General features: G+C 34.5%; 103 protein-coding genes, 1 tRNA gene and 1 rRNA gene. 71 read left to right on the top strand and 34 right to left on the bottom strand.

The window, feature by feature from the left end:
* Window positions 1–185 precede the first annotated feature (185 nt).
* Complete coding sequence (locus tag DHU68_RS14215; RefSeq protein WP_160111146.1) at window positions 186–353, bottom strand: hypothetical protein; 168 nt, start codon at window positions 351–353, stop codon at window positions 186–188.
* A gap of 66 nt (window positions 354–419) precedes the next feature.
* Here DHU68_RS14215 and DHU68_RS14210 point away from each other — a divergent pair, with 66 nt between their 5' ends.
* The 7 genes from DHU68_RS14210 (at window position 420) to DHU68_RS13445 (ending at window position 6,577) form a co-directional block, all read left to right on the top strand.
* Window positions 420–626 carry a hypothetical protein gene (locus DHU68_RS14210; protein ID WP_160111145.1) on the top strand — a complete coding sequence of 69 codons (207 nt, stop codon included), beginning with the start codon at window positions 420–422 and terminating at the stop codon, window positions 624–626.
* 55 nt (window positions 627–681) lie between these two features.
* Window positions 682–2,232, top strand: coding sequence for a hypothetical protein (locus tag DHU68_RS13470; RefSeq protein WP_108823524.1), 1,551 nt, complete (start codon window positions 682–684; stop codon window positions 2,230–2,232).
* A 263-nt stretch (window positions 2,233–2,495) separates the two neighbouring features.
* Window positions 2,496–3,614: a DEAD/DEAH box helicase gene (locus tag DHU68_RS13465; protein ID WP_108823523.1), complete on the top strand. Its 1,119-nt coding sequence runs from the start codon at window positions 2,496–2,498 to the stop codon at window positions 3,612–3,614.
* Window positions 3,615–3,644: 30 nt separating this feature from the next.
* Window positions 3,645–4,085: a cold-shock protein gene (locus DHU68_RS13460; protein ID WP_108823522.1), complete on the top strand. Its 441-nt coding sequence runs from the start codon at window positions 3,645–3,647 to the stop codon at window positions 4,083–4,085.
* 159 nt (window positions 4,086–4,244) lie between these two features.
* Window positions 4,245–4,541 carry an RNA-binding protein gene (locus DHU68_RS13455; RefSeq protein WP_108823521.1) on the top strand — a complete coding sequence of 99 codons (297 nt, stop codon included), beginning with the start codon at window positions 4,245–4,247 and terminating at the stop codon, window positions 4,539–4,541.
* 230 nt (window positions 4,542–4,771) lie between these two features.
* Window positions 4,772–6,067 (top strand): hypothetical protein, encoded by a 1,296-nt coding sequence (locus DHU68_RS13450; protein ID WP_108823520.1) that lies wholly within the window; start codon window positions 4,772–4,774, stop codon window positions 6,065–6,067.
* A 39-nt stretch (window positions 6,068–6,106) separates the two neighbouring features.
* Window positions 6,107–6,577, top strand: a complete 471-nt coding sequence (locus DHU68_RS13445; protein WP_108823519.1) for a collagen-like protein — start codon at window positions 6,107–6,109, stop codon at window positions 6,575–6,577.
* 83 nt (window positions 6,578–6,660) lie between these two features.
* Here DHU68_RS13445 and rhaM read toward each other — a convergent pair whose 3' ends face one another.
* The 4 genes from rhaM to DHU68_RS13425 form a co-directional block, all read right to left on the bottom strand.
* Window positions 6,661–6,975 (bottom strand): L-rhamnose mutarotase, encoded by a 315-nt coding sequence (gene rhaM, locus DHU68_RS13440; RefSeq protein ID WP_108823518.1) that lies wholly within the window; start codon window positions 6,973–6,975, stop codon window positions 6,661–6,663.
* 139 nt (window positions 6,976–7,114) lie between these two features.
* The gene (locus DHU68_RS13435; RefSeq protein WP_160111144.1) at window positions 7,115–7,930 is read right to left on the bottom strand and encodes an SH3 domain-containing protein; all 816 of its coding nucleotides are present in this window, start codon (window positions 7,928–7,930) and stop codon (window positions 7,115–7,117) included.
* Between the two features lies 1 nt (window position 7,931).
* Window positions 7,932–9,533 carry an ankyrin repeat domain-containing protein gene (locus DHU68_RS13430; protein WP_108823516.1) on the bottom strand — a complete coding sequence of 534 codons (1,602 nt, stop codon included), beginning with the start codon at window positions 9,531–9,533 and terminating at the stop codon, window positions 7,932–7,934.
* Between the two features lie 20 nt (window positions 9,534–9,553).
* Window positions 9,554–10,324, bottom strand: coding sequence for an ankyrin repeat domain-containing protein (locus tag DHU68_RS13425; protein ID WP_108823515.1), 771 nt, complete (start codon window positions 10,322–10,324; stop codon window positions 9,554–9,556).
* Between the two features lie 118 nt (window positions 10,325–10,442).
* On the opposite strand from DHU68_RS13425, the gene DHU68_RS13420 reads away from it, so the two are divergent.
* The 3 genes from DHU68_RS13420 to DHU68_RS13410 are packed head-to-tail and all read left to right on the top strand — an operon-like array spanning window position 10,443 to window position 12,567.
* On the top strand, window positions 10,443–11,606 hold the full coding sequence (locus DHU68_RS13420; RefSeq protein WP_160111143.1) for a hypothetical protein: 1,164 nt from the start codon (window positions 10,443–10,445) through the stop codon (window positions 11,604–11,606).
* A 9-nt stretch (window positions 11,607–11,615) separates the two neighbouring features.
* Entirely contained in the window at window positions 11,616–12,176 is a 561-nt protein-coding gene (locus DHU68_RS13415) for a LemA family protein (RefSeq protein WP_108823513.1), read from the top strand.
* On the top strand, window positions 12,160–12,567 hold the full coding sequence (locus tag DHU68_RS13410; RefSeq protein WP_108823512.1) for a hypothetical protein: 408 nt from the start codon (window positions 12,160–12,162) through the stop codon (window positions 12,565–12,567). Before DHU68_RS13415 ends, DHU68_RS13410 begins: the two co-directional genes overlap by 17 nt.
* 104 nt (window positions 12,568–12,671) lie before the next feature.
* Here the strand turns inward: DHU68_RS13410 and DHU68_RS13405 are convergent, their stop codons facing one another.
* Complete coding sequence (locus DHU68_RS13405; protein WP_108823511.1) at window positions 12,672–13,439, bottom strand: DeoR/GlpR family DNA-binding transcription regulator; 768 nt, start codon at window positions 13,437–13,439, stop codon at window positions 12,672–12,674.
* A gap of 228 nt (window positions 13,440–13,667) precedes the next feature.
* Here DHU68_RS13405 and DHU68_RS13400 point away from each other — a divergent pair, with 228 nt between their 5' ends.
* The 12 genes from DHU68_RS13400 to DHU68_RS13350 all read left to right on the top strand — a co-directional run bounded on the left by DHU68_RS13400 (window position 13,668) and on the right by DHU68_RS13350 (window position 29,733).
* The gene (locus tag DHU68_RS13400; RefSeq protein WP_108823510.1) at window positions 13,668–15,251 is read left to right on the top strand and encodes a glycerol-3-phosphate dehydrogenase/oxidase; all 1,584 of its coding nucleotides are present in this window, start codon (window positions 13,668–13,670) and stop codon (window positions 15,249–15,251) included.
* 43 nt (window positions 15,252–15,294) lie between these two features.
* Window positions 15,295–16,785, top strand: a complete 1,491-nt coding sequence (gene glpK, locus DHU68_RS13395) for a glycerol kinase GlpK (RefSeq protein WP_108823509.1) — start codon at window positions 15,295–15,297, stop codon at window positions 16,783–16,785.
* 110 nt (window positions 16,786–16,895) lie between these two features.
* Window positions 16,896–17,591 (top strand): MIP/aquaporin family protein, encoded by a 696-nt coding sequence (locus tag DHU68_RS13390; protein ID WP_108823508.1) that lies wholly within the window; start codon window positions 16,896–16,898, stop codon window positions 17,589–17,591.
* Window positions 17,592–17,967: 376 nt separating this feature from the next.
* The gene (locus DHU68_RS13385; protein ID WP_108823507.1) at window positions 17,968–18,750 is read left to right on the top strand and encodes a hypothetical protein; all 783 of its coding nucleotides are present in this window, start codon (window positions 17,968–17,970) and stop codon (window positions 18,748–18,750) included.
* 211 nt (window positions 18,751–18,961) lie between these two features.
* Window positions 18,962–20,584, top strand: a complete 1,623-nt coding sequence (gene glpA, locus DHU68_RS13380) for an anaerobic glycerol-3-phosphate dehydrogenase subunit A (protein ID WP_108823506.1) — start codon at window positions 18,962–18,964, stop codon at window positions 20,582–20,584.
* Between the two features lie 6 nt (window positions 20,585–20,590).
* The gene (glpB, locus tag DHU68_RS13375) at window positions 20,591–21,838 is read left to right on the top strand and encodes a glycerol-3-phosphate dehydrogenase subunit GlpB (protein ID WP_108823505.1); all 1,248 of its coding nucleotides are present in this window, start codon (window positions 20,591–20,593) and stop codon (window positions 21,836–21,838) included.
* 12 nt (window positions 21,839–21,850) lie between these two features.
* Window positions 21,851–23,065: an anaerobic glycerol-3-phosphate dehydrogenase subunit GlpC gene (glpC, locus tag DHU68_RS13370; RefSeq protein WP_108823504.1), complete on the top strand. Its 1,215-nt coding sequence runs from the start codon at window positions 21,851–21,853 to the stop codon at window positions 23,063–23,065.
* A 924-nt stretch (window positions 23,066–23,989) separates the two neighbouring features.
* Window positions 23,990–25,501, top strand: a complete 1,512-nt coding sequence (locus DHU68_RS13365) for a 4Fe-4S binding protein (RefSeq protein WP_108823503.1) — start codon at window positions 23,990–23,992, stop codon at window positions 25,499–25,501.
* Between the two features lie 33 nt (window positions 25,502–25,534).
* A complete protein-coding gene (locus DHU68_RS13360; protein ID WP_108823502.1) occupies window positions 25,535–26,887 on the top strand; it encodes an aldo/keto reductase in 1,353 nt (450 codons plus the stop codon).
* Window positions 26,888–26,902: 15 nt separating this feature from the next.
* Entirely contained in the window at window positions 26,903–27,325 is a 423-nt protein-coding gene (locus tag DHU68_RS14275) for a DUF1893 domain-containing protein (protein WP_185117523.1), read from the top strand.
* Window positions 27,322–29,205: a TonB-dependent receptor domain-containing protein gene (locus tag DHU68_RS13355; protein ID WP_185117522.1), complete on the top strand. Its 1,884-nt coding sequence runs from the start codon at window positions 27,322–27,324 to the stop codon at window positions 29,203–29,205. Before DHU68_RS14275 ends, DHU68_RS13355 begins: the two co-directional genes overlap by 4 nt.
* A 15-nt stretch (window positions 29,206–29,220) precedes the next feature.
* Window positions 29,221–29,733, top strand: a complete 513-nt coding sequence (locus DHU68_RS13350; protein WP_108823501.1) for an ECF transporter S component — start codon at window positions 29,221–29,223, stop codon at window positions 29,731–29,733.
* A gap of 191 nt (window positions 29,734–29,924) precedes the next feature.
* Here DHU68_RS13350 and DHU68_RS13345 read toward each other — a convergent pair whose 3' ends face one another.
* Window positions 29,925–31,538, bottom strand: coding sequence for a RagB/SusD family nutrient uptake outer membrane protein (locus tag DHU68_RS13345; protein ID WP_108823500.1), 1,614 nt, complete (start codon window positions 31,536–31,538; stop codon window positions 29,925–29,927).
* 24 nt (window positions 31,539–31,562) lie between these two features.
* Window positions 31,563–34,661 (bottom strand): TonB-dependent receptor, encoded by a 3,099-nt coding sequence (locus DHU68_RS13340; RefSeq protein WP_255412512.1) that lies wholly within the window; start codon window positions 34,659–34,661, stop codon window positions 31,563–31,565.
* Window positions 34,662–35,176: 515 nt separating this feature from the next.
* On the opposite strand from DHU68_RS13340, the gene DHU68_RS13335 reads away from it, so the two are divergent.
* From DHU68_RS13335 to DHU68_RS13225, 23 genes are all read left to right on the top strand, one after another.
* Window positions 35,177–36,229, top strand: coding sequence for a LacI family DNA-binding transcriptional regulator (locus DHU68_RS13335; protein ID WP_108823499.1), 1,053 nt, complete (start codon window positions 35,177–35,179; stop codon window positions 36,227–36,229).
* 122 nt (window positions 36,230–36,351) lie between these two features.
* Window positions 36,352–37,164, top strand: a complete 813-nt coding sequence (locus DHU68_RS13330; protein WP_108823498.1) for an SDR family oxidoreductase — start codon at window positions 36,352–36,354, stop codon at window positions 37,162–37,164.
* A 24-nt stretch (window positions 37,165–37,188) separates the two neighbouring features.
* A complete protein-coding gene (uxuA, locus tag DHU68_RS13325; protein WP_108823497.1) occupies window positions 37,189–38,361 on the top strand; it encodes a mannonate dehydratase in 1,173 nt (390 codons plus the stop codon).
* 8 nt (window positions 38,362–38,369) lie between these two features.
* Window positions 38,370–39,776: a glucuronate isomerase gene (uxaC, locus tag DHU68_RS13320; protein ID WP_108823496.1), complete on the top strand. Its 1,407-nt coding sequence runs from the start codon at window positions 38,370–38,372 to the stop codon at window positions 39,774–39,776.
* A gap of 24 nt (window positions 39,777–39,800) precedes the next feature.
* Entirely contained in the window at window positions 39,801–40,838 is a 1,038-nt protein-coding gene (locus DHU68_RS13315) for a sugar kinase (protein WP_108823495.1), read from the top strand.
* 22 nt (window positions 40,839–40,860) lie between these two features.
* Window positions 40,861–41,532, top strand: coding sequence for a bifunctional 4-hydroxy-2-oxoglutarate aldolase/2-dehydro-3-deoxy-phosphogluconate aldolase (locus tag DHU68_RS13310; RefSeq protein ID WP_108823530.1), 672 nt, complete (start codon window positions 40,861–40,863; stop codon window positions 41,530–41,532).
* A gap of 17 nt (window positions 41,533–41,549) precedes the next feature.
* The gene (locus DHU68_RS13305) at window positions 41,550–42,977 is read left to right on the top strand and encodes an MFS transporter (protein ID WP_108823494.1); all 1,428 of its coding nucleotides are present in this window, start codon (window positions 41,550–41,552) and stop codon (window positions 42,975–42,977) included.
* 96 nt (window positions 42,978–43,073) lie between these two features.
* The gene (locus DHU68_RS13300; RefSeq protein ID WP_108823493.1) at window positions 43,074–44,489 is read left to right on the top strand and encodes a Gfo/Idh/MocA family oxidoreductase; all 1,416 of its coding nucleotides are present in this window, start codon (window positions 43,074–43,076) and stop codon (window positions 44,487–44,489) included.
* 384 nt (window positions 44,490–44,873) lie between these two features.
* Complete coding sequence (locus tag DHU68_RS13295; RefSeq protein WP_108823492.1) at window positions 44,874–45,437, top strand: outer membrane beta-barrel protein; 564 nt, start codon at window positions 44,874–44,876, stop codon at window positions 45,435–45,437.
* A gap of 116 nt (window positions 45,438–45,553) precedes the next feature.
* A complete protein-coding gene (locus DHU68_RS13290; RefSeq protein WP_108823491.1) occupies window positions 45,554–46,456 on the top strand; it encodes an SMP-30/gluconolactonase/LRE family protein in 903 nt (300 codons plus the stop codon).
* Window positions 46,457–46,535: 79 nt separating this feature from the next.
* Window positions 46,536–46,793, top strand: coding sequence for a membrane lipoprotein lipid attachment site-containing protein (locus tag DHU68_RS13285; protein WP_108823490.1), 258 nt, complete (start codon window positions 46,536–46,538; stop codon window positions 46,791–46,793).
* 144 nt (window positions 46,794–46,937) lie between these two features.
* The gene (locus DHU68_RS13280) at window positions 46,938–49,094 is read left to right on the top strand and encodes a S9 family peptidase (RefSeq protein ID WP_108823489.1); all 2,157 of its coding nucleotides are present in this window, start codon (window positions 46,938–46,940) and stop codon (window positions 49,092–49,094) included.
* A gap of 353 nt (window positions 49,095–49,447) precedes the next feature.
* On the top strand, window positions 49,448–50,191 hold the full coding sequence (locus DHU68_RS13275; RefSeq protein ID WP_369831346.1) for an MlaE family ABC transporter permease: 744 nt from the start codon (window positions 49,448–49,450) through the stop codon (window positions 50,189–50,191).
* A complete protein-coding gene (locus DHU68_RS13270; RefSeq protein ID WP_108823487.1) occupies window positions 50,188–50,961 on the top strand; it encodes an ABC transporter ATP-binding protein in 774 nt (257 codons plus the stop codon). Before DHU68_RS13275 ends, DHU68_RS13270 begins: the two co-directional genes overlap by 4 nt.
* Before the next feature lie 4 nt (window positions 50,962–50,965).
* Window positions 50,966–51,730: an exodeoxyribonuclease III gene (locus DHU68_RS13265; RefSeq protein ID WP_108823486.1), complete on the top strand. Its 765-nt coding sequence runs from the start codon at window positions 50,966–50,968 to the stop codon at window positions 51,728–51,730.
* 184 nt (window positions 51,731–51,914) lie between these two features.
* Entirely contained in the window at window positions 51,915–52,673 is a 759-nt protein-coding gene (gene sufC / locus DHU68_RS13260; protein ID WP_108823485.1) for a Fe-S cluster assembly ATPase SufC, read from the top strand.
* Entirely contained in the window at window positions 52,673–54,013 is a 1,341-nt protein-coding gene (gene sufD, locus DHU68_RS13255; protein WP_108823484.1) for a Fe-S cluster assembly protein SufD, read from the top strand. Before sufC ends, sufD begins: the two co-directional genes overlap by 1 nt.
* Window positions 54,014–54,075: 62 nt before the next feature.
* On the top strand, window positions 54,076–55,290 hold the full coding sequence (locus DHU68_RS13250) for an aminotransferase class V-fold PLP-dependent enzyme (RefSeq protein WP_108823483.1): 1,215 nt from the start codon (window positions 54,076–54,078) through the stop codon (window positions 55,288–55,290).
* 93 nt (window positions 55,291–55,383) lie between these two features.
* Complete coding sequence (locus tag DHU68_RS13245) at window positions 55,384–56,235, top strand: outer membrane protein assembly factor BamD (RefSeq protein WP_108823482.1); 852 nt, start codon at window positions 55,384–55,386, stop codon at window positions 56,233–56,235.
* 30 nt (window positions 56,236–56,265) lie between these two features.
* On the top strand, window positions 56,266–56,598 hold the full coding sequence (locus DHU68_RS13240; protein ID WP_108823481.1) for a DNA-directed RNA polymerase subunit omega: 333 nt from the start codon (window positions 56,266–56,268) through the stop codon (window positions 56,596–56,598).
* A gap of 3 nt (window positions 56,599–56,601) precedes the next feature.
* Window positions 56,602–57,060, top strand: coding sequence for a DUF4293 domain-containing protein (locus DHU68_RS13235; protein WP_108823480.1), 459 nt, complete (start codon window positions 56,602–56,604; stop codon window positions 57,058–57,060).
* 100 nt (window positions 57,061–57,160) lie between these two features.
* Window positions 57,161–60,121 carry a PEP/pyruvate-binding domain-containing protein gene (locus DHU68_RS13230; RefSeq protein ID WP_108823479.1) on the top strand — a complete coding sequence of 987 codons (2,961 nt, stop codon included), beginning with the start codon at window positions 57,161–57,163 and terminating at the stop codon, window positions 60,119–60,121.
* Between the two features lie 109 nt (window positions 60,122–60,230).
* Window positions 60,231–60,301, top strand: a tRNA-Cys gene (locus tag DHU68_RS13225).
* Window positions 60,302–61,216: 915 nt separating this feature from the next.
* Here DHU68_RS13225 and DHU68_RS13220 read toward each other — a convergent pair.
* From DHU68_RS13220 to DHU68_RS13200, 6 genes are read right to left on the bottom strand one after another with little or no spacing between them, the layout of a single operon-like run.
* The gene (locus DHU68_RS13220; protein WP_108823478.1) at window positions 61,217–61,621 is read right to left on the bottom strand and encodes a hypothetical protein; all 405 of its coding nucleotides are present in this window, start codon (window positions 61,619–61,621) and stop codon (window positions 61,217–61,219) included.
* Complete coding sequence (locus DHU68_RS13215; protein ID WP_108823477.1) at window positions 61,599–61,982, bottom strand: hypothetical protein; 384 nt, start codon at window positions 61,980–61,982, stop codon at window positions 61,599–61,601. Before DHU68_RS13215 ends, DHU68_RS13220 begins: the two co-directional genes overlap by 23 nt.
* Window positions 61,979–62,152, bottom strand: a complete 174-nt coding sequence (locus DHU68_RS14205; RefSeq protein WP_160111142.1) for a hypothetical protein — start codon at window positions 62,150–62,152, stop codon at window positions 61,979–61,981. Before DHU68_RS14205 ends, DHU68_RS13215 begins: the two co-directional genes overlap by 4 nt.
* A 12-nt stretch (window positions 62,153–62,164) precedes the next feature.
* Window positions 62,165–62,500, bottom strand: a complete 336-nt coding sequence (locus tag DHU68_RS13210; RefSeq protein WP_108823476.1) for a hypothetical protein — start codon at window positions 62,498–62,500, stop codon at window positions 62,165–62,167.
* 16 nt (window positions 62,501–62,516) lie between these two features.
* Window positions 62,517–62,780 carry a hypothetical protein gene (locus DHU68_RS13205; protein ID WP_108823475.1) on the bottom strand — a complete coding sequence of 88 codons (264 nt, stop codon included), beginning with the start codon at window positions 62,778–62,780 and terminating at the stop codon, window positions 62,517–62,519.
* Window position 62,781: 1 nt separating this feature from the next.
* Window positions 62,782–63,102 (bottom strand): hypothetical protein, encoded by a 321-nt coding sequence (locus tag DHU68_RS13200; protein WP_160111141.1) that lies wholly within the window; start codon window positions 63,100–63,102, stop codon window positions 62,782–62,784.
* Window positions 63,103–63,438: 336 nt separating this feature from the next.
* Between DHU68_RS13200 and DHU68_RS13195 the strand changes: the two genes are divergently transcribed.
* From DHU68_RS13195 to DHU68_RS13190, 3 genes are all read left to right on the top strand, one after another.
* The gene (locus DHU68_RS13195) at window positions 63,439–63,687 is read left to right on the top strand and encodes a helix-turn-helix domain-containing protein (RefSeq protein WP_108823473.1); all 249 of its coding nucleotides are present in this window, start codon (window positions 63,439–63,441) and stop codon (window positions 63,685–63,687) included.
* A 137-nt stretch (window positions 63,688–63,824) separates the two neighbouring features.
* A complete protein-coding gene (locus tag DHU68_RS14270) occupies window positions 63,825–63,968 on the top strand; it encodes a hypothetical protein (RefSeq protein WP_185117521.1) in 144 nt (47 codons plus the stop codon).
* Complete coding sequence (locus tag DHU68_RS13190) at window positions 63,934–64,422, top strand: DUF6169 family protein (protein WP_108823472.1); 489 nt, start codon at window positions 63,934–63,936, stop codon at window positions 64,420–64,422. The genes DHU68_RS14270 and DHU68_RS13190 overlap by 35 nt, the downstream gene beginning before the upstream one ends.
* 154 nt (window positions 64,423–64,576) lie before the next feature.
* Here the strand turns inward: DHU68_RS13190 and DHU68_RS13185 are convergent, their stop codons facing one another.
* From DHU68_RS13185 to DHU68_RS13145, 11 genes are all read right to left on the bottom strand, one after another.
* Window positions 64,577–65,395: a hypothetical protein gene (locus DHU68_RS13185; RefSeq protein ID WP_108823471.1), complete on the bottom strand. Its 819-nt coding sequence runs from the start codon at window positions 65,393–65,395 to the stop codon at window positions 64,577–64,579.
* Complete coding sequence (locus DHU68_RS13180; protein WP_160111140.1) at window positions 65,395–65,679, bottom strand: hypothetical protein; 285 nt, start codon at window positions 65,677–65,679, stop codon at window positions 65,395–65,397. Before DHU68_RS13180 ends, DHU68_RS13185 begins: the two co-directional genes overlap by 1 nt.
* 1 nt (window position 65,680) lies before the next feature.
* A complete protein-coding gene (locus tag DHU68_RS14200) occupies window positions 65,681–65,845 on the bottom strand; it encodes a hypothetical protein (protein WP_160111139.1) in 165 nt (54 codons plus the stop codon).
* A complete protein-coding gene (locus DHU68_RS13175) occupies window positions 65,845–66,315 on the bottom strand; it encodes a hypothetical protein (protein ID WP_108823469.1) in 471 nt (156 codons plus the stop codon). Before DHU68_RS13175 ends, DHU68_RS14200 begins: the two co-directional genes overlap by 1 nt.
* Before the next feature lie 97 nt (window positions 66,316–66,412).
* Complete coding sequence (locus DHU68_RS13170) at window positions 66,413–67,102, bottom strand: hypothetical protein (RefSeq protein ID WP_108823468.1); 690 nt, start codon at window positions 67,100–67,102, stop codon at window positions 66,413–66,415.
* Window positions 67,080–67,250, bottom strand: coding sequence for a hypothetical protein (locus DHU68_RS14195; RefSeq protein WP_160111138.1), 171 nt, complete (start codon window positions 67,248–67,250; stop codon window positions 67,080–67,082). Before DHU68_RS14195 ends, DHU68_RS13170 begins: the two co-directional genes overlap by 23 nt.
* Complete coding sequence (locus tag DHU68_RS13165) at window positions 67,240–67,491, bottom strand: hypothetical protein (protein ID WP_255412511.1); 252 nt, start codon at window positions 67,489–67,491, stop codon at window positions 67,240–67,242. Before DHU68_RS13165 ends, DHU68_RS14195 begins: the two co-directional genes overlap by 11 nt.
* A 283-nt stretch (window positions 67,492–67,774) precedes the next feature.
* On the bottom strand, window positions 67,775–68,062 hold the full coding sequence (locus DHU68_RS13160) for a helix-turn-helix domain-containing protein (protein ID WP_108823467.1): 288 nt from the start codon (window positions 68,060–68,062) through the stop codon (window positions 67,775–67,777).
* Between the two features lie 19 nt (window positions 68,063–68,081).
* Window positions 68,082–68,261, bottom strand: coding sequence for a helix-turn-helix domain-containing protein (locus tag DHU68_RS13155; RefSeq protein ID WP_108823466.1), 180 nt, complete (start codon window positions 68,259–68,261; stop codon window positions 68,082–68,084).
* A 159-nt stretch (window positions 68,262–68,420) separates the two neighbouring features.
* Window positions 68,421–69,788 (bottom strand): phage integrase SAM-like domain-containing protein, encoded by a 1,368-nt coding sequence (locus DHU68_RS13150; RefSeq protein WP_108823465.1) that lies wholly within the window; start codon window positions 69,786–69,788, stop codon window positions 68,421–68,423.
* A gap of 256 nt (window positions 69,789–70,044) precedes the next feature.
* The gene (locus DHU68_RS13145) at window positions 70,045–71,769 is read right to left on the bottom strand and encodes an AraC family transcriptional regulator (protein WP_160111137.1); all 1,725 of its coding nucleotides are present in this window, start codon (window positions 71,767–71,769) and stop codon (window positions 70,045–70,047) included.
* Between the two features lie 305 nt (window positions 71,770–72,074).
* On the opposite strand from DHU68_RS13145, the gene DHU68_RS13140 reads away from it, so the two are divergent.
* Window positions 72,075–73,280: an FISUMP domain-containing protein gene (locus DHU68_RS13140; RefSeq protein WP_160111136.1), complete on the top strand. Its 1,206-nt coding sequence runs from the start codon at window positions 72,075–72,077 to the stop codon at window positions 73,278–73,280.
* Window positions 73,281–73,671: 391 nt separating this feature from the next.
* On the opposite strand, the gene DHU68_RS13135 is transcribed toward DHU68_RS13140, so the two are convergent.
* Window positions 73,672–73,914 (bottom strand): hypothetical protein, encoded by a 243-nt coding sequence (locus DHU68_RS13135; protein WP_108823462.1) that lies wholly within the window; start codon window positions 73,912–73,914, stop codon window positions 73,672–73,674.
* A gap of 249 nt (window positions 73,915–74,163) precedes the next feature.
* Between DHU68_RS13135 and sucC the strand changes: the two genes are divergently transcribed.
* From sucC to DHU68_RS13115, 4 genes are all read left to right on the top strand, one after another.
* Window positions 74,164–75,294, top strand: a complete 1,131-nt coding sequence (gene sucC, locus DHU68_RS13130) for an ADP-forming succinate--CoA ligase subunit beta (protein WP_108823461.1) — start codon at window positions 74,164–74,166, stop codon at window positions 75,292–75,294.
* Window positions 75,295–75,345: 51 nt separating this feature from the next.
* Entirely contained in the window at window positions 75,346–76,221 is an 876-nt protein-coding gene (gene sucD / locus DHU68_RS13125) for a succinate--CoA ligase subunit alpha (protein ID WP_108823460.1), read from the top strand.
* A gap of 327 nt (window positions 76,222–76,548) precedes the next feature.
* Window positions 76,549–78,870: a cation:proton antiporter gene (locus DHU68_RS13120; protein WP_108823459.1), complete on the top strand. Its 2,322-nt coding sequence runs from the start codon at window positions 76,549–76,551 to the stop codon at window positions 78,868–78,870.
* A gap of 12 nt (window positions 78,871–78,882) precedes the next feature.
* The gene (locus DHU68_RS13115; RefSeq protein WP_108823458.1) at window positions 78,883–79,314 is read left to right on the top strand and encodes a GNAT family N-acetyltransferase; all 432 of its coding nucleotides are present in this window, start codon (window positions 78,883–78,885) and stop codon (window positions 79,312–79,314) included.
* Between the two features lie 35 nt (window positions 79,315–79,349).
* Here the strand turns inward: DHU68_RS13115 and DHU68_RS13110 are convergent, their stop codons facing one another.
* Both DHU68_RS13110 and DHU68_RS13105 read right to left on the bottom strand, forming a co-directional pair.
* Window positions 79,350–81,311 carry a DUF3857 domain-containing protein gene (locus tag DHU68_RS13110; RefSeq protein WP_108823457.1) on the bottom strand — a complete coding sequence of 654 codons (1,962 nt, stop codon included), beginning with the start codon at window positions 81,309–81,311 and terminating at the stop codon, window positions 79,350–79,352.
* Window positions 81,308–83,134, bottom strand: coding sequence for a DUF3857 domain-containing protein (locus DHU68_RS13105; protein ID WP_108823456.1), 1,827 nt, complete (start codon window positions 83,132–83,134; stop codon window positions 81,308–81,310). The genes DHU68_RS13110 and DHU68_RS13105 overlap by 4 nt, the downstream gene beginning before the upstream one ends.
* 179 nt (window positions 83,135–83,313) lie before the next feature.
* On the opposite strand from DHU68_RS13105, the gene purH reads away from it, so the two are divergent.
* From purH to rodA, 6 genes are all read left to right on the top strand, one after another.
* Window positions 83,314–84,837 carry a bifunctional phosphoribosylaminoimidazolecarboxamide formyltransferase/IMP cyclohydrolase gene (gene purH, locus DHU68_RS13100; protein WP_108823455.1) on the top strand — a complete coding sequence of 508 codons (1,524 nt, stop codon included), beginning with the start codon at window positions 83,314–83,316 and terminating at the stop codon, window positions 84,835–84,837.
* A gap of 28 nt (window positions 84,838–84,865) precedes the next feature.
* Entirely contained in the window at window positions 84,866–85,891 is a 1,026-nt protein-coding gene (locus DHU68_RS13095; RefSeq protein ID WP_108823454.1) for a rod shape-determining protein, read from the top strand.
* 86 nt (window positions 85,892–85,977) lie between these two features.
* On the top strand, window positions 85,978–86,841 hold the full coding sequence (gene mreC, locus DHU68_RS13090) for a rod shape-determining protein MreC (protein ID WP_108823453.1): 864 nt from the start codon (window positions 85,978–85,980) through the stop codon (window positions 86,839–86,841).
* A 19-nt stretch (window positions 86,842–86,860) separates the two neighbouring features.
* A complete protein-coding gene (gene mreD, locus DHU68_RS13085; protein ID WP_255412510.1) occupies window positions 86,861–87,355 on the top strand; it encodes a rod shape-determining protein MreD in 495 nt (164 codons plus the stop codon).
* Window positions 87,337–89,280 (top strand): penicillin-binding protein 2, encoded by a 1,944-nt coding sequence (gene mrdA / locus DHU68_RS13080; RefSeq protein ID WP_108823451.1) that lies wholly within the window; start codon window positions 87,337–87,339, stop codon window positions 89,278–89,280. The genes mreD and mrdA overlap by 19 nt, the downstream gene beginning before the upstream one ends.
* A gap of 30 nt (window positions 89,281–89,310) precedes the next feature.
* The gene (rodA, locus tag DHU68_RS13075; protein ID WP_108823450.1) at window positions 89,311–90,771 is read left to right on the top strand and encodes a rod shape-determining protein RodA; all 1,461 of its coding nucleotides are present in this window, start codon (window positions 89,311–89,313) and stop codon (window positions 90,769–90,771) included.
* An 8-nt stretch (window positions 90,772–90,779) separates the two neighbouring features.
* Here rodA and DHU68_RS13070 read toward each other — a convergent pair whose 3' ends face one another.
* The 3 genes from DHU68_RS13070 to DHU68_RS13060 are packed head-to-tail and all read right to left on the bottom strand — an operon-like array spanning window position 90,780 to window position 94,535.
* The gene (locus DHU68_RS13070) at window positions 90,780–91,802 is read right to left on the bottom strand and encodes an ABC transporter ATP-binding protein (RefSeq protein ID WP_185117520.1); all 1,023 of its coding nucleotides are present in this window, start codon (window positions 91,800–91,802) and stop codon (window positions 90,780–90,782) included.
* A gap of 2 nt (window positions 91,803–91,804) precedes the next feature.
* Entirely contained in the window at window positions 91,805–92,836 is a 1,032-nt protein-coding gene (locus DHU68_RS13065) for an iron ABC transporter permease (RefSeq protein WP_108823448.1), read from the bottom strand.
* Window positions 92,837–92,891: 55 nt separating this feature from the next.
* On the bottom strand, window positions 92,892–94,535 hold the full coding sequence (locus tag DHU68_RS13060) for a dipeptidase (RefSeq protein ID WP_108823528.1): 1,644 nt from the start codon (window positions 94,533–94,535) through the stop codon (window positions 92,892–92,894).
* Window positions 94,536–95,126: 591 nt separating this feature from the next.
* Between DHU68_RS13060 and DHU68_RS13055 the strand changes: the two genes are divergently transcribed.
* Window positions 95,127–95,621, top strand: coding sequence for a helix-turn-helix transcriptional regulator (locus DHU68_RS13055; protein ID WP_108823447.1), 495 nt, complete (start codon window positions 95,127–95,129; stop codon window positions 95,619–95,621).
* Between the two features lie 45 nt (window positions 95,622–95,666).
* Here DHU68_RS13055 and DHU68_RS13050 read toward each other — a convergent pair whose 3' ends face one another.
* Window positions 95,667–97,043: a tryptophanase gene (locus DHU68_RS13050; RefSeq protein ID WP_108823446.1), complete on the bottom strand. Its 1,377-nt coding sequence runs from the start codon at window positions 97,041–97,043 to the stop codon at window positions 95,667–95,669.
* 318 nt (window positions 97,044–97,361) lie between these two features.
* Here DHU68_RS13050 and DHU68_RS13045 point away from each other — a divergent pair, with 318 nt between their 5' ends.
* Together DHU68_RS13045 and DHU68_RS13040 are read left to right on the top strand one after the other, a co-directional pair.
* Window positions 97,362–98,144, top strand: a complete 783-nt coding sequence (locus DHU68_RS13045) for a dihydroorotate dehydrogenase electron transfer subunit (protein ID WP_108823445.1) — start codon at window positions 97,362–97,364, stop codon at window positions 98,142–98,144.
* Window positions 98,132–99,043 carry a dihydroorotate dehydrogenase gene (locus tag DHU68_RS13040; RefSeq protein ID WP_108823444.1) on the top strand — a complete coding sequence of 304 codons (912 nt, stop codon included), beginning with the start codon at window positions 98,132–98,134 and terminating at the stop codon, window positions 99,041–99,043. Before DHU68_RS13045 ends, DHU68_RS13040 begins: the two co-directional genes overlap by 13 nt.
* A 77-nt stretch (window positions 99,044–99,120) precedes the next feature.
* Here the strand turns inward: DHU68_RS13040 and DHU68_RS13035 are convergent, their stop codons facing one another.
* A complete protein-coding gene (locus DHU68_RS13035) occupies window positions 99,121–99,723 on the bottom strand; it encodes a SagB/ThcOx family dehydrogenase (protein WP_108823443.1) in 603 nt (200 codons plus the stop codon).
* Window positions 99,724–99,918: 195 nt separating this feature from the next.
* On the opposite strand from DHU68_RS13035, the gene DHU68_RS13030 reads away from it, so the two are divergent.
* The 9 genes from DHU68_RS13030 (at window position 99,919) to DHU68_RS12990 (ending at window position 114,340) form a co-directional block, all read left to right on the top strand.
* Window positions 99,919–101,199: a DUF4105 domain-containing protein gene (locus tag DHU68_RS13030; RefSeq protein ID WP_108823527.1), complete on the top strand. Its 1,281-nt coding sequence runs from the start codon at window positions 99,919–99,921 to the stop codon at window positions 101,197–101,199.
* The gene (locus DHU68_RS13025) at window positions 101,196–102,794 is read left to right on the top strand and encodes an alkaline phosphatase family protein (protein WP_108823442.1); all 1,599 of its coding nucleotides are present in this window, start codon (window positions 101,196–101,198) and stop codon (window positions 102,792–102,794) included. Before DHU68_RS13030 ends, DHU68_RS13025 begins: the two co-directional genes overlap by 4 nt.
* Window positions 102,795–102,849: 55 nt before the next feature.
* Window positions 102,850–106,155 (top strand): preprotein translocase subunit SecA, encoded by a 3,306-nt coding sequence (gene secA, locus DHU68_RS13020; protein WP_108823526.1) that lies wholly within the window; start codon window positions 102,850–102,852, stop codon window positions 106,153–106,155.
* 176 nt (window positions 106,156–106,331) lie between these two features.
* Window positions 106,332–108,914 (top strand): DNA gyrase subunit A, encoded by a 2,583-nt coding sequence (gene gyrA / locus DHU68_RS13015; protein ID WP_108823441.1) that lies wholly within the window; start codon window positions 106,332–106,334, stop codon window positions 108,912–108,914.
* 25 nt (window positions 108,915–108,939) lie between these two features.
* Entirely contained in the window at window positions 108,940–110,229 is a 1,290-nt protein-coding gene (locus tag DHU68_RS13010; RefSeq protein WP_108823440.1) for a lipopolysaccharide assembly protein LapB, read from the top strand.
* 253 nt (window positions 110,230–110,482) lie between these two features.
* Window positions 110,483–111,574 carry a methylmalonyl Co-A mutase-associated GTPase MeaB gene (gene meaB, locus DHU68_RS13005; RefSeq protein ID WP_108823439.1) on the top strand — a complete coding sequence of 364 codons (1,092 nt, stop codon included), beginning with the start codon at window positions 110,483–110,485 and terminating at the stop codon, window positions 111,572–111,574.
* Between the two features lie 132 nt (window positions 111,575–111,706).
* The gene (locus tag DHU68_RS13000; protein WP_108823438.1) at window positions 111,707–112,669 is read left to right on the top strand and encodes an ROK family protein; all 963 of its coding nucleotides are present in this window, start codon (window positions 111,707–111,709) and stop codon (window positions 112,667–112,669) included.
* A 155-nt stretch (window positions 112,670–112,824) separates the two neighbouring features.
* Complete coding sequence (locus DHU68_RS12995; RefSeq protein ID WP_108823437.1) at window positions 112,825–113,994, top strand: AIR synthase related protein; 1,170 nt, start codon at window positions 112,825–112,827, stop codon at window positions 113,992–113,994.
* A gap of 112 nt (window positions 113,995–114,106) precedes the next feature.
* A complete protein-coding gene (locus DHU68_RS12990; protein ID WP_108823436.1) occupies window positions 114,107–114,340 on the top strand; it encodes a hypothetical protein in 234 nt (77 codons plus the stop codon).
* A 364-nt stretch (window positions 114,341–114,704) separates the two neighbouring features.
* Here DHU68_RS12990 and rrf read toward each other — a convergent pair.
* Window positions 114,705–114,815, bottom strand: a 5S ribosomal RNA gene (gene rrf, locus DHU68_RS12985).
* Window positions 114,816–114,829: the final 14 nt, after the last annotated feature.

Below are 114,829 nucleotides of genomic sequence, written 5' to 3'. Positions count from 1 at the left end.
TCGTCCCATTCGCTGATGATGAGCCAGGATACAAACTGATCGATGGTCATGGTCTCTTTCTGCCGGGTTTCAAGACTCGTTTTAAAAGCTAGGAACATGCCTCTGAGTCTTAAAGATGTCATTTTTTCAAGGGTTTTCTGATTCATTTCCATTGTTGTTTATTTAAAGGGTTATTGTTTTAATCATTAGTTATAATACTCTTTACCTCTGATGTTATCATGTTCAGGCATGGGAGCATTGATGTCTGTCTCGTTCTCCAGAGGGACCTCATCCTGTCGGGTAGAGAGGATGCTGTCGATGGCCGGATAACTGTAAAGCCCATAGCTATCTGCCCAACGGCAAGCGTTAATCAAGCGTTTCTCCCCAACTCTTCGGGCAAAAGACAGGATCCCCCGGGCTGACTTATAAGCCTGCTCGGGATGAGCTTTGGACTCAATGACTTTAGCGATATAAATCTCCACATCGGAGTGGATGCTTCGGGCTTCTTCTATAAATTTTTCTACACTCCAGTCTGCATACTCTTTATGGTGGGAAGCCAGATGATCCCTGTTGGTCGTGTATTTAAAACGGGCGTAAGAGCGCTCATGTTCCGCTATCTTTTCATAGCGGTAGTAAATCTCTACTAAAGTAGAGGTGTAAAGCACCTTCACTCTCTTACTGATATATTTACAAAATGGAGCTGTGTTCCCGAAAGGAGAAATAAAGATTGGTTTTTATTTAATAAACTACACAAATAAGGACGATTTAGAAAATCCGTTTAGGAAACCTCTTTATTTCTTTTGGTCAAATTGGGGGCAAAAAGAGTATAAGGAAAAGAATATAGCAAATGAAAATTTAGAGCCATATATAAAACACACTTATAATTGGGCTTTCAATTCATGGAGTAAATATGTGTGGCAAGAATTTTCTTTAAATGGCAAAAGGGTAGGAGCTCCTTGTTTTATAGTAAATACGACTCAAAGTCCTAATTATAAAGGAGAAGTCAACTTTAGAGAGTTTCTTTCTATCTGGAATCAAGCATGGTTCAGCTCTCTACGTTCGGCAAGTGGATTATATCGATATGCTAAACGAACCAATAATACTGAACTTTTAGAAAAAGCCAAACTTTCAAAAGAATTAGCATTATCTGCTCCTCAAAAAGACGGTTTTTTCTATGGTCTTATTGCAACGGAGATGGAAGATGTAACAATTGAAGGGAAAAGCTATAGACGATCAAAGGGATGGGATACCCATTACTGGGGGAATTCCGATAGAAATCCTTATACATGGGATCCTCAGCTGGCTCCTTTCCATGTTCTGGATATGAGTTGGACTGCACTATTAATGCTTCGCTGGTATGAGGAGTTAGAACAAGATGAAAGACTTCTTGATTATGCTAGAACCTATGCTGATGCATTGCTTAAACAGCAAACTACGAATGGATATTATCCGGGATGGCTTGACCTCAATACATTGCAACCAATGCAATATCTTAATGATTCGCCAGAGTCTTCGATGTCTGTTACTTTTCTATTGAAATTATATGAAATAACCAAGGATGATAAATATAGAGCATCGGCACTAAAAGCAATAGATGTTATAATTAAAGATATTGTACCAACAGGACGATGGGAGGATTTTGAAACTTATTGGTCTTGTTGTAGATGGGGTTCAGAAGATCATGTAGGCAAAAAGATAGAAAGAAATAATATGTATAAACAGTGTAATTTCTCTATGTTTTGGACTACAGAAGCTTTATTAGAGGTTTATAAATTAACTGAAGATGAGAGATATCTAAAAGTAGGCCAGCGAGTTGTAGATGAGTTGTTAATGACTCAAGCTTCGTGGCAACCTCCATATATATATGTAAAAGCTATAGGCGGCTTTGGTGTACTGAATGCAGATGGAGAATGGAATGACTCCAGAGCTAGCTTGTTTGCAGAAACAATTGTTCGCTATGGTAAAGAGTTGAAAAACGAAGAGTATATAGAACGAGGAATTGCAGCATTACATTCAGCTTTTACAATGATGTACTGCCCTGAAAATCCTGTTACTAAAAAACAATGGGAGAAAGTATGGCCATTCTTCAATGAAAAAGATTATGGTTTTACAATGGAAAATTATGGACATGGAGGCATTGCTACTGGAGCAGGCGCAGGCATGGGTGAATTCACAATCTATGATTGGGGAAATGGTGCTGCAGCCGAAGGTTACAACCGAATGTTAGACCACCAAATGCTCAATACAAATTGATTATACACATATCTACTTACTCTTATTAGAGAAAAAGGTAAACTTTAAATCCAATAGTGATTTAGAGTTTACTTTTTTTGATGCTCTCTATTCCTAAAGATTAATAATAAGTAGTAATAACAAAAAACTTAGATTTTTTCACTATCTTTGTGTTGATAAACATTTTGTGTTGGTTTCTCCTCAATTGGTTCTTCCCCCACTATTTGTTAAAATTTAAGCTATAAACAATTGCTACAATGGTTGTAGTGATTCAATATTAATACATGACATTTAAAGAATTAGAAATTATTGAGCCTGTTTTGATGGCTTTAAACGAAAAAGGATATATAACTCCGACAGATATACAGCAACAAGCAATACCTCCTGCATTAGACAATCGCGATATTTTAGGATTAGCTCAAACAGGAACAGGAAAAACCGCAGCTTTTTCTCTCCCAATAATACAACAGCTCTATCAGGGAAAAAACAATTCAAAAAAAAGAGAAATTAGAGCTTTAATCTTAACTCCTACACGAGAGCTGGCAATTCAGATAAATGAATGCCTTACAGATTATACTAAATTTACAGATATACGTCATTGTGTTATTTTTGGTGGAGTAAAACAAAATACGCAAGTAAGAGAGTTAAAGCAAGGCATAGACATATTAGTAGCTACGCCAGGACGCTTACTTGATTTAATGAGCCAAGGAATCATCAATCTGAATTCTATTCGGCACTTTGTATTAGATGAAGCTGATCGAATGTTAGATATGGGCTTTATACATGATATTAAAAGGCTATTACCTAAGCTTCCGAAGCATAAACAAACTTTGTTTTTTTCGGCTACTATGCCACAATCAATAGATAAATTATCACGCTCTATATTACATAATCCCGTAAAAGTGGAAGTAGCTCCTGTTTCATCTGTAGTAGAAACAATAGAGCAATATATTTATTTTGTAGAGAAACAAGAAAAGAAAGATCTGCTTATCAATTTATTAAAAAAAGATGGCCGAAAATCTGTTCTTGTATTTTCTAGGACAAAACATGGGGCTGATAGAATAGCACGAATTCTTTGTAAAGCGGGAATTGAAAGCGCTGCAATTCATGGTAATAAGTCACAAAATGCTAGGCAACGTGCATTAGCTAATTTCAAATCAAATGATATACGAGTTCTTATAGCGACAGATATTGCGGCTAGAGGAATCGATATAGATCAACTAGAGTTGGTCATAAATTATGATCTACCAGATGTACCTGAAACATATGTACATAGAATAGGTCGCACAGGAAGAGCGGGAAATAATGGCACAGCTTTGACTTTCTGTGCACAAGATGAACGAATGATGCTAAAAGATATTCAAAAACTGACAGGGGTAATATTACCTACTGCATCAAATTAGAATTTTAAACAAAAATATAAAAGGAGATAAATGGCAAAATCAAACTCATTCAACAAAAGAGAAGTAGAAAAAAGAAAACAAGAAAAAAGAAAAGAAAAGCAACAAAGAAAAGAAGATCGCAAAAATAATCCTACAGATTCGTTCGAGGATATGATCGCTTATGTAGATGCATACGGAGTTATTACAGACACTCCGCCCGAAGCAAAAAAAGAAAGTATAGAGCTTGAAGATATAGAAATATCTATTCCAAAGAAAACAGAAACTGATGAAATTAAAGAATTGACTGGTCGAGTTGAGTTCTTTGATGAAAATAAAGGTTTCGGTTTCATAAAGGATAGAGAAAGCGTAAATAAGTATTTCTTCCATAAAAGCAATGTAGAAGGAGAAATCAAAGAAAATAATATTGTTTCTTATAAATTGGAACGAGGTCCCAAAGGAATGAATGCTGTAGATGTGAAAATTGTAAAATAATTGATTTTTATAGTGATATTGAGCTAATTATAATTACATTTGCTCCCAGCATTTGGGTTTTATAGCATATCCATCCTTTTCTTCAATTAATAAATTAAGTTGAGTTTGTTTTGTGATATTGTGGCTCATTTGATTTATTAACTATTTATTTTATAAAAAATGAACATTTTTATTGCAAGTTTAAGCTTCAATGTGACAGACTCAGATCTGTCTGATTTATTCCAAGAGTATGGTGCTGTTTCATCAGCTAGAGTTATCACTGATCGCCAAACAGGTAGATCTAAAGGCTATGGGTTTGTTGAAATGGATGATGACACGGCAGCGAATAAAGCGATTGCAGAATTGAATGAATCAGAACTTGATGGAAGACAAATAGCTGTATCAGAAGCTAAGCCTCGTGAACCACGCTCTTACGACAACAACAGAGGTGGATACGGTAGTCGTAGCAGATATTAATTGATTACGATATAAGAAAATAAAAAAGAGATGGGATTCCATCTCTTTTTTTTATTATAAGTATGCCTGAATCTAAAGATATAAAGGTTAAATAAATACAAAAAGATTATGCTCTTGAAAAATGGTTAAACCTTTTTAAGTTAAGGAGGTCATAGCTAATAACAAGATGATAGTAAGCGCGCGACTACTTCTCTTTTTTAGTAGTATTCACCTAATAATGCTATGTAATTATGAGAAAGTTAATCAAAATAAGTATCATTATGTTCCTTTTATTGACTGTAGGATGTCAACAGAAGAGTAAACAACAAGCTAAAGACAGCAACCTTTTCTCAAAAGAAGAAGTAGCTCAGATCAATGAGGTAAAAAATGCCAATCATGACACTATTGCATATGTATCTGATTATGTGTGCAAAGAAAACAAAACAGAAACAAATACAGCAAAAAAACACTTTGTTATTGGATCTAAAGACTCCTCTAAAATAATACTTAAGAAAGAATATATTCCAGAGGTATTACTTCAAAACACAAATCAGAATAGTATCGGTTTGAATCTTACTAATAGTTCGGATATGAACTTTTCTGACAATTATATAGAGCCATATTATTATGATTACTCAAACCTGAGCAGTTATTATTATAATGATAATTACTACAAAATTTTTTATTACTATGATGACTATTATTATGACGATTACTACTATATATACAACAATAATGGATACAGTAAACCAACATTTCCAATAAAACCTTGGCATCCCAAACCCGAAAGACCGGAAACTAAGCCAGAAGTGAATGCTGAGATACGTCCATCTGAGCGCCCTATCCCCGAATCAGAAAAAGGGCAAATAAGGCCTTCTGATAGACCTATTCCGAATTCTGAAAAAGAAGAATCAATTCACCTCAATAAGCCTAATGAAAGTAATAGTGCTGATATTCGTACATCAAATAGACCATTACCTAAGTCAGAACAAGAACTGATAAAAGAAAATAACACTAATAAGATAGATCAAAGTCTTAGAGAAACAGAATCTAGGGACCAACGTGAAGAAGAAAATAAAAAAGAAAGAGAACAACAATTGGCGAGGGAAAGACAAGAAGAACAAGAACGCAGAGAGACAGAAGCTAGACGTCAGCGTGAAGAAGAAAGCCGCAGAGAATTAGAACAGCAACAAACAAGAGAAGCTGAGGCGAGGAAAAGACAAGAGGAGCAGAATAGACGAGATAGAGAGCAACGAGAAGAACAAGAGAGTATGGAAGCAGAAGCAAGACGTCAGTGTGAAGAGGAAAACCGAAGAGAACTAGAACAGCAACAAGCAAGAGAAGCTGAAGCGAGGGAAAGACAAGAAGAACAGAATAGACGAGATAGAGAACAAAGAGCAGAGCAAGAACGCAGAGAAACAGAAGCTAGACGTCAACGCGAAGAGAATGAGAGAAAACAAAAAGAACAGCAAGAACAAGAGCGTAGACAAGCAGTCTCTTCATCAAATAGTTCCTCAGAAGTTAGAAGTACAGATAGAAGACGTTAAATCAAAACTACATAATATTAATCATTAAAATATAAGATTATGAAAAAGCTAATATTACTACTGAGTATGATGTTTACTTTATTTGCATGTGAAGGTGAAATGGGACCAATGGGGCCTCAAGGACCAGAGGGTAAACCAGGGGAACCTGGATATGGGAATAAATGGTACACTACAAGCTTTACTATAAAATCAGACCAATGGGAGTTAGTCGGAGAACCAGGAGAGTTAAAATCTTATTACATGGTTGTGCTTGATTTACATCAGCTTACAGAAGAAATATTTGAAGAGGGTACAGTGGTAGGGTATATCTCAATGGGAGAAAATGTGAAAAATGGGTTGCCTTATGTGATGCATACTGCTGAAGGAGGTACAGATGGAAATCATTATTGGACCCAAACATATGATTTCGATTTTGCTCCGGGAAGTGTTGCTTTTTATGCAACTTTCTCTGATTTTGAAACACAAAAACGTCCGGGAGACGAAACTTTTCATATTGTACTTATGTGGTAACTTCCCTTTTGTTACTATCCCCGTACATCTTTTATATGCACGGGGAATATTTATTTTATTAAAATATATACAAAATGAGGGTATTAATCCATATGAAAAATTTCTATGAGCGGAATAGAAATGGGAGAGTTATATGAATTTGTCTCCATTATATCGGCCATATATGCCCACCATTTCTGAACGATAGGATTATCTCCTAAGTCTTGAGAAGAGGAGCCTCCTTCTACTTTTTGATAACCATAAAGTATGTTTGTTTCTTTATCCCAAAATATAGAATAATCTGAAACTCCTGTTTCTTTAAGTAATTGTTTTAGTTCAGGCCAAATCGCACCATGTCTTTTTTCATATTCGGCCTCAAAGCCTGGCTTTAAATACATTTTAAAAGCTTCTCTTTTCATAATAAATCTGATTTTAAGGTTCACTTATACAACTGATTAACCTTTAAATATAATCATTTTGTATTTATATATAAATATATTATTTCAATTTATTATAAAACTCTCAATTTGTATATAATCAAAAAATCATACATAGAAACTATTCTATAGGCTCAATAAGTCTCCCATAAATATAACCGGATATACTACCGATATTTATCAAATACCATATTTCTCCCTGCGATTCAACCTGTTTCAAAACTTCGACTATAAAATTATCAGAACCAAGACCACCCTGGTTGATAATTTTGGAATTGAAAGAAGGCTTTTCTCTAATGTTAACTTTACGTGCGTTTATAATGGTTCGTTCTCCCTTGGTAGGGTGGATAAACCTGACTTTCATTTTCTCTTCAGATTCAAGGCTATTAAAATTATAAGTTTGAGTCAAATATTTATTCAAATCCTCGGTAGACTTAATGTTGAAAGTTATATTTTCCGTATCCAAATCTTTCCCAAACCAAAATTCTTTTTCTTTGATTAAATGATTATTATCATCGTTAAATTGAATATCTGTATAAAGAGGTTTATTATTAGCTATTGCTCTTATACCAATGACAGCTGGGTTTAGTGCAGAAGATTCTTTTATTATTGTATAAATAACATTACCTAAACTATTGTAATAATGTACTGTAAAACCTGAATATTCCGGATAGTTATTCATATGTATGGACTTTCGTACAACTGAATTGGTGTCAGCATAGACATAAGTGACACTTTCGGAAACCTTTTCATAATCGACAATAGAAATATTTTCAATCTCTTGCTTACAAAGTAGGAAAGTTGATTTATTTAATGTTTGTTGATTTATATCAACAACCTCCTTTCTAATTTTCTCCAAGTCTTTACTTATATTTTGAGAATAAAGATTCATGGAGAAAAATATAATAATGCCCAACCAAAATATTCTTCTTGTCATTTTAATTAACCTTTAATTCTTCTAGAGTTTTTGCCCCCTTTGACTCAAGGAGTTTAACAACCTCTATTTTATTATTCTCTCGTGCAATATCAATTGCAGTAGTCCCATTCCCTATAGCATTAATATCTGCTCCATGTTTTAACAATAGATTTATCATTTCCGCGTCTCCATTCTTAGCCGCAAAAATAAGGGCTGTATTTCCATATTGATTTTTAAGGTTTATACAAGCTCCCTTGTCAATAAGAAAGGCCACAGCGTCATAATCACTTCCCATTACAGCTCTCATCAGAGCGGTTGTTCCGTATATATTTCCTTCATTGACAAAAGCACCACTTTCTATTAATAGTTTTAAAATAGGGATAGAAGCTCCTGAATTTAAAGCTCTAAACATCATACTTCCCATATAATCTTGTTCCCAATCAGGATAAAGACTTGCTCCTGTATTTATAGCTTTCTTTACTTTATCTACATCATTTTTTATAATAGCATCTAATAGTTCTATATCTTTATCCATTTGAGATTTTATTTTTGGGGAAGGTATTTGCTCATAATCTATATTTACCAATTTCAATAATGACTCAAACTTCTTAAGATGTTCATCTCTGTCCTCACCATAATAGGCAAAACTCCATGGGTTGTAAAATACAGCTACTGAATCGCCAAAATTGTTGATATCACCTAAGTTAGCTCCTTGTGATAACAAATATTCAACAACCTTTAGGTATCCTCCGCTAACAGCGAACATCAAAGCCGTCATTCCTTCAAAATCCTTCACATTTATATCAGCTCCTCTTTCTACGAGTAGTTTTGTCGTTTGATACACTCTTTCTTCCAGATCTTCAAAAATATCACTCCCTGACATTTCGTCAAAAGAATATAATGAAGTTATTATCAATGGAGTTCTATTATATTTATCTTTAGAATTTATACTAAAACCTTGTGATATGTAAAAATCAATAATGTCATTATTCCCGCAATAAGCAGCATGCATTAAAACATTCTTTTTCTGATAATCTACAGCATGCATATCAGCTTTTTGTTCTATTAAGAATATCACAAGCTCTAGATTGCCACTTTGAGAGGCAAAAATTAAAGGAGTCAGTTCCTGTTCTCCTCTTTTATTGATATCCGCTCCGTGAGCAACAAGAATTTTTGCTAATTCAAGATTCCCCTGTATAGCAGATCTCATCAGTGGAGTTTCTCTTATCATAAAATAATGACCAGATACTGAATTATAATATGACTCGACTTCAGCTCCACGACGAAGCCAAAAGTCTGCAGCATTTGGACTTCCTGCATAAACAGCATGCCATAAATACAATGTCGGATTTAATGGACTAGTCTGATAGAGGAGTATAATTTCCAGAGCGTCAGTTTTATTATATTGTGTTGCTGTAGACAAAGCTTGTCTTACCATTTGTTTAAAATGCTCAATATGTAATAAATTTTCTCCATTCTGTAAAAATTGCTTTAAACTATCAAGATCATTATTTGTTATGATCCTATTTAAGCCATCTTTATCCATTTGATCTTGGGCATAGATGTTTACATAAGAAAAGACGGTTAAAAATAAGAAGCAGATATGTGTTAGAATCTTTTTCATAGCTCTTAATTTTAGATTACTTATTTATCCAATAGCTCCATGATATCTTCTAATCCGAGATTTTCGGCTATTTCATAAGGACTTTCCCCTTCTTGAGCATCATCGTAACAAGCTTCAAAGATTCTCACATTTTTATCGAGTCCTTTATCCAACAAAAATTTAATTAGATCATATTCTTGAGTCTGAACGGCAGTTGTTAATACTGTTGGTCCGTAACAAGTATGCCCATTGAAAGCATCATCACTATAGTCTAACAGATTGAGTAATGACCAATCCTCGTTTTCTATAATTGAAATATAAAATGTAGTGCGCTCCTCTGTGTCTATTATATTTAAATAGTCAAATTCATAGAGAACAAGTAACCTATATCGAATTTGATATCTGCTGTACGAATATTTTTCTTCCCAATCGGTCATATCTATTCTGTTTTTGTGACAGGCAAAGGATAATAACGAGTTAAATGTATTATAATGAACTTCTTCATTATAAATTATTGAATTAAGGAATTCATCCGTCACAGATAAACCAGCGTTTTTAATTAAAAAATAGGCAACATCAACACGGTTTTCCCGCGCAGCAAACAAAAGTGGAGATACTTTGTATTTAGGTCTATATCCTATAGGATATTTGCCGTTTTTAATATATTCTGCCATTTTAATAGTATCGCTACTAAAGAATACATCTACAACTTCGCTAGGCATATCTATAACTTTCTCTTCTTGAGCTTTTCCCGAAAGACTTATAAAGTATACAATTGAGAATAGAGTTAATATGATTATTTCTTTTTTCATTTTTGCAGTTTGGTTGATCGTTTTCTTTTATATAGATGTCCTTCTTTCAAAGATAAAAAGTTATTTCTGTTATTTTATTGATCCTGATCAATATTACTAAACAGTAAACATTGTATCTTTGAGAACTTTTATTGCAACACAATTATATTACAAATTATTAAGTCAGAATAACTACATACATCAAGTTTTAGCTATGTTCGAGTATTTATCAGATATGGGGATTGAAAGCAATATATTTATATTGCTTTTTCTACTTCTATTCGTTTCTGCATTAGCTTTCTTTCATTCGCTTTTTCTGGCATTATTTAAGAAGAATGAGAATAGCCTCAAATGGATGAAGTTTAAGAACCTATTTCTTATTTACAATATAATTGCGATTCTTTTATTTATAATACATCCCGGGTTAACTGTAGGCTGGATAGGCTTTCTCTTCATTTCTATCTTTGTAGTGTTCATCCTACTTCTAATAACAGGAATAGGAGCAAGAATCTTCCTTACTATCAAGGATATGTTTACAGAGAAAAGTAGGAAACCAGCTTTTAGGAAAATTGTAGGCTTCTTTGCTAGTTTATTATTTATAGTATTATTCCTATATGCAGGCCCATTTTCATTTTTTATACTATTTGTCTTTATCTTTGTTACTTTTATTTTCAGTAATAAGAATCAGTTCAATAAGCTACAAGAAATATTACCCACATCTAAGATTCGCTCTATGGCAATGGGGCTTGTAGAAGTTCAAGGAAATGTGAAAGCTATTGATCTATTTACAACTCCTATAAATTCAAAACAATGTATTGGATATAAATATACTATAGAAAGTATAAGTATAGATAAAGATGGAGATAAAAGTTATACAACAATACATAATGAAAGTAAGTGTAAACACTTTTTTATTGAAGACCAATCGGGCAGGGTAGAAGTGTCCCCTGAAAAGCTGGAACTTATTATGTTTCCTATTGACGAACGATATTCAAATTCAAGCAAACGCTATACTCAATATGTATTGTATGAAGATGAAGAAGTTTTATTAATAGGAAAAGCAACATTGGAAAATAATATTCCTATAATAAGGCATGAGGGTATTAAGAATGTATTTGGAGTTGCACCTGCCGTTGCCGTTAATAGATGGAATAGGCTGAAACCTATGCGATCAGCTATACTTATGTATGTTATAGCTTTTGCTTTTTTAGTCAGTTGTATTTTACTCTTATCTATTGAGGAAATAAATGGAATGATTGTTGTAAGTTTACCCGATAATATATTTTCGTGGAATATATTTTAATAGGAAGAAATGGAAAAAATTGTAGCATTAGTTATTTTAGGTCTTATTATTCTGGGAATAATAAGTCTTATCATCAATTTGTATAATCGCTTGGTTATGTTGAAAAATAATGTGTCTAAATCTTATTCAAATATAGATGTATTACTCAAACAACGAGCCGAAGAGATTCCTAACTTAGTAAAAGTGGTCAAAGAGTCTGAAAGGTTTGAAAGTGAACTATTAGACAGACTGACTCGTTTACGCACAGACTATCTTAACTCAAGGAATATTGAAGACAAGGTGCAGGTTAATAATGATATTGAGAAAACTTTAAAATCGATAATAGCAATATCTGAAAATTATCCGGATCTGAAAACAAACGCCATATTTCAGCAGTTGCATTCGCGTGTTTCAGAGCTTGAAGATCATATAGCCGATCGTCGTGAGTTTTATAACGAAAGCGTGAATATGTACAACATAGGTATTGCCGAATTTCCAAATCTTCTGCTTGCTAAGCTTATAGGATATAAAGAAAAAACAATGCTATATATATCAGAAGAAGAGAAGAAATACGATGGAATTCAGTTTTGAATATTACGATTGGCTGAAAGCCCTAAATAATAATGCTCCAATATTGATATTTATTTCAATATTTGGGTCTCTTATTTTTGTAGCAGTGCTTGGATTGTTTCGATCTCTGCTTAAAGCTATCGGATTAACAATAATTGCCGATTGGAAATTCTTGGACGATTTTATGATATGTTTCGCTGTAACAGGATTCATTGGAGGGTTCCTTTTCCTTTTTCTTACATTTATTTTAACTCCTTGGGAAAATAATATGCTAGGCATTCGTTATCTGATGATATGGTTTGTATTGTTTATTTGTGTGTTTTCTTTTTATCTTATCCACAAGAGGAGTTTGAAGAAATGGTTTGACGAGATGTCAATAGTTGAAAAAGCTAGAGGGAAAAAGAAAAAGTAGCTTTTGGGCTGTATTTTGATTTAACAGCATACTAACTATAGAATCCCCCCTGTATTATACTTATATACAGGGGAATTATTTTTACTTAAAATAAAGATATTTTATTAGATCAGAGTAACTTTTATTTCTTTTTCCCTGATCATTTCTACAATGTGGGCAGGAGCATTTGAGTCTGTTATAATATGATCTATTCGACTAATATCACATATCTTACAGAATCCTCTTTTTCCAAATTTTGAAGAATCGGTTAATACTATAACTTCTTGGGCTGCATCTATCATTTGTTGGTTTATACGTGCTTCATTCATATCGCTGGTAGTCAAACCATAATCCAGATCAATACCATCAACACCTAAGAACAACTTATTGCAGGATAAGCTCCCCAATACATTTTCGGCATAATGACCAATCACCGATACTGAATTTTTTCTAATTATTCCTCCTAGTTGGATGATTTCTATATTAGGATTATAGCATAGAGCCAAAGAGACTTTTACAGAAGAAGTTATAACTGTTAAATTATCATTGTGAGAACTTATCTCATTTGCAAAGGCAAAAAGAGTAGTTCCTGAAGCAATAATTATTTTATCATTGACATTTAGTAATTTAGAAGCACTTTTGGCTATAGAAGCTTTTTCTTCTGCAAACATCTTTTCTTTTACATCAATATGTTTATCAGATATAATAGCACTAAGACTGCTTGCACTTCCATGATTGCGATATAGCATCTTCCTACTTTCTAGTCGTTTCAGATCCTTTCGGATAGTAACTTCGGAAACACCTAATTTATCGCTAAGATCTTTAACTTTTACGAATCCATCTTTTTTTAATTCTTCTAAAATGAATTGATGTCGTTTAATCATATTACCCATAATAAACCTTTGTTTCGAATGATTCTTTTTGATATATAACAAAGATAAATAATTATTTTAAATAATGAAGTTTTCTTTTGCAATAAGGATTTTATCGACCCATTATGTTTCGAATTGTTTTTTTTATGTTATTAAACATTTCGATTTTAAAACAAAATTGTTTCTTGTTTGTTTTTATAATTGGAAATAAATAATACTTTTGTACAATATCTTAAATATATAGTGGGTATGAAAAGAGAAGATCAGATAAAACAAATCGCTGATAATACTAAAAACTGGGATGTTATAGTCGTAGGAGGTGGAGCAACTGGGTTAGGTGCTGCGCTTGATGCTGCTACTAGAGGCTTAAAGGTCGTTCTTTTAGAACAGGCCGATTTTACAAAAGCAACATCAAGTCGTAGTACGAAATTAGTTCATGGAGGTGTTAGATACCTAGCTCAAGGAGATGTTAGCTTAGTAATAGAAGCTCTGAGAGAAAGAGGACGAATGAAACAAAATGCTCCTCATTTAGTAAAAGATCAACGTTTTATTATAGGAAACTATAGATGGTGGGAAAAACCATTCTATACAATAGGTCTAACTGTTTATGATATATTGGCTGGAAAAAGAGGTTTAGGTAGATCTCTTCCTATGAGTAAAAAGGCTGTTCTAAAAGAAGTTCCTCAAATTGCAACTAAAGGTTTAAGGGGAGGGGTTGTATATCATGATGGTCAATTTGATGACTCTCGTATGGGTATAAATCTTATGCAAACAGCAATAGAGCAAGGCGCCGTTGTCGCAAATTATATCAAAGTAACAAGCCTACTTAAAGGAGATGATGGTAAAATTTCTGGAGTTACAGCGCAAGACGAGATAACTGGAAATAAATATACACTTAAAGCTAAATCTGTTATAAATGCTACAGGAATATTTGTTGACGATCTAATGAAAATGGATGCTCCTGAAAAACGGAACATCGTTAGACCTAGTCAAGGTGTTCATCTAGTTGTAGATAAATCATTTTTAGGAGGAGATAGTGCTATAATGATTCCTAAGACTAGCGATGGCAGAGTCCTTTTTGGCGTTCCTTGGCACAATAAACTTATACTAGGGACAACAGACACTCCGTTGAAAGAGTTTGTCTTAGAACCACAAGCTTTGGAAGAAGAAATTGAGTTTATTTTAAAAACTGCAGGTCAGTATTTAGAAAAACAACCTGAACGTAAAGATGTTCTCTCTGTGTTTGCCGGTTTACGTCCTTTGGCTGCACCTAAAGAAAATTCAGATGGAACTAAAACTAAAGAGATTTCAAGAAGCCATAAAATTGTTATTTCAGACAGTAGTTTAATTACTATTACGGGCGGAAAATGGACTACATATAGAGAAATGTCCGAAGAAGTTGTGGATAAAGCTATTTCTATAGCTAACCTTCCCTATAAAGAAACTAAAACGAAGAATCTGCGTTTGCATGGATATAAGCAGAATGTCGATAGGTCAAACTTCAATTATGTATACGGAAGTGATATAGAAAAAATAGAAGAGCTGCAAAAACAAAATCCGGAATTTGCTAAATTGTTACACCCTGATTATGACTATACTGTATCTGAAGTAATCTGGGCTGTCAGAGAAGAAATGGCACAAACAGTAGAAGATGTGTTGGCAAGAAGATTCAGAATTTTATTCTTAGATGCTAGAGCTGCAATCGATATGGCAAGTACAGTTGCTTCTATTATGGCGAAAGAAATGTTAAAAGAAGAAAGCTGGATCAAGGATCAGACGGATGAATTTATTAATTTAGCACAACATTATTTATTAGAACCTTATACACCTTAAATATAGAAAATATAATTATTAACTAATTTTTATACTAAACACCATGGAAAATAAGTATGTATTGGCATTTGATGCAGGAACTACAAGTTCGAGAGCAATTGTTTTTAACGAAAAGGGCGAAATTTGCTCAGTAGCACAAAAGGAATTTACTCAGATATTTCCTAAGAGTGGATGGGTAGAACATGACCCTCATGAGATCTGGTCTTCTCAGGCTGCTGTGGCAGCAGAAGCTATTACTAAAATTGGTATTAATGGTACTAACATAGCTGCAATAGGGATTACTAACCAACGCGAGACTACTATTGTATGGGATAAAGTTACAGGTGACCCTGTATATAATGCTATTGTATGGCAAGATAGACGAACTTCTGAATATTGCGACGAATTAAAAGCTCAAGGTTTACTTCCTTATATTAGAGAGAAAACAGGTTTAATGATTGATGCTTATTTTAGCGCAACAAAGATTCGCTGGATTCTTGAAAATGTAGAAGGAGCAAGAGAAAGAGCTGAAAGAGGAGAGTTAGCTTTCGGAACTGTCGATTCTTGGATCGTATGGCAATTAACTCGTGGAGAGAAACACATAACTGATGTTTCCAATGCATCGCGTACGATGGTTTATAACATTAACACACTAGAATGGGATAAAGAGTTATTGAAACTATTTAACATCCCAGAGAGTATGATGCCACAAGTTTGTGCATCCAGCGAAATGTATGGATATACTAAGACAACAATCTTTGCTTCTAAAGTACCAATTGCAGGTATTGCCGGCGACCAACAAGCTGCTCTTTTTGGACAGATGTGTACAGAGCCAGGAATGATTAAGAATACATACGGAACGGGTTGTTTCATTCTTATGAATACTGGAGATAAGCCAGTTATTTCTAAGAATAACTTGGTTACTACTATTGGCTGGAAAGTTGGCGATAAGGTGACATATGCTTTAGAAGGTAGTATTTTTGTTGGAGGAGCTATTGTACAGTGGTTACGCGATGGTTTGAAAGCAATACAATCTTCTTCTGAAGTTGAAAAACTTGCGCTTTCAGTGCCAGACAACGGAGATGTTTATTTTGTACCTGCATTAACTGGATTAGGTGCACCACACTGGGATCAATATGCAAGAGGAACAATTGTTGGTATTTCACGAGGAACTCAAGTAGGACACATTGCACGTGCAGCATTAGAAGGGATCGCTTTCCAAACAATGGATGTTGTTAATGCTATGGTAAAAGATTCAGGTGTTCCTTTAAAAGAATTACGTGTGGATGGAGGAGCTGCAAATAACAACCTATTAATGCAATTCCAAGCAGACGTTCTTAAAACAGATGTTATTCGTCCTCAGACAACAGAAACAACAGCTCTAGGCGCTGCATATTTAGCAGGATTAGCAGTAGGCTACTGGAAAGATATTGACGAAGTACAAAAGCAATGGCATATTGATACTAAGTTCATTCCTAATGGAGGAGATGAAATGGATAAATGCAAGGAAAAATGGGAGGATGCCGTAAAACGCTCTCTTAACTGGGTAAAATAACTCAGACTATTTAAACACACTAATATATACAGACCAACTAACAATTGCAGAAGGTCTAAGACTTTTAGACCTTCTGACAATAAAAAATTAACTTCTAAATACTAAACCAGATGGAACAAGCACTATTATTCGAATTTTTTGGAACAGCACTTATGCTTTTATTAGGACTAGGTGTAGTCGCTAACGTTATTTTGACAAAGACTAAGGGAAATGGAGGCGGATGGGTTGTCATCACCTTAGCATGGGGATTTGCTGTATTTATCGGTGCATTTGTTGCCGCTCCATCAGGAGCTCATTTAAATCCTTGTGTTACATTAGGTCTAGCTTTTGCTGGAAAATTTAGTGGTAATATAATAGGATATATCATTGCCCAGATGCTTGGAGGTATGTTTGGGGCAATGCTTGTGTATTTCTTTTATAAGCCACACTTCGATGCGGAAGAAAACCCAAATTTGAAACTAGGCGTTTTCTGTACTGCTCCCGAAATCAGATCTTATGGATATAATTTCTTCAGTGAGTTCTTAGCTACATTCGTACTTGTAATGTGTATCTTGTTTGCAGGGCAATCTCAAATAGCAGGACCACTTCCTGTGGGTATGGTAATTATGGCTATCGGTATGTCGCTAGGAGGAACAACTGGTTATGCTATGAACCCTGCTCGTGATTTATCACCTCGTCTTATGCATTTCTTTTTACCCATCAAAGGTAAAAGAGATAGCGACTGGGCGTATTCTTGGGTCCCTGTTTTTGGTCCTCTAGCAGGAGGTTCTTTAGCTGGGTTTATATTTTCTTTTTTTGGAATGTAATACATTCACTCAAAAGCATAGCTAGATCATTTTAATTCTTTTATTTAAATAATACACTATATATTCGAAGTATTCTATATAGTGCTAGCGTTAGCTATGCTTATATTTTCGCTATCTTTTTTCACAAAACTATATAGAGTCAATGCTATTATAATGAAAGGAAACTCATTTTAAAGACTATTATAGGCTATTCAACAAGATTATATCTCTATTGCTAATAATAACGAACACAAATCTATTTTAATGTTTTAGCTATTCTTCACTTTATAATTAGAGAATAGAAATTAATTTACTCTTACATAACTTTATTAACAGATTTATTCAATAAAGTACATCTAGAAAAACTTATTTTTTAATTTAATAAATACACTATATTATGAAAGTTTCAAAATATATAGTGCTAGCGCTAGCTATGTCTATACTTTCGCTATCACTTCAGGCACAAAACGAAAAAGAATCTCCATTAGGATTTGGTTTACAGCTAAAAAGTATGCATCTATGGAGAGGGTTACAGGTAGCCAGCGAGGCAACTGCTGCTGTAGATGTTCATATTTCAGATAAGAAAAATATGTTTACTGCCGGAATATGGGGCGGTGCAGGGTTCTCTGGAAAGTTTAAAGAATTTGATTATTATGCTTCTTTTCAGCATAAAGGATTACAAATTGCTCTTTGGGACATCTATAATTTCTCAGAAGGGGCAAGCTATAATAATACTCAAGTATTTAACTATAACGCCAGAGAGACTGGACACTTTGTAGATTTGTCTGTAGGATACACTTTTCAAGGAAGCTTTCCCTTAACTGTAAGCTGGGCAACTGTAATATTTGGTAGAGATAGAACAATAGCATTAAATGGTGATGCAAGTCTAGCAAATCAACGAAACAGATATTCAACTTATGTTTCCCTAAGTTATCCTGTGTTGAAAGATAAATTTATTGATCTGGAGTTGGGTATTGCTGGAGCTTTTGCTCTAGATCCTCAAAAAGGAACCTCTGCAAACTTTTATGCCGATAACGCAGGAATTGTTAATGTCAATTTTGTTGTAAGTAAAAAACTGGAATTAGGCAAATACACGCTTCCAGTCTCAGTTATGGGTATGTGGAATCCTGAGGGTAATAATGCAAATATTCAAATAGCTCTGGATGTATTAAAATTCTAATAAAAATACTTTATTTGTACTAGCCATACAGAATTTGATTGTAAAAAATATACAATTAGAAGTATTAATTATCGAAATAAAAAGTGTAAATTTAAGAATTAGCTTGAATCTACACTTTTTATTTCGATTTTAACCTTAAATAGTTTCGACTTATTTTGATTTGTTGTTTTTTATTCGTTTATTTGTTTTAGAAATTTAATTCATTGAAGACATGAACACATCTACCATCTCAAAAACGTTTGATGTTATCATAATCGGGGGAGGAGCAACCGGAGCTGGTGTAGCAAGAGATTGTGCACGCAGAGGATTGAAAACCGTCCTACTCGAACGATTCGATATCGCCACAGGTGCTACAGGCCGAAATCATGGACTTTTGCATAGTGGAGCACGCTATGCCGTTACAGATAAAGAATCGGCCGAAGAATGCATCAAAGAAAATATGATTCTAAAGCAAATAGCCAGTCATTGTATTGAAGAAACGAATGGTTTGTTCTTAAGTCTTCCTGAAGATGATATAAAATTTCAGGCAAAATTTGTAGAAGCATGTACGTCAGCAGGAATAGCTACTCAAATATTAGATCCTAAAGAAGCTTTGTTATTAGAACCCTCTGCAAATTCGGATATCATAGGAGCAGTAAAGGTTCCGGATGGATCAGTTGATCCATTCAGGCTTACAGCATCAAATATTATTGATGCTAAAGATCATGGAGCAGAAACTCATACATACCACGAAGTAACAGCTCTTATTGTCGATCAAGATAGAGTTGTTGGAGTAGAATGTTTCGATCATAAAAATAAAGAAACAAAAAAAATATATGGTTCTATAATAGTTAATGCTTCTGGTATTTGGGGACAGCATATCTCAGAAATGGCTGGAATCACCGTGCGCATGCTACCGGCTAAAGGTTCTCTATTGATATTTGGACACCGTGTAAATAATATGGTGCTAAACAGATGTCGTAAGCCTGCTGATGCAGATATTTTAGTACCAGGAGATACAATATCTCTAATAGGAACTACATCAACCAATATTCCTTACGATCAGATTGACAATATGATTGTTACTCCAGAAGAAGTTGATGTATTGATAAGAGAAGGAGAGAAGCTTGCTCCTCGACTTGCACAAACGCGTATTCTTAGAGCTTATGCAGGCGTAAGACCTTTAGTTGCTTCTGATAATGATCCAACTGGTCGTAATGTAAGCCGTGGTATTGTATTATTAGATCATGCAGTAAGGGATGGCCTAGAGGGTTATATTACAATAACCGGAGGAAAGCTTATGACATATCGTCTTATGGCAGAATGGGCAACAGATCTTGTTTGCAAAAAGCTGAATGTAAATATCAAGTGTACAACAGCGGATGAAAAACTCCCTGGATCTCGTGAAAATATAGAAGAAATCACAAAGAAAATAATATCAATTCCTCTCACACAGCGAAACTCTGCATTATATAGACATGGAGATATGGCAGAACGACTTTCAAACAGTTCAGTCCTTGATACAAGTTTAGTATGTGAATGCGAAGGTGTTTCTGTAGGTGAGGTTAAATTTGCCTTAGACGAATTAAATGTAAAAAGCCTTGTCGACCTTCGTCGCAGAACGCGCGTTGGGATGGGTACATGCCAAGGTGAGTTATGCGCTTGTCGAGCAGCCGGTTTACTCGAATCAAGCGGTAAATTCTGTGTAAAACGAGCCAAAGAAGATCTTATGTCCTTTATGAATGAACGCTGGAAAGGTGTATACCCCATAGCATGGGGTGATACTCTGCGCGAAGGTGAGTACACTACTTGGGTTTATGAAAGTGTTTGTGGTTTAAGTACAGATGAAAAATAAAAGAATATGAAGTTCGATACAATTATAATAGGAGGAGGATTGTCAGGGTTAGTTTGTGGCATCCGTTTATCTCAAAAAGGGCAACGTTGTGCAATTGTTTCATCAGGACAAAGTGCATTACACTTTTCATCAGGATCTTTCGATTTACTAAATAAACTTCCTGATGGCAGTAATGTTATCAGCCCTCAGTCGGATATATCTAAACTTATAGAACAAGTACCTATACACCCTTATGCCAAATTAGGAGAACCTAAGTTTACAAGATTGGCAAGTGAGGCTCAGAACTTTTTTAATGAAATTCAGATTCCGGTAAGAGGAAGTCTAAAAGAAAATCATTATCGCATTACACCAATGGGTACATTGAAGCCTACATGGCTTTCGGTAGAAGGCTATGCGTCTGTAAATGATAAAGAAAAACTTCCTTGGAAAAAGGTGTCAATATTCAATATTATTGGTTTTTTAGATTTCTATCCTCGTTTTATAGCTGAAGAATTTGCCAAACTAGGAACAGAAAGCGATATCAAATTATTTAATTTTGAACCCATAGATCACCTTCGACGCAACCCTAGCGAAATGCGTTCTACGAATATAGCAAGAGTGCTTGATCAACATATTAATAAATTGAGTCAAATATTGAATGAAAGATCGGGTGATAGCGATGCTATCATTTTTCCGGCATGTGTTGGGCTTGATTATTCTGCAGTAAAAAGATTAAAAGAGCTAGTCAATAAACCCATTCTACTCATAGCAACTATGCCTCCATCTATCGTAGGCATCTATACGCAACAGTATTTACATGATTACTTTGTACATATGGGAGGAGTTTATATGCTTGGTGACAATATACTGAAAGCTGACATCGAAAATAATAATGTAAAAAGAGTCTATTCGTACAATCACGGAGATATTCCTTTTTCCGGGAAGAACTTTGTTCTGGCAACTGGAAGCTATTTTAGCCAAGGATTAATTGCCACTTCAGAACGGATTTATGAGCCGATCTTTAATTTGGATGTAAATTATTCCTCCGATAGAACTAAATGGTATACAGATAAGCTATTTGATTCTCACAATTATCAACATTATGGCGTAAAAACTGATGATATGTTCAGAGGATTGTATAAAAATAAACCGATTGAAAATCTATATGTATCAGGTGCAATATTAGATGGATTTAATCCAGTAAAAGAAGGCTCTGGAGCTGGAGTATCAATATTAAGCGCATTATCGATAGCTGAAACAATTTTAAGTAAATAAACGGAAATGACTATGAACTTACAAAAGCAAAATATTAGTGAAAACAATTTTGAGCAATGTATAAAATGTACAGTTTGTACAGTTTACTGCCCAGTTTCGGCTGTCAATCCTGATTATCCGGGTCCTAAACAAGCAGGCCCTGATGGAGAACGCTTAAGATTGAAAGATTCGGGCTTTTTCGATGAAGCCCTTAAGTATTGTTTAAACTGTAAACGATGTGAAGTAGCTTGTCCTTCTAATGTGAGAATAGGTGATATTATACAATCGGCTAGAATTAAATACAGTAAGAAGAAACCTGCTGTCAGAGATTTTATCTTAGCGAATACAGATTTGGTAGGAACATTGGCTACGCCGTTTGCTCCGATTGTAAATACTACTTTAGGACTTAAACCCGTAAAAGCAGTACTAGATACAGTATTCAAAATAGATCATAGAAGACAATTCCCTAAATACTCTTTTGGCACATTCGAGAGCTGGTATAAAAAACAAGCCGATAAACAAAAACAGTTTGACAAACAAGTAAGCTATTTCCATGGATGTTATGCTAATTACAATAATCCTCAGTTGGGAAAAGACCTTGTCAAGGTATTTAATGCTTTGGACATAGGTGTTCAATTACTGAAGAAAGAGAAATGCTGTGGAGTGGCTTTAATCTCAAATGGTTTTATTAATCAGGCAAAGAAACAAGCTAAAGTAAATATTGCCTCTATCAGAGAATCAGTATTAGAAAATAAAATACCTGTTGTTGCAACCTCTTCAACTTGTACTTTTACTATCAGGGATGAATATCCCCACCTTTTGGGTATTGACACAAGTGAAGTACGAGATCAAATTGAGTTAGCTACACGCTACATCTATCGGTTATTAAGTAATACTGATATAAAACTAAAGCTTAAGGATAAAAAAATAAAAGTAGCCTACCACACACCATGTCACATGGAGAAATTAGGCTGGTCTTATTACTCGATAGAACTCCTTAAATTAATTCCCAATATAGAACTTACCGTTTTAGACTCTCAATGTTGCGGTATTGCAGGTACCTACGGATTCAAAAAAGAAAATTATAAAACATCTCAGGATATAGGAGAGACTTTATTTGAACAAATCGAAAAGTCAGCTATTGACTATGTTGTATCTGATTGTGAAACATGCAAATGGCAAATAGAGATGTCAACTACAAAATTATGTGAACATCCTATATCCATCATTGCAAGAGCATTAGATTAACAAGTTTGTTACGAAATAAGTTTCGAGAATTGATTTGTAGTCGGTGATACTGAGATTCTGAAAAATATCAAAGACAATATAAAAAATAAAAAACAATAAGATTGACTTATTTACTCAAGACTCAACAATCTTATTATAAGTATATTAAATGTATTTAGTTTCGAATCGAAACTTTTCGTAACATAAATAAGGATATGTCGGTTCTTTTTGGTATATTTATTCTATAGATAAAAAAATAGGAGTAATTAAACTCTTCTAAAGTTTCAAAACGGGTTATTTAACAGTTTTATAATATTATGGCAAAGATTTACACTATCAACACAAATTGTGATTCAAGATCAGAGAATTCAAGCATTTTTAATGTTCAATATCAGAAGGTTGAAGAAAATATGATATACACAGAAGTGCTGAACACTTTGAAAAAAGCATTTAGACTCGTTGATATCAACTCAATATTGAAAAAACACTAAATATCTTTTAGCTCTTTTGTCGAATACTATTTTTCTATCATAAACTTTTGTATATGGAAGGGAGTGGACAATTTATTGCTATACTTCAAAAGAGATAAATTAAGGAAAGATACCTTTCTTTAACCTCTAGTTATTACTACTTTACAAATCAAATTACTCACTAATCACGCTTGGACACTTTCTTTAAATCACTGCTAGTCTGTATATGTGATATTTAATATTGTAGAGATTCTATTTAATAGAAATCAGTTTTTCACATTCTCCAATACGATTGTAAACTTCAATTATTTGTTTTTATTTTTTTGTTAAGGATAATTTCGTCTTAAATAGCTATCTTTTTTCTATATATTTACAAAGAAAATAATATATTTATCATCCGAAATAACAATTTTATTTACATCGGGTACTAATATTGATTTTCAACTCATTATAAGATTAAGTAAATATATCATTTATGCTGCGAAAGACACGGATTATAGTTGCAAGTATAATTTTCGTATTAATAACCTTGCTGTTTCTAGATTTTACTGGAATATTACACCAATGGTTTGGATGGTTAGCTAAAATACAGTTGATTCCGGCTATTTTAGCTTTGAATTTTGGAATAATATCCTTTCTCCTAATACTAACCTTTGCATTTGGACGTTTGTACTGTTCTGTTATATGCCCTTTAGGTGTGTTCCAGGATATTATATCACGAATAGGAAAAAGAAGTAAAAAATTACCTTATTCTTATTCAATAGCAATAACATGGCTCAGATACTTAACCTTGATACTTTTTATTGTAGCCATAATATTGGGTATAAATACAATATATAGCGTATTAGATCCTTATAGTGCTTATGGACGTATAGCATCAGGCTTTTTTGCTCCACTATATCAATTAGGTAATAATCTGATAGCTGATTTTTCAGAAAGAATAAACAGCTATGCATTCTATACAACAGAAATATGGACTAAGAACTTCTTTGTATTAGGTACAGCAATAGCAACATTTATCACAGTTTTTATATTAGCTTGGCGAAATGGACGAACCTATTGTAACACAATTTGTCCTGTAGGAACGATACTTGGTCTTATTTCTAAATATTCATTATTTAAACCTATTATTAATACTGCAAATTGTAATTCATGTGGCGTATGCGCTCGCAATTGCAAAGCATCATGTATTGATAGTAAAAATCACAAAATAGATTATAGTCGTTGTGTTACATGTATGAATTGTATCAATAAATGTAGTCATAATGCGATAGAATATACTTTTGCCTACAAAAAGAACGAAATTCCTAGTTTAGAAAGCGTAGAAGCAAACTCAACTCAGGTTACAACAAAGGATAAATCTTCACGTCGCAATTTCTTTACAATAGGAGCAGGTCTTGCTGCTACATCTATTCTAAAAGCTCAGGAAATGAAAGTAGATGGAGGTTTCGTAGATCTAGAGGATAAAATAAGTCCGGATAAAGAAACAATCATAGCTCCACCGGGAGCTCGTAGTATTCGCAACTTAACAAAAAACTGTACAGCTTGTCAATTATGTGTTTCTGTTTGTCCTAATCATGTATTACAACCATCTTCGAAATTAGACAGATTCATGCAACCTCAAATGTCTTTCGAGCGAGGATATTGCAGACCTGAATGTACTAAATGTTCTGAAGTTTGTCCTACCGGTGCCATTAATTTGATTACGACGGCAGATAAATCAGCAATCCAGATCGGGCATGCTGTATGGGTAAAAGAAAGATGTATTGTATTGCGCGATGAAGTTAGTTGTAACACTTGTGAACGCAAGTGTCCTGTAAATGCAATACATATGGTTCTGTCCGACCCCAATAATCCCGAATCGTTGAAAACTCCTATAGTGAATGATGAGCGTTGTATAGGATGTGGAGCCTGCGAAAACTTATGTCCATCGCGCCCACTTAGTGCAATATATGTAGAAGGACATGTAATGCATCGAATTGTTTGATAATAAAAGGAAAAGACGAAGGGAAATTGCTATATGAAAGATCTAAATAGACGAAGTTTTCTAAAAAAAGTAGGGACTGGTGCTCTTACAGCTACAGCTCTGCAAGGGTGTACTCCTGAAAATATAAAAAAAGCAAGTAAGGTAATAGGAGAGATGACTTATCGCACTCATCCCACAAGAGGAGATAAAGTCTCATTATTAGGGTATGGCTGTATGCGATGGCCTCTATTAGAAAAGCCTGCTGCTGACGGCAATGTAATTGATCAGGAAATGGTAAATGAATTGATTGATTACGCAATGGATCATGGTGTTAATTATTATGATACATCTCCTGTTTATATTCAGGGATGGTCTGAAAAATCTACTGGGATAGCTTTGAAACGTCATCCTCGCGATAAATATTATATTGCCACGAAGCTTTCTAATTTCAGCAATTATTCGAGAGAAAACTCTCTTGCTATGTATTATAAATCATTCAAGGATTTACAGACCGATTATATCGATTACTACTTATTGCATTCGATAGGTGGAGGAGGAATGAAAGCTTTTAACGATCGGTATGTAAATAATGGAATACTGGATTTTCTCTTAGAAGAACGTGAAGCTGGTCGTATACGAAACTTGGGATTTTCTTTTCATGGAGCAGTAGAAGTTTATGATGAAGTGCTAGCGATGCACGACAAGGTGAATTGGGACTTTGTTCAAATACAGCTTAATTATGTAGACTGGAAACACGCTTCAGGAAATAATGTAAATGCTGACTATTTGTATGGAGAATTACAAAAGAAGAATATTCCAAGTATAATAATGGAACCTTTACTCGGTGGTCGTTTATCAGGGCTTCCAGAGCATTTAGTTCGTAAATTGAAAGAAAAAGAACCTGAACAAAGTGTAGCTTCTTGGGCTTTTCGCTTTGCCGGATCACCAGAAGGTGTTCTTACAGTATTGAGTGGAATGACATACATGGAACATTTGCAAGATAATCTTAAAACTTATTCCCCTTTAATGACTTTATCTGATGATGAAAAAGATTTCTTAGAGGAGACAGCACAATTGATGCTTAAGTACCCAACCATTCCATGTAATGATTGTCAATACTGCATGCCGTGTCCATATGGGTTAGATATAGCTGGAATATTACTGCACTACAATCGATGTATCAACGATGGTAATATTCCTAAAAGTTCTCAAGACGAAAATTACAAAAAGGCTCGACAAGCATTTTTAGTCGGATATGACAGAAGTATCCCTAAATTAAGGCAAGCCAGCTATTGTACAGGATGCGATAAATGTAATCCGCTTTGTCCTCAAGGGATAGATATTCCTAAAGAGTTACATATGATTGATGATTTTGTAGAAATGTTGAAGCAAGAAAAAGCTTTCTAATCATAATATATAAACATGCTAGAAATTATAGATTTATTATATAACGGGAATTATTCCTGTGTTATCAAAAATGATGAAGTAACCAGGGTTTTTAAGCAACGAGGTGTTGCTGATTTGTATGATCTTATCAAAAATGAACCAGAGTTTTTAAGTGGTGCATCTATTGCGGACAAAGTGATAGGGAAAGCAGCGGCTTCATTAATGCTACTTGGGGGAATAAAAGAGATATATGCCGATATGATTAGTGAACCAGCAATAGATCTGTTGACCAAAAATAATATAGAAGTAAGCTTTAAAAACAAAGTAAGTTATATAAAAAACAGAGATCAAAGTGGATGGTGTCCGTTGGAAGAATTAACAAATGGAGAGGAGTCTTTGGATAATATCTTTAATTTGATCGAAGTGTTCATCCTAAAGATGAGAGCAAATATGAAATGAGAGTAGGTTGTATCACTATAATTTTATTTTTTTGTCTTAATATTTTTTTATTAGGTCAGAGTAAAAACAATACTTTACCTAGTGATACTACATATAAATTAAATGAATTTGTTGTCACGGGTACTCGCTATGGAATAGATGTTAAGCACATGCCTATGACAATCTCAGTTATCAATAGATCTGATATAGAAAAGACTCACGAACAATCTTTACTGCCCATACTAACAGAGCAAGTTCCAGGTTTCTTCTCTACAAGTCGAGGAATATTAGGCTATGGTGTTTCAACCGGAGCAGCTGGAGGTATGAGCTTGAGAGGAATAGGAGGGACTCCTACGACTGGTTTGCTTGTATTAATCGATGGTCATCCTCAGTATATGGGACTGATGGGACATCCTATTGCCGATGCATACCAAACAATGCTTGCCGATAAAGTAGAAGTGCTGAGAGGTCCTGCTTCAACTCTTTATGGATCCAATGCAATGGGCGGAGTTATAAATATTGTAACACGAAAAAATAAGGTTGATGGAATAAAAAACAACCTTCGCCTAGGATATGGCTCGTATAATACACTCATTACAGAGGTAGCTAATTCTATAAGAAAAGGTAAATTTAATAGCACAGTCACTGCTTCTTATAATCGATCGGATGGACATCGGAAAGATATGGAGTTTGAGCAAAATGGAGGATATCTAAAATTAGGATATGATATAAACAGCAAATGGAATGTCTTTGCCGATATAAATATAACGCATTTCAATGCTTCAAATCCAGGAAATATAGAAACTCCTATCTATGACAATGACTCACGTATAACTAGAGGAATGACCTCTTTGTCTTTAGATAATAAATACTCTATAACTTCAGGCTCTTTCAAATTCTTCTATAATTGGGGACGTCATAAAATAAATGACGGGTACGGGGTAGGAGAAGATCCATTAGATTACCGTTTCAATGCTAAGGATGCAATGTTTGGTATTACTTGGTATCAAAATATACACCTTTGGGAAGAAAGTAATTTAATTGCAGGTTTTGATTATCAAAACTTCGGAGGAAAAGCATGGAACTACTTTAACGTAGACAAACATAAAGAAGAAATTTCAGACAAAGTAGAAGATGATATAGCCGGCTATCTTGATTTTCGTCATACTTTTGCTAAAATCATTACTATTAATGCAGGTATACGCTTAGATCATCATTCACATACGGGTACAGAGTGGGTGCCTCAAGGAGGTGTTTCATTACAACTTCCTGACAATATAGATATGAAAGCAACAGTTAGTAAAGGATTTAGAAATCCAACTATTCGGGAATTGTATATGTTTCTCCCTGCAAATCCAGAATTGCTCCCTGAAAGACTGTGGAATTATGAACTTTCCTTTTCTCAATCCATAATGGATGCTGCTTTATCTTATGGCATAAATCTATTTTACATCAATGGCGATAATATGATACAGACACTTTCTGTAGATGGGCGACCTCTTAATATAAATACAGGCAAAGTTGAAAATTGGGGAGTAGAAGCTAGTAGTATTTTTAAAATTAATCCGACATGGCGTTTATCAGCTAATTATAGTTGGATAAGAATGATGTTTCCTATATTGGCTACTCCTGAGCATAAATCATATGCAGGTGTAGATTTTTCTAAAGGAAAATGGAATATTTCGTCTGGATTGCAATATATTAACGGATTATTTACAGAAATAGGATCAGAATTAAAAGAAAATTTCTTATTATTGAATGTTCGGGGAAGTTTTCAATTTCATAAGGTTGCTAACTTTTATATAAAAGGGGAGAACTTACTTGCTCAACGATACGAAATAAATAGGGGATACCCTATGCCTAAGACTACAATTATTACAGGAATAAATTTAAGTTTTTAATTATAAAATATACTCATGGAAACAACAGCATCAAAGTTTTATACATTAGATTATAAAGAGGCTAAAACCTATTTGGTCGTTTCTCTTTTCGTACTAGGTAATATTCTTCTTCCGCAACTTTGTCATTTAATACCTAACGGAGGAATGACTTTGTTACCAATCTATTTCTTTACTCTTATTGCAGCGTATAAATATGGATGGCAAGCAGGATTATTAACGGCTGTACTTTCCCCAACAATTAATTCATTGTTGTTTGGGATGCCTACATCAGAAATCCTTCCTTTAATTCTGATGAAATCAGTATTATTAGCTTTAGCTGCTAGCTTTGTAGCAAAAAAGACACAGAGTGTTTCTATTTCCCTTTTAATATTGGTTGTCCTATCTTATCAAGTGGTTGGGACATTAGGAGAATGGTTTATCATAGGGGATTTTTATAAAGCATTGCAGGATTTCCGTATTGGAGCTCTCGGCATGTTAATTCAAGTTTTTGGAGGTTATTTCATTATTAAATATTTGATCAAAGACTAGAGCTTTTTAGCTCATTATAAATTAAAAGAGACTAACCTTTTATTAGGTTAGTCTCTTTCTTGTTTGATACATCACTGCATTAATAAAAGTACAATTGTATGAAGTAAATATGTATTAAAGGAGTATATCTATTCTTCTAAACAGGAATGAAACCTACTTTTATTCTGTAATTACCATCCTGTATTCTGTAATTACCATCCTGTATTTTGTTGACCAGCCAATGTAGGGTTGCGAATCAGGTCGTTTAGAGGAATTGGCCACAAGAAGCGCTTATCTGTATATGGAATAAATTGGCGACTTGCAGAGAACCATTCTTTCTTAACTTCACCTCCAATAACAAAAGCTTCTTCTTCGGATGCTGTTGCATAATCGATTTTAGCTGGAATTCCTTTTGACGGAGATATATCATCATTAGCTAAACGGTGGATATCCTCCCAACGACGACCTTCTCCATGGAATTCGATACGCCTTTCCCATAAGATAGCATCTAATAATGCTTTTTTACTTGCAAAATCACTTTGTTTATATGCTTGAGTTTCTGGTTTGGCAAGTGAACGATTTCTTACCGCATTAAGTAGCTCTATAGCCAATGCATCATCTCCACCTTTTCGTAGAACTGCTTCAGAGTAATTTAATAAAACTTCAGCATAACGAATAATAGGAGCATATTCTTCCCTTGTCATAGGATTTTGATATTTATCACAGAAGTAATAATTATATGCAGAACTGTATAGCAATAACTCCCTGCGTTTGTCATCTTCTAGCCAATAAGAAGAGTTGTATAGTGTAGGTGACGATGTTACGATTGCACGTCCACCATCTCTACAAGACATCATTGCAGCCATAGCTCCATTTACACTAGCTTCGTCATCCACATTGTTTTCCACAGAGAAAATTGACTCTGTATTACTACTGTAAGATAAAAAAGGAGTGCTAGGAACTGTTTCTAATTTATATCCGCCTATTGCACTTTCGAATGGAGCTTTTGTTCCCGAAACAAGCTTTTTTGCTTCTTTTATTACATTATCCCAATCACGTTTATGTAGATAAACGCGTGTTTTAAGAGCAATTACAGAACCTTTAGAGACCCTTGTAATTCCATTTACCGAGTGTTTTGAGTCACTAGAGAATGAACTCTCTGCTTCATCCAAATCTTTAAGAATTTGAGTATAAGTTTCGCTAACAGAAGAGCGACCTACTTTCAAAGCCTCTTCTATTTCGTCAGGTTGACCTATTGCTGTTAGATACAAAGGAAGTCCATAATCATTGTTTCCTTCAACATTTACAGGATATGCGAAGTGAATCATCAATGCATGATAAGTTAAAGCACGAAGAAACAATAGCTCTCCTTTATATGCTTTCCCTTCTTCTTCTGTTAATATTTGATTTTCTACAGCTCCATTTATTCCTTTTAGTACAGTATTGATACGATTAATTGCTTCGAACGAAGTCTCCCAGAAAAAACGATTATTTGCTGTTGAAGTAGTATATGTAGAAGAATAAGTGACATCATAGAATACTGCTGTCAGATTCATATCTTCACCTCTCATTTCTCCTTGTATGATACTTGCTGCACCAAATGGATATCCTCTTGAATAGGAGTCGTTATATAATCCACATTGTATTGCATCATATGCGCCGATTACAGAAAGTTCACAGCGTTCAGGGCTAGAATATGCAGTCTCATCAGATAATCGGTCAACTGGAGACAGATCTATAACATCATTCTCACATGATGTGAAAGATAAAGCCATGATTACTGATAACAGTCTTGTTGCTAATTGTTTATATTTTTTTTGTAACATAATAGATTCTTGTTTAAACTAAAATTAGAAAGTGATATTTGCACCCAAGCTAAGAATTCTTTGTTGAGGCATTCCGTCCCAATCTACACCTTGGCGTGTAATTGTTTCCGGATCAAGTCCAGAATAACCAGTTATTGTAAACAGGTTTTGAGCTTGCATGTATACTCGTATTTTTGTTATATCCAATTTCGATACTAAACTTTTTGGGAAAGTATAACCTAATGATAGATTTGCTAGCTTCAAGTAATCTGCATTTTCTACGAATCTAGAATCTGAAGAGCCAGAATTAAATAATACTTGAGAATCTCCATATCCAATTTTAGGAACTATACCATCTCCAGGGTTAGCTTCACTTTGCCATCTTCCAAGAATTAATTTACCGTTGTTAGAGAAGTCCATATTCAATAAAGATTCTTGAGCTGTAGCATTTACTATTTTATTACCTCCAGAAAAACGGAAAAATACATTTAAGTCGAAATCTTTATAAGTAAATGTATTATTGAAACCTCCATACCATTTAGGTAAAGATGATCCTAATATTTTACGGTCTTTATTTGCCGAAAGAGAAGAAGCTTGTGATACATCCGAAGGGTTTTGAGGATCATACACTTTATAATCATAGTCGCCAAAAGTATCAAACTGAACTAGTGAACCATCACCTTTTACCCAAATAGGATTCCCATTAGCTTTGTTTACTCCATAAAATTCATAACCATAAATAGATCCGAAAGATTCACCTTCTTGTATAATCGTATATGCATTAACAATAGGTTCGTTGTTTACAAGTTCTACTACCTTATTTGATATTGTAGTAAAGTTTACATCAGCTTTCCAGTTAAAGTCTCCTTCTATAATAGTACCACCAAGAGTTATTTCAAAACCTGTATTTTTGATTTTACCTCTATTGGCATAATAACTATTTCCTGGGATTCCTAAAGTTGGTGCTGTAGGCACTTCCATCACAAGGTCTTTTGTATTTTTATTGAAGTATGCAAATTCAAAAGATAAGCGTCCGTTTAGTAGACTACCATCCAATCCTAAATCGTAAGTTGTAGTTGATTCCCATTTCAATGTATTATTTCCCATATTACTCCAAGCAATAGCAGTCTGCGAGCCATAGCGCTTAGCTGAATATGTTCCCAGATAAGGGAAGTTACTACCAAGATCCGAGTTACCTATAGTAGCCATACTAGCGCGTAAGCGTAAATCTTCGAACCAGTTATTTAGTGATGAATTAGTCCAGACACTTTCTCTTGACATACGCCATGCTAAAGATCCTCCATAGAATGTTCCCCAACGAGTATCTTTAGGTAATTTAGATAAACCGTCTCTACGTACCGATCCACCTACATAATATTTACTATCATAGTTGTAGTTTGCACGGAATAGGTAAGAAGCTAAGCCATGAAAAGTTTTACCTCCAGACACACCTTTTTCGGCAAATGTTCCAGATATGATATGATCTGAAAAGAAATTATCTGATAGTTGAGAAATATCAGCTGTTAAGTATTCATAATCTGTATGAGTATACTCCTGAACAGCAGTTAAACCTAGATTATGTAAATTATTAAAGCTACGGTTATATGATAATATATTTTGCCAGTTCCAATTATAGAATGTAGCTCTATTATCAATCATAAGACCTCCATATCCGTAACCGTCACCCGATTCACTATTCCATCTTGTAAAATCGTTTAGTGCAGTATAGTCAATCCCTGCTTGTGTACGGAAGTTTAAACCTTTAGCTAGTGTTACATCTGCAAAACCACCTCCTGTCACGTGAATACTTTGAGAGCGATTTGAATTGTTGTCTAATGCCCACACAATATTTTGAATACCATTATCGATGTATTTTTTATTAGAACCACGTCCTAAAGCCTTTCTGTTCGCTGAATCAATATTATAACCTGTTGCGTCATCCGGATTATATACAGAAACATTAGGGAGCATACGTACACTTGCAAAACCAACACTACCTATAGAGTTTTCCTCATTCATTACACCCTCTAATGCTGATTTTGAAGCACTCAAGTTAACTCCTATCTTTAGCCATTTATTAGCTGTTTGGGTTAGTTTTGCTGTCGCAGAATAGCGTTCTTGCTCATTTGCTCTGATAATACCATTTTGATCGGTATAACCAAGTGAAACATAATATTGGCTTTTGTCCGTTCCTCCACTTGCTGCTAAAGTATGTGTTTGTTGAAAACCTGTACGGAAAATATAATCATTCCAATTTGTATCTATCCCGTCCGGATCTAATACAGCTGGACCTTCAGATCCCCAGTTTATGTATTTTTCATTTGCTATTTCAACGAATTCACTTGCATTTAGTAAATCATGAAGTTTTATTGCACTAGCCCAGCTAGTTTGAATATCATATGTTATTCTTGTTTTTGACTTTCCTCCTGATTTTGTTGTGATCAAAACTACACCATTTGCAGCTCTTGATCCGTAAATAGCAGTTGCAGCTCCATCTTTCAAAACTTCGTAAGATTCAATATCATTGGGATTAATTTCAGCTAGTGGGTTATATCTACCATATACTTCCTGAACTTGACCAGAAGTTACAGGAACTCCATCAACTACTACCAAGGGCTGACTTCCTGATGAAATTGTACTAAAACCTCGAATATTAAAAGTTGGGGCTTGTCCTAGCATTCCATTTGGAGTTGTAACTTGTACCCCTGCAGCACGACCAGCTAATTGAGATTCGAAAGATGGTGTAGCTAAATTACTTATATCATCTCCACTTACCCTAGAAATTGCACTAGTTACATCTTTCTTTTTTTGAGTTCCATATCCGACAACAACAACCTCTTCTAATAACTTTTCGTCACTTTCCATTACCACTTTCATCCCTTGTGTAGGTTTTACTTCGATGGATTTCATTCCAACTAAATAAAATACAAGTGGATTATTATTCCCTTCGGGAATATTAATCGAAAAATTTCCATCTAAATCGGTTATTGTTCCAATAGTTGTCCCTTTTATGACAACAGAAGCACTAATGACAGGTTCGTTATTATTATCAACCACAGTCCCCGCTATTTTGGTTGTCTGTGCCATGATACATCCTATACTAAACAGTAAAAAGGATAGAACCAATAACATTTTTTTGTTCATCTTACAACACTCTTTTTTAATTAATATTACATCTATAAGAATATTGCTATAATATTAATCTTTGTAATATACAAACATTAATCCTGCGTTTATGTTAGGGTGTCTATTGAATTAGTGTCGTTTTGATTCAGAATGAATGATTGTTATATCATTCGGATTAATAAAAGCAATTATATAACGCAAAGATATATTAATAAGATTGTAAATTGCCATAATAACATAAAAAAAATAAAATAAAATCAAAATGATATATTTTAGACTATTTATGTCTTCTAGTGATACTGTTTATACTTAAATATCATATGTGGAACCGATCTATTCAGATATTTTATTATTTACTTTTTTTACACAGCTAGTAAAATGTATTTTAACAATAAGATTTAATAGAATAATATTGAAATTTTATATGACTTTATCCAAATTATAGTTTATTTTTGTTAAATATTGAAACATAAAAGAGGATAATAAAAAAGTATCTCTTTACAATTTACATAATAGCCTGTTAGATAATAAGTATGAAAAAGAAGAATTTGCGAATAGTGGATATAGCCAAAATGGCAAACGTTTCAGCAGGAACAGTAGATAGAGTTATACATAACAGAGGCTTAGTATCTGAAGAGAAACGCAAATTGATAGAAAAAATACTTAAAGAACATGATTATAAGCCCAATATTGTAGCCAGCTTTCTTGCTTCAAAAAAGCATTTTAAATTTGCGATGGTTATCCCTAAATTTAACATTGGAGAATATTGGAGTTTGGTTCAATCTGGATCAAACAAGGCGGAGAATGAATTAAGCGACTTTAACGTCAGTGTTGATTATTTATACTTCGATCAGTTTAGTGAAGAATCCTTTGATAACTTAGTTCCACAAATTATAGAAAACGCATATGACGGAGTTGTTATAGCTACCCTTCATCGCGAAAAAGTCATAGAATTATCTAAGGCTTTGGATGAGATCGAAACTCCTTATGTTTTTATAGATTCTAATATTCCTGGATGTAATAATTTATCTTATTTTGGTATAGATTCGTATGCTAGTGGTGCTATTGCGGCAAAATTAATGTTGAGCATAATAAGTAATAATGACCGAATCATTATAGTTCATCCTATTTATAAGGATAATATCATCTCTACCCAGATTGAAAATAGAGAGTCAGGATTCACAGACTTTCTAAAACAAAACAAATTTAAAGGAGAGATTAAAAAGGTAGTATTCAAGCCATCTACCGATTGCATTGAAAAATTAAAGAACTCCATATTGGTAAAAAACAATACAGGAATAATCACTTTCAATTCTAGAATCTACGAAATTGTTAATGTCTTAAATAAAGGGGAAATAGATTTTTCAAAAGTATGTCTGATAGGTTACGATGCCATAGAACGAAATAGAGAGGCTCTTAAAAATAACACGTTGCAATATCTTATATCTCAGCGTTCTGCCCAACAAGGCTATGAGAGCATTAAATCGTTAAGCAATCATATTATTTTTGGGCATAAAATAGATAAAGAAAATTTTATGTCTATAGATATTCTAATAAAAGAAAACATAGATTACTACCAAAACTAAATTAAGATACTTGGGTTTTATTTTTTAGTATAAATTTCTCTTTATTTCTTTGATTTGTTACACTTTATTACTTCCTTTGTAAATATATGTGTTCGCACACACTCTAATTCTTATCATACCTTATGGAAAACATATTTTGTATAAAAGATAAAGTTATTCTTATTACTGGCGGTTATGGTGTATTAGGTAAAAGTATTTCTAAATACTTAGCTAATCAGGGAGCTATTGTCATTATCCTAGGGAGGAACAAAAGTAAAGGTGAAGCCTTGGTCAAAGAGATAAATGATTCTGGAGATAAAGCTTATTTTCTTGAGTCGGATGTTATGAATGAGAAAAAACTAATACAAAATAGAGAGCAAATAGTAAAAGAGCACGGAAAAATCGATGTTCTAATAAATGCTGCTGGTGGCAATATGCCTGGAGCTACAATTTCTCCCGAAAATAATATTTTTGATTTACAACTAAAAGATTTTAAGTCTGTAGTCGATCTAAATCTATTTGGAACAGCATTGCCCACTTCTGTTTTCCTCGAAGCTATGCTAGAATCTGGAGGAGGCAATATTATAAATTTCTCATCAATGTCAGCTCTTCGTCCATTGACACGTGTTGTCGGTTATGGTGCAGCAAAAGCCGCCGTGTTGAACTACACAAAATATATGGCTGGAGAATTAGCAATTAAATTTGGAGAAAAGTTCAGGATAAATGCCTTAGCTCCAGGATTTTTCTTGACAGAACAAAATAGATCATTATTAACAAGTACGGATGGATCTTATACTGATAGAGGAAAAACTATTATAGCTCATACTCCCTTCAAACGCTTTGGAAAGCCAGAGGAATTACATGGAGCTGTTCATTACTTAGCTAGTGATGCTTCAAAATTTGTAACCGGAACCGTTTTAGTTGTTGATGGCGGATTTGATTCTTTCTCTATTTAATTAATAAAGATAAAAAATACACTCATGATATTATCAGAACAGACATGGCGATGGTATGGACCCAATGATCCCGTATCTCTTATGGATATAAAACAAGCAGGAGCTACTGGTATCGTAACAGCTCTTCATCATATAAAAAATGGAGATGTTTGGTCAATAGACGAGATTAATAGGCGAGAAGAAATTATTGAGAAGCTAGGATTAACATGGTCTGTAGTAGAAAGTATACCTGTACATGAACATATAAAAACGCAAGAAGGAGAATACAAAAAATATATTGAGAATTATAAACGAAGTATCCGGAACTTAGCTCAATGCGGTATCTATATTGTTACATATAACTTTATGCCTGTATTGGACTGGACTCGTACAGATCTTGCTTATACCATGCCTGATGGTTCAAAAGCTCTTCGGTTCGATAAAGATGCATTTATGGCATTTGATCTATTCATCTTAAATCGAGATAAAGCTCAAGATGAATATTCTGAGGAAGAGATAGATCGTGCTAAAAAATATTATGATAAGATGGCTTCTGACGAAAAGAAACTTCTTATAAGAAATATCATTGCAGGATTACCTGGCGCTGAAGAGAGTTTTACTCTCGATGAATTTAAACATCAGTTGGATAGATATAAATATATCGATGAAGAAAAACTTAGGACTAATCTCATCAGCTTTTTAGAAGAGATAGCTCCCGTAGCAGATGAAGTAGGAGTGAAGTTAGCTATACATCCGGACGATCCTCCTTTTTCTATATTTGGATTACCTAGAATATTAAAGACAAAATCAGACTTTGACAAGTTAGTAAAAGCTGTCCCTAATAACTCTAATGGCTTGTGTTTCTGTACTGGTTCATTTGGAGTCAGAGCAGACAATAATCTTTCCGAAATGATGACTCAACTTGGCGACAGGATAAATTTTGTACACTTACGTTCTACTCAGCGTGATGAGTGGGGCAATTTTTATGAAGCAAATCATCTAGAAGGTGATGTTGATATGTATAATGTAATGAAGAGTTATCTTGAAGTTCAGAATAGAAGAGGCATATCCATTCCTTTTCGTCCAGACCATGGGCATCAAATGCTTGATGATTTGAGTAAACAAACAAATCCTGGATATTCCGCAATTGGAAGGCTACGAGGCTTAGCCGAATTACGAGGCTTAGAATTAGGAATTGCAAGAACACTCTATAAATAAAATAGTTGATGAAGAATTTTTTGGATGATAATTTTGTGTTAGAAACAGATACAGCCCAAGAGCTATATCATAAATATTCTAAGCACCTACCGATTATAGATTACCATTGTCATCTAGATCCTCAGATGATAGCCGATGATTATCAATTTAGTAACCTAGGCGAAATATGGCTCAGCGGAGATCACTATAAATGGCGTGCGATGCGTACAAATGGTATAGATGAGAAATATTGTACAGGAAAGGATACTTCCGATTGGGAGAAATTTGAAAAATGGGCTGAAACAGTTCCATATACAATGCGCAATCCTTTGTATCATTGGACTCATTTGGAATTAAAAACAGCTTTTGGTATAAATAAGATTTTAAAGCCTGAAACTGCTCGTGAAATATATGAAGAGTGTACAGCCAAACTTCAGACAAAAGAATTTTCCGCTCGAAATTTAATGAGACATTATAATGTTGAAGTGGTATGTACGACTGATGATCCTACTGATTCTTTAGAATATCACTTAGCTTTGCAAAAAGAAGGCTTTGAGATAAAGGTGCTTCCTACTTGGCGCCCTGATAAAGTCATGGCTGTAGAGAATCCTAAAAGTTATAGGACCTATGTGGAAAGATTAGCTGAAGTTTCAGATGTTAATATTTCAAGTTTTTCTGATTTGATTTTAGCCTTGCGCAGTCGTCATGATTACTTTGCTAAAATGGGATGTAAATTATCAGACCATGGAATCGAAGAGTTTTATGCGGAAGATTATTCAAGTACTGAAATTGAAGCTATCTTTAATAAGGTATATGGTGGAAAAGATTTATCAAAAGAAGAAATATCTAAGTTTAAATCAGCAATTTTGTATGAAGGTGCAATAATGGACTGGGAGAAAGGATGGACTCAACAATTCCATTTCGGAGCCCTTCGTAATAACAATACTCGAAAATTTAGACAAATAGGGGTAGATACAGGATTTGACTCCATCGGAGATTCGATTGTTGCTCTTAATATGTCTCGATTCTTAGATAAGTTAGATGTAGACGATAAATTAGCAAAAACTATCATATACAATTTAAATCCAAAGGATAATGATCTTATTGCTTCTATGATTGGCAACTTTCAAGATGGGGTTATAGCGGGAAAAATACAATTTGGATCTGGTTGGTGGTTCCTTGACCAAAAAACTGGGATGGAAGCACAAATGAATTCATTATCGAATCTTGGACTGTTAAGTCGTTTTGTAGGGATGTTAACAGACTCTCGCAGTTTTCTGTCTTATCCCCGTCATGAATATTTCAGAAGAATTTTATGTAATCTCTTAGGGAATGATATTGAGAAAGGATTGTTACCTATTTCAGAAATTGAGTTTATAGGTAAAATTGTTGGAGATATATCATATTATAACGCTAAAAACTTTTTCAAATTTTAAAAGGCTTAGATCTTAAATCCACATATGAAGAAAGTAGTTTGTTTCGGAGAAATTATGTTGCGTTTAGCAACTCCAGATTATAATCGCTTTATACAATCCAATAGTTTAAATGCTACATTTGGAGGAGGAGAGGCGAACGTAGCTGTGTCATTGGCTAACTATGGTTTACCCACTGAATACCTGACTCGATTACCTGATAATGATATTGCTAATTGGTGTATTTCTGAACTGCGTAAATACAATGTAGGAGTAGAGCATATCATTCGAGGAGGGGATAGAATGGGTATTTACTTTTTAGAGACCGGAGCTGTAGCACGAGCATCGAAAGTAATATACGATCGTAAATATTCCTCTATTTCAGAAATCAAGCCTGGGATGATAGACTGGGAAGGAGTTTTTAAGGATGCTCAATGGTTTCATTGGACGGGTATCACTCCGGCAATTTCCTTCGGAGCCGCAGAAGCTTGTCTGGAAGCTATCAAAGTTGCGAACAAAATGGGCGTAACTGTTTCTACAGACTTAAATTTCCGAAAGAACTTATGGAAATATGGTAAAACAGCACAAGAGATCATGCCTTCGTTAGTAGAAGGTTGTGATATTATACTCGGAAATGAAGAAGACTTTGATAAAGTATTTGGAATAAAACCTGAAGGTTTTGATGTAACAGCAACAGAAGGAGATATTGATCCTCAAATATTCGAATCTGTCTGTATTAAAATGAAAGCAAAATTCCCCAGAGCAAAAAAAGTAATAATTACACTAAGAGGAGCGATCAATGCAAATCATAACACATGGGGAGGATGTCTTTATTCCGATAAGCTATATACATCTAAACGTTATGATATAACTCATATAGTGGATAGAGTAGGAGGAGGTGATTCTTTCATGGGAGGTTTGATATATGGATTAATATCACATCCTGATGATGACCAATATGCTCTCAATTTTGCAACAGCAGCCTCTTGTCTTAAACATACAATTTATGGCGATTTTAATTTAGTTTCTGTTTCTGAAGTCGAAACCCTAATAAAGGGTGATGGTTCGGGAAGAGTTTCTAGATAAATATCATTTAATAAAACTAATTATGGCTAGATTTAGTAGAATAGAAGTTTGCTCTAAAATGATAGAAACCGGAATTGTTCCTGTTTTTTATCACTCCGATATAGAAATCTCGAAACAAGTGATTAAAGCTTGCTATAAGGGAGGTATACGTGTATTCGAATTTACCAACAGAGGAGATTTTGCTCATGAAATTTTTGGGGAGTTAATCAAATGGAGTACAAAGGAATGCCCAAAAATGATTTTGGGGATTGGCTCCATTATTGATGCAGGCACAGCTTCTTTATTTATTCAACTTGGATCAAATTTCGTTGTTGGTCCTCTTCTGAATGCAGATGTAGCAAAAGTTTGTAATAGAAGACAAATTCCCTATATCCCAGGATGTGGTTCTGTGATCGAAATAGGGAATTCTCAGGAGCTTGGTGCTGAAGTTGTTAAAATATTTCCGGCAGGAAATGTTGGAGGACCTTCTTTTGTGAAAAATATTATGGCTCCTATGCCTTGGAGTCGAATTATGGCAACTGGTGCCGTTGAGCCTACAGAAGAAAATCTGAAAGGATGGTTTAGCTCAGGAGTTGCTTGTGTAGGAATGGGATCCAAGCTTTTCCCTAAAGAGATAATAGAAACACAAGATTGGGAATATATTACACAACTTTCGTCAAAAGCATTAGAAATAGTAAAAAACACAAGAAAATAACACCTTAAAATAGTTACATGAAGAACACTCTAAAAAAGGCTAATGAAACAATGACTAAGTACAGATGGACAGTATGTACGCTTTTGTTCTTTGCTACGACAATAAACTATATGGACAGGCAAATTATTGCCTTGTTAAAAACAGATTTAGCCCATGAATTTCATTGGACAGAATCTGACTTTGGATGGATAACAGGAGTATTCTCTTTAGTTTATGCTGTTAGTATGTTTTTTGTAGGAGGCTTTGTCGACAAAGTTGGAACTAAAAAAGGTTATATTTGGGCAATAACAATCTGGTCTTCAGGTGCATGTATACATGCAGTCTGCGGAATTTTCACAGAGTGGTACACCGGTATAGAAAATGCAGAAGGTTTAATAAATGCTTCTGGTGAAATAGTAAAAACGATTTCTTTAGTCAGTCTGATAGCCTTTATTTTTGCACGTATTATTTTAGCTGTAGGAGAAGCAGGCAATTTCCCATCAGCAGTAAAAGCCACAGCTGAATATTTCCCAAAAAAAGACAGAGCTTTTGCTACAGGGATTTTCAATTCAGGATCAAATGTAGGTGCTATTCTAGCTCCTCTTACAGTCCCGTTTATAGCTAGCAAATGGGGTTGGGAAATGGCATTTTTGATAGTAGGAGCTATTGGTTTCATCTGGTTGGCTTTTTGGTTGTATTTATACAAATCGCCAGAAAACAATACTAAGATGAATGATGCAGAAAGAGCATATATCAATCAGGATAATGAGGATACACAAGATAATACAAATAAAGAGTCCGTGAGTATCTTGTATTGTTTAAAATATAAACAATCATGGTCTGTTTTCTTAGGTAAATTCATTACCGATGGAGTATGGTGGTTCTTCTTATTTTGGACACCGGCCTACCTCTATGCAGAATACGGACTGGAAGGCACAGATATAGCCCTTCCATTAGGAGTTTTATATACTATTACTGTATTCGGATCTGTATTTGGAGGTAAGTTTCCTACATATTTTATAAATAAAGGAATGGAGCCCTATGATGGCCGTATGAAAGCAATGTTCTTTATTGCTTTGGTCCCTTTAGTTGTTTTATTAGCTCAACCTTTAGCTCATATCGAAGCTTTAGGCAATCATGGATACTGGATACCTGTTATTCTAATAGGAATAGGCTGTGCAGGACATCAAGCCTGGTCTGCTAACATCTATACAGCAGGGAGTGATATGTTCCCGAAAAAGGCTGTTGCCAGAATAACCGGTTTTACAGGACTTGCAGGAGGACTTAGTTCGTTCTTATTAATGACAGTAAGTGGCTATTTATTTGATTATGCTAAAGATAATTTTGAAGGAGGAATATCTACCGGATACTCTATTATTTTCGGCTATTGTGCTGTCGCATATATAATAGGATGGACAGTAATGAAAACTTTAGTTCCTCGATTCAAAAAACTTCCTGATTTATAATCGTTACTTGGAGCATAATTTCTATCTTGATAGAGTTTTATTCTATACATTTTTAATAAAAATAAAGCAAAACATATAACTATAAAATAAGATAAGATGGTATCACGGAGAAACTTTTTAAAGACAGCGGCTTTGGCATCAGCTGGAGCTGCAATGGGAACAGTTGATCTCAATGCAGCGAGTTATACTCGTGTAAAAGGAGCTAATGAAAAAGTAAATATAGCTTTCATTGGGATAGGTAATAGAGGTGAACAAATTATTGGCGATTTCGAGAAAACAAACATGATCAATGTTGTAGCTCTTTGCGATATTGATATGGGAGCTGATCATACTAAAAAAGTTATAGCTAAATACCCTAAGGCTAAACAGTTTCAAGATTTCAGAAAGATGTTCGACAAAATGGGGAAAGAAATTGAAGCTGTTGCTGTTGCAACACCTGACTTTGCCCATTTCCCAATCTGTATGATGGCCATAAAGAATGGTATACATGTATATGTGGAAAAACCTATGACAAGAACTTTTCTTGAAGCTGAAATATTGATGCAGGCAGCATTAAAGTATCCTAATGTCGTAACGCAAGTAGGGAATCAGGGACACTCGGATGCTAACTATTTCCAATTCAAAGCTTGGATGGATGCAGGTATTATAAAAGATATCCATACTGTACATGCGCATATGAACAATCCACGCAGATGGCACACTTGGGATCCGGGAATAAGAAAATTGCCTAGTCCAGAACCTATACCGTCTACATTAGACTGGGATTTATGGCATTGTGCTGTACCATATCGTGAGTATTCTAAATTATATCATTACGGAGAATGGCGTTCTTGGTACGGACTTGGAATGGGTGCATTAGGAGATTGGGGTGCTCATATATTAGATACTGTACATGAATTCTTGGAACTAGGATTACCTTATGAGATTAATCCTGCTAGATTAGATCAGCATAACGATTTCTTCTTCCCTATGGCTTCTACTATCGAATTTAAATTTGGACCAAGAAAGGGTATGCCTCCTGTAGATGTAGTATGGTATGATGGAATTAATAACTTACCTCCAATTCCTGATGGATACGGAAAATCTCAATTGGCAGCCGATATTCCTGCATCAGGAGCAGGTGAGATAAAACCTACCCAATTAAATCCAGGTAAGATCATCTATGGCAAAGATCTAACATTTAAGGGAGGTTCGCATGGTAGTACTCTAAGTATTATTCCCGAATCGAAAGCAAAAGAAATGGAGAAAATGTTGCCTGAAGTACCTAAGAGTCCATCAAATCATTTCGAAAACTTCTTACTTGCATGCCAAGGTAAAGAAAAGACAAGATCTCCATTTGAAATAAACGGAGTGCTTAGCCAAGTATTCTGTTTAGGTGTATTAGCTCAGAGAATAAACAAAAAATTATATTTTGATCCGGTAAGCAAACAAATCACCAACGATAAGTTTGCAAACTCTCTGTTAACAGATGTACCTCCTCGTCAAGGATGGGATGATTTTTATAAAATATAGTTAGCTATAAATAAGACATGGATAGTTTCTGCTTTATTGCATTGATCGATGTTATATATCGATACTTATAAAAGCTTTAAGAATGCCCAATTATAATACAATCGGAATAATATAAGATGAGATATCTTATGTCTGATTATCTTAATCGCTGGTGGTAAAGCAGAACTATTCTATGATTTATTATATTGAATACCTCAGTATTTTACTTGAAAATTCTTCTTTTAACCTTTCAAGCATACCTCTTCATAGAGTATAGATATATCATTAATTTTTGATATATTAAGTTAGTATTCATCTATAATACCTATATCTTTAATTTTTTACTAAAAAAACGTTAACTTTATAGGACACAAATAATAGAGTATTAACTAAATTTTACGACCTATGAAAAAATTACTACTCATTGGTGCATTTATTTTTGCATGTTTATCTGTAAGTGCTCAGGATGGATTGAAAGGAACCTGGTTTGCTGGAGGTGCATTTAACTTTCAAAGTTTAGATGATGACGCCGGTGATAATTATTCAGTTACTCCTTTACTTGGAAAATTTGTTTCTCCATCTGTTGCAATTGGAGGAGCAGTAGGCTATACCCATACTAAAGCAGGGGAAGCAAAAACTAATACAATTTCAGTAATGCCATTGGCTAGAAAGTATTGGAATATCTCTGGTAAGCTATATTTCTTTGGTCAGGCAGCATTACCTATCGGCATTACTAATGTAAAAGATGTTGGTGATGGATTTGATATAGGAGTGACACTTTCTCCTGGATTTGACCTCATTGTAACAGATTGGCTAACCGTTGAGGCTTCTTATACATTAGCTTCTGCTGGTTATTCAAAATTAAGTCCAGACCAAGGAGATTCTTCTAGCTCTTGGAATATAAATGGGAATGGCATCAATGGTGCTGAATTTGGTAAATTAACTGTTGGAGTTAAATTTTTATTTTAGAAATAGACGATTTAAATGAATTACAGAAAAGGAAGCAGAAGTGCTTCCTTTTTGTAGTTTATATTATATTTATAACTAAATTAAAGACCTATTTTATAATTAATTTAGTCATCATTATGAATAATATAGTTAAGGTGTTTTTTAGTATATCTATATTCTGTGTATTGGCAGGTTGTGCTACACAAAAGAAAGTCTTAGTTGCCAAAGATGCAATAGTAGAAAAACTTGCAGACGGATTTAGCTTTACAGAAGGACCTGCAGTAGATAAAGAAGGTAATATATTCTTTACAGATCAGCCCAATAATCAAATTTTAAAATGGTCTGTAGACGATAAACTAAGTGTATTCTCCGAAAGTAGTGGAAGAGCTAACGGCTTGTATTTCGATCGAAAAAGAAATCTTCTATCTTGCTCTGATGCCGAGAACGAAATATGGAGTTTCGATAAAAAGGCAAATCACACAGTCCTGATTAGTGATTTCAGAGGCAATAAATTAAATGGGCCCAATGATTTGTGGGTACACCCTAATGGCAATATTTATTTTACAGATCCGTTATATGCAAGAGATTATTGGACCAGAGCTCCTAAGATGCAACAAGATGGAGAGAATGTATATTGTGTGTTAATGAGTGAGGAAGCCTCCGTTATTGAGGTTGTTACAGATTTAGAAAAACCTAATGGTATAGTTGGATCACCTGATGGGAAGCATCTTTATATAGCAGATATAAAAGCTAACAAAACTTATATTTACGATATTCAGAAGGATGGTACTTTAAAAAACAAAAAACTTTTCGCACCTTTGGGCTCTGATGGAATGACTATAGACTCGGAAAGGAATGTATACTTAACAGGTAAAGGTGTTACTGTTTTTAATTCATCAGGAACGCAAGTTTATCATATTCCTATCGATGAAAATTGGACTTCAAATGTCTGTTTTGGAGGGAAAAATATGAATGAGTTATTTATTACAGCATCAAAAGGTCTATATAGATTGAGAATGAATGTAAAAGGAGTTAGATAAATAAGAATAAATGATATATCCAGTCACGAACTTTATACTATAAACAACTGTTTATTAATAAAACTAAAGAATAAATGTTATGAGAAAATTATTTTTTGCACTATTTACTGCAGCCATGCTTACTGCTTGTGGAACAGCTTATAATACACAATTGAAACAAGTTCAATTAGGAATGACTCCTGATCAAATCGTTGCTCTAATGGGTGACAAATACAATATCGTAAGTCAGGAAGATTATGACAACCAAACATTGGAATATGTAGATAAATATAAAAACCATTGGTTCTTCCAGTTTGTAGATGGTAGATTATACAAATGGTACAAAGAAAAAGAATAATCAAAAAATTATTTTTGAACTTAAGAGGGGAAAATTAATAAACAATTTTTCCCTCTTTTTTAATATTGCTATCAAAGCTTGTTATTTCACTTTTTTGAACTCTATAAAATAAGTATATTTGTTCCCAATAATAATAAAAGTGACATGAAGAACATCTTAAAATTACTTTTTATCGCATTTATACTTACATCAACAGTAAGTGCACAACAGTTGAATCTAAGAGATATAACCTCTGGAAAATATTACGCTTGGGGAGTTAACCCTGTCACATCATCGGCTGATGGAGAATCTTATTTTCAGGCAGATAAAAACTCTAAAAAAATCATTAAATATTCGTACAAGACGGGACTGCCTATCGACACGATATTTGATGTAGATAGAGCCAGAGAATGTAAAATAGAATCTTTTCAAGGCTTCCTGATTAGCCCAGATGAGAAAAGACTTGTAGTATATACCGACCACGAACCGATTTATAGACATTCTTTCAAAGCTAATTATTACTATTACGATGTTCGTCGCAACCTTCTTCGTAAGCTAACAGAAAACAAAGAGAAACAATCTATCCCAACATTCTCTCGTGATGGCCGTATGCTAGCATATGTTATCGACAATAATATATGGCTCGCTAAATTTGACTATGATACAGAATCTCAAATCACCAAAGACGGAGAAATAGGGAAGATCATCAACGGCGCAACAGACTGGGTGTACGAAGAAGAATTTGCAACAACTAGGCTGATGGATTTTTCTGCGGACAACAAACTTCTGGCATTTGTTCGATTCGACGAAACAGAGGTTCCCATGTATTCTATGCAAATGTACGGCAATCAACTATACCCTTATGCTCAGACATTCAAGTATCCGAAAGCAGGTGAAAAGAATTCAAAGGTAACTTGCAACGTTTTCGACATAGATGCAAAGACAATACGCACAATGAACATACCTGGAGATATGGAGTATATCCCTCGAATTGAATTCTTACCCACTGGTGATGAATTAGCAATCATGACTCTAAATAGAGATCAAAATAAGTTTGACATGTATTTAGCTAATGCACGATCATCCGTATGTCGTTCAATCTTGAGAGAGGAAAATCAACGCTATATAGATTCAGAGCTGATAAAATACATACAATTCTTCGACAATCAGTTTATATATGTTGGAGAGAAGAGTGGCTATACCCACATATACTTATACGATAAAACCGGAGTAATGCAGAAACAGCTTACAACCGGGAATTATGATGTTACCGAATTCCTAGCTATTGATCCTGCTACCAAAACTGTTTTTTATCAAGCAGCCGAAGATAGCCCTCTCCAAAGAGCAATTTATAAGGTAGATATGGTAAAAGGAATAAAAACCAAACTATCTACCAATGTTGGGACTAATAATGCTACATTCAGTAAAAATGGTAAATACTTTATTAATAGCTTCACTAATCTATCTACACCTAGATTAACCTCTGTGCATGATGCTACAGGTAAAACATTACGAGTATTAGAAGCAAATGAACAATTAAAGAGTACACTTGCTGGTCTAACTCTTCCTCAGAAAGAATTCATAACTGTAAAATCAGCTGATGGCAGAGACTTGAATGCTTTAATAATCAAACCTGCTAATTTTGACCCTTCTCGCAAGTATCCATTAGTTATGACTCAATATAGTGGTCCTGATTCTCAATCTGTAACTGATGCTTATAGTATGGACTGGACTGATTATTTGGCTAATCAGGGATTTATAGTTGCATCTGTTGATGGACGTGGAACCGGAGCGAGAGGCGAAGACTTCCGTAAATGTACTTATATGAATCTTGGCATATACGAATCTGATGACCAGGTTGCAGCTGCTAAATATTTTGCATCACTTCCATATATAGATGGCAGTAAAATAGGTATATGGGGATGGAGCTATGGTGGATACAATGTACTGATGAGTATGAGCAGAGGCAATGGAACATTCAGAGCCGGAGTTGCAATTGCACCAGTTACAGACTGGAGATATTATGACACGGTTTATACTGAACGCTTCATGAGAACCCCACAACAAAACATGACTGGTTACGATGCCGGATCACCGATTAAGTTAGCTAACAAGCTTGAAGGTAACCTGCTTTTAGTGCATGGCTCTGCCGATGACAATGTTCATTTTCAGAACACAATGGAGTATTCGTCAGCTCTTATAAATGCAAATAAGCAATTCGACATGTTTGTATTTACTGATAAAGATCACTCAATAAGAGGAGCTAATAATAGGGCCTATTTGTACGAAAAGGTGATCAAATTCTTTAAAGAAAAGATGTAAAATAGAATACGAAGATTAATTACAGGTCATTCAACTAATATATTGAATGACCTGTTTTTGTATGTTATCAATGCAAAAGGAGTTTTACATGCTAGGGTAAACGACATGTAATCAACTATTTAACAGTTCATTTTCTTTCAAAACATAATAAATTCAAGTTACTGTATATCAGTGTTTTATATTTTAAAACAATATAAAAATTATCATGATATTATTTAAAACCATGACACTTATTTTTATCCTATTTTAAGCTTTACCACATAGTAATTTTAAGGAGTGACCGAATGATTTACTAAAAAAATGTATCTTTGCCCTTATTTTATTGCAAATACACAAAATATAATCAATATATGTTGACTGCTTTATTAGATAAAATTGGACGATATGTTCTTCTAATGCAAAAGGTTTTCACCAAACCCCAGCGTTGGAATGTCTTCTTTCGCCAGTTTTTAGATGAAATGAGTAAACTAGGCGTTAATTCTATATGGATCGTCGTTATTATATCTTTCTTTATCGGAGCGGTAATTGTTGTTCAAATAAAACTGAATATCGATTCACCTTTCATGCCCCGGTACACAGTAGGATATGTATCTCGCGAGATTCTGATCTTAGAGTTCTCTTCTACCATAATGTGCTTAATACTAGCAGGGAAGGTTGGTTCTAATATTGCATCCGAAATCGGGACGATGCAAGTAACAGAACAAATCGATGCTTTAGAAATAATGGGAGTTAACTCGGCTAACTTCATTATTCTACCTAAGATATTCGCATTAATGGCATTTATCCCTGTGTTGGTTGTTCTAAGTATGTTTTTTGGTGTTGTTGGAGGATTTGCTGTTTGTATTATTGGACAAATTATGCCCGCCGATACTTTTCAATATGGTTTACAATCCTTTTTTAAGGAATTCTACATTTGGTATGCCATCGTCAAGACTATCATCTTTGCATTCATTATCTCTTCTGCAGCTTCTTTCTATGGCTATTCAGCTAGAGGAGGATCATTAGATGTAGGTAAGGCCAGTACCGATTCTGTTGTTATGAGCAGTATTCTGATTCTGGTTGCCGACTTATTACTCACTCAATTGATGATGTCATGATAGAAGTAAAGAATTTAACTAAATCATTCGATGGCAGAGTTGTATTGAATGACATAAACATAGTTTTCGAAGCAGGAAAGACAAATCTTATCATAGGGCGTAGTGGTTCCGGGAAAACCGTACTTCTTAAAAACCTTGTAGGCTTAATGCGCCCAACTAGCGGACAAATACTGTATGATGGGAGAGACTTCACCAGAATGAAAACTGATGAAGTAAAAGCTCTGCGAGAAGAAGTAGGAATGATTTTTCAAGGCTCAGCATTATTCGACTCGATGACAGTATTTGAGAATGTAAACTTCCCCCTTATGATGTTCTCTAAAATGTCTAAATCGGAACAAGCCAAACGTACTCAATTTTGTTTAGAGCGTGTAAATTTAGGAGATGCCGGTCATTTGTATCCATCCGAGATAAGTGGAGGAATGATGAAACGCGCAGCTATAGCCAGAGCCATATCATTGAATCCTAAATATTTATTTTGCGATGAACCAAACTCAGGTCTCGACCCTCAAACATCATTGGTTATAGACGACCTCATTCACGATATTACTAAAGAATATAACATGACTACTATTATCAATACTCACGACATGAACTCAGTGATGGGTATTGGAGATAAGATTAATTTTATCAAAGAGGGACACCTAGAATGGCAGGGCACAAGTAAAGATGTTATGTCTTCTACAAATGAAGATTTTAACGATTTTGTATTTGCTTCAGACCTGTTCAAAAAAGTGAAAGCTGCCGAAAACGAAGGAATCAAACTTACTTAAAAAAATGAAAATAATATCATATAATGTAAACGGCATACGTGCTGCAGTAAACAAAGGCCTGTACCAATGGATCGAACAAGAGTCTCCGGATATTCTATGTTTACAGGAAATAAAAGCCATGGAAGATCAGATCAATCTTCTTACAATTCAATCATTAGGCTACCATTATTACTTCCATTCCGCAGAGAAAAAAGGATATAGTGGGGTAGGGATCCTAACGAAACAGAAACCTGATTTTGTAAAGATTGGAATGGATAATCCAGTCTATGATAAAGAAGGTCGTGTATTACGTGCCGATTATGGAGATATGACCGTTATCTGTGTATATATTCCATCAGGAACGATGGGAGATATACGCCAAGATTTCAAAATGGAATTCTTAGCAGACTTCACCAATTTTATCAACGACCTCAGAAAAACGAGACCACAATTATTAATCTGCGGAGACTACAATATTTGTCACAAACCGATTGATATAAACCATCCTGAACGTCATACAAAAAGTTCTGGATTCTTGCCCGAAGAACGTCAGTGGTTCGATGAATTTATCGACAGTGGTATGATAGATACATTTAGGGTATATGACCAGAGTCCGGAGAAGTATAGTTGGTGGAGCTACAGAGCAGGCGCCAGAGGCAAAAACTTAGGATGGCGCATCGACTATCATATTATTACAGAAGAAGCAAAACACCGTCTTAAAGGTGCCAAAATTTTAAATGAGATTGATTTTTCGGATCATTGCCCGGTTGTTGTCGATCTCGATATATAAAACAAAACAAAAGAATCTAGATATAGATTTAATAAATAACTAATAGCTTGTGATAAACAAGCTATTTTCTTTTTTATTTATTAATTTTGCATTCGAAAGTTCAAAACTTTGAACTAAAACGGCTTCTTAGTGTTAATCACGTAGTAAAACACTGAGATTTTGAATTTTATTAATAAAAAATATAATGGCGAATTTATTAAACATAAAAAACTTGCATGCAAACGTTGAAGGCAAGGAAATTCTAAGAGGATTAAATTTAGAAGTTAATGAAGGTGAGATTCATGCTATTATGGGACCAAATGGTGCCGGAAAAAGTACACTTGCTTCTGTGCTTGTAGGAAACCCTAACTTTGAAGTAACAGAGGGTGAAATAGACTTTAGAGGACATGACTTATTAGATCTAGATCCGGAAGACAGAGCGAGAGAGGGACTATTCCTAAGTTTCCAATATCCGGTAGAAATACCAGGGGTAAGCATGACAAATTTCATGCGCGCTTCATTAAACGAAATTCGTAAGTTCAGAGGCGAAGAACCAATAGCAGCATCTGAATTTCTTAAGCTTATAAAAGAGAAAAGAGAACTGGTAGAACTAGATAAAGACTTGGCAGGACGTTCTGTTAATGAAGGTTTCTCGGGTGGGGAGAAAAAACGTAACGAGATTTTCCAAATGGCTATGCTAGAACCTAAATTAGCTATACTGGACGAAACAGATTCAGGTCTGGATATTGACGCTTTACGCATCGTTGCAAATGGTGTCAACAAGCTAAGAAGAAAAGATAATGCTACAGTAGTAATCACTCACTATCAACGTCTTCTTGACTATATCAAGCCTGACATTGTTCATGTCCTATACAAAGGAAGAATAGTGAAAACAGCTGGTCCTGAATTAGCTTTAGAACTAGAAAAGAAAGGTTACGACTGGATTATTAAAGATTTTCAATAATGATAGAATCTCAATATATAGACATATTTAACCAATACAGAGAGACTATAGACAGTAAGTCTACTCCGGGGTTAAATAGCATGCGCGATAAAGCTTTTGAGGTATTCAAGGAACAAGGATTTCCTACAAAAAAACTGGAGGATTATCTTTATCTGGATGTTGCTGCAGAATTCCTGCCTGATTATGCATTGAATATAAACAGAGTCCCTTTCAAAGGGAATCCATATACAGCATTTAAGTGCGAAGTACCCGATTTAACAACCAATACTTATTTCGTACTAAACGATCTGTTTCATACAGAACACTTACCCCAAATAGAATACCCTAACGGAGTGTTTGTTGGTAGTTTAAGTGATTTTTCGGTACAATATCCGGAAGTTTTTGCTACTTACTACGGACAAATTGCAGATATGGAAAAACCTAGTGTTACAGCATTCAATACAATGTTTGTACAAGACGGGTTTGTTATCTATGTACCAAAAGGTGTCATCGTAGAACAACCAATACAGTTGATCAATATACTAAAAAGTAAGTTCAACTACTTGGTTAATCGCCGCATACTTATCATTGCAGAAGATGATGCTCAAGTGAAGTTGCTAATTTGCGATCATACTGTTGATGAATCACAATTCTTAGTTACTCAGGTGACAGAGATATTCGCCGGAAGGAATGCAATAGTAGACTATTACGACATGGAAGAAAATTCCGACAAAGTAACACGTCTGACAAATACATTTGTTAAACAGATGGAATCTTCGAGCGTATTAGCAAACAATTTGACATTCAATACAGGTGTTAGCCGTAATAACTTTAATGTGAAATTATCTGGCGAACATGCAGAAGCATATGTATGTGGAATGATAATTGCTGACCGAAATCAGTATGTTGACAACTTTGCATTCTTAGACCATCTTGTGCCTAACTGTACAAGTACACAGTTATTCAAATATGTTTTACAAGATGAAGCTACAGGTTCATTCTGCGGGCGTATCAGAGTAGAGAAAGATGCACAAAAAACAATGGCATACCAGTCAAACAACAATCTGTGTGTTTCTCCTAATGCTCGCATGTACGCGAAGCCACAGTTGGAAATATATGCCGATGACGTGAAATGTTCTCATGGTCTTACTACAGGACAGCTAGATGAAGAAGCATTGTTCTATTTAAGATCAAGAGGTATCTCTGAAGAGAATGCACGCTTGATGCTTATGCAGGCCTTTGCTGCAGGAGTCTTAGAGCATGTTCGCATCGACAGCCTTAAAGAACGTTTGACCGAATTGGTTGAAAAACGTTTCAAAGGAGAAAGAGCACGTTGTGGTAATTGCGAAATTTGCAAATAATCATAAATAAAGTTTAGTTACTAGTTCAACATTCTTGGCTAGTAACTATTTTTCTCACAACTATGAATGTAGAAAAAATTAGAGCCGACTTTCCTATACTTTCCACTACTGTTTATGGTAAACCCCTTATTTATCTAGATAATGGAGCCACTACACAGAAACCAAAGTGCGTAGTAGAAGAAATAGAAAAAATATATTACACCACGAATGCAAATGTGCATCGTGGTGTACATCATTTAAGCCAGGTAGCTACCGATTTGGCTGAAGAATCTCGTATTGTTGTACAGCAATTCATTAATGCAGAGCATAGTAAAGAGATTATCTTCACCAAAGGTACAACAGAGTCAATCAATCTAGTAGCCCATAGTTTTTGTCAACAGTTCTGCTCCGAAGGTGATGAAATCATCATTTCGGCAATGGAACATCATGCAAATATTGTATCGTGGCAGCTACAAGAGACGATTAGAGGAATTAAACTTAGAGTTATACCTATCAACGATAAAGGAGAGCTTATGTTGGACGAAATGAAGAAACTCATTACTCCAAGAACTCGCCTTATATCGGTCATGCATGTATCGAATGTACTGGGTACTATAAATCCTATAGAAGAGATTGTCTCTATAGCTCACAGTCACGACATCCCTGTTCTTATCGATGCTGCACAGTCAGTACAACATATCGAAATAGATGTTCAAAAACTAGATTGTGACTTTCTCGTTTTCTCGGGACATAAATTATATGGTCCGAATGGAGTAGGGGTATTGTACGGAAAAGAGAAGTGGCTGAATCAAATGCCCCCTTATCAGGGAGGAGGTGAAATGATAAGCCAAGTCTCGTTCAAAAAGACAACATTCAACGATTTACCTTTCAAATTTGAGGCAGGCACACCAAACTATCCTGATGTTATCGCTCTAGCTAAAGCTATTGATTACATAAAAAGCATTGGTCTAGATTCGATAAAAGCATACGAAGATCAATTATTAAAGTATTGTACAGACGAGCTTACTAAAATAAATAACATTCGTATATTTGGTACTTCTGATAATAAATGCAGTGTCGTTTCGTTCTTAGTAGGAAACATTCACCATTATGATATGGGTATGTTGCTAGACAAGATGGGAATAGCTGTTCGCACCGGACACCACTGCGCTCAACCATTGATGGAAGAGCTTGGTATAGAAGGTACTGTAAGAGCATCGTTTGCTTTCTATAACACTAAAGAAGAAATAGACAAGTTCATAGAAGGTGTAAAACGCGTTGTTACAATGTTTGAATAAGACAGCGCTTATTTTCAAAAAAAACATAATTATAAAAGTTTATTTTTATAATATAAAAGCTTTGTGTAAATTTGCAAACTAATTTTGAGTAGGATGAAAATTAAAATTCTGGGAGTACTGTTATTGACTATATTATTTTCTTCGTGTGGAGAATATAATAAAATATTAAAAAGTAGAGATGCAGAACTAAAATATACTTATGCAAAAAAGTATTTTGATGAGAAAAAGTATGGCAGGACTGCGACTTTATTAGATGAAATCTTAACAGTATATATGGGTTCTCCTAAAGAACAGGAGATATTATTTCTATTGGCCCAGTCTTACTTCTACGACGGCGACTATCCTACAGCCAGTACATATTACAGTCGATATTACAACAAGTTCCCTAAAGGAGATTATACTGAGTTAGCCCGTTTCAATTCCGCATATGGTCTATATTTAGATTCTCCAGATGTTAGACTAGATCAAACAAATACGATAAAAAGTATTCAGGAATTCAATAGCTTCTTAGAATATTTTCCTCAAAGCGAGAAAGCTCCGGAAGCAATGGATTTGATCTTCAAACTTCAAGAGAAACTAGCTTATAAAGAGCTATTAGCTGCTCGTCTGTATTACAATTTAGGACTATATATGGGCAATAACTACGACGCTTGTGTTGTTACAGCCAGAGAAGCATTGAAGAGTTATCCTTTCTCTGCCTTCACCGAGGAATTCCAAATATTAATCGTTCGTTCAAAATTTGAATTAGCAGAAAATAGTATCGAAGAAAAAAGAGAAGGTCGTTATCGTGACCTGATTGATGAGCATTTCAATTACAAGAATATGTTCCCTGAAGGACAATACACAAAAGAATCTGAAAAATATTATCGTCGTGCGCTAAAAGCATTAGGACAAGAAATAGATGAAATAGCAAACGAATCGGTACAAGAAGAATTAAGTAAATAAAAAATCAATTTATATATAAATTAAGGTAATATGGATTATAGAAAGTCAAATGCTCCAACTAATACAGTAACTAGAGATATGATGAGCCTATCTGAAGAGACTGGCAATGTATACGAAACTGTTAGAATTATAGGAAAACGTGCAAATCAGATTTCTGTTGAAATGAAGCAAGACTTGGATAAAAAACTACAAGAATTTGCATCTTACAACGACAATCTTGAAGAGGTTTTTGAAAACAGAGAGCAAATCGAAATTTCTCGTTACTATGAGAAGTTGCCTAAACCAACTCTAATTGCAGCTCAAGAATTTACAGAAGGAAAACTTTATTACAGAAATCCAAACAAGGACAAAGATAACTTCTAAGAAATGATACAACGTATTCAGACAATATTCTTATTGTTGACAGCTATATTTATGGCTTCTGCCGTATTCTGTCCATTATTCGAAATTGTTGAAGGAGGTAAACTAGCTCTGACTTTTCATTCTTTTGGAATAGGAAAAATGTTTAATGCAGAATATCCTACATGGGGAATTCTTACATTTGGTATTATTAGCAGTTTATTAGCTTTTATCAATATCTTTTTATTCAAAAAGAGAAAATTACAGATAAATATAGCACTTATAACAGCTTTATCTATTGTTGTTTATTTCATTGCAACTTTGGTATATCTTAATGCCTATCTGAGCAAACTAGAGAGTGATTATAATTTAAATATTCAATTTGGAATAATACTTCCTGTATTGGCTCTAATCTTTGATTTACTGGCAATGACCAGAATAAAAAAAGATGAGAAATTAGTAAAATCTCTAGATCGCATACGTTAAAAGCAGATCAACAAAATAATATATATTATATTTGAGAGCTGAATGGAATTATATCATTCAGCTCTTTCTTTTATTATATTGCTCCCTCAAAATAAGTTTTATGGAAAAATTACCAGATATAAAAGCTTTTCGCTTCAAAGATACATCCTTTGCCAGCTTAATGACTAAGCGCATCTTCAATGTTCTACTAATTGCTACGAAATATGACTCTTTCATGCTGGAAGATGATGGACGTATAGATGAACAGATTTTTAATGAATATACCTCATTAAACCTTAGCTATCCTCCTCGCTTTACTCAGGTAGTTACAGAAGAGGAGGCCTTAGCCGAACTGGAAGAAAATCACTACGAATTAATCATCCAGATGCCGAATATGGATGATGTTGACATGTTTGCTACTGCTAAGCATGTCAAACAACTGTATCCGGATATTCCTTTTGTAGTACTTACACCATTCTCGAGAGAAGTAACTAAGCGTTTATCATACGAAAACCTATCAGGAGTTGATTATGTATTTAGTTGGCTTGGCAATCCTGATCTTTTATTAGCCATTATAAAGCTGATGGAAGATGCTATGAATGTAGAACACGACACAGAGAGCGTAGGAGTGCAAATCGTTCTTCTGATCGAAGACTCTGTCCGTTTCTACTCTTCTGCTCTGCCTACATTGTTTAAGATCGTTATGGAGGAATCTATCAACTTCTCGAAAGAAGCCTTGAATGAACACCAACAAAAGCTTCGCATGAGAGGCCGTCCTAAAGTAATGCTTGCCCGTACCTACGAAGAAGCAGTTGATATATACACTACTTATTATAACAATATATTAGGAGTCGTTACCGACATGAGCTATTCACACAGAGGTACTAAAGAAAAATTAGCTGGCTACTCTTTCTCCAAATGGGTGAGAAGTCAAAAACGATTTGTACCAATTGTATTTACTTCTTCTGAACTCACCAATAAAGTATATGCAGATGAACTTGGTTGTACATTTATAGATAAGAACTCGAAAAGTTTTCCTAGAGACCTAAAAAAAGAAGTTATAAATAACTTTGGTTTTGGTGACTTCATTATTGTCAATCCAGAATCCAAAGAAGAAATACTCAGAATACGGAATCTTAAAGATCTACAGAAAAACATATTTAGTATTCCTACTGAGTCTTTAATCTACCACTTGTCGAATGACCACTTCTCTCGTTTCTTCTACTCCAGAGCCATGTTCCCAATGGCCGAATGGTTGAAACGTATAAAAGTGACAGACTACAAAAGCATGGATGAAGCAAGGGAGTTAATTTACGATATGATAATCAAGTATCGTAAAGTAAAAAATACAGGAGTAGTAGCAATTTTTGACAAAGATCGCTTCGACGAGTTCTCCAATTTTGCACGAATGGGGGATGGATCCATAGGAGGAAAAGGGCGTAGCATTGCTTTTATGGATAATATTGTAAAAGAACACTGGGAGCTAAACGACGATGACAATATACCTGTCAAGATACCAAGAACCGTAGTCTTGTGTACAGATATTTTTGATGAGTTTATGGAAACAAACGATTTGTATCCAATTGCTCTTTCGGATAAAACTGATGAAGAAATACTTGAACATTTTATTGAGGCAAGATTACCGGAGCGACTAATAGATGATTTTATAGCTTTCCTCGAAACGATTCAGTCTCCAATAGCAGTTCGTTCTTCAAGTCTTCTAGAGGACTCCCATTATCAGCCTTTTGCAGGAGTTTACGCCACTTACATGATTCCCATGCTCGAGAACAAAGAGGATACTCTTGAACAATTAAGAAAGGCTATAAAAGCAGTTTATGCATCTGTATTTTACAAAGATAGTAAAACTTACATGGCAGCTACTCAGAATATTATTGACCAAGAAAAAATGGCAATAGTAATACAAGAAGCTGTTGGAACAAGGTATGGTGATCATTTTTATCCAACAATATCAGGGGTAGCCCGATCATTAAATTTTTATCCTATTGGCAACGAAAAAGCAGAAGAAGGAATTGCCAATATTGTATTAGGACTGGGAAAATACATTGTAGAGGGAGGAGTTAGTATACGTTTTTCGCCATCTCATCCGCATAATATAGTACAACTTAGCAGCGTCGAATTTGCATTGAGAGATACACAACGTTTTTTTTATGCATTGGATATGAGAGGTTTAAATAACAACTTCACTACTGATGATGGTTTTAACCTTTTAAAATTAACGATTAAGGATGCTGAAAAGGATAATTCTATCCGATATATTTCATCAACCTACGATCCTGTAGATCAAGTTATTTATGACGGTTATTATGAAAGTGGACGAAAGATAATTTCATTTGCCAATGTTCTGCAACATAATGTTTTTCCTCTAGCGGAAATTCTACAAAGAATTCTGCAAATTGGTGAACGGGAAATGGGACGTGCTGTTGAAATCGAATTTGCTGTTGATTTGAAAGAAAAAGGGGAGGGCTCTTTCTACTTATTACAGATCAGACCAATAGTTCAAAATAAGGAGTTGCAAGTAGAAGATCTTTCACAAATAAAACCAGAAGACGAAATATTACATTCTAACAATGCTTTAGGGCATGGCATTATTAATGATATTCATGATATTGTCTATATAAAAACGAAGTCTTTCAATGCAATAAACAATTCTAAAATTGTATCTGAAATAGATAATCTGAATAGTAACTTCTTAAAACAAGAGAAAAACTATATCCTTGTAGGTCCAGGTAGATGGGGTAGTAGCGACTCTTGGTTAGGAATACCCGTTAAATGGCCACAAATATCGAATGCCCGTATCCTAGTAGAATTAGCTCTCGATAATTATAAGATAGAACCAAGTCAGGGAACGCATTTCTTCCAAAACCTGACGTCTTTTGGTGTTGGTTATTTTTCTATCAATCCATACCTTGAAAACGATGGTATCTTTAATGAGGACTTTTTGAACGAACAGCCAGCAATATACGAATCTGAATTTATACGACACGTACATTTTTCATCTCCAATGATAATAAAGATCAATGGAAAGAAAAATATAGGTTCAATATTAAAGCCTGAAATATAAATAGATAGTATATATTCATAATTTAGCTAGAATAAAGAACTGTAAAAATCAGGACAAACACTTGTCTTTTGGATAAAAATTTATATCTTTGCAATCGCAAAACCAAAAAGGTTCCTTGGCCGAGTGGCTAGGCACCGGTCTGCAAAACCGTCTACGGCGGTTCGAATCCGCCAGGAACCTCAGAGTCTCGGCTCAAACAAACGCTAATCCTCTTTAAATAAGTCGATTAGCGTTTTTGTTTAAAAGTGATTTTAACATCTTGCACAGTATTTGCACAATATTTATATCTCCACACCTATTTCAACCTATCCAAGTTAATGAAATGATAAGTCGGCTTACTATCACCAAGGTAGTTGCATGAACAACCAATGTGAGGCAATTGAAGATTATACTTTTATTACTAAAATCATTAAAAGAGAAATTCTTAATCTTTTGACGTAAATACATCTCAACTTCGATAATTTAGTCCTAGCTTTGTCATGGTTCAGCTTGTGACTTACGAGATTGAAGAACTGTTTTATAGAAATTCGGCTCGTTAATGAAAGTTGCATCTTGTGTTCACTGAGTCCAAAATTGGATTGGGTGATTTTAAACCATGCTTCATCCATGTTTTTTATCTCTCTCGGTTATCTCTTCTTGATTTCTTACCCCATCTACTCAATATTGGAAAATTCGTCAAAATAAGCTTTTAAAAAGATCGGCTTATTTTAAGACGATTTAAGAGTGGATAATTCTTGAGATGAGAAGTGTTCGTCTTTAATGCAAAAGTGTCGTAAATCAATCCGCAGATAGCTTAAATTTAATTTTAAGGATATTTGTAAACCTACCCTGATTGTAAATATGTCGTATTTGCCACTTTTTAGCCCCTATATGATATTTTTAATAAGTTAACCTAGCCTAGCTAGTCGAAGAACAGAGAAAGTCGCTAAAAACTGATTTAATTAGGTCGATAAGGAGATTTACATTTTCATTATCATTTACATTTACATTATTATTATCATTAGGTTGTTTTAGGTTGTTTTTTCATAAGAATAATAAACACCTGATATATTATTTTAAAATAATATTCTTTTTCCTTTCTAATCTCTATTTCATTTATTGTAATAATCGTCCTTGTGGTTTAGTTGGTTTAACAGGAATAAAATCTTGTTGAGAAAATAAATCATTCTTGTTTTTATAAACCTGATTCATTTTTTGAGTTAAAGCATTACTAAATGTGCTTTTCCAATCTAAAGTTATACTTCTACTCTTTTTCTTATTCTTCCATCCTGCTTCAGTACCCCAGAAGTCTTTAAATGATTTTTCCAAAGACAGTCTAATGTCAAGATTGTGATGAAACCTTTCTCTTTCTTTTAGAAACTCAACATCAGCTATTAGATCATAATAAGCCTTAGTAGCTTCGTCTAGGTAAACATTAAAGTCATCCCTCCACGTTTTCTCTATAGGAGATAAACATTCTTCTCCTTCTTTACATTCTTTACATTCTTGTAGTGTGTTCACTCGTTGTTCGGTCGTTGTTCACTTGTTGTTCACTTGATTGATATTCACTCCAATTAAGTATTGATATTAAGCGGTTTGTGTTTGTTTTTTGTTGTTCGATTTGTCTCTCTATCTTTTCAAAATAGGTCAGAGTCCTCTCTATTTTACTCTCGCTTATTCCTGTTTCTATAGATAATTGTTTTCTTCCAACAGTAAACTGACCAGCTTTACAAAAAACAGGTTTACCACCAAGCATTTCTTCCCTACCTGTATGTGTTGCTTTAAGTAATAAGTGAATCCATAAATGAACACGTTGAGAATCGGTATTGTAAAATGCTTTTTTTGTTAATCCTCTGTATAATTTTACCCATCCTTCACTCATACTCCAATATATTTATATCCTTCAAGTTTATCAATTTGTCTTTCAATAGCTTCTTTGTATTCTCCAAACACTCCTGCATAACTATTTGCTATTCCAGCTCTAAGTAATTGCTGAAACCCTGTTATCGCAACCTCTCTTAACGTTAAGTCTTTTTCTTGTTCTTCTGTCATAATTTAAAATTTTTAATGTCTAATAGTTTGTTCTCTCAATTCTAATTTAACTCCAACACAATATAATATGAAATTCTCAAATAATTCATAATCAAAGATAAAAAAGTGATGCTGCCTAGATTCACCATGACAGGTTATCTGCTTAGCGAAATTCAGTACTCTGTTTATATCCCAGTAATTGGATGTCATTAAAATATTTGCAGTAACCTTGCTTAGTTGGTCAGGCGAGAACCAAATTTGCGAAAAATAATCAGATTCGTAATTATCTGTTAGGTAATCTTCGCAATTTGCTACTGCGTCTTTCATTACTTTGTTGAGTGTACTCGGTTTAATTGTTGTTGCTTCCATATTATTATTATTTAGCTTATTTATTTGTTATTACTGCACCGCCAAAGAACGGCATATCAGGGTGCTTCTGCTTCCATTCGTTAATAAGGTCTAACCCTTCGTCAGTGCCTAAGAACTCTTCAAAATCGCCTGCAATGCCTAAGGCTCGCACCATATCATCAGCATTGATGCGTATTTCACCTGTAAGTTTGTTTTTAATAAACGTAATCGGGTAGCCTTCAAAATAGGAGGTATAATACTCGTTTATCCAATCCTCGCTTGTCTTTGTCAATTCCGCCATGTTATTTGATTGTTGTGTTCTGATCTTCCTTAACTTTACACCTTTGATTAATTTTGTATTCTTTATACTGATGAGTTATTTCGCTTAACGTAGTGATACGATTTACAGCCTCAAATATGACTTCAAAATTTTCATTTATAAGTTCTGTTTTATCTTCTCCACATAGAGTTTCGTCTTGCTCAATCAAAGATTTATGGTTTAAAAATATACTGTTTAATGCCCCGACAAGAAGGTTTGTATCCATATTAAAAAGCCCCATAGACATGTCTATGGTTCGTCCGATAAAAAGAAATGTCATTGTTTGTTCTTTATTCTGTTTCATAATCATTTAATTTTTAAATATTTATTAATTAATCTGCTCGCATTGTATAAGTTAGTCCCGATAAAGCCGTAATATAGTAGCATAGTGCTGACCGCTTCGCCTGTGTATTCTGCTGTCATTAAGAGTAAGCAGATGAGAAAATAGATTGCTGATAGTGGTTTCATGTGATTGTTATTTGATCCGTGATGTTAAATAATATCGCAAATATAACACTAGGAATCACATCTAACAAATTTTTCAGTACTTATTTTGACCTATCATGTTATTTTAATCTCAAATTGTGATTCTTCGAGTTAATTATTATATCTTTGCATTGTAACATTATAGATCACAAATATGAATTATAGAATTAAAGACTTATGTAAGGAAAAAGGAATAACAATCGGGGATTTATCGGATAAGGTAGGAATTGCACGGGAAAGTATAAGCCGTATTATCGGAGGTAACAATACCTCAACTGATACCCTCCAACGTATCGCCTCCGCCCTTAATGTTCCAATCACCGATTTATTCGAGCAACCTCAACAAAACATAATCACTTGCCCTAACTGTGGAACTGAGTTGGAGGTGAAAAAGAAATTGTAAAGAAATTTCTATATCTTTATCTATGTAATGTAACTCGTGATATGTTTTTTATAAATTTATATGTATAAGTTGCATAGTATTAAAAATAAAACAATTATCTTTGTATACAGTTTATAACAAACTAAATTTATATAATTATGAAAAAGCATCAAGAAAAACGGATGAATGCACTTGAAAAGATGCTTGAGGATAAGAAAGCACTATTGAAGTGTATACGAGAAAATGGGGATATAAAAAAAGTTTTAGATGAAAGAAAGATCAGACTTTCAGCTCCCATATAATTTTACAAGAAACGAAGATTTAGTATATTCTTTTGTAACAGACGGCGGTATAAAATATATCGCCCTCTTTATTCCTAGTGGGTGCTATGATGAAAATTTGGAAAACACATACAATTTTAACTTTGAGCCAGAAGTCCCCAAAAATAAGAATATACATGACCCTCGCATAAAAGAGACTATAATTTCTCTTATCGAACAATTCTTTATTTCAAATATTAATTCTGTAATTTGCGTCTGTGATAGTATAGATGGTCGTGAACTTTGTCGGAGAAGATTATTCGATAAATGGAGAAAAGAATATAGTTATAGACTGAAACATATACACAAAGAAGATATTGAAAAAGAAGGGAATTATTATACTCTGTGTGCATCTTTACTAATTCATCGAGACAACCCGAATATAGAAAAAACAATCAAGTCTTTTATAGAATTGACCGATCTACTAATTGACTAACAATCATGGATAAACTAATAATAGCATTTCTCAAAGGAGCATGGAAAGGATTAGTGATAGTAGTATTGCTTATTCTGATAATTAAAGCGTGCGTATAGCAAAAAGGTGCTACCCATTACAGATAGCACCTACAAACTAAAAACGCTAAAGAAAATTAACCGGCCGATATTTTTAAATCGGTGCCGTCTCTCCAGACTACCCCTTTAGATTTTGGGTCAGATGTATCCATATGATCGTAATCTAAGATCAATCTTCCTTTTCTTAAATAAATGCCAGCAGCGTTAATCTGGGTGGTAGCCTCATCTCCAAAAAAGAATTGTAACAGGGATAAATTCTCGCTATACCATAACCGCATAGAGACATTCCCGTGATTGTCATACATAAATAAACTTTCATTTTCGGGGTCTATCTCAAACCGATTGCCTGAAGTTTTACTTTGATATTTCCCTACAACTTGAATATTTCCATCTTTATCCCAACGTATATTCCCACTAGCCAACTGTCCCGAACCATCCGTATTGAGTAATATCTTTCCGTTAGCAATTGAAACCATTCCACTGAATCGTCCTTCGTTAGCATAGATTGTTCCTGAGAACACTCCATCTGTAGCCATTATAGTGCCTCGAATAAAAGCGTTATTTGCCACTAGTCCACCCTCGTGAGAGATAACACATCCTGCCACCTCTCTACCTTGTGTATTACTTGTATCTTTATAATTTATCAGAGCATTGAATGCAGACTCCAAACTACCCCCAGCCCAAAAAGCGACATTCTTTCCTAAATGTGGGGAATTTGGAAATTCGTTCACTTTAGGCGGTAGTGTTTGACGGATATTCTTAAGTTCTTTTAGTTCGTCCTCTATTTTAGAGGATGAGGAATCGACAACTTTTAATCTTGCCGCCTTGAGTTTTTCAAGACTTTCGATCTGTTTGTCCGTCTCTATAGCCTTCTTATATCTCTCACTAAAATTCATTATTCTTTTATTATTTCATTCTCTACTTCTGTGACTATTACTTCTTTCTCTTCTTTTTGCTCGTACTTGTTGGCAAAATCAATAAGAAACTCTCCAAATCTTCGAGCATCTTCGGTATCAACACAATGCCATGCACTTACAGATAAATCCATTTTTTTGTCATAGCCAGCTATCTGGAAATAAATATAATCTTTACCTTTGATCTGTACATCAAACATCTGGAGGGATGTTTCTTGATTTGCATTGATTAGCTTTCCCTCATCTATCATTTGTAAAATATCCATATTATTTTTCTGTTTTAGTTTTTTCGGATTCTATTATGTGTTTTATAAATTGGTTTAGCTGTTTACGAGTAAACCAGATCATTTCAATATCTTTACTTTCCCAATATTTCACGGGTTTATAATCCTCTGAAAAGTCCAGAGCATCTTCAAAATAGTTCTTACTCATTATTCTTTATTTAATTCGTTTTTAGCATTTTTGTAAAGTATACACTCGCTACACTTAAGCGGTCTGTAGAAGCTGACTTTAGATTCTTCTGTTTCTTCATCTTGCTTTTTCATCTGCTGAAGGTCTGCAAGTTTCATCAATATCTCAGACTTCCTTCTCGGCTCAGTTTCTTGATTAGCTAATAGATTCAACTCTCGAATAACATCATCCTTGCTGCGTGTATCTGATTCAGCCGTACTTTGTTCTATAGCTGTGAACCTTCTTGCTCTTTCTACGTCTAAAAAAGCTTGAACTTCAGGGCTATTGATCCACCTACTAGACTGCACATTTAGACTGTTTTTGTTGGCTGTGAGTTTTTTGCCTCTACTGGCTAAGTAAGCATTAATGCGATCATTGGTATAGATATAGCCTATCAAAGCGAACTTCTCTAAATCGGATAGTTTAGATATAAGTGTTTCTTTTTCGGTCATGTCGTGTTAATATAGGTTTTAGTAAAAAATCTTTTTCTCAGTAGAAAGTGCGATATGGGAGGAGGTGAAAAGGGGATCACCCCCACCCATACGATTGCTATTGATCTACTAATATGCGGTGTGTATTATTTATGATATACTGCAAGTTCACAATTCCTTGCGTCGCATCTGTACTCAATCCACAAGCGACAAACATAGGAGCAAGTCCTTCCATTAGACTAGGAATAACGTGCAGTGCTTTTGTGCTATACTCTGCAAAGCCGTTTTCGATCTCAAAGTTTCTGACCTTTACAAGTGTTTCGGTTGCTTCATTCAATAGCTTCACATACTCTCTATCTGTATCTGTGAAGCTTCTGACTCCGATAGTTTCGATATGTTGTTCTACTTCTTTTAAATCGAATATTATACGATTTTTAACCTCAACCAATCTAATCGGAATAGACTGTAATTGATTAAACAGCCAGATATTAATACTTTCTAGTCTGTTGGCTATATCATCAAATGATTGCTTAACTCGTTGCATTTCTGCTTTTGGAATAAACTTCAAAGTCTTAGTATAATCAAGATAAGCCTTATTCATTTCGACTCTAATAGCGTCATTTGAGCCTCTCATCTTATTTATAAGAGTTAAGCTAAATTCAAGTCCTTCAGTCTCTATCTGTTCCTTTATGTCATTATTTAGCTTATCTTCTATGCTTATAAGCCTCTCTTTGTAAGATGACCTCTTTGCTTCATCTATCCATTGTTGTGGTAATTCAACTCTTTTAAATGTGATCTTGTTTTTCATTTTCTCTGCGTTTTTTTTGTTTATACTCTTCATATTTCCTTTTAACTATTTCTTCCGGTGATAACTCCATATCATTGATCACTGGCAGTTTGCCTTCTCTTTGTTTGCGCTCCTTATATTCAGCGAAAGTGTTATTGCTATTCATCATCATTTATATTTTTATCTTTGTCAAACTCAAATATCTTTTTTCGTCTATTGTAGTATTTAGAAATAAATGCTTCCCTTTTCTGTTTGTTGCCGAAATAGAACATAGTTTGGCTATCTATTTTCAACTTATACATCTTAGAAATATCAGGTGATTTGATGCCTAATTCATCTAATCGCTCTCGATCTCGCTGGGCTTCCAAGACCGCAGACGATTCAACATCTTTGAGGTAAACTATACTCATGTATTTATACGGTTTATTTTTGTGTAGTGAAATAATGTGCCATATGTCCCGATATAGGACATACTGCTTTGGTTAGTCTTGTTATTAATCCCCTTCTCTCTAATTCTGCAATGTATCTACAGATATTTGGACGGGATATTCCTGTGTCCTTCTCACATTTATACATCGTGGTGGTATGCTCCCGAAAGTATTTTAATACCATTTGTTTTTGAATGGAAGTATAGCTATCTTTATTCTGTGTGGAATTGGGGGCTTTTGCTCCCTTTTTTGTTTGTGTCATGTGTTAGTGTTTTAGTATTTTTTTCTCTATTAATGCAGCATCAATATCACTTCTCCGAAATAGTACTCGCCCATTGATCTTATGTGCTTTTATTCTACCAGCATTAACCCAGTTGTTTAATGTCTGGACAGTGACAGAACACAGAGCTGCAGTCTCCTGCCTGCTTAAATACTGATCTGCTTCTTTGTCCTGTTTATTCTGTTCTATTGCTTTTAAAACGGCTCCTTCTATCATCTGGAGCAATTCTTCCTTATTGTAACTAATTAATATCATTTCCCTATTATCTGCCATATCTCCCTCTTTTTATTAATTATTGATTAACAACTCTATTACTTTCAATCACTCTGGTTATTTCTGATTGTTCGAATAGTACCCGCCCTCCGATTTTTACGCAATTAATCCGCCCCTCATTCATCCAATTGTAGATGGTTCCTTTACTAACTCGCATTAGTTCACATACTTCTTTTAATGTTTTTAATTCACTGCTCATTATTGTTTTTGTATTTATAAATAAAAAAAAGTCCAATACCCCCTTTTAAAGGAATATTGGACTGTATCGTGTCTCTTATTTTATTGTCTTATCTAACTATTATAAATATACAAAATTGTTTAATATGATGCAAGTATGGTTTATAGCGTCAAACTAAGTCTAATTAGCTGCTTTTATTTTCATCTCTACACGTTGAAAATATCCGCTATCTGCTAACATGGCTTTTTCTTTGTTATTTAATTTCAAATATGTTTTTAATTGTTCCTCGCTTTCATGACCTGATATAGCAATAATATCTGACAGCTTGCAGCCTGCCTTTTGCATGTTGGTACATAAAGAACGACGTGCAGTGTGTGTTTTTACTAGATCACAAAAGCGTTTCGGTGTGGTTGCCTCCATCCCCGCTTTATTTTGCGTTATATCAACTAGTTCTGTAAACCCTGCTTTTTCGCATATTTTCTTTATGTAGTCGTTTATTTTTTGGTCGTATGTTTTAGGTAGTTCTCCGTTATATTTGTCTAGTATAGTTTTAACTCTCCAATCCAAAGGGATATAAACGGTCTTATCTGTTTTTTCTTGTTTTAGTTCAATGTATTCCAGCCCATTAGATAAGGTAACTATCATCCTGGAATTAATCCGCTTATAATCACTAACACGTTGTCCAGTCAAACAACCTACTATAAATATATCTCGAACCTTTTCCCATGCAATATTGTCTGATAAATTCATGTTATAGAGTATATTAACACGCTCATCCGAAAGATAAACATTATCTACATCTTCATAGTTTGCGGCAAAGTCTTTGTTTTCTATCTCTCTATTATTGTGAAGTTTCATGTCTTTTGCTGCATACATGACTGTCTTTAATACTTTAATCATTCTTCCCACAGTGTTTGCAGAATATTTACGATCAAAGAGTAGATAATTAGTGAAGTCTCTATAAAAATCCATCGTAATGTCATCAAAATCTACTATAACTTTTCTAGTCTCTTGATAGTTTTTTAATTGAGAATGAAAGCCTTTGTAGCTTTTTATGGTACCTTCACTAACTTTTCTATTTGAACGTTTTTTTAGCCTTTTCCCTGTTTCTAAATCATTGATATATGATGATATGAAAGTGTTTAGTGTGTATGTTATCTGAGGTATAGCAGGTTTTAAGCTACTATAAAATGAATCTGTGACTTTTTGTAGCCAGTCGCTCCCGAATTCGCCTGTGTGGTTGTTGTAAGAGGTTGTAACATAGTCACTAAGATTACTTAGTAGATCATTAGTTTCGATTAGTTTTTCATTGGCAATATTTATTTTATCTATAATATCGTTCTGCACCTCAATAGAGTAGGAGCGGAAGTCTTTCGGTTTACTCTCCAGTTTTAAACGTTGGTTGTCTTTATCCCATTTTTCAATGTTTACAACAGTTTGCAATGTTGCATAAAATTGGCTGTCTCGATCTATGCTAAATCTTGCTCGTAGATTTACATGTTTAACTTTCTTGTTAGATGAGCGGAAGAACAATCTTAAAGTAGCCATGATATTGTAGTGTTTAATTTTACACAAGATAACTATTTTTCTTTTAACTTGCACAACCTTGCACAACCAAAGTTTTATTTAGTTTTATCTTATTATCTGCGAAAAGTAAATAAATATTGATTGTCAATGCTTTGTAATTTGTATATTTTACTTTGAAAGTGAATAAAGTATAGTTTTGAGGTTCGCCAGGAACCTCGAAGTACATTGAAATATTAGAAAATAATTTCTAATCTTTCTTTTTTAGATCGTTGTAGTTTTATATTATTCCTTTTTCTATTTCGACTTTTATTTTTCTCAGTTCATTGGGACTCATTCCAAATTTTTCTTTAAAAAGTCGATAAAAAGTAGTATTTGAGGAGAAACCGGAGTCACGTATAATGTATGTTACAGGAATAGTATTATCAATAATAAGTAGACGACGAGCATAATCTAATCTGTAATTATTTATATAATCCATGAACGTTTTTCCAGTTTCAGCTTTCACAGCATCAGCTAAATATTGTCTATTCGTTCCTAATATAGATGCTATTTCTTCTCTATTCAATTCACAGTTTCTAAATGCTTCCTCTTCATTCATATACAGTTCCAACTTATTAAATATACTACTTTCTTTACTTAATATCTCTTCTGCATTTGTTGTTGAAACAGTAGATTTTGTCATCTTTATATATGCATCGACTTCTTCTCTTTGCTTATATAACATCTTGTTTTTTTCTTTCAGAGATTTAGTATTACGTCTCACAATATAAAGTATTGATATAAGCAAAATAGTAATAATAAGAAGCGCTATAATTACCATCTGACTTCTTTCTAGTTTAATTTTATCTTTCACTTTCTCTATACTAGCTTTTTCTAATTCATATGACTTTGACAGCTCCGATATTTGTAAGGGAATATTTTTTTTGGAAACCGAATCCTTATAATGAATAAAATCAGATTGTAATTCAAGAGCTTCATCCAACCTTCCTGCTATTTTTAAAACATCAATTTTCTGTCTTGTTATTTCAAAAAAAACTTCTGGATTGGGCTCCTTCTCTCTGAAGTAAAGCAAAGATTCATCAAAATAAGCTAAAGCTTTATCATATTCTTTCAATAAAGCATAATATTCTCCTTCCATTCCCTTTAATTCATATTGACCAGCTTCATACTCTATCAGATCTGCATAGTGTTTAGATTTATCAATATGTGATTTACTTTTTTCGGTATCTCTCATTCCAATATATACACCTGCATATATTAAATTTATTCTAAACTGATAAAGATTAAATACCGCTTCTGGCAGAATTTTCTCATTTCTATTACTAAAATCTTCCATTATTACACAAATTTCCAGGGCTTTATCATATTCTTTCTTATAGTAAAACAAACCTGCTAAAGGGTCGTACAGTCTTAATAAGGTTTGTGAACTGTCATCGTCTCTTAATTTAAATAAGCTTATTGCTTTTTCCAGGTTTTCCTGTGCCAAATCATACTCCTCTGATAAAATATAAGCAATTCCTAATAAATTATAAGCATCAATATCATTAGCTTTATCAACCTTATTTTTTAAATAATATTTAAGATTATAAATAGCTAAATCATAGCATCCCATATTTAAGTATAAGATACTTAAATAGTAATAACCTAAATATGTATTTTTAATATTGTATTTATCATACGTTTGATCAGCCAGTCTAACATAAAATATAACACTATCAGAACTACTAGTTATCATGTAATAACTAGCTCTTACATGATAACTTTTAGCTAGATATTCCATATTCTTTTGACTTTTAGCCTCTTGTTCTATCTGTTTAGAAATATCCAACAACTTTTCAGTATTAGCATAAATATCAGCAAGTTCAAGTATTAGTTCCAATTTTCTTTCACCCTTAGCTTTATCTATTTTCTGCAATAGTAAACTATCAGTTTGAGCTGAAAGAGAACAGATTGTTGTAAAAGAGAATAGTATAAGGACTATTACCCATTTATTAAATTTCATTGTATACATATATGTGTGTGTATTCTTTCTGTAACCATATTACAAATATGACAAAATATAATGGCTCAAACTGATTATCAACATAGAAAAAATAACACTGAATATAAGCAGATTGAAGTAATGGTATGTTAAATTGCCCTAATGATATATCCTTTTGTCGTGATGGCAATATATTTTGAAGTAATGGATGATATGTATTTTCCTCAATTTCTACTTTAGCATCTGATATAAATTATAACAATATTAACACCGAAACACCTTGTTATTAGATCAAAACTCACACAATAATAAAATATATGATACAGATGAATAGACTTTACTTAAAACTAATGAGCATTACTACTATTTTGTTAATACAAACTTCTTCTTTAAATGCACAAGTTACCATTGGATCAGGGAATAAACCCTCTGAAGGAGCACTCCTTGATCTTAAACAAAATACAAATACTATGGCTAATTCGTCAAAAGGGTTAGGGCTGCCGAGGGTCAACTTGACAGATAGAGGCAACTTATATCCCATGTTTATAGAGGATTCAGACTATCAGAACAATATAAATGGGAAGAAAAATGAAGAGGATGCATCCCATATAGGCTTGGTTGTATACAATCTGAATACTGATTTTTGTGAAGAACTCTATCCAGGAGTTCAAGTGTGGGATGGAAGTAAATGGATGCCTCTATCCAAAGGAGTTTTCCCTAGTGAAACAGATATTTTAATTGATGAACGTGATCCTGCTAAACCTGTACAGTATAAAGTAGGTAGATTCAAATATGTACTACCTGACGGAAGAGTTGCTGATGCCGGATGGTGGATGTTAGAAAATCTACGAGCTGAGATATGGCCTGATGGGAATACTACTGATTTAAACATTTCTAAAGGGCTGCCTGTGCAACAGTACACTCCTGAGCATACACAAGCTCGTTATTACTATCCCAAATACGATGAAGAATATTTTCTTAATCATCCCCAGCATGGTTATGTATATAATTGGCATGCTGCAGCAAGAACATCAACACTTCCTGAATATGCAAGTGAAGCTACCAAAGGGCAAGGTATTTGCCCTAATGGTTGGCATCTACCAACACAAGAAGAATGGGATTTTCTAAGCGATATTATTTACTATAACCCTTGTCCATATGCTCATAGTAAAGTAAATGAGAATTTTGGGTATAATATGCAATCACGAGAGTATACACCCAATGGTGCTAGTCGGACAACTGAGCAAGGGGGATTTGATAGTCCATTATTAGGATGGATATATTTCGATAATGGTTTAGATGAAAACGGTAATATTAGGGGACTTCAGTCTAAATGGGTAGGAGAAAGAGGAATCTACTTATCAAGCAATAAACAACTTTCTTTTACTCTCCTGGCCGATCAAAATTCAGTAGGCTTTTGGGTTGGGAATACAGGATTTTACCCTATAAGATGCAAGAAAGATGATACTGTGAAATCATCTGAACCGATAAAAAAGACAAGTGAAATTCAACATGATAATATTATAGAATAGGAAAAGTAATAACTATGTTAATATACTACTTTAAATAAACATAGAGACTCTTCGACCTTTGAAGCAAAGTTCAACACAAATACATTACATTATTTAATTCTCAGATCATAAAACATGAATATATATTAACAATATATTCGAAACGACAATCATTAAATGTACATAAGTCCTTGCTATGTGTGTGTGAAAGGACTAAAAGGGTATTGACTGTGAAGTTAGTACCCTTTCTTCTTATAAACTATATTCTCAGATAAAACTTATAGCTGAAATCTTCTTTTTTGATTTAGCTTACTATACCTTGCTTCACTATAGGTAGCTAGCAAAAATAGAGATAAATACAAATATACTCTTAATCGCTACTACAGACTGATAGAGATTTATTTAGTCTTAGTTATCCCTCTTTCATCGTTAAAATTACCGACCCATAAAACATTAATAACGATTTTATCTGTCCTTTGATAGCCTGAAGTAAAGCTTCATCGTAATCAACATAAAAAATAAATTTATATTGGTCATCAAAATTTAAACCCACAGATGATACTCCTTCCATTTTAGAAATGGAATGTATTATAGTATCAATATTAGATTTATTTACCGGATTTAATGCTTCTATTATAATTTTAGACTGTACCATATTTGATTCCTTTTTATTTTTCAAATGTAGAAACTCTCATTTTTTATAAAGCATCTCTTAACTTAATATCACTTTTGAAAAGCTTTTTTATTAGTTATATAGCCTCAACTTAGAATTATAAAAGCATAATATTTTTCGCTATCAAAAAGAAATTCACAAAACCTATTAACTTATAGAACTTTATACCCCAACAACGTGTTAAAAAGACAGGAATAGTATATCTTTTAATAAATTCAAAATTAAAAGTCCATGAAAATACACGAACATCAAGCCAAGCAATTATTTTATTCTTATGGAATTCCCGTAGAAAAATTCATTTTGAGTAAAACTTCTGAAGAATCGTTGAATGCATACAATACAATGCCCACTGAAAGAGTAGTGGTAAAGGCCCAAGTCCTTACAGGTGGTAGAGGAAAGGCTGGAGGGATTAAATTAGCCAAGACAAAAGACGAAGTAAAGTTATATTCTGAGGCTATCCTCAATATGAGCATAAAAAATCTACCCGTTCGGAAAGTAATTATAAGTGAAGCTGTAAATATCAAATCCGAATATTATATAAGTTTTACCATAGATCGTAATGCGAAATCGGCTGTATTAATCCTAAGCGACGAAGGGGGAATGGATATAGAAGAAGTGGCTGTAAAAAAGCCGGATAAAATATATAAATTTCCGATAGATCCCAGTATAGGCATACCTGATTTTCTTGCCCGTAAGTTTGCTCTTTCCATCTTAGATGATATTTACTTAGTCACCCAGCTTGGGCAGATAATACAGAAACTATACCAATTATTTATAGACAAAGATGCTTCGTTAGCAGAAATCAACCCTTTAGTCCTGACTGACGAAAATAAATTAATTGCTATAGATGGAAAAATGATGTTTGATAATAATGCCCTTTATAGACAACCCGATTTACAAGAATTCTTTGAGCCAACAGAAGAGGAATTAATAGAAGCTAATGCTAAAGAGAAAGGGTTCAGTTATGTCCATCTGGAGGGGAATATAGGATGTATGGTGAATGGTGCGGGGTTAGCTATGGCAACAATGGATATGATCAAATTATATGGTGGAACTCCTGCTAACTTTCTAGATATAGGTGGAAGCTCCAATCCTCAAAAGGTAATAGATGCAATGACATTACTATTAAAAGACCCTCAAGTTAGGGTTGTTTTGATAAATATATTTGGAGGAATTACTCGTTGCGATGATGTAGCTTCAGGGCTAATCAAAGCATTTGATCAACTCAAAACAGATATTCCTGTTATCGTTCGCCTTACAGGAACCAATGAACAAGAGGGACGTAAAATATTAGAAAACACTCGATTTAAAGTAGCAGAAACTATGAGTGAAGCTGTTAGTATGGCTGTTAAAAGTATCTGAAAGTTTGATTCTTTATCTCCTGATTAAGTTTATATCTAAAAAAAATGAATTATGAGCATCTTAATAAATAAAACAACAAGATTGATCGTACAAGGAATAACCGGACGAGATGGGAGATTCCACACTCAAAAAATGAAAGCTTATGGCACGAATATAGTAGGAGGGACCTCTCCCGGAAAAGGAGGGACTTCAGTAGAAGGAATTCCCATCTTCAATACCATGTATGAAGCAGTAGAACAAACCAAAGCTAACACTTCAATTATTTTTGTTCCTGCCCGTTTTGCTGCTGATGCTATGATGGAAGCAGCCGATGCAGGCATACAATTAATCATATGTATATCCGAAGGAGTGCCTACCTTAGATGTCGTGAAAGCATATCATTACATTAATTCAAAAGGAGCAATGCTAATAGGTCCAAATTGTCCGGGTTTGATGTCTCCTGAAGAATCTCTGACAGGAATATTACCCGGACAAATTTTCAAGAAAGGAAATATTGGTGTGATAAGCAGAAGCGGAACTTTAACATATGAGATTGTTTATCACCTCACAAATAAAGGCTTGGGACAATCTACCGCAATAGGAATGGGAGGAGACCCTGTCGTTGGACTATATTTCTGTGAATTATTAAAGATGTTCCAAGGTGATCCCGAGACTGAAGCGATTGTATTGATTGGCGAAATAGGAGGCAATGCAGAAGAGCAAGCTGCCGAATATATAAAAAAACATGTATCGAAACCCGTTGTGGGGTTTATAGCCGGTCAGGCTGCACCTGTAGGAAAGCAAATGGGACATGCAGGTGCAATCATATCAAGTGGATCAGGTACAGCTCAAGAGAAAATATCTGCTCTGGAAGCAGCCGGAGTAAAAGTAGCAAAAGAGCCTTCTGAAATACCAGAAATGCTAATTGAAAGACTTTGTAATAAATAAAAAATGTTATTTTTAATTTTCAAGAATAACTTAATAAGATAGAAAACTCAATTCTATTTGTACAAGAGTTTATAAATATCATAATTTTATAAAAAACATAAACCTTTATAAGCGACAAACTTATGAAGGTTTATTATTTCATTCAACTATAAGACCATAAAGCTTATAGCTTTTATTTATAAATTACAAAAAGAATAACCCCTTGATCTTTCGACTACAGAAAACAAAATAGATGAATGAAAACCTTGAATTTTTGCCTCTTTTTTATTAAATTTGGCAAAGATTTTTTATAAATATTGAGCTTTTAAGAATAAAATATAAAATTTTATGACGCATTTGCCACCGATTATTAGCGATCTTGCTTTTATGTTAATCGTAGCTGGAATTGTAACCATTATCTTCAAATGGTTAAAACAGCCTGTTGTTTTAGGATATATTATTGCCGGATTTATCACCGGACCTCATTTTAATTTTTTCCCTACAGTTTCTGACACAGATAGTATCAACATCTGGGGAGAAATAGGAGTTATATTCCTCCTGTTCGGTATGGGACTGGAATTTAGTTTCAAAAAGCTGATGAGTAATAGTAAGACTGGATTTATTACTCTTCTTATGATTGCTCTAGGGCTCGGAGTATCGGGATTCTTTCTCGGTACATGGATGGGATGGAGTCAGTGGGACAGTATCATCCTTGGGTGTATGCTCTGTCTGTCTTCTACAACCATAATAGTCAAAGGTTTCGAAGATCCAAAATATAGAGGAAAACGTTTTACTGAAGTTGTTTTTGGAATATTAATTTTTGACGACCTGTTTGCCATACTGGTAATGGTATTCTTAGGTACGATAGCCGTAAGTAGCCAACATATAGAAGGTACTGAAATATTAATGAGCTTAGGAAAGCTAGTCTTCTTCATGGTTGTATGGGTTGTTTGCGGAATCTTTATTATTCCTACTTTCTTAAAAAAAGTGAGACGCTGGCTAAATGATGAAACTTTACTAATTATTTCCCTTGGTCTTTGCTTGGGTATGGTTGTATTTGCTACGAAAGTAGATTTATCTTCTGCACTGGGAGCATTCATTATGGGGTCTATTTTAGCTGAAACAGTAGCTTTAGAAAACATAGAAAGAGTCACCAAGCCTATCAAAGATTTCTTTGGAGCCATATTCTTCGTATCCGTAGGAATGTTAATGGATCCAGCTATCGTTACAGATAATTATCAAAGTATAATATTAATTACACTTCTTGTTCTTGTCGGAAAGATTGTCTTTACTACATGGGGCGCTCGTATATCTGGAGAGTCGATGCTAGTCTCAATGCAATCTGGGTTTAGTATGGCACAAGTAGGGGAGTTTGCCTTCATTGTGGCCGGTACTGCTATTGCTTACGGACTTGCTGATAATTTTATATACCCAATCATTATTGCTGTATCTGTTATCACAACATTTACAACTCCTTACCTGATGGCTGTATGTCCTGCTGCCTATGACTTTATGATGAGAACCATCCCTACTTCGTGGAGAGATAGCATTCTTGCTAAGGATAAAAAATTAGAATCCCCAGAGCCAACATCTTTATGGGCTAAATTTTTAAAGAATTATCTGTTTAATATCATTATTTTCATCTCTCTGGGAATAGCAATAGTGTTACTCTCTTTTACTTTCCTATTTCCTCATATTTCTACTATTGTAGGATGGCCATGGGTTAATATTATATGTTTATTAATCACATTAATAGCTATATCACCTATCCTTAAAGGATTGGTATATAGAGGTGGCGAACAACCTTTTCTTATCCTAAAACTGTGGAAGCAGGATGTTAAATACAGATTTATATTATCTACTCTTATTGTTATAAGATATATCATCGCATTCGGATTTGTATACTACATATTCTGGAAATTCTTAGATGTACCTATCTGGGTATCAGCTATTGCTGCAATCGCACTTTTGCTAATCTTATTCCGCTCTAAATATCTTTTGAAATTATACTGGAATATGGAATACCGTTTTGTCATTAATTTCAATCAAAGAATCATTAATGAAAAACGGATAAAAAATAAGGAACATGAAGGCGTTACAACATTTGAACTCAAAAACGAAAGTTGGATAGAACAAAACCTTTATGTAGGAAAATTCAAATTAGGCAAAGGGTCGGATTATGAAAATGTAAAACTAAAAGATACTGACTTCAGATCAAGATACGGTTTGATTATTATTGATGTTATTAGAAATAAGGAAGACCTGTATTTCCCTAATGGAGAGTTCATTCTATTAGAAAATGATGACATTACAGTAGTTGGTAATATTGAGCAAATAAACAGATTAGCCTCAGATAAGAATCAAATAACTCTTGAACGGACATATTTGAAGACTATTCATCAGTTTGCAAAAAAACAAGATCAGGATCCGGACTCTAAGATTAAATGTGTTTCTCTTATCATTGATAAGGATTCAGGATTATATGAGAAAAGCTTGCTGCAATCTGAAATGGGTAAAAGAGGAAAGGGCTATGTCGTTGGAGTGGAAAGAAGTACCGGATACGAAATAAACCCTCTTGCTTCAACAGTATTCAAAGAGGATGACATCATTTGGATTGTTGGCAATAAAGAAAGCATTTACGAAATATTGAAAGAGAACTTTCATTTTTAAAAGAAAAAAGAAGTGAATATTGAGTTAGTTAAGGAATATTCAGATGAATTACTAGAGGCCATCAACCGCCTGATGCCTCGATTAACAAGTAATTTTGGTCAGATAGATGAAGAGTATCTTAAACAGCTATTGGCTGAAAAGAATTCTCATCTATTTATTGCCAGAGCCGAAAATTCTTTAATAATAGGAGCATTGACTCTCAATATCTTCACTATTCCAACTTCTAAAAAGGCCTATATCGAAGATGTAGTTGTTGACAACTCAGCACAAGGCAAAGGAGTAGGGAAGGCTTTATTGGATGCTGCTATTTGTTATGCTCGTGAGGAAAAGGTCGTACAGGTAGAATTAACTTCAAATCCAAGTAGGGTAGCAGCAAACAAACTTTATCAAAAGTTAGGATTCGAGAAAAGAGAAACTAATTATTATAAATTACAGCTTAAGTAATTCTACTTAAGCTGTAATTTATCATCTAGGACTGATCATTCCTTGACTAATACTATCATTTCGGAAAATCGTTTTATTATTTCGGCGAAAGATTGTTTTAGTCTTTCGTAATCAGAAGCATTATACATATTACGTTTTAATGTATAGTAAGCATTTGTTTCTATAATATTATCATGTTTTTGGCAGACATAATCTATCTTAACAACATCATTGTCTTCCATATAGCTTTCTGGCATATATTCAACCTTATAACCCTCAGGTATCTCTAACTTCGATTTATAAATCTCACCTTGAATAAACATCAGGTCAACAGGAAGTTTTCTTTCTTTTTGCTTAAAAGGGTTATCCGATATAGATATATTAAAATATGGATGAATAAAAAGCTTATCTGCAGAACTTTCAATGAGCGAAGAAAAGTCAAAAGAGAAAACAAAAGGTCTGTTTAGTTTATCATTCTGAACTACTTTTACTCCATTCTTGACATCTATATTATTTTTATCTTTAAGATGTTTGATAAGATTATCTTCTTTTCCCATATAAATCTTTCGATAATTATAAGCTTCATAATCCGTACCAAAAAATACAGCGCCCACATTTGCTTCTTTTTTTTCTGAATTTATAGTTATTTTAAATTCTTTCTGTTCTAAAGAATTCCTTCGTTGAAACATTTGTGTCCATTCTTCCGATTTAGGTTTTATAACCAATCCTTCTACATTAATACATCTTGGAGGTAAACTATTGTAATACAATAATGGTTCTGAAGCATCGATATAAATAGGCTTACCATCAACTACAGCCATAGCTATTACATAGTTAAAAGATTGAGTAAAAGGAGCACTTATACTTATCAATCCGTGCCCTCTAGTACTGAGAACGATCGGATATACTTCTATTTCAGCCCCCTCGAGCAGACCTATGAGAAAAAGATTCAAACTCCCTATATTACCTGTCTTTTGCTTTAATAACGAAGAAAGTTTATCAGAAGCATATTTACCATAGAAACCATCCCAGAAATAATTATTCTTCACATAGTCAGCTATTACCTCTACTTTTTGTATAGGAGTCTTATCTGCAATATCTAATGTCTCTAGTATTTTTTTTGATTCTTTCTTACTGTTCTTTATAAACTTTCCAAATCTATCATCTTTAAGAAAATCATCACTCATCGCAGACCAAGTAGTAATTAACTCTTGAGATCCACCTGTAGGCAAAGTATATTTAGCTAACTGAAATTTAATAGCCATCATATAATCATTGGCTGATGTTACATACAACTCATCTCTAAAGGCTGGAATATCTTTCTTACCGAAAGTAAATTCTTTCTCTTTATAAGTAAATCGACCAAATTGTTTATTATCATTTAATAATTCAGATGTTTGAACATCAAACGTCTCTGTTCCTTTAACTAAGTATGCATACTCATAATAAGGGATTGCCTTATATTTTAGTTGACTATAAACTACTGGAATTTTACGTTGAAATTGCCACTCTCTCATATGATAGAAATAAGGTGTGACTATCTTATATTTTAATTCAACAACAGAGCCTTCCCTTACATCTGCAAAGGTTACCTTTTTAACACTTATATTATTATTAACTTTTTCTTCAAAAATATTTTTACTTGTCAAAGCTGTTTTCGATAATTCTCCATTTTCATAATTAAAGGTTGTACCTTCAATATATTCAATAGATTCCCAATCTCGCCCTTCCATATAGTACGGAATTTCGAAACTAGCATATTCAACTCCAGCCTGTTTCAGTATTTTAATCTTTATATGTTTTGTCATATGCAGTAGTAACCCATTCAAAATATCTCCCTGAAAATAATAATCTCCAAGATCGTAGACAACAAGAGCTTCTGCATCTTTATCTTTCTCATATTCTTTCATACTCATTTCATACTGAGTAACTTTCCCTTCCTCTTGAGTATAATTCTCCTGAGAATAACCTTTTAGCATCAAGGTTAGTAAGACAATAATAACACTAGTTCTTTTCATAATATTTCGATGTATAAGTTCGTCCGTTCATTATTCCATACAGACAAGATAAAATTAAAGAAATCCTGATATTCAGATATACTATATTCTCCCTGATAGATTATAACAGACTTAGATACAATTACTTTATTTTCATCTGATTTTATAGTCATTTCATACCGACCATATTTTGATTCTATATTTATATCATTCGGAACTTTTGCGATATCAAAGTTTGCGATATCATAAACTATAGTATCAGAATAGTATTCAGGCAGCTCAATTTTCACATCCTGCGTCCTGTTTTCAGGCAACTCATATTTAGGTGTATTGATTGGGAATATTTTTAAAACCAGATTATTTCCATATTTCTTATATAAATTATTCACTTTGCATGAAGCTTTAAGTTCTATATTCGGAACTTTAGATTCATCTTTTTCAATACTATAGTCTAGTAGTTCATAAGAGCCATGCAAAATATTCTCACGAATATATTTCTCGAGTACATTTCTGTTTTTTTCCTTTAGTAGATATGTAAGATACTCATATTCTGAGCCTCTGTTTTCTATAAGAAGGTCTACATTTTGATTATCAATATCTACTTCGATATGACGAGTACATTTCACGTCATTAAGCTGTTTGGTTGGAATATCTACAAATCGACTATTTCTTTCATCAATTAATAAAGCTTTCCGACCTTGAATAGAACTCGAAATATAGCCAAACGGAGTATTCTTTGATGTACATTCTAAAAAAACAGTATCCTTATCGATAGGAAGCGTTAAAATTGCATGATTAAATTTTTGTTCCGGAAAATTTGTATCTATATCTAATATCCTACGTCCTGCTCTTATCAGTGTATAATAAGATTTAATACCTGCATATTTTAACATAGCCTGCATATAATTAGAGAGAGCTTTACAGTCTCCATATTTATTCGTACACACATAGCTGGCCGGATATGTTTGCATACCTCCAATATCTATATTAACATTTACATATCTGGTGTAGTCTTGCAGGTATTTATATAAAATCTTGGCTTTCTCTATATCCTTATCAACTCCAGCCAATAAAGAATTAATCTTCTGTTTTTCTGAATCTGTCAGTTCATATCTACCTTTATTAAGATTAAAAATCCAATCCCCAAATGTTTTCCAGTTTTCATAACTGCCTTCTACTCCATACTTAAAGTTCACAGGTAATACCTGAATGAAAGGGGCATCTTGCCTATTAATAGAAATATTCCTTTCTATTTTATCGGGAGGATTGTAAGTATATCTCCATATATATTTGTTTCGTCCCGAAGAGTCAATAATCTCAGGATCATCCACATTTCTTTGTCTGTACTTAATTTCTTTTTTAGAATCTACATCTACTGTAATGATAGCTTCTCTGACGGGAGTTAAACTCTCTGCATAATTTATGGAAAATACAGAAAAGAATTTAGAGAATGTTTTTTTGTAAGAGTAAACAATTCTATAAGGATATACATTATGTTTCAATTCAAATGTTTTTACAAAATCATCCTCATATAAAGAAATATCAGAGATCGAATTTCTGTCTTCAATGTCCTTTTTATTTAATTTCCTGATAATATTTCCCTCTAAATCTTCTATCCATGCACTTCCTATAGATAATTTATCTCCTTTTGTATAGTCTATGCTGATTCTGACATCATTGTCGCCAGCTCGGTCATTTATTTGTAAGACAATAGTATCTATTCTTGTTAGTTTATTGTTTTCTACTTTACTTAAAGATTTGTATAATATTATTTCACTCTTATGAGATTGACTATGCAGTAAAACGGAAATAAGTGTAAATAAAAATAATATGTAGTATCTCATCTGCTTCAAAGGTTAACTATATTCACGAATATAAACATTAATTAAGAATAACATCTGATTTTTACGTAATATTTTACGCATCTTATTTATTCTTAAAAATTTATCTAAAAAAGGGCTCTAGTAATAATAGTTTTTATAACTTTGTTTCCCTAAAAATAAACGGAAAATCAATACATAACATGTCTTTAGAAAAAAAAATTAAAACGGCTTTGGTTTCGGTTTATCATAAAGATGGACTCGATGATATAATTAAAAAATTAAATAGTCAAGGCGTTCGCTTTATCTCTACTGGTGGCACAAAAACTTTTATTGAATCACTAGGAATAGAATGTGCTGCTGTTGAAGATACTACAGGCTATCCGTCTATATTGGGAGGTAGAGTGAAAACGTTGCATCCAAAAATATTTGGAGGTATTCTGTGTCGCCGAGAACTGCCTGAAGATATGAAACAAATTAAAGCCTATGACATACAAGAAATCGATCTTGTTATTGTAGACCTTTATCCTTTCGAAGAAACTGTAGCTTCGGGCGCAGAAGAACAAGATATAATTGAGAAAATAGATATAGGTGGTATATCATTGATACGTGCTGCTGCTAAGAATTTCAAAGATGTAATCATTGTTGCATCAAAACAACAATATGCTCCTTTGATGAAGCTAATCGAAGAAAAAAATGGAGTATCCGATATAAATGACAGAAAATTCTTTGCCAAGGAAGCTTTCTCTGTATCTTCTTCTTACGATACTGCTATTTTCAATTATATGGATAACTATGAAGGTTCGGCTTTCAGATATGCAGAAGATAATGCTATGCATCTGCGTTATGGGGAAAACCCTCACCAAAAAGGAACTTTCTATGGAGACTTCAATGCTATGTTCGATCAACTACATGGTCGCGAAATTTCATACAATAACCTCCTTGATATAGAAGCCTCAGTAAGTTTGATAAGCGAATTCGATGATACAACGCTTGCAATTTTGAAACACAACAATGCATGTGGTATTGCCTCTCGACCTACTGTAGTAGAAGCTTGGAAAGATGCTTTGGCTGGAGATCCGGTTTCTGCTTTTGGTGGAATTATTGTGAGCAATAGAAAGATTGACAAAGAAGCTGCTGAAGAAATCAATAAAATATTCTTCGAAATCATCATTGCTCCCGAATATGACAATGAGGCTTTAGAAATATTAAAACAAAAGAAAAATCGTATTATCTTAGTCCAAAAACAAGGATTAAGCGGAACAAAACAATTCCGTTCGTTATTGAATGGTGTTTTGGAACAAGATAAAGATTTAAGCATACAGACGGCGTCTGATTTAGAACTTGTAACCAACAGAGCTTTACTAGATTCAGAAATTGAAGATCTTATCTTTGCTAACAAATTAGTAAAGCATACAAAATCAAATGCTATTATTCTTGTTAAGAACAAGCAGTTATGCGCTGGAGGAACAGGACAGACATCGCGTGTTGACGCCTTGAAGCAAGCAATAGAAAAAGCAAACTCTTTTGGCTTCAATCTAGATGGATCTGTTATGGCATCCGATGCATTTTTTCCATTCCCAGACTGTGTAGAGATAGCTGGTAATGTAGGTGTAACTGCTGTAGTACAACCTGGAGGTTCGATTAATGACAAGCTATCTATAGAATATTGTAATGAACACAATATTTCTATGGTAGTTACAGGAGTACGCCATTTTAAACATTAATTACTTTTTTAATAAACTATAGTAAAATATGGGATTATTTTCTTTTACTCAAGAAATAGCGATGGACCTTGGTACTGCCAATACCATCATCATACATAATGGCAAGATCGTTGTTGATCAGCCTTCTGTTATTGCCTTGGAACGTAAAAATGGCAAGGTGATAGCAGTAGGAGAGAAGGCAAGACAAATGCATGGAAAAACTCACGAAGATATACGTACTGTCAGACCTCTGAAAGATGGGGTTATTGCAGACTTTACTGCAGCAGAACAAATGATTCGCGGTTTAATAAAAATGTTCAATAGCAGAAGTCGCTTATTCTCTCCATCTCTACGTATCGTTATATGTATTCCTTCAGGAAGTACAGAAGTAGAGACTCGTGCAATTAGAGACTCTGCCGAACATGCAGGAGGTCGCGATGTTTATATGATTTACGAACCAATGGCTGCCGCTCTGGGTATCGGAATAGATGTTGAAGCCCCTGAAGGAAACATGATTGTTGATATAGGTGGAGGTACAACCGAAATTGCTGTTATCTCTCTAGGAGGTATTGTTTCCAATAAATCTATTAAGATTGCAGGTGATGACCTTACTGAAGATATTCAGGAATATATGGGACGTCAGCACAACATTAAAGTAGGAGAGCGCACTGCTGAAAATATTAAGATAGCAGTAGGAGCAGCCCTTACCGAATTGCCGGAAGAAGATATGCCTGAGGATTTCATTGTACATGGACCTAATCGTATGACATCTTTGCCGATGGATATTCCTGTATCGTACCAAGAAATGGCTCACTGTTTAGATAAATCTATTTCTAAAATGGACTCTGCAATTCTTAGTGCTTTAGAACAAACACCTCCCGAACTATATGCCGATATTGTTCGTAACGGTATTTACCTTACAGGTGGTGGAGCTCTGTTAAGAGGTTTGAGCAAACGCTTTACTGATAGAATTGGTATCCAATTTCACGTAGCTGAAGATCCATTACATGCAGTAGCAAAAGGTACAGGCATTGCTCTTAAAAATATAGAGAAATTCAATTTCTTAATGAGATAATTAAAAGTTGAAGCCTACTCTATATTACAGTAGATTTCAACTTTCTAATATGATAAATAAAAACAGATTAAAGGGATATAAGATATATGCGCAACCTTATTAACTTTTTATTAAGAAATAGCTCATGGTTCGTTTTCATATTTCTTGAACTAATCTGTTTTTATTTAGTTTTTAATAATAACTCTTATCAGGGAAACGTATTCTTTAAAGCTTCGAATGAAGTTAGCAACAAAGTTTACTCTATTTCGGGGAATATATCTTCCTACTTCGGACTAATAGAAGATAATCAAGAATTACTAGAACGTAATGCTGAACTTCGGGGTCAAATCGATGAGCTAAAAAATTATCTGCTAACTATAGAAGGAGACTCAATAAAAAGAGATTCTACTCTAAACTATATTTTTCAGCGAAATACACATCTTTCGGCTCCAGTTATAGCAAGAGTACAAAAAAATAGTATCTCTTTATTAGATAATTATATTATCATAAATAAAGGTATTACGGATGGCATAAGTACCGATATGGGAGTCATGTCTCACAACGGTGGAATTGTGGGTATAGTTAGAGTTGTAGGAGACAACTCATCTATTGTTCAATCTCTACTTAACTCAAATAGCAGATTTAGTTCTAAAAGAAAAGGTTCAAGCTCAGCTGGAATACTTGTTTGGGATGGTGGAGATACCAGATATGCAAGATTAACAGAATATCCTAAGTATGAAGACATTCAGATAGGAGATACTATAGTAACAAGTGGTTATTCTGACTTTTTCCCTGAAGATCTGCCTATTGGTGTAGTTGACGATATCAAGAGCGAGACAGATGATAACTTTTACAGTCTGAAAGTCAAATTATTTACAGATTTTGGTTCTATCAAGAATGTTGTTTTAGTAAAGAATACTAATGACGAAATAAAAGGATTAGAAGAGCAGCTGAAAAATGTTAAAAAGTAGTGTAATAAAATACTCAATTTTGTTTATTGTACTTGTATTGCTACAGGTATTGGTACTTAACAGAATCTCTTTCCTTGGCTATGCTGTACCATTTAGCTATATATATTTTATTTTGAAGCTACCTGTTGGTTACAACAGAAACATGACTCTTCTTTTAGGTTTTATCCTGGGGCTATGTATCGATTTACTTTGCAGTACACCCGGAATAAATGCAGCAGCAACCACTTTGTTGGCTTTTCTTTGCAGACCTGTGCAAGGACTATTCTTTATGACAGATGATTATGAAGACCAGACTCCTAGTTTTGGTTTGCTCGGATTCTCTTTTATGAAATATGCTATTCTTCTTACTTTAGTACATCATGCAGCTCTTATCTCGATAGAGTCTTTCTCTTTTTTCAATGTAAAACTTATGCTATTAAGAATAGTAGCATCAACGATTCTCACTTCAATCCTTATTTTTGCATTTGAAGGATTCTCAACTAAGAAGAAAAACTCATGGCAAAAAACAGTATAGACCTTACTAAACGAAAATATATCATAGGAAGTGTTGTCAGTTTAGTTATCTTAATATATATAATTCAATTATTCAACCTACAGATAATAAAAAGCACCTACAAAGAATCTGCCGATGGCAATGCATTCTTTAATAAGACTTTATATCCTGCAAGAGGGGTGATGTACGATAGAGAAGATCGCTTGTTGGTTTATAATCAACCGACTTACGATCTAGTTTATATTCCAAGACAAGTACAACCATTCGACACCTTAGAACTTTGTCGGGCTTTAGATATTACACGTGAGCAATTTGATAATCGTTTAGCAGATGTAAAGAATAAACGCCTCAATCCAGGATACTCAGCCTATACAATGCAAACGTTTATGACTCAGCTAACAGCTCAGGAAAGCGGTATCCTTCAAGAAAAACTCTATAAATTTCCGGGGTTCTTTATTCAAAAAAGAACTCTCAGACAATATAACTATCCTAATGCGGGATTACTTCTAGGTTATGTAGCCGAAGTTAGTAGAAAGCAGATGGAGAATGACAGCTATTATGCTCGTGGAGATTATGGAGGTAAATCTGGTATAGAAATCTCTTATGAAAAGTATTTACGAGGAGAGAAAGGAGTTGAAGTTCTGTTAAGAGATGCTCACGGAAGAATACAAGGAAAATACGAAAATGGAGCACATGATGTAGCGCCATCTTCGGGAAAAAATCTGACATTATCCATCGACATCGAACTTCAGGCTTATGGCGAATATTTACTGCAAAATAAAGTAGGTAGTATTGTCATGATAGAACCAGAAACAGGAGAAATACTGTGCATGGTTACCTCACCATCTTACGATCCGGCATTATTATTAGGTAGAGATTTCAGTAAAAACTACAAACAGCTTGCCGATGATCCACTAAAACCTCTTATTAACAGACCAATACAAGGTATATTTCCTCCTGGATCGACCTACAAAGTAGCTCAAGGATTAGTCTTCCTTGAAGAAGATATAATAAATACTTCTACCATGTTCTCCTGTGCAGGTGGCTACCCTCCGTTAGGAGGTAGACCTAAATGTCATGGACATGGTTCGCCACTACCTTTAATTCCTGCAATAGCAACATCTTGTAACTCTTTCTTCTGCTATGGATTAGCTAATATGCTAGGCAACAGACAAAAGTATGCGACTATACAGGATGCAATGGATGTATGGAATGAGTATATGACAGATATGGGATTTGGTCGTAGAGTGGGAGTAGACCTTCCTTCCGAATCATCCGGTTTTATACCTAGCAGCAAGTTTTACGACAGGTACAAAGGTAAAAATTGGAGAGCATCTAATGTTATCTCAATAAGCATAGGTCAAGGAGAGATAACGACTACGCCTCTTCAGGTTGCTAATTTGGCTGCTACGATTGCTAACAGAGGTTTTTTCTATACTCCCCATGTGGTTAAGAAAATACAAGATACCCCTCTTGAAGCTGAATATACAACAAAGAATATAGTTCCTATCAAGAGAGAACACTACGAAGCCACCGTTGAAGGAATGGCACAAGCCGTTACTTCGGGTACATGTAGAGGTGCGAACTTATTACCAGACATACAAGTATGTGGCAAAACCGGTACTGCTGAAAACCCACATGGTAGAGATCACTCTCTATTCATGGGATTCGCACCTAAAGATAATCCTAAGGTTGCTATTTGCGTTATTGTAGAAAATGGTGGTTTTGGTGCTACATTTGGAGTTCCTGTAGGGCGACTGATGATGCAAAAATATTTGAAAGGAGAAATTTCCGAAAGTGATAAGTGGATAGAAGATAGAATAGCAAACTCGGTGATACTCCCTCAGCGTTTTGTCAACCTAAACACCAAAAAGCGCAGTACAGAGAGTGATGGATCAACCGGAGATAGTAATGGAATCAAACCATTCAAACCAACAATAGAATAATAGTTAAACAGAGTAAGTCTCGAGAAGTAAATGTATCAGAGAGAAGAAGAAAGTATAAAAAAGAGTCTTGACTGGATCACAATTGGTCTGTATATTATATTAGTCATCTGTGGATGGTTTAGTATATATGGAGCTAGTTATGATTACGAGCATGTTACAAGCATGTTTGACCTTTCGGGCAGAGCTGGTATGCAGTTAGTATGGATTGGTACATCTTTAGTATTAGGATTTATCATATTAAAGCTAGACAGCAATCTATACGACGTTCTGGCGTACTATATATATGCATTTTTCATACTGTTACTCATACTAACTATTGCTGTTGCTACCGATACCAGAGGAAGCCGATCTTGGCTGAAACTAACAGATTCTATACAGATACAGCCTGCTGAATTTGCAAAATTCGCTGTAGCCTTGGCACTTGCCCGATTTATGAATACATATAACTTTAAGTTGCTTAAAGCAAAGAATTTGTTCATCATTGCAGCTCTGATACTAGCACCAATGCTACTTATTATTTTACAGAAAGAGACTGGCTCTGCCTTGGTCTACTCTGTTTTTATCTTGATGTTGTATAGAGAAGGATTACCCGGGATGATTTTATCGATAGCTGTTGCAGCCATTGTGTTCTTTGTTGTAGGGCTTAAATATTCAGAAACTGATATGGGAATTATCTCTTTAGGAGAATTTATTACAATCATATTGGTCATCATATTTAGTATCCTATACTTATTTTTCAATTATGAAAAAGGAAAGACAGTAGCTAGAAATTTACTAATAGGTTCTTTGATTTTATATGGACTTACTTATTTATTGCACTACACCGGGGCTCCAGTAAATTTCGGAATAGTAGCTCTCACCTCTGTTGCTCTATTAGTTATTTATTTACTTGTACTTGCTAAGAAGTTTTGGTCTAAAACCTATCTACTTATCGCTGCCTTTGCAATAGGCAGCATCCTCTATGTAGGTTCTATTGACTATATTTTTACTGAGGTAATGCAACCTCACCAGCAAATGCGCATAAAGGTTACATTAGGAATGGAAGAAGACTTGATGGGAGCCGGATATAATGTCAATCAGTCTAAGATTGCTATCGGTTCCGGAGGCTTCCTCGGAAAAGGCTATCTGAATGGTACACAAACAAAACTAAAATACGTTCCGGAGCAAGATACTGACTTCATTTTTTGTACAGTAGGTGAAGAACAAGGGTTTGTTGGATCTGTATTGGTATTATCATTATTTCTAGCTCTAATACTGAGATTAATATATCTTGCTGAGAGACAAAAGAATACTTTTGGAAGGGTGTATGGTTATTCTGTAGCTTGTATATTATTTTTTCACATCGCCATTAATATAGGAATGGTTATTGGCTTAACCCCAGTAATCGGGATCCCATTACCTTTTTTCAGTTATGGAGGTTCTTCTTTGTGGGGTTTTACTATCTTATTGTTTATCTTCTTGCGTATAGATATGGCAAGAAAGAGAAGATAATAACTTAACTAATAATTCTTTAACCAATTAGCCAATTCTTCAAAGTTATTCAGTCGAATTTCGTTATTTTGTACCTTTAGGATCATTTCTTTAGGCGATTTTATATTGATTGAAAATAAACCAGATTCGCTATTTTCACAAATAGCATATCCATGTCTTTCCAATATATTCTTAACCCAATGGTAATATTTATGTAATAGACTCTCTTCAAACTCGATAAATACTTTCTTATCACTCTGTCTATTAGGAAGAAAATTTCCTGTTTCTTTATTAAACACAATATTTTCGCCCTTAAAGAATTTATCTAGCATACCTGATAATACAATATCCTCTGTTACACCACAGAAAAGTCCATTATCTCTGGACAACAGCCACAATTGATCGGCTAAGAGCAAAGCCAGATCAATATCATGTGTTGATAATAAAATAGTCTTCCCCTGATACATAGTCAGATTATGCAATAAGTTCATTATTTCTATACGGCTTTCTATATCTAAAAAAGCGGTCGGTTCGTCCAGGAAAACAATAGGGCTTTCTTGTGCCAGGGCTTTAGCAATCATAGCCTTTTGTCTTTCACCATCGGATAATTCAGCTACATAAGAATTCGCTTTGTGAGAAATACCAACATCTCTCATAGCCTTCTTCACTATTTCTTTATCATCGATATCTAATTGACCGAAAAAACCTGTATAAGGATAACGCCCCAGCTCTACCAACTCTCTAACCAATAATCCTCCCGCCGATGTTTTATCCGTTAATACAAGCCCTAATAGCTTGGATAATTCTTTTTCGGAGTAGTCGGATACTTCTTTTCCATTAAACTTTATACTTCCTTCTAAAATAGGCTGCGAAGCACTTATTGTACGCAACAGAGTAGATTTCCCGGCTCCATTCGCACCTAATAAACAAACAAGTTCTCCTTCATATAAATTGAAAGATAAGCCTGTATATAATGCTGAAGTATCTTCATGCTTTTTTCGATGATATCCAATACTTATATTTGTAGCCGAAATAATTGCTTCTCTTGCCATTATTAATTGAAATATTGTATTTTTTTCTGATTCAAAATTACATAGATGATTACCGGTGCTCCAAATATCGGAGTTATTGCATTTAATGGTAAGCCTCCATTTGCACCTGCTACAGCGCTAATGAGATTACATAGAAGAGCCATTACTGAGCCTATCAATATAGTTAGGGGCAATAAAGATTTATGATTAGAGGTTCCGAGCAGCAATCTTGCTATATGAGGCACTGCCAGTCCAATGAAAGCGATCGGCCCGCAAAAGGCACAAGTAATAGCTGTAATAAGACCTGCGCATAAGAGTAACAAGAAGCGTATAAGCTTGATATTTACACCTAAATTAACAGCGTATCTTTCGCCTAATAATAAGGCATTCAAAGGCTTTATCAGTAGTATGGAAATAAGTAATCCTATAGCAATTACAGCACAATAAAAAGGTAATTCATCCATCGTAACACCAGAAAAATCCCCCATTCCCCATATCATAAAAGAGTAGGCATCTTCGCTAGTACTCCAGAATTTTAGAATGGAAATAACGGACGATGTCAAATATCCAACCATTATTCCGATGATAAGAAGCATTATATTGTTACGGACAACCGAAGCAAAACCCATAATAATCAACAAGATAACAGATGCTCCAATGAAGGCTCCGATAACGATTAGCATAGAGTAGGAGAGACTAAACCCTCCGATAGAGCCTAAATTAGTGCCAATCAACATAATAACCAGAGCTACTCCTAGATTTGCTCCCGAGCTAATTCCTAGAATTCCCGCATCAGCTAAAGGGTTTCTGAAAGTTGTTTGTAAAAGCAGACCCGATACGGCTATTGCGCCACCGGAAACCAGAGCAGTAATAGTCTGTGGCAAACGTGATTCTAAAACAATATATGACCAAGCCTGTTTCTCGGCTCCATTACCTATCAATATATCCCAAACGGCATGAAACGGTATAGATACTGAGCCTAAGAATAGACTTGCAATGAAAAGCAAGATTATACTTATAGAGAAAACTAAGCTATATAACAGTCCTTTTGACATCTTTCTTTATTATAAAATAGACCCCTCGAATTGAGGGGTCTAAGTTATTTATTTTTTAGTAGAGTACTTTATATTTATCTCCAGTTTCTTTCACTATTCTGTCGTAGTGTTCTGTCGGATATCCTACTCGTTGCGGAGAAGAAGGGCCTCCATATTCACTTCTTCTGAATTCTCCATTTTCCTCTTTGCGAACAATACCATCCATATATTTTACAATAAGAAACTCTCCTAGTTTTTTCCATTTATCGAATGCATATTGTGCTTGTTCTTTACTGTAGTTTGTCAAATATTGAACAGCCTTATCTGGTGAATCATTATATAACTTAACAGCTTCTTCTTCGATAGCAGCTTGCTCCGATATAAACTTGTTCTCTAATTCTCCCTGAAGTTTTTTCAAATCTGCATGCATTGCATCATATCTGTTATATACCATATTAGAAACCCAGTTGTGAATCCAAAAACTTGAAGTCCAAGAGAAGTTATATAGATCACCATTTCCTACACGATAACATTCAGGTGTTTCTGTTATAGAGCAATACATAGGTGTAAATACTGTTTGAGCAGCATCATCCGTACCGAACCATAATACTCCACCAACAGGGTTAGGTAACCAAGAGCGCATTTGAGATACAAATACAAAAGCAGATTGTTGTGTAGCAATAGGGCGTTCGTTGCAATATTCTTCACCTTTAGAGTCTTTCCATGTCAATGGAGCCCAACGGTATGGAGATTTAAATTGACCAGCACCTATATCATTTGTCCAGTCCAGAGCCGTTCCTTCATAGTGGTCTCTCATCATTTCTTGTAGGTCTGCCAATGAAAGTTTTCTATCAGGTTTGATATATAGAGGCATTGGTTCTTGCGTTTCTCCTTTGGCATAAGATACATATTTAGCCATATCTGAATTATAACGATTGAAGAAGCTCCATACACGCGCTTCACAGAAACGCTGTCCTCCAAAATCAAGAGGATTATAAGCTTTAGCAAAACTGAAATCTTTATCTTTTCCTTCATAATAACCTTTCTTTTTAGCAAAAGAGATCACATCTTTAGAATAAATACAGTTTTCAGTATCATTTAATGGAAATTGCTGTATTCTTGCCTGATTAGCATGAGCCGAAATGCAATCATCAGGAATACGAACAGCTACCCATACTGCACCTTTTTCTTCAGAGCCTTTGCCTATCATTTCAAGTACCCACACTTCGTTTGGATCTCCTATCGAGAAAGATTCACCACTACTATTGTAACCATACTCAGCCACAAGATCAGTCATTACTTTAATAGCCTCTCTCGCAGTTTTAGCACGTTGTAGAGTAATATAGATAAGACTACCATAATCTAACACTCCATTCGGGTTAACTAGCTCAGAGCGCCCCCCGAATGTTGTTTCTGCAATAGTAAGCTGATGCTCATTCATGTTACCCACTACGTTATATGTTTGGGCTACTTGAGCAATGCTACCAAGGTATTTTACATTTCCGCTATCCCATTCATGTACTTTCAACATATCGCCTTTAGACCACCTTTTAGCAGGCCAATGATATAATTCACCAAATAGGTCGTATGAATCGGCGGAATAGGTAATCATAGTAGACCCGTCTACAGACGCATATTTACCTACTAATAGATTTGTGCACGCAAATACGTGAATCTCGCAGAGTAAACAGAGAAGAGTAATGATCGAAATTTTTCTCATAATTGGATTAGTTATCGTTACAATATTAATTTTTATAATAATATCCATAAAGATACTTATATTTTGTTACTATGAAAAAAAACGGATAAATATACAAAAGGTGATTTACTTTAAACTGGTTTACAAAAGTAAACAATTAAAAATAAGGCTATTTTTTTATACGATTAAACATATGTAAATTATTAAAAATACAATCAGAAACAACGCAGATTACAAATATTGTTTAATAATGTATATCACATAACAAGGCAACAAATAAGCCAATATTTAATAACCAATATACTTAATATGAATATAATAATTAAATAATATAAAGTAATAATATAAAGAATAAAGAATATACCCTTCTATCGACTATTAAAACAGCTTAGAACCCCATAACTTATACGCATAATATATTAATTATTAATTAAATATGATTATTTTATAAACTTAAACTTTACATAGATTTACCATTGTAAACATAGCGAATCGATACAAATGTATTCTATTGTATATTTATGTTAATTACATTTATAAACAATTGTAATTTTCATTTGTAAATCTATTTATTTACATTTGTACTAAACATTTATATACTTATTAATGTAGATGAAAGACAGGATCAAGCAAATTATGGATAACGAGCAACTGACACCTTCGGCATTTGCCGATAAGTTGCAACTGGGTCGGGCTGTTATATCTCATATATTGAATGGGCGCAACAATCCGAGCTTGGATGTAGTCACACGAATTTTGTCTAAGATGGATTATATTAATTCTGATTGGCTAATTACGGGAAATGGAGAAATGTATAAATCGGAACATGAAGGTCAATCGACTTCATCGCAACAGAGCGATTTATTTTCGAACAAAAGAAATGAACCTGATTTATTCTCTCAGAATGCAGTTTTTCCGTTTAATCCTACGGAAGAAAAAGAATATCGCAAGGAAATTGGGGTTAAGGAGTCGCTTATTAGCGATGAAAACACTGTAAACAAACAAGTTATATATCAAAAAATACCTGAAAAGAAAATATCCAAAATAATTATTTATTATTCGGATAACACATTCGAAGTATTTAATGCAGATAATAAACCATTATAATAAAATGAGAGCCGATGAATTTTCATCAGCTCTTAATTTTTATGATTACTCAACTCTTTCCAACTCTACAGTAAAATGCCGCAATAGTTCAGCCTCTTTTACAATCTTCATTCCTCTAGTTATTGAGCTTCGTCGATCAAAGATATTTTTCAAAGCAGCAGCAACTACGTCCATATGATTGTTCGTATATACCCGACGAGGAATTGCTAATCTTAATAAATCTAATCCATCAAAACGATTTTCTCTGGTTATTGGATCTCTGTCGGCAAGAATATACCCTATTTCGCAACCTCGTATACCTGCCTCCAGATAAAGTTCTACAGTCAAAGTTTGAGCAGGAAACTGCTCTTTCGGCACATGTGTCAGAATCTTAGAAGCATCTACAAATATAGCATGTCCACCCGCTGGTCGTTGATACGGAATACCGTATTCATCTAACTTGTTTCCCAAATATTGCACTTGTTTGATACGACTCTCCAGGTTTTCAAATTCTGTATTTTCGTCCAAACCAATAGCCAAAGCATTCATATCACGCCCATTCATACCGCCATAAGTTGTAAAGCCTTCAAAAGCAATACCTTTTACTTTAGCTGCTTCATACCAATCCTTTATATTGGTAGCAATAAAACCACCCATATTAACTATGGCATCTTTCTTTGCGCTCATAGTCATGGCATCAGCATAAGAAAACATCTCCAGACAGATCTCTTTTATGCTCTTATCACTGTATCCCTTTTCCCTTGTTTTTATGAAATAAGCATTCTCGGCAAAGCGAGCAGAGTCTAATAACACAGGTTTATTATACTTATTAGCTATTTTGCGAGCCTCTCTGAGATTTTCCATCGATACAGGCTGTCCTCCAGCTGTATTGTTTGTAATCGTTATTATAACGAACGGAATACGATCTTTATATAAACTTAAAGCTTCATCTAGTTTGTGAAGGTCAACATTTCCTTTAAAAGGAATTTCTAATTGTGTATCTCTTGCTTCATCAATCGTGCAGTCTAGGGCTATAGCTTTTCTGGACTCAATATGTCCTTTAGTTGTATCAAAGTGAGAATTTCCGGGACAAACATCACCTTCCTTAATCAAACAAGAGAACAATACATTCTCAGCAGCTCTTCCTTGATGAGTAGGTAATACATATTTGAATCCGGTAATACGTCTTACAGCTTCTTCCATCATGTAAAAAGAACTAGCTCCCGCATAGCTCTCATCACCAAGCATCATTCCCGCCCACTGACGATCACTCATTGCTCCGGTTCCCGAATCTGTTATCAAATCTATATAAACTTGATCTGCCCTTAGTTGAAACATATTATATTTAGCTGCTTCGAGCCATTTTAGACGCTCTTCGTATGTGCTGCTTCGGATAGGTTCAACCATCTTTATTTTCCATGGTTCTGCATATGGTAATTTCATAGTAATATTATGTTAAAATAATGAATAAATAATCTGTAACTATACTCTAAGAAGTATGGTTACAAAAGCTTAATTGAAAAGAGGTTTTGGAAAATTAGTTATAATGATCTCTATCCTTTATATTAAGGAATATAGGGCAATATAAGGTATTTGTACTGTGTATGTTCATAGGTTTACTTTTTACACATTATAACTAACCACATAAAGTTATAAAATAATCTGGGATAATTAAGCTCTACCTACATTTTAGTATAAGCTCAAATTTTACTAACTTTGTATTTCGAAAAAAGAGTATTTATCTACTAAAAATCAAGGTAAATGAAAAAAATGCTAGATTTAGTTGTTACCCAAAACGATAAACTAAATCAAAACTACTGCCTTATAAAACTTACAACACCAGACAGCAGCCCTTTACCGAGCATGTTTCCCGGACAGTTTGTAGAAGTAAAGGTAGACAGTTCACCATCCACTTATCTAAGACGTCCTATTTCTGTAAATTACGTAGACAAAGCAACCAACGAATTATGGTTGTTAGTACAAGTGATTGGAGATGGTACACAAAAGATGAGTGAATATAAACAAGGAGATATCGTAAATCTGCTATTACCTCTAGGAAATACCTTTACAATACCTTCTAAAGATAGCGGTCAGGAATTGTTATTAATTGGAGGTGGTGTAGGTACTGCACCAATGTTATACCTAGGAGCTTGCCTAAAAGAAAAAGGTTTTACTCCAATGTTTCTTTTAGGTGCCAGATCGAAGAATGATTTGCTACAATTAGACGATTTTAGACAATACGGAGAAGTCTATTGTACTACCGAAGATGGCAGCTTTGGAGAAAAAGGATATGTTACAGATCATTCTGTACTAAAAAACACTAAATTTTCATCCATTTATACATGTGGACCTAAGCCAATGATGATGGCGGTAGCAAAGTATGCAAATGTAAACAAAATCAACTGCGAAGTATCTCTCGAAAACGTTATGGCATGCGGATTTGGAGCATGTTTGTGTTGTGTAGAAAAAACTCGCGAAGGGAATATATGTGTATGCACAGATGGTCCCGTATTTAATATAGAAAAGTTGACATGGATAGACTAGCAATAAACATAGGTAAACTGGAATTAAAGAATCCGGTAATGACTGCATCGGGTACTTTTGGCTATGGAAAAGAGTATTCAGACTTTATAGACTTATCGCGAATAGGTGGAATATTTGTAAAAGGAACCACTATTCGCGAAAGACAAGGTAATGACTATCCTCGTATGGCTGAAACCCCATATGGTATGTTAAACGCTGTGGGACTGCAAAATAAGGGAGTTGACTACTTTGTTTCGAACATTTATCCGGAGATAAAAGACATTGATACAAATATTATTGTAAATGTATCGGGTTCAACCATCGAAGACTATGTAGAATGTACCGAAAAGCTAGTCGGATTGGATAAAATTCCGGCAATTGAGCTTAATATTTCGTGTCCTAACGTGAAAGAAGGAGGTATGGCTTTTGGGGTATGTCCTGACATGGCAGGAGAAGTTACTGAAGCTGTTCGTAAAGTTTGGGATAAAACTCTGATCGTAAAATTATCTCCAAACGTTACAGATATAACCGAAATAGCAAAAGCGGTAGAAGGTGTAGGTGCTGACGCGGTATCTTTGATAAATACATTGCTAGGAATGGCAGTTGACATCAACAGTAAACGCCCTGTATTATCTACAGTAACCGGAGGTCTTTCGGGTCCATGCGTTAAACCCGTAGCCTTGAGAATGGTTTGGCAGACATACAACGCCGTAAAAATACCGGTAATAGGTATGGGTGGCATTTCTTGCTGGCAAGATGCTATCGAATTCATCCTTGCCGGATCTTCGGCCATACAGATTGGTACTCATAATTTTGTAGATCCATCTATATCTGTAAAAGTGGTAGACGGAATAGCTGAATATCTGGACAAGCATAATATCAGCTCGATAAAAGAGCTTGTAGGCGCTTTGAAAATGTAGAACATTCATTGATTTATATAAAATACAAAAGGTCGAAACGCAGGGTTTCGACCTTTTGTATTTTAAACAGGTTTCTCTTATTTTATAAAGCCGACAGCTTGTACAATTGTTATCTCCTGATCTTTTGTCAACTCCATCGTATTATGAAGATTAGGTCTTGTGAAAGAACCTCTTACCACAGTACCCAATCCCGCTGAAGCACAATAGAGATAAACATTCTGAGCGATGAAACCACTATCTATAAAACCAGCTTCGCGATTAGACGCCCGATCCATATTAGCCACATAGATCAGCGAAAAAGCTGCGTTGTCAGATATATTTGCTTGCCCCAGATCTTTTCTGAAATCACCTTTCTTTATAAGTTTTAATACATGTCCTTTAGCATCGTAAAGGTAAATACCTGTATCAAACATCACATATACATCCATCTCCTGCCTATTTTGAGAGGTAGGAACAGTACGCTTATCATCTCTATTAAAACCATTTGCTGCCCATAACAAATCAGACAACATCTGAGGGGAGAGCTCTTTCTTCTCAAAATCACGACGAGACTGGCGTTCGTTCAAAGCATCCATTAACGGTTTACCACCTGTTCTTTGTGGAGACACCAATTGAATATCCTGAGCCAAAAGACTACATACAAAAACAAAGGAGATTATAAGTAATATAATTTTCTTCATGCTATAAAAATTTAAAGTGTTTCTATCTATACAAAAATATTCAAAGTTTGAGAATTACAAGCTATAAATCACACTATATATTGAACTTACACCCTCTGTTTTTAAGTAAAATTCACAAGATGGGAAAGAATGAGTTTAATAAAAAAACAAAAACTATTAACATATATCTTATCTTTGCCTGTAGAAAATACAAAAATGAAGAAAACAATACTATTATTCATACTCACACTTCTGTGTCTGACCACTACTGCGAAGGCTTCCCCATCTTCATACATTACCTTGAGTGACAAAGCCGAAGTAAGCTTATTAACCAGCACTCCTTGGAATGGGGCTATTTATGCTTTATTCGGACATACAGCAATAAGGGTAAAAGACACTATCGAAGTCAGAGAGTTGGGATTAAAGAAACTTGACATTGTTTTTAATTATGGTCTTTTTAGTTTCAACACCCCCAATTTCATGTACCGTTTTGTAAAAGGAGAAACTGATTATATTGTAGGCTATGTAGGCTTTGATGATTATTTGTATGAATATAAAGAGCGAGGTGTTGGTGTTTTTGAACAACAACTGAACATAGATCAAACAGAAAAACAGAAGATCCTAGATGCACTAATTATAAATTCACTTCCCGAAAACAGAACTTATCGCTACAATTATTTCTACGACAATTGTGCTACACGTCCGCGAGACATTATTGAGAAAAATATAAGTGGTAAGATAAAATATACGCCGACCGTAAAAGAACAAAGCTATAGAGATCTTGTTTGGGAATGCACCAGTGCGCAACCATGGGCTAGATTTGGAATTGATTTAGTGATTGGGGCAGATGCTGACAAGAAAATTACAGATCGCCAAAAAGATTTTCTTCCATTATACCTAATGGGTGCTTACGAAGGAGCTATTATCGAAGGAGATACAATAAACAGAATACTCGTTGAGTCTACTAACACTTTGTTAACACCCGTACAAGAACAGCTTACATATACCAATCCACAGGCAGATAATATCCAGAAAGCTACAGACTGGCCTCTTATCGTAGGATGCATACTATTTTTATTCACCCTTCTTTTATCCTTACTGATATACAATCAGCAACTATATGCTTTGGGTAAAGTATTTGATACTATATTATTTTTTATAGCCGGACTGGGAGGATGTATCATCTTTTTCTTAATGTTCTTTTCAGAGCATCCTTGTACCAATCCTAACTGGAATATTATGTGGTTAAATCCGCTTCAACTATTAATAATTCCTTTATTCTTCGCAAAAAAACTCTCAAAATACGTATATTATTATCATTTTATTAACTTTGCCTCGCTTTCGCTATTTCTTTTGGCATGGTGTTTGATTCCACAACAATTAGAAATCGCATTTATACCATATATTCTAACCATTGGCACAAGGTCGATTATGAATATATTACAATATAAAAAGATAAACAAAAAAGCTGATTATAGCTTACCCAGAGTAAGATGAGAAGAATTATAACCTCTTTAGTTGCAGTATTAACAATAGGTGCAGTACAAGCTCAATCGACTGTACGAGAAACACCTAAATTAGTGATTGGCATCACTATAGATCAACTAAGAGGAGATTATCTCGAACTTTTCCAGCATACATTTACCGAAAGAGGTTTTAAACGATTATTAAACGAAGGCTTAGTATTTCAAAATATTAAGTTCGACTTTCCTTATCTGGATGATGCATCAGCTATTGCAACAATATATACAGGTACAAACCCATTTTATCATGGAATTGTAGGTAGCAGAAAGTATTTAGCAGCCAAACAGCAGGAGGTTTCAACTTTCTCCGATCCTAACTTTTTAGGAAATTACACTGACGATAAAGTGTCACCGCTTGCACTGAAGTCTTCTACAATCACAGACGAACTGAAACTTGCGTCAAAAGGCACTTCTGATGTGTACTCTTTTGCTCCGCAAATACCTCAAGCCCTGATTACAGCTGGCACAAGAGGAAATAGCGCTTATTGGATTGACGACTATACCGGAAAATGGGCATCAACAACCTACTACAAAGACTTTTATTGGGCTATTGATCAGGAAAATCGTAGTAATTCAAACTTCTCTACCAAAGCCTGGTCTATGTGGTGGAATCCATTATTACCGATCGAAGAATACAAGGCATTCCCTTATGTTCAGGGTAAAGCTACATTCCAACATGCTACAGGGACTGACAAATCGACATATATTCTGGCTAAGAAAATGCCTGTGGCAAACGAAAACGTCAGAGAAGGTGCAATCAAATTACTAACAAAAGCCGAATTAGGAAAACGCACAAGTCCTGATTTTCTTTCACTTACATTCTATGCAGGAAACTACCAAGATGTAAGTGACTATTCATATGAAATTCAAGATGTCTATACACGTCTTGACCGCGATATTGAGGCTTTACTTGATGCTGTTGATAAATCTGTCGGGCTAAAAAATGCTTTTATTTTTATCTCTTCTACGGGTTATTACAACTCGAATGAATCTGAGTATAAAGACGATAAAACAGCAAGTTCGAATATACCGGAGAAAAAATTCCATGTAAACCGCTGCGAAGCTCTTCTCAATATGTATTTAATGGCCATTTATGGAAAAGACAACAAGTGGGTCGATAAATTCCATAATGGACAAATATATTTGAACAAGGAATTAATTAAACAAAAAGAGGTTTCGTTAAAAGAAATTCAAGATAAAGCTGCCGAATTCGTTTCAGAATTTACAGGGGTACAAGAAGTATATACTTCTCACCAACTTCTACATGGCGAGTGGAACCCTGTTATGGAGTATTACAGAAACGCTTACACTAAGGAAAATTCCGGAGATCTTTTTGTTGAACTTCAACCAGGTTTTAAAATTATAAGTGAGCAAGACGAATCGTTAAACAATAAGCAAGTAAGAAACAATGCTGTTGTATGTCCTGTTATATTTTTCGGAAGCAATATAAAACCTGAACGAATAAAAAGGACAATTAAAGCAACTGAGATAGCACCATCTGTATCTTATGTAATGCGCATAAGAGCTCCAAATGCGGCTAAAGCAGAGGTATTATCCGAATTACTTTAAACTATTTGAATTTAATTTATTACAAAAACAGAAAAAAAATAAACAAACTAAATATATGGGATTTACTGAATTTTTAACATCATTATTTGGCAACAAATCTCAAAGGGACTTAAAAGAAATAAACCCTTTTGTAGATAAAATCAAAGCCGTATATCCTGAAATAGAGCGTCTTTCTCACGATGGGCTCCGTGCTAAAACTGTAGAAATAAGACAGCAAATTCAAGATTATGTAGCAACAGAAAAGAACAAAATAGCTGAACTAAAAGCAAGTATAGAAACACTTGAAATCGATCAGCGTGAAGAAGTATGGAGCGAAGTAGACAAGCTGGAAAAAACGATTACTGAAAAGTATGAAGAAATTCTGGAAAAAGTACTTCCCGAAGTATTCTCTATTGTTAAAGATACTGCTCGCCGTTTTACCCAAAACGAAGAAATAGAAGTTACAGCAACTGACTTCGATCGTAAATTAGCAGAAGATCATGACTTCGTACGCATCGATGGAGATAAAGCAATCTACCAAAACCATTGGGTAGCCGGAGGTAATGAAATCGTTTGGGAAATGATCCACTACGATGTACAATTATTTGGTGGAGTTGTACTGCATAAAGGTAAAATTGCCGAAATGGCTACAGGGGAAGGAAAAACCCTTGTAGGAACTTTACCTGTATTCCTTAATGCCTTAACAGGTGAAGGTGTTCACGTTGTAACAGTAAATGACTATCTGGCAAAACGTGACTCTGAATGGATGGGACCAATCTACATGTTCAACGGACTATCTGTTGACTGTATAGACAAACACCAACCGAACTCGGAAGGTCGTCGTCAGGCTTATTTAGCAGATATCACATTCGGTACAAACAACGAATTTGGTTTCGACTACCTGCGTGACAATATGGCTATCAGCCCATCAGATTTAGTACAACGCAAACATAACTTTGCTATTGTCGACGAGGTTGACTCGGTACTGATCGATGATGCTCGTACCCCTCTAATCATATCAGGACCAACTCCTAAGGGAGATCAACAACTTTTTGAAGAGTTCCGTCCACGTGTAGAAATTATTGTAAAAGCGCAAAGAGACCTTTGTACTAAATTACTTGCTGAAGCAAAATCTAAAATGGCTTCGGAAGATAAAAAAGAACAAGAAGAAGGAGCTCTATTATTATACCGTTCATTCAAAGGACTACCTAAGAATAAGCCACTCATCAAATTCTTAAGTGAACCGGGAATCAAAGCAGCAATGCTTAAGACCGAAGAACATTATATGGCTGAACAAATGCGTAATATGCATATTGTTACAGATGAACTGTATTTTATTATCGATGAAAAAAATAACAGTATCGAACTAACAGATAAGGGTATTGACTTGCTTACTGGAAATTCAGATGACCCTCAATTCTTTGTTCTTCCTGATATAGGATCGCAACTTTCTGAGCTAGAGAATATCAACTTAAATGACTCTGAAAGAGCTGAGAAGAAAGATGAGTTGATGCAAAATTACTCTATCAAATCTGAGCGCGTTCACACTGTTAACCAATTACTTAAAGCATACTCTCTATTCGAAAGAGATGACGAATATGTAGTTGTAGACAATAAGGTAATGATTGTAGACGAACAGACTGGCCGTATCATGGACGGACGTCGTTATTCTGATGGTCTTCATCAAGCGATAGAAGCAAAAGAAAGAGTTAAAGTAGAAGCTGCAACTCAAACATTTGCAACAGTTACATTACAGAATTATTTCCGTATGTACAACAAACTAGCCGGTATGACAGGTACTGCCGAAACAGAAGCTGGTGAGTTGTGGAACATCTATAAGTTAGACGTTGTAGTTATTCCTACCAACAGGCCAATTGCCCGTATTGATATGAATGACCGTATCTACAAGACTAAACGTGAAAAATATAACGCTGTAATTCAAGAGATTGTCGACTTAGTAGAACAAGGACGCGCTGTTCTTGTGGGTACTACCTCTGTCGAAATATCCGAATTGTTAAGCAAGATGCTAACAATGCGCAAGATTAAGCATAACGTATTGAATGCTAAATTGCACCAAAGAGAAGCAGAAGTGGTTGCTACAGCCGGACAACCGGGAGCTGTAACCATCGCTACCAATATGGCTGGTCGTGGTACCGACATCAAGCTTGCACCTAGTGTAAAAGAAGCTGGAGGTCTTGCTATTATTGGTACAGAGCGTCACGAGTCTCGTCGTGTCGACCGTCAGTTACGTGGACGTGCAGGACGTCAGGGAGACCCGGGATCTTCAGTATTCTATATCTCTCTTGAAGACGATTTGATGCGTCTATTTGCTTCGGAACGTATTGCCGGAATGATGGATCGTATGGGCTTCAAAGAAGGAGAAATGCTTGAGCATAATATGCTTAGCAAGTCTGTAGAAAGAGCTCAGAAGAAAGTTGAAGAAAATAACTTCGGTATTCGTAAACGTTTGCTCGAATATGATGACGTTATGAATGCACAACGTGAAGTTATCTACAAACGTCGTCGTCATGCCTTGATGGGAGAACGTATCGGAATCGATATCGTTAATATGTTCTACGATTCTGCAGTAAACTTAGTAGAACAACATGCTGACACTCTAGATTACGAAGATTTGAAAATGGATGTATACCGTCTGTTTGCAATGGAATTACCATTTGATGAAGCGAAATTCCGTTCTTCAAAATCTGAGAATCTTACTGATGAAGTATACGAAAAAGCTGTTTCTAACTTCAAGAGCAAAATGGACCGTTTAGCAGATATTGCTAATCCTGTAATCAAACAAGTTTATGAAGAGCAAGGAGATAAATTTGAGAATATTCTTATCCCTATTACTGATGGTAAGCGAGTTTACAACATCTCTTGTAATCTAAAAGATGCATATAATTCTGAATCAAAAGATATTATCAAATCTTTTGAGAAGTCTATTGTGCTTCACACAATCGATGAAGAATGGAAAGAGCATCTACGAGCAATGGATGATCTACGTCAATCTGTTCAGAATGCTAGTTATGAGCAAAAAGATCCTCTATTGATCTACAAGTTAGAATCATTCAATTTATTCAAATCAATGGTTAACGTTATTAACAACAAGGCTGTAACCATATTGATGAGAGGTCAAATACCTGTGCGAGAACCGGAAGAAGTGCGTCAGGCAGCTCCTGAACAAAAAACCGATTATAGTCGCTACAGAACAGAACGCAACGACATGGAGCCTAGAAGCGGACAAGCAGGAGAACCTCAAGGTCCTGAAAGACCAAGACCAACAGCTCCGATACATGTTGACAAAAAACCGGGAAGAAATGAACCTTGTTTCTGTGGAAGTGGCAAGAAATATAAGAACTGCCACGGACGTGATGAATAAGACATAAAAGATATTTTAATTAGTTAATAAAAAGCCTGAAGGAAAGTAATACCTTCGGGCTTTTTGCTTTACTAATATTTTCTCAATACAAACAAATTTCGTATCTTAGCATGCTTTTTTGATACTATAAAAAGCTCTTACGCAAATTTATTGGAAATAAAAATTTATCAAAAATAATGGCAGAGACAGAAGACAGAATTATTAGGATAAACATCGAGGATGAAATGAAATCAGCCTACATTGACTATTCAATGTCGGTTATCGTTTCCAGAGCATTGCCTGATGTAAGGGACGGATTTAAACCTGTACACCGTCGTATCCTATTTGGTATGAATGAATTAGGAAACAACTCAAATAAACCACATAAAAAATCAGCAAGAATTGTGGGGGAAGTACTAGGTAAGTACCATCCTCATGGAGACTCTTCTGTATATTTTGCAATGGTACGTATGGCTCAAGAGTGGAGCATGCGTTATCTTTTGGTAGATGGTCAAGGTAATATGGGTAGTGTCGATGGAGACAGCCCTGCAGCCATGCGTTATACCGAAGCTCGTTTGAGTCGTTTAGCTGAAGAAATGCTAAAAGATATCGACAAAGAAACAGTCGATTTTCAGCTGAACTTTGATGACACACTGAAAGAGCCTACAGTTCTTCCTACACGTATACCAAATCTGCTTATAAACGGAGCTTCGGGTATTGCTGTAGGTATGGCTACAAACATGGCTCCACACAATATGACAGAGGCTATCAATGCCACTATCGCTTATATTGACAACAGAGATATAGACACAGAAGGTCTTATTGAATACATAAAAGCTCCGGACTTTCCATCAGGAGGTTTCATCTATGGTTATCAGGGAGTTAAAGATGCTTTCGAAACAGGTCGTGGACGTGTAGTAATGCGTGGACGTGCCGAGATAGAAATGGAAGGTAATCATGAAAAAATCGTAATTACCGAAATTCCTTATCTTGTTAATAAAGCAGAACTGATTAAACACATTGCAGACCTTGTTGGTGAAAAAAGACTGGAAGGGATCAGTAATGTAAACGATGAGTCAGACCGTCAAGGTATGCGCATTGTTGTAGATGTTAAACGTGATGCAAATGCAAATGTAGTCCTTAACAAACTATATAAGCTAACTGCCTTACAATCATCTTTTAGCATTAACAACATTGCTCTTGTCAATGGACGACCTAGAACATTGAATCTAAAGGATATGATCTCCTTATTCGTAGATCACAGAGTAGATGTAGTTACTCGTCGTACTCGATTCGATCTACGTAAGGCTGAAGAAAGAGCTCATATTCTTGAAGGTTTGATTATTGCTTCAGACAATATTGACGAAGTTATAGCTATTATCAGAGGATCAAAATCACCTCAAGAAGCTATCGAAGGTTTAATTAACAGATTTAGTCTTAGCGAAATTCAAGCACGTGCAATCGTCGAAATGAGATTAAGGCAATTGACTGGTCTAGAGCAAGATAAGTTAAGAAATGAATATGAAGAAATTCTGAAATTAATTGCTTACTTAAACGAAATTCTATCAAACGAAGATCTTTTAATGCAAGTTATTAAAGATGAATTAATTGAAATTAAAGATAAATATGGTGATGCACGCCGCACAGAAATTGTTTACGCTTCAGAAGAACTAAACCCTGAAGATTTCTATGCAAATGATGAAATGATCATCACTGTATCTCATTTAGGTTATATCAAACGTACACCATTAACAGAATTTAGAGCTCAAAACAGAGGTGGAGTAGGAGCCAAAGGTTCTGAGACTCGCGACGAAGATTTTATTGAGCACATCTATCCGGCATCTATGCACAATTACATTCTGCTTTTCACTCAGAAAGGTAAATGTTACTGGCTACGTGTATTTGATATCCCTGAAGGAACTAAAAATTCGAAAGGAAGAGCTATTCAAAATCTTTTGAATATAGAATCCGATGATAAAGCTACTGCCTTTATCCGAGTTAGAGGATTCAGTGATGCAGATTATCTGAATACTCACTATCTGCTATTCTGTACCAAACAAGGTGTTGTTAAGAAAACTAAGCTGGAAGCTTATTCTCGTCCTCGTCAGAATGGTGTAAATGCCATAACTATACGCGAAGATGACAAAGTTATAGACGTATTGATGACAGATGGCGATAGCGAAGTTCTTCTTGCAAATCGTAATGGTAGGGCTATTCGTTTCCATGAATCAGAAGTAAGAGAAATGGGACGTACCGCTACAGGAGTTAGAGGTATGCGCATTGACGAAGACGGACAAGACGAAATTGTAGGTATGATTGCTATGTCTAAAGAAGCACAAGCAACGAATACTATTATGGTAGTATCGGAACAAGGATATGGAAAACGCACCAATCTGAATGAAAAGGATGAAGAAGGCAACGAGATCCTTGACGAAAATGGCGAAATTATTCCTGTATATCGTATTACCAGTCGCGGAGGTAAAGGAGTTAAGACTTTAAACATTACAGACAAAACAGGTAAGCTTGTTTCTATAAATAGTGTTACAGACGATAACGATTTAATGATTATTAACAAGTCTGGTATTACAATTCGTCTAAAAGTTTCAGATATTCGCACCATGGGACGAGCTACTCAAGGAGTTAGACTCATCAATCTAGGAAAGAGAAACGACGAAATAGCATCAGTATGTAAAGTCGATTCAGAGACAGAAACAGACGAAATAGATGAAAATATTTCAACTGATGGAATAGAGGAAATTAATAATGAAACAAACAATTAAACACAATTATTAAAATAAAAAACTTATGAAACGTATTTTATTTGTAACATCATTGTGCTTATTAGCTTCTTTTTCTTTTGCTCAAAAGAAAGCAGTGAAAGATGCTAAATCGGCAATGAAAAATAACATCCAGGAAGCTAGAGATTTAATTAAACCAGCTTTAGATAATCCTGAAACAGCTACAGATCCGGAGACATGGAAAATAGCTGGAGACATTGAGTATAAAGTATTTGATGATCAAAGAACAATAGAATCTTTGAAAGATGCAACAGGTAAAGGTTCGGACGAAGCTGCAATGTATACTGGGCTATACAATATGTATGCTCCATATGTTAAGGCAGATGAATTAGGACAACTTCCTGACAGTAAAGGAAAAGTTAAGAATAAAGTAAGAGACGATATCCAAAAAAACCTAAGAAGTGCTCATGGATATTATATAAATGGAGGTATTTATTACAATGACAAGCAAGATTTTAAGAAGGCTGCTGATTTCTTCGAAATCTACTGGGAAATGCCAAATCTTGATATGTTCAAAGACAGTAAATTACCACTTATCAACCCTCTTGATACAGCTAATACTTACCATGTGATTAAGTATTATGCATCTATTAGCGCTGTTCAAGCTCAAGAACACGATCGTGCTATCAGACTTTTAAATAAAATTATTGATGAAGGATATGCACCGAATTCAGCTTACAAAGAAAGTGATCCATATGAATTACTTGCTGCTGAGTATAAAACTAAAAATGATAGCGTATCTTTCTCTAATGTATTAGCAAAAGGAGCTCAACTTTTCCCTGATAATGTATTCTTTACTTCTAACTTGATTAATGAATATATCAAAGGTGGCAGAATACAAGATGCACTTACATATCTAGATCAAGCTATTGCAAACGATCCTAATAATACTTGCGACCTGATGACTGTAAAAGCATCATTATATGCAGAACAAAAGGATTATACTAATGCAGAACCTACTTATTTAGCAGCTTTAAATGCTGATGAGAACTGTGAGAAAGCATTAGAAGGAGTTGGTGTTCTATATGTACTTCAAGCTCAAGATATGAAAGAAGTTGCTGGACAAACTACAAACAGAAAAGAACAAGCTGAACTTGATGAAAAAACATCTGCTTTATATCTGAAAGCTCTGCCATATCTAGAAAAATATACAGACTTATTAAGAGCTCGTAACGCAGATCAAGCTGATATTAGATTAGCTTTAACTAAACTACAAAATGTATATTACAATTTGAGTTTATTGAAGATTGATAAATCTAAAGAACTAGAAGCTATTGATAAAGAATTAGGTCTATAATATATAAACTGATATATAAAATAAAGAAGGTCTGTGAGTACTATTCACAGACCTTCTTTATTTATTTAATATTCCTAATTATCGTAAAATTCGAGTAATTCTTTTCCACACTCAAAAGTTACATAATTACTATTATGTTTAATTACAGAAATAAACATTTTAGTTTTAAGAAAGATATTCAAATTGAAGTCCCTATTTTATTTGTATATTTACATTTCAATTAAGTTCTAACACTATAAATACAATAAGCATCATGGACCATATTGAAAATGATAAACAATTTCAAGGATTACGAGTAAATAAAGGAACATCAGAACAACCCTCAGTTAATCCTTATCTAAATAATTTCAAAAAATTTAAACGCAAATCATATACTGTTTCAGAATATGTGGAAGGAATTCGAAAAGGAAATATAAGTATTCTAGGGCAAGCTGTAACACTTATAGAGAGTTCTAATCCTGATCATTATCCTATAGCCCAAGAAGTTATTGAAAAATGTCTACCTTATACAGGCGATTCTGTCAGAATTGGTATTACAGGTGTTCCCGGTGCTGGAAAAAGTACTTCTATCGATTCATTCGGAATGCATATTCTTAAAGGAAATAATAAGTTAGCAGTATTAGCTATCGATCCATCCAGCGAAGTTACAAAAGGAAGTATTTTGGGAGATAAAACCCGTATGGAAAGATTATCTACAGAAAAGAACGCTTTCATACGCCCCTCTCCTTCTGCCGGATCCTTAGGTGGAGTTGCTAGAAAAACTAGAGAAACAATCATTCTTTGTGAAGCTGCCGGCTTTAATAGAATCATTGTTGAAACTGTTGGTGTAGGTCAATCTGAGACAGCTGTACATTCTATGGTAGACTTCTTTTTATTGATCCAACTTGCTGGAACTGGTGATGAATTGCAAGGTATAAAGCGCGGCATTATGGAAATGGCTGATGGCATTGTCATAAATAAAGCTGACGGAAATAATATTGATAAAGCTAAATTGGCACAAAGCCACTTCAAAAATGCTTTACACCTATTCCCCCTACCCGATTCTGGATGGTCTCCTAAAGTACTAACCTATTCCGGATATTACGAAATAGGGATTGCAGAAGTCTGGGATATGATAGAAGAATATATAACTTTTGTGAAGAACAATGGATATTTTGAATACAGACGAAATGAACAAGCTAAATATTGGATGTACGAATCTATAAATGAACAACTTAAGAGCAATTTTTACAACAATCCAAAAATACAGCAGGAATTGAAATCTTTAGAGCAACAAATCTTAAGTTCACAAATCAGTTCTTTTGCTGCAGCAAATAAAGTATTAGATATTTATCTAAAACACTAAAATATTAATATTTAGAGCTTTTTTATGCATAATATTGCCTCTCAAGAAGCCCGTTTTTTTTCGAAAAAGATTATATTTGTATCACTAAATAAAATGAAATAACATCATTGTAAAATTAACATATAATTGATCATGGAAAAACCATATGCAATTGGTATTGATATCGGTGGAACTAACACTATTTTTGGCGTCGTAGATAAGAGAGGTCATATTATAAATCAAGGTTCAATAAAAACTGGTACTTATAAAGAAATTAACGACTACATTAGTAATCTGTCTGCTAGCGTACAAGAAATTATAGATCAGGTTGGAGGTTCGAGTAGTATTAAAGGAATAGGTGTTGGAGCTCCAAACGGAAACTTCTTTACTGGATGTATCGAGTTTGCACCTAACCTACCTTGGAAAGGAGTTATTCCTTTAGCGCAAATGCTTACTGACAAACTAAATGTTCCTGTAGCTTTGACGAATGACGCTAATGCTGCTGCTATTGGTGAAATGACATACGGAGCTGCTAGAGGGATGAAAGACTTTATCGTTATCACTCTAGGTACAGGCGTAGGTAGTGGAATTGTTATCAATGGTCAGTTAGTTTATGGTCATGACGGATTTGCTGGAGAGCTAGGACATACTACAATTATTCCAGGAGGAAGAGTTTGTGGATGTGGTAAAAAAGGCTGTCTGGAAACATACACTTCTGCTACGGGAGTTGCTCGTACAGCAAAAGAATACCTTCAAACAAGAAAAGAACCTAGTTTACTTAGAGAGTTAGATCTGGAGACAATAGAATCGAAAGATGTATACGATGCTGCAGTAAAAGGAGATAAACTTGCTTTAGAAATTTTTGAATATACAGGAAAACTTCTAGGCGAATCATTTGCTGACTTTGTTGCGTTCTCTAGTCCTGAGGCTATTATTCTTTTCGGAGGATTATCTAAATCAGGTAAATTCATTTTCGATCCGGTACGCAAACATATGGAAGAAAACATGTTGCCTATTTATCGCAATAAAATTAAACTATTAATGTCTGAATTGAAAGAAAGCGATGCTGCTGTACTTGGAGCTAGTGCGCTTGGTTGGGAAGTGAAGGATTACTAATCCCATAACAATACAATATTGATAAATAAATAATATACAGCCTGTAAAGTAATCTTTGCAGGCTGTTATCTTTAGCAAGCAACAATTTTCTATTCATACTGTTTTTATTTACCTTTGTAGACTAAAATCAAATACAATAAATTCTTGTAGTAATCATGAGCGACCAACGATATAATCAACGAGGAGTATCAGCATCTAAAGAAGATGTACACAATGCAATTAAGAATATTGACAAAGGCATCTTTCCTAAAGCCTTTTGCAAGATTATACCCGATATTTTAGGAAACGACCCTGAATATTGCAATATCATGCATGCTGATGGAGCTGGCACTAAATCTTCTCTTGCCTATATGTATTGGAAAGAAACAGGTGATATATCTATTTGGAAAGGCATTGCTCAGGATGCACTGATAATGAATATTGATGACCTTCTATGTGTTGGAGCTACAGATAATATACTTCTTTCATCTACAATTGGAAGAAATAAAATGCTTATCCCAGGAGAAGTTATTTCGGCTATAATTAATGGCACAAACGAACTTTGTGAGGAATTAGCCAAGCTAGGAGTAAATATTTACCCTACGGGCGGAGAAACAGCCGATGTGGGCGATCTAGTTCGTACAATAATAGTAGATAGTACAGTAACATGTCGCATGAAACGTTCTGACGTTATTTCGAACGACAAAATACAGGATGGAGATGTTATAGTCGGATTATCGTCTTCAGGTCAGGCGACATATGAAAATGAATATAATGGAGGAATGGGGAGCAATGGCTTAACATCTGCTCGCCATGATGTATTTGCAAATTATCTTGCAAAAAAATATCCAGAAAGCTATGATGCCTCTATTCCTGAGAATCTAGTTTATTCAGGAAATATGAAATTAACTGATAAGATAAATGGATTAGACATAGATGCTGGAAAGCTAGTACTTTCTCCTACCCGTACTTACGCTCCTGTAATCAAACAGATACTTGATCAATTCCGTTCTGTGGTGCATGGAATGATTCACTGCTCTGGAGGTGCTCAAGCAAAGGTTTTACACTTTGTCGATAATGTAAAAATAACAAAGAATAACATGTTCCCTGTACCACCACTATTTAAGCTAATTCAAGAACAATCCAGAACAGATTGGAAAGAAATGTATAAAGTATTCAATATGGGGCACAGAATGGAATTATATGTTCCTTCACAATATGCTCAAGATATCATAAATATTTCAAAATCATATAACATTGATGCACAAGTTGTTGGATTCGTTGAAAAATCTGATAAAAAAGAGTTGATTATAAAAAGTGAGTTTGGAGAATTCTATTACGAGTAGCATAATATTATTTAACTTTGGTTAATACTATCTTAACTAAAATGCGATTATATTTGCAAACAATGATATAAGAAATTTCAATCAAATTAAAAAACTAATAAAGATAACGTATATGAAAAAACTTATAATGTCTGCTGTTATGTGTATCGCACTTTTAGGATCTACAGCAGTAATGGCCCAAGACTCTAAAAAAGCTACTTGTTGTAAAGCTAAAACAGAATGTACTAAAAAAGAAGCTGATAAAAAATCTTGCTGTACAAAAGACAAAAAAGAATGTACAAAAAAAGATGCTAACAAAAAATCTTGTTGTACTTCAAAAAAAGCAGCTGATACAAAAAAGAAATAATAATCTATCCCTTAGATTGCAAAAGTCCGAATTACTTTCGGACTTTTTTATTTCATTATAAAGAGCTGTATTTTATTCCTGCTTTCCTATTCTTTACTCTTTTTAATATCTAAACCTACAAAGAACACTGTAAACACTTGACTATAAATACATTATAAAGAAGAAGTACCTACACATAAACAGCTAACAATTAAACAGTTATACTCAAGCATTGCATTACTATTGCTTTTGACCTGAAAAAAGTCTTTGTGTTTGTGTAGATAGTAATAAAATTAGGATAGAGTCTATATTCAATGGTAGAGGTCGTGTATATATACAAAAAAGTAGCGTCCTCTAGTTAAACTAAAAGACGCTACTGACTTTAAAACGGCGGTTACCTACTCTCCCACAAATATGCAGTACCATCGGCACGACTGAGCTTAACTTCTCTGTTCGGAATGGGAAGAGGTGGATCCTCAGTGTTATAACCACCTTAATTTCTTGCTGTTG

This window comes from Dysgonomonas sp. Marseille-P4361, assembly GCF_900343125.1.
Classification (GTDB): domain Bacteria; phylum Bacteroidota; class Bacteroidia; order Bacteroidales; family Dysgonomonadaceae; genus Dysgonomonas.
The sequence above is the reverse complement of the archived record's forward strand: the minus strand, read 5'-3'. Positions and strand labels throughout refer to the sequence as shown.

What these genes read in the sequence shown, in the direction of transcription:
- DHU68_RS14210 (WP_160111145.1), top strand. Translation starts at nt 420, where the DNA reads ATGAGCTTTGGACTCAATGACTTTAGCGATATAAATCTCCACATCGGA.
- DHU68_RS13465 (WP_108823523.1), top strand. Translation starts at nt 2,496, where the DNA reads ATGACATTTAAAGAATTAGAAATTATTGAGCCTGTTTTGATGGCTTTA.
- DHU68_RS13460 (WP_108823522.1), top strand. Translation starts at nt 3,645, where the DNA reads ATGGCAAAATCAAACTCATTCAACAAAAGAGAAGTAGAAAAAAGAAAA.
- DHU68_RS13455 (WP_108823521.1), top strand. Translation starts at nt 4,245, where the DNA reads ATGAACATTTTTATTGCAAGTTTAAGCTTCAATGTGACAGACTCAGAT.
- DHU68_RS13450 (WP_108823520.1), top strand. Translation starts at nt 4,772, where the DNA reads ATGAGAAAGTTAATCAAAATAAGTATCATTATGTTCCTTTTATTGACT.
- DHU68_RS13445 (WP_108823519.1), top strand. Translation starts at nt 6,107, where the DNA reads ATGAAAAAGCTAATATTACTACTGAGTATGATGTTTACTTTATTTGCA.
- rhaM (WP_108823518.1), bottom strand. Translation starts at nt 6,975, where the DNA reads ATGAAAAGAGAAGCTTTTAAAATGTATTTAAAGCCAGGCTTTGAGGCC.
- DHU68_RS13435 (WP_160111144.1), bottom strand. Translation starts at nt 7,930, where the DNA reads ATGACAAGAAGAATATTTTGGTTGGGCATTATTATATTTTTCTCCATG.
- DHU68_RS13430 (WP_108823516.1), bottom strand. Translation starts at nt 9,533, where the DNA reads ATGAAAAAGATTCTAACACATATCTGCTTCTTATTTTTAACCGTCTTT.
- DHU68_RS13425 (WP_108823515.1), bottom strand. Translation starts at nt 10,324, where the DNA reads ATGAAAAAAGAAATAATCATATTAACTCTATTCTCAATTGTATACTTT.
- DHU68_RS13415 (WP_108823513.1), top strand. Translation starts at nt 11,616, where the DNA reads ATGGAAAAAATTGTAGCATTAGTTATTTTAGGTCTTATTATTCTGGGA.
- DHU68_RS13410 (WP_108823512.1), top strand. Translation starts at nt 12,160, where the DNA reads ATGGAATTCAGTTTTGAATATTACGATTGGCTGAAAGCCCTAAATAAT.
- DHU68_RS13405 (WP_108823511.1), bottom strand. Translation starts at nt 13,439, where the DNA reads ATGGGTAATATGATTAAACGACATCAATTCATTTTAGAAGAATTAAAA.
- DHU68_RS13400 (WP_108823510.1), top strand. Translation starts at nt 13,668, where the DNA reads ATGAAAAGAGAAGATCAGATAAAACAAATCGCTGATAATACTAAAAAC.
- glpK (WP_108823509.1), top strand. Translation starts at nt 15,295, where the DNA reads ATGGAAAATAAGTATGTATTGGCATTTGATGCAGGAACTACAAGTTCG.
- DHU68_RS13390 (WP_108823508.1), top strand. Translation starts at nt 16,896, where the DNA reads ATGGAACAAGCACTATTATTCGAATTTTTTGGAACAGCACTTATGCTT.
- DHU68_RS13385 (WP_108823507.1), top strand. Translation starts at nt 17,968, where the DNA reads ATGAAAGTTTCAAAATATATAGTGCTAGCGCTAGCTATGTCTATACTT.
- glpA (WP_108823506.1), top strand. Translation starts at nt 18,962, where the DNA reads ATGAACACATCTACCATCTCAAAAACGTTTGATGTTATCATAATCGGG.
- glpB (WP_108823505.1), top strand. Translation starts at nt 20,591, where the DNA reads ATGAAGTTCGATACAATTATAATAGGAGGAGGATTGTCAGGGTTAGTT.
- glpC (WP_108823504.1), top strand. Translation starts at nt 21,851, where the DNA reads ATGAACTTACAAAAGCAAAATATTAGTGAAAACAATTTTGAGCAATGT.
- DHU68_RS13365 (WP_108823503.1), top strand. Translation starts at nt 23,990, where the DNA reads ATGCTGCGAAAGACACGGATTATAGTTGCAAGTATAATTTTCGTATTA.
- DHU68_RS13360 (WP_108823502.1), top strand. Translation starts at nt 25,535, where the DNA reads ATGAAAGATCTAAATAGACGAAGTTTTCTAAAAAAAGTAGGGACTGGT.
- DHU68_RS14275 (WP_185117523.1), top strand. Translation starts at nt 26,903, where the DNA reads ATGCTAGAAATTATAGATTTATTATATAACGGGAATTATTCCTGTGTT.
- DHU68_RS13355 (WP_185117522.1), top strand. Translation starts at nt 27,322, where the DNA reads ATGAGAGTAGGTTGTATCACTATAATTTTATTTTTTTGTCTTAATATT.
- DHU68_RS13350 (WP_108823501.1), top strand. Translation starts at nt 29,221, where the DNA reads ATGGAAACAACAGCATCAAAGTTTTATACATTAGATTATAAAGAGGCT.
- DHU68_RS13345 (WP_108823500.1), bottom strand. Translation starts at nt 31,538, where the DNA reads ATGTTACAAAAAAAATATAAACAATTAGCAACAAGACTGTTATCAGTA.
- DHU68_RS13340 (WP_255412512.1), bottom strand. Translation starts at nt 34,661, where the DNA reads ATGAACAAAAAAATGTTATTGGTTCTATCCTTTTTACTGTTTAGTATA.
- DHU68_RS13335 (WP_108823499.1), top strand. Translation starts at nt 35,177, where the DNA reads ATGAAAAAGAAGAATTTGCGAATAGTGGATATAGCCAAAATGGCAAAC.
- DHU68_RS13330 (WP_108823498.1), top strand. Translation starts at nt 36,352, where the DNA reads ATGGAAAACATATTTTGTATAAAAGATAAAGTTATTCTTATTACTGGC.
- uxuA (WP_108823497.1), top strand. Translation starts at nt 37,189, where the DNA reads ATGATATTATCAGAACAGACATGGCGATGGTATGGACCCAATGATCCC.
- uxaC (WP_108823496.1), top strand. Translation starts at nt 38,370, where the DNA reads ATGAAGAATTTTTTGGATGATAATTTTGTGTTAGAAACAGATACAGCC.
- DHU68_RS13315 (WP_108823495.1), top strand. Translation starts at nt 39,801, where the DNA reads ATGAAGAAAGTAGTTTGTTTCGGAGAAATTATGTTGCGTTTAGCAACT.
- DHU68_RS13310 (WP_108823530.1), top strand. Translation starts at nt 40,861, where the DNA reads ATGGCTAGATTTAGTAGAATAGAAGTTTGCTCTAAAATGATAGAAACC.
- DHU68_RS13305 (WP_108823494.1), top strand. Translation starts at nt 41,550, where the DNA reads ATGAAGAACACTCTAAAAAAGGCTAATGAAACAATGACTAAGTACAGA.
- DHU68_RS13300 (WP_108823493.1), top strand. Translation starts at nt 43,074, where the DNA reads ATGGTATCACGGAGAAACTTTTTAAAGACAGCGGCTTTGGCATCAGCT.
- DHU68_RS13295 (WP_108823492.1), top strand. Translation starts at nt 44,874, where the DNA reads ATGAAAAAATTACTACTCATTGGTGCATTTATTTTTGCATGTTTATCT.
- DHU68_RS13290 (WP_108823491.1), top strand. Translation starts at nt 45,554, where the DNA reads ATGAATAATATAGTTAAGGTGTTTTTTAGTATATCTATATTCTGTGTA.
- DHU68_RS13285 (WP_108823490.1), top strand. Translation starts at nt 46,536, where the DNA reads ATGAGAAAATTATTTTTTGCACTATTTACTGCAGCCATGCTTACTGCT.
- DHU68_RS13280 (WP_108823489.1), top strand. Translation starts at nt 46,938, where the DNA reads ATGAAGAACATCTTAAAATTACTTTTTATCGCATTTATACTTACATCA.
- DHU68_RS13270 (WP_108823487.1), top strand. Translation starts at nt 50,188, where the DNA reads ATGATAGAAGTAAAGAATTTAACTAAATCATTCGATGGCAGAGTTGTA.
- DHU68_RS13265 (WP_108823486.1), top strand. Translation starts at nt 50,966, where the DNA reads ATGAAAATAATATCATATAATGTAAACGGCATACGTGCTGCAGTAAAC.
- sufC (WP_108823485.1), top strand. Translation starts at nt 51,915, where the DNA reads ATGGCGAATTTATTAAACATAAAAAACTTGCATGCAAACGTTGAAGGC.
- sufD (WP_108823484.1), top strand. Translation starts at nt 52,673, where the DNA reads ATGATAGAATCTCAATATATAGACATATTTAACCAATACAGAGAGACT.
- DHU68_RS13250 (WP_108823483.1), top strand. Translation starts at nt 54,076, where the DNA reads ATGAATGTAGAAAAAATTAGAGCCGACTTTCCTATACTTTCCACTACT.
- DHU68_RS13245 (WP_108823482.1), top strand. Translation starts at nt 55,384, where the DNA reads ATGAAAATTAAAATTCTGGGAGTACTGTTATTGACTATATTATTTTCT.
- DHU68_RS13240 (WP_108823481.1), top strand. Translation starts at nt 56,266, where the DNA reads ATGGATTATAGAAAGTCAAATGCTCCAACTAATACAGTAACTAGAGAT.
- DHU68_RS13235 (WP_108823480.1), top strand. Translation starts at nt 56,602, where the DNA reads ATGATACAACGTATTCAGACAATATTCTTATTGTTGACAGCTATATTT.
- DHU68_RS13230 (WP_108823479.1), top strand. Translation starts at nt 57,161, where the DNA reads ATGGAAAAATTACCAGATATAAAAGCTTTTCGCTTCAAAGATACATCC.
- DHU68_RS13215 (WP_108823477.1), bottom strand. Translation starts at nt 61,982, where the DNA reads ATGAGTGAAGGATGGGTAAAATTATACAGAGGATTAACAAAAAAAGCA.
- DHU68_RS14205 (WP_160111142.1), bottom strand. Translation starts at nt 62,152, where the DNA reads ATGACAGAAGAACAAGAAAAAGACTTAACGTTAAGAGAGGTTGCGATA.
- DHU68_RS13210 (WP_108823476.1), bottom strand. Translation starts at nt 62,500, where the DNA reads ATGGAAGCAACAACAATTAAACCGAGTACACTCAACAAAGTAATGAAA.
- DHU68_RS13205 (WP_108823475.1), bottom strand. Translation starts at nt 62,780, where the DNA reads ATGGCGGAATTGACAAAGACAAGCGAGGATTGGATAAACGAGTATTAT.
- DHU68_RS13200 (WP_160111141.1), bottom strand. Translation starts at nt 63,102, where the DNA reads ATGAAACAGAATAAAGAACAAACAATGACATTTCTTTTTATCGGACGA.
- DHU68_RS13195 (WP_108823473.1), top strand. Translation starts at nt 63,439, where the DNA reads ATGAATTATAGAATTAAAGACTTATGTAAGGAAAAAGGAATAACAATC.
- DHU68_RS14270 (WP_185117521.1), top strand. Translation starts at nt 63,825, where the DNA reads ATGAAAAAGCATCAAGAAAAACGGATGAATGCACTTGAAAAGATGCTT.
- DHU68_RS13190 (WP_108823472.1), top strand. Translation starts at nt 63,934, where the DNA reads ATGAAAGAAAGATCAGACTTTCAGCTCCCATATAATTTTACAAGAAAC.
- DHU68_RS13185 (WP_108823471.1), bottom strand. Translation starts at nt 65,395, where the DNA reads ATGAATTTTAGTGAGAGATATAAGAAGGCTATAGAGACGGACAAACAG.
- DHU68_RS13180 (WP_160111140.1), bottom strand. Translation starts at nt 65,679, where the DNA reads ATGGATATTTTACAAATGATAGATGAGGGAAAGCTAATCAATGCAAAT.
- DHU68_RS14200 (WP_160111139.1), bottom strand. Translation starts at nt 65,845, where the DNA reads ATGAGTAAGAACTATTTTGAAGATGCTCTGGACTTTTCAGAGGATTAT.
- DHU68_RS13175 (WP_108823469.1), bottom strand. Translation starts at nt 66,315, where the DNA reads ATGACCGAAAAAGAAACACTTATATCTAAACTATCCGATTTAGAGAAG.
- DHU68_RS13170 (WP_108823468.1), bottom strand. Translation starts at nt 67,102, where the DNA reads ATGAAAAACAAGATCACATTTAAAAGAGTTGAATTACCACAACAATGG.
- DHU68_RS14195 (WP_160111138.1), bottom strand. Translation starts at nt 67,250, where the DNA reads ATGATGAATAGCAATAACACTTTCGCTGAATATAAGGAGCGCAAACAA.
- DHU68_RS13165 (WP_255412511.1), bottom strand. Translation starts at nt 67,491, where the DNA reads ATGAGTATAGTTTACCTCAAAGATGTTGAATCGTCTGCGGTCTTGGAA.
- DHU68_RS13160 (WP_108823467.1), bottom strand. Translation starts at nt 68,062, where the DNA reads ATGGCAGATAATAGGGAAATGATATTAATTAGTTACAATAAGGAAGAA.
- DHU68_RS13155 (WP_108823466.1), bottom strand. Translation starts at nt 68,261, where the DNA reads ATGAGCAGTGAATTAAAAACATTAAAAGAAGTATGTGAACTAATGCGA.
- DHU68_RS13150 (WP_108823465.1), bottom strand. Translation starts at nt 69,788, where the DNA reads ATGGCTACTTTAAGATTGTTCTTCCGCTCATCTAACAAGAAAGTTAAA.
- DHU68_RS13145 (WP_160111137.1), bottom strand. Translation starts at nt 71,769, where the DNA reads ATGAAATTTAATAAATGGGTAATAGTCCTTATACTATTCTCTTTTACA.
- DHU68_RS13140 (WP_160111136.1), top strand. Translation starts at nt 72,075, where the DNA reads ATGAATAGACTTTACTTAAAACTAATGAGCATTACTACTATTTTGTTA.
- DHU68_RS13135 (WP_108823462.1), bottom strand. Translation starts at nt 73,914, where the DNA reads ATGGTACAGTCTAAAATTATAATAGAAGCATTAAATCCGGTAAATAAA.
- sucC (WP_108823461.1), top strand. Translation starts at nt 74,164, where the DNA reads ATGAAAATACACGAACATCAAGCCAAGCAATTATTTTATTCTTATGGA.
- sucD (WP_108823460.1), top strand. Translation starts at nt 75,346, where the DNA reads ATGAGCATCTTAATAAATAAAACAACAAGATTGATCGTACAAGGAATA.
- DHU68_RS13120 (WP_108823459.1), top strand. Translation starts at nt 76,549, where the DNA reads ATGACGCATTTGCCACCGATTATTAGCGATCTTGCTTTTATGTTAATC.
- DHU68_RS13110 (WP_108823457.1), bottom strand. Translation starts at nt 81,311, where the DNA reads ATGAAAAGAACTAGTGTTATTATTGTCTTACTAACCTTGATGCTAAAA.
- DHU68_RS13105 (WP_108823456.1), bottom strand. Translation starts at nt 83,134, where the DNA reads ATGAGATACTACATATTATTTTTATTTACACTTATTTCCGTTTTACTG.
- purH (WP_108823455.1), top strand. Translation starts at nt 83,314, where the DNA reads ATGTCTTTAGAAAAAAAAATTAAAACGGCTTTGGTTTCGGTTTATCAT.
- DHU68_RS13095 (WP_108823454.1), top strand. Translation starts at nt 84,866, where the DNA reads ATGGGATTATTTTCTTTTACTCAAGAAATAGCGATGGACCTTGGTACT.
- mreC (WP_108823453.1), top strand. Translation starts at nt 85,978, where the DNA reads ATGCGCAACCTTATTAACTTTTTATTAAGAAATAGCTCATGGTTCGTT.
- mrdA (WP_108823451.1), top strand. Translation starts at nt 87,337, where the DNA reads ATGGCAAAAAACAGTATAGACCTTACTAAACGAAAATATATCATAGGA.
- rodA (WP_108823450.1), top strand. Translation starts at nt 89,311, where the DNA reads ATGTATCAGAGAGAAGAAGAAAGTATAAAAAAGAGTCTTGACTGGATC.
- DHU68_RS13070 (WP_185117520.1), bottom strand. Translation starts at nt 91,802, where the DNA reads ATGGCAAGAGAAGCAATTATTTCGGCTACAAATATAAGTATTGGATAT.
- DHU68_RS13065 (WP_108823448.1), bottom strand. Translation starts at nt 92,836, where the DNA reads ATGTCAAAAGGACTGTTATATAGCTTAGTTTTCTCTATAAGTATAATC.
- DHU68_RS13060 (WP_108823528.1), bottom strand. Translation starts at nt 94,535, where the DNA reads ATGAGAAAAATTTCGATCATTACTCTTCTCTGTTTACTCTGCGAGATT.
- DHU68_RS13055 (WP_108823447.1), top strand. Translation starts at nt 95,127, where the DNA reads ATGAAAGACAGGATCAAGCAAATTATGGATAACGAGCAACTGACACCT.
- DHU68_RS13050 (WP_108823446.1), bottom strand. Translation starts at nt 97,043, where the DNA reads ATGAAATTACCATATGCAGAACCATGGAAAATAAAGATGGTTGAACCT.
- DHU68_RS13045 (WP_108823445.1), top strand. Translation starts at nt 97,362, where the DNA reads ATGAAAAAAATGCTAGATTTAGTTGTTACCCAAAACGATAAACTAAAT.
- DHU68_RS13040 (WP_108823444.1), top strand. Translation starts at nt 98,132, where the DNA reads ATGGATAGACTAGCAATAAACATAGGTAAACTGGAATTAAAGAATCCG.
- DHU68_RS13035 (WP_108823443.1), bottom strand. Translation starts at nt 99,723, where the DNA reads ATGAAGAAAATTATATTACTTATAATCTCCTTTGTTTTTGTATGTAGT.
- DHU68_RS13030 (WP_108823527.1), top strand. Translation starts at nt 99,919, where the DNA reads ATGAAGAAAACAATACTATTATTCATACTCACACTTCTGTGTCTGACC.
- DHU68_RS13025 (WP_108823442.1), top strand. Translation starts at nt 101,196, where the DNA reads ATGAGAAGAATTATAACCTCTTTAGTTGCAGTATTAACAATAGGTGCA.
- secA (WP_108823526.1), top strand. Translation starts at nt 102,850, where the DNA reads ATGGGATTTACTGAATTTTTAACATCATTATTTGGCAACAAATCTCAA.
- gyrA (WP_108823441.1), top strand. Translation starts at nt 106,332, where the DNA reads ATGGCAGAGACAGAAGACAGAATTATTAGGATAAACATCGAGGATGAA.
- DHU68_RS13010 (WP_108823440.1), top strand. Translation starts at nt 108,940, where the DNA reads ATGAAACGTATTTTATTTGTAACATCATTGTGCTTATTAGCTTCTTTT.
- meaB (WP_108823439.1), top strand. Translation starts at nt 110,483, where the DNA reads ATGGACCATATTGAAAATGATAAACAATTTCAAGGATTACGAGTAAAT.
- DHU68_RS13000 (WP_108823438.1), top strand. Translation starts at nt 111,707, where the DNA reads ATGGAAAAACCATATGCAATTGGTATTGATATCGGTGGAACTAACACT.
- DHU68_RS12995 (WP_108823437.1), top strand. Translation starts at nt 112,825, where the DNA reads ATGAGCGACCAACGATATAATCAACGAGGAGTATCAGCATCTAAAGAA.
- DHU68_RS12990 (WP_108823436.1), top strand. Translation starts at nt 114,107, where the DNA reads ATGAAAAAACTTATAATGTCTGCTGTTATGTGTATCGCACTTTTAGGA.